Below are 115,343 nucleotides of genomic sequence, written 5' to 3'. Positions count from 1 at the left end.
TCTTCATCAGGATCGCCACCCGGGTCTCGAGTTCCGGCGGCTCGATCGCCACCGTCAACCCCCAGCCGAAGCGCGATTTCAGGCGCTCCTCGACGCCGCTGATCTCCTTGGGATAGCGATCCGAGGTCAGGATCATCTGCTGTCCGCCTTCCAGCAAGGCGTTGAAGGTGTGGAAGAACTCCTCCTGGGAGCGCTCCTTGCCGGCAAAGAACTGGATATCGTCGATCAGCAGCGCATCGACGCTGCGATAGAAACGCTTGAAATCATTGATCGCGTTGAGCTGCAGCGCCTTGACCATGTCGGCGACGAAGCGCTCGGAGTGGAGATAGACCACCTTGGCGTTGTCTCTGAGACCCGCGAGGTGGTTGCCCACCGCATGCATCAGGTGGGTCTTGCCCAGACCCACGCCGCCGTAGAGGAACAGCGGATTGTAGGCCCCGCCGGGGTTCTCGGATACCTGGCGCGAGGCGGCCCGCGCCAGCTGGTTCGACTTGCCCTCGACGAAGGTTTCGAAGGTGAAATTGGGATTGAGTCCGCTGCCGTGCTTGAGGCTACCCTCGACCTGGACCTGGCGTTCGCTGCCCCGGCGTCCACTCTCTTCGCGTTCACGGGTTCGATCGAGCTGCTTCTCCTCGGCCGCCTCGTTGGAGCGCGGGCTCGTCTGAATCCCCGGCGCCGTGGATCGCTGAGGCTGACGACTCGGGGCGGAAACCGGCGCGCCAAGACCCCGCGGCGACACCGCCGCGGCCCGCCGGCTCCCCACCGTCAGGTGGACCTTGGGAGGCTTGCTGCTGGAGGCAACCTCGCGCAACAGTTCGTTGATCCGCTTCAGGTACTTGTCGCTGACCCAATCACGGACGAATCGGTTGGGGGCCAACAGACAGAGTTCGTCCACTTCGCCGTCCTCGGCCTGCAGAGGACGAATCCAGGTATTGAATTGCTGAGAGCTCAACTCATCCTGCAGCGAGTTCAGACATTGTTGCCAGAGAGCGACAGACACACGACCTCACCGAACGTTGAGAGAGAATAGAAAAAACGGCCGCACATTGTAGCGTCGGCCTGCCAGGTTATCCACACGAAGTCGACTTTCCAACAACTGTGGATAACTCGCCCGTCACCGCTGGCAATACTGTGGATGTCCAGGGTAATCCGCGTGGACAAGGCGGTGTGGACGGTCTTGCCACCGGCTGGCGATCCTCACCCTATGCACGGCTCGTTCGCAACTTCCCCACAACCCAGAAAATCCATTAAACCAATGATAAATATTGATTTTATAGGGTTATCCACAAAGGTTATCCCCGTCGTTAACCACATGGTGTGATTGACACCCTCGAGCAACTTCGATCTCGCACCCCGAGCCGGTAACCGGCATCGCCACGACAATCGTCGATGGCCACCCACGCCACCGGTCTCCCGTCCGGGGCGTAACGGCTGGCGATCCACTCACAACGGGGTGTGGATAATTCACGGAAAAATTGCACCCGAACCGCGGATTCACTAGAATTCCCGCTCTTGAGTCGAGTGAGCCCGCTTCCCGCGAATGCGCCGGGCGTCCCGCTTCAACCAGTTTTCTTTAGAAATCAACTAATTGGGAATTAGCAACTATGAAACGCACCTTCCAGCCCAGCGTTCTGAAGCGTAAGCGCGTCCACGGTTTCCGCGCCCGCATGGCCACCAAGAACGGCCGCCAGGTCATTGCTCGTCGCCGTGCCAAAGGCCGTAAACGCCTGAGCGCCTGATCGGACGCCGGGTGTCCGATCAGCGTTTTCCCCGGCAGCTGCGGTTGCTGAATGCCGGGGACTACAAGCACGTCTTCGACCACGCTCCCTACAAGGTCCATGGTAAAGGATTGCTGGCGTTGGCCCGACCCAACGCTCTGGGCCATCCACGGATCGGGTTGATCTTCAGCAAGAAGAACGTGCGCCGTGCCGTCGACCGCAATCGCCTCAAGCGCCTCGTGCGCGAATCCATTCGCCATCAACAGCATCGTTTACCGGCAGTGGATATCGTCATACTCGCGCGACGAGGGGTACATGAGCTGGACAACGCCAGCGTCGCCCGCCAGCTCAATGGCATGTGGCGACGCCTGGAGAAGTCCGCTCGCCAGATGCGTCAAGACGTTTCGTCTTCCTGATCGGACATCCCCGCGCCGAAGGCCGGGGAGCACCGGCGAACCTCGCCGGTCGATCGCCGATGCCCGGCGCCCACCGACCCATTCCCTTACCGGGCAGACCCCTATATGGATTTGAAACGACTCCTTTTCGTGATTCCGTTGGCCGTGCTGGCCTACCTGCTGATCATGCAGTGGAATCAGGACTACGGTCAGCACGTCGTGAACAACCCGGCGCCGGAGATGGCGGCTTCATCGGGTAACGGCAATGACGGCGAGGGCAGCGCCCTGTCCGCGCCGACGGGCAGCAACGGTAAAGCCAAGCCGATTCAGGACGACATGCCCGCCGACGCCGATCCGGCCAAAGGCAGCAACCTGATCCAGGTCCAGAGCGACGTGCTGGACCTGCGTATCAATCCCAACGGCGGCGATATCGTCTACGCCGCGCTGTTCGGTCATGACCAGGCGCTCGACTCCGATACCCCCTTCGTTCTGCTCAGCGACAACAACGTGCGCAGCTACGTGGCCAAGTCGGGGCTGCAGATCGAGGGCCACTCCGGCCGGATCCCGTTCACCGCCGACCAGAACAGCTACAAGCTCAGCCAAGGTGAAGACTCGATCAACGTCGACCTGCATGGCAGCGTCAACGGCGTCGATATCATCAAGCGCTTCGTGATCGACCGCGACAGCTACGCGATCAAGGTCGAATACCTGATCGACAACGAGAGCCAGCAGCCGGTCACCGCCCGCTTCATCGGCCAGCTCGCCCGCGACCAGAGCGCCGACCCGACCAGCGGCCAGGGCGTCGGCATGCACTCGTTCCTGGGCGCCGCGTTCTCCTCGCCGGACGAGAAGTACAGCAAGGTCGACTTCGACGACATCCGCAAGGGCAACTTCCAGAACCGCGACGTGAAAGGTGGCTGGGTCGCGATGATCCAGCACTACTTCACCTCCGCCTGGGTGCCCAACCCGGACCAGCAGAACCTCTATTACGGCAGCGTCGACAATCGCGATCGTACCGTCGCCGCCTTCGCCGGACCCAACCAGACCCTCGAGCCCGGCCAGAAGGCGACGCTCGCTGCCACCCTGTTCGTCGGCCCGAAGGTGCAGGATCGCCTCGAGGCGGTGGCACCGAACCTGGAGCTGACCGTCGATTTCGGCTGGCTCTGGTTCCTGGCCAACCCGCTGTTCTGGCTGCTGGAGAAGATCCATGGCCTGATCGGCAACTGGGGCTGGTCCATCGTCCTGCTGACCGTCTGCGTCAAGATCGTGCTCTTCCCGCTGGCGGCCAAGGCCTACAAGTCGATGGCCCGGATGCGCAAGATGGGCCCGGAGATGAAGCGGCTCAAGGAGCAGTACGGCGACGATCGCCAGAAGATGTCGCAGGAGATGATGAAGTTCTACCAGAAGGAGAAGATCAATCCTCTGGGAGGCTGCCTGCCGATGGTGATCCAGATGCCGGTGTTCATCGCGCTCTACTGGATGCTGATGGAGTCGGTGGAGCTGCGCCACGCGCCCTTCATCCTGTGGATCCATGATCTCTCGGCCAAGGACCCCTACTTCATCCTGCCGATCATCATGGGCGCCACCATGCTGCTGCAGCAGTTCCTGAACCCGACCCCGCCGGACCCGATGCAGGCGAAGATCATGAAGATGCTGCCGGTGGTCTTCACCTTCTTCTTCCTGTGGTTCCCGGCCGGTCTGGTGATCTACTGGATCGTCAACAACTCGATCTCGATCCTGCAGCAGTGGTTCATCACCAACAAGGTGCTCAAGGAGGATGCCGGCAACGGCAAGGCCGTGAAAGCCAAAGGCTGACACGGCTCTCCCCCGCACCACCAGACCCCCGCCCCGGCGGGGGTCTGGCGTTTCAGGCTCTGGCTTTTCCGCACTGGCATTCCACCGAGAGCCCTCGGACAATGCCCGCCAGGCCAGCTACGATATCGATTCTCGGAGAAGCTCATGAACGCGCCGTCCCCCTATGCCCACGCGCCGCTTTACCGCCAGGACACCATCGCGGCCCTGGCTACGCCCCCCGGGCGCGGCGGCGTCGGCATCATCCGTATTTCGGGGCCGTCGGCAGAGGCCCTGGCGGAGCGCATTCTCGGGCATCATCCGACCCCGCGATACGCCCACTACGGGCCGTTCCACGGGGAGGGTAGCGTCATCGACGAAGGCATCGCCCTCTACTTCCCCGGCCCGAACTCGTTCACCGGCGAGGACGTGCTCGAGCTCCAGGGCCATGGCGGTCCGGTACTGATGGACATGCTGCTGGAGCGCTGCGTGGCGCTCGGTGCGCGGCTGGCCCGGCCCGGCGAGTTCTCCGAGCGCGCCTTCCTCAACGACAAGCTCGATCTGGCTCAGGCCGAGGCGATCGCCGACCTGATCGACGCCAGCTCCCGCGCCGCCGCGGAGAACGCCCTGCGCTCGCTGCAGGGCGAATTCTCCAGCCGCGTCTCACAACTGGTCAGCGAGCTGATTCAACTGCGTCTCTACGTCGAGGCCGCCATCGACTTCCCCGAGGAGGAGATCGACTTCCTCGCCGACGGCGTGGTCGCCGCCAGGCTGGCAGCCCTGCGCCAGACGCTGGAAACCGTCCGTGCCGCCGCCAACCAGGGTGCACTGATGCGCGAGGGCATGAGCGTGGTGATCGCCGGGCGACCCAACGCCGGCAAATCGAGCCTGCTCAACCGTCTCACCGAGCGCGACAGCGCCATCGTCACCGAGATCGAGGGCACCACTCGCGACGTGCTGCGCGAGCATATTCATCTCGACGGCATGCCACTGCACGTGATCGACACCGCCGGCCTGCGCGACACCCCGGATGCGGTGGAGCAGATCGGCGTCGCCCGCGCCTGGACCGAGATCGAGAAGGCCGACCGCGTACTGCTGCTGGTCGACGCCCGCACCACGCAAGAGACCGACCCTCAGGCGATCTGGCCCGAGTTCGTCGCCCGCCTGCCCCACCCCGAGCGGCTGACGCTGGTGCGCAACAAGATCGACGAGAGCGGCGAGGGCAGCGATTTCGACCTATCCACAACGCCTCCGGTGATCCGGATATCGGCGGAGACCGGCGCCGGTGTGGATAACCTCAAGACCCACCTCAAGGCGGTGATGGGATTCGATGCCACCACCGAAGGCCGCTTCTCCGCCCGCCGCCGGCATCTCGATGCGCTCGACCGAGCGGCCCAGGCACTGGCCAGCGGCACGGCCCAGCTCGAGGGCGCCGCCGCCGGCGAGCTGCTCGCCGAGGACCTGCGCGACGCCCAGCAGTCGCTCAACGAGATCACCGGCGAGTTCACCGCCGACGATCTGCTCGGCGAGATCTTCGGCAGCTTCTGCATCGGCAAGTGATCGGCCAAAGGTCGGCTTTTCCGATGCCCTCGCCGGCGTTATGCTGGTGAACCCATTCACACTCGAATGCCGATTTCCCATGTCGCCACGCATCCAGCATCCGCACGCTTTCCGCCTTGCCGAATTGTCGGTAGGGCCGCAAGTGCTGGCGGCGACACCTCCCCCCCGCTCATCTGTCGCGCGTGTCGTGGCCGACGTCGTGGCACCGCCCGCGGTCGTCGCTGGCGTGCAAGCGCCGCCACGCCCCGTCGCACTGGGCTGATCACGCCCGGCTATCCCAAGCCAGACAATTCCCGTTCGCTGTTCATGCAGGTCGACGCAGATCGCGTCCAGCAACGGGTCGTCACGTCTTCGACAGATGAGTCTTCACATGATCCGTTCTTCTTCATGGGGCCAGGCCGCCCCGATGGCCCTGTTCGTGCTGCTGTGGGGCAGCGCCCCGATCTTCACCCGCTGGGGGTTGGATCACGGTTCGCCGCTGGCGCTGCTGATCCTGCGCTTTCTGCTCGCCCTCGGCGTGCTGCTGCCGCTCGCTATCCAGCGCGAAGCCTGGCTGCCACCGCGGGGTCAGCGGCTACGCGTCGCCGGCGTCGGCACGCTGCTGATCGGCGGCTACTCGGTGTGCTACTTCGAAACGCTGGACCATGCCATCACTCCCGGGCTGTTGGCGACCCTGCTGGGCATTCAGCCGCTGCTGACGCTGCTGCTGACCGAGCGCCGGATCTCCGGCTGGCGCATCGCCGGGCTGCTGCTGGCGCTGTGCGGACTGGCGCTGGTGGTACTGCAGAGCCTGATGGCCGCGCGCTTTCCCGCGCTCGGGATCCTGCTGGCACTGGCCACCCTGGCCTGCATGACCCTCGGCGCGATCGGACAGAAGTCGATCACCCTGCCGCCGCGCCAGGTGCTTCCGCTGCAGTATCTGGCAAGCCTGGCGCTGTTCCTGCTGCTGACACCGTGGCGTCCGGTGAGCATCAGCTGGCAGCCGGGGCTGATCGTGGCCGTGGTGTGGTTGGGGCTGGTGATCTCGGTCCTGGCACAGCTGCTGCTCTACCGCATGATCCGTCAGGGCAACCTGGTCAACGTCACCAGCCTGTTCTACCTGGTGCCGATCGTCACCGCCGTGCTGGACTATCTGCTGCTGGGCAATGCGCTCTCGCCGCTGGCCATCCTCGGCATGGGTGCGATCCTCGGTGGCGTGGCGCTGGTGTTCCGTACGCGTTAGCCGCCCGCAGGGTACCGTGGTGCGCACACCGCGTTCATACTGAACGCCACCGCATACCGGAGATCCACGATGACCACGCGTACCCTGCTCTGCTACGGCGACTCCAATACCCACGGTACCGAGCCGGTCAGGACGCTGGGGCCGCTTTCACGCTACCCCCTCGAGACGCGCTGGACCGGGGTGGCGGCCGCCACCCTGGGCAGCGAATGGCGGGTGATCGAGGAGGGTCTGCCGGCACGTACCACGCTGCATGACGACCCCATCGAAGGGGTGCATCTCAACGGCCTGCGCTATCTGCGCCCGTGTCTGCTGAGCCAGTTGCCGCTGGACGTGATGACGCTGATGCTGGGCACCAACGATCTCAAGGCGCGCTTCTCCGTCACCCCCGACGATATCGCCCTGAGCATTCAGCGGCTGCTGCGGGAGATCGAGGCCACCAGCGCCCAGTTCGGCGTGGCCGCCCCCAAGGTGCTGCTGATCGCCCCGGCACCGATTCGCGAGATCGGCCCCCTGGCGGGCATCTTCACCGGCGGCGAGCGCAAGTCGCGCCAGTTGGCGAGCCGCTACCGCAAGATGGCGCGGGAGGCGGGGGTCGGTTTCATCGACGCCGGCACCCTGATCCAGGTCAGCGAAGTCGACGGCGTGCACATCGAGCCCGATCAGCAGCGCCTGTTGGGCGAGGCGATCGCCGCCGAAGTGCCCCGCCTGATCGACTGAACGCCCAGATCAGGGGCGGCTGCCGTCCACAGCTCAGGCCGTCTCCGGCTGACTGGCGTCGACCCGCTGCGCCAGCATCTCCGCCACGCAGTGACCCACGCGCGTCACCGCGCGGGCAATCTCGGCATCGAACACGGCGTGGTTGAGACGCAGGCAGTGGCGATACTTGCCGGTGGCGGAGAACACTACCCCGGGGGCGATGCGGATGCCCTCTTCCATCAGGCGCTGATTGAGCGTGACGCTGTCGATGCCGTCAGCGCATTCGAGCCAGAGCATGAATCCCCCCGCCGGATAGCTGACCCGAGTCGAGGCGGGGAAGGCGCTTTCGATCACGTCGAGCATGCGGTCTCGGTTGCCCTGGTACTGGGCCCGCATCCGGCGCAGGTGCGGCTCGTGGTGCCCTTCGCGGATGAACTCGGCCACCGCCATCTGCCCCTGGGTCGCAGTGGAGCCGGTGCCGACGTACTTCATGTGCAGGGCGCGTTCGTGATAGCGCCCCGGAGAGATCCAGCCGATGCGCAGTCCCGGCGCCAGGGTTTTGGAGAACGAGCTGCACAGCAGCACACGGCCATCCTCATCGAACGACTTGATCGTCACCGGCCGCGGAAAGCCGTAACTGAGATCGCCATAGACGTCGTCTTCGATGATCGCCACGTCGAAGCGCCGGGCTAGCGCATAGAGCGCCCGCTTTCGCGCCTCCGACAGGGTGTAGCCGAGCGGATTGTTGCAGGTCGGGGTGAGCTGGATGGCGCGGATCGGCCACTGCTCCAGGGCCAGCTCCAGCGCCTCCAGGCTGATCCCGGTCTCGGGGTCGGTAGGGATCTCCATCGCCTTCATGCCATAGGCGCGGATCGACTGCAGGGCGCCGTAGAAGCTGGGGGAATCAACCGCGATGATGCCACCGGGCTCGCACACCGCGCGCATGGCGATCGAGATCGCCTCGTGGCAGCCGGTGGTGACCACGATGTCGTCGGGATGCAGCCGGCAGCCCTGGCCCACCGCGAGCCGCGCGATCTGCTCGCGCAACTCGGGACGCCCGTGCAGGGTGTCGTAGTTGAGCCCGATCAGATCCTGGCGCCGGCTGACCCGGGCGAGCGCGCGCAGCAGCGGCTTGAGCGTCGGCGCATCGATATCCGGCATGCCGCGGCCCAGGTTGTGCATGCTGGTGTCCGGCAGCACACAGGTGCCCTCGCGCACATGCTCCCACTGTGACACCTCGACCGGGCGCTGGGCAGTGCGTGCGACCGGCGGCGCGGGCAGGCGCTCGCGCCGCGGCGAGACGAAATAGCCCGACTTGGGCCGCGCCTCGATCAGTTGGGCGTCTTCCAACTGATGGTAGGCGTGCTGCACGGTGGAAAGGCTGACCCCGTGCGCCTGCGCCAGCGCGCGCACCGAGGGCAAGCGCTCGTGGACCTGATAGAAGCCGGCCTGGATACGTTCGCGCAGATGATCGGCCAACTGCTCGTAACGGTGCATGTTCCCCTCCCCGCATCGCATGACGTGTCACGCCAACCATTGTGTATGCTTGCGCCCGGCACTTCACGGGACAGATGGCTCGCAAAGTGGGCATACAGAGCGGAAAAACGCCCATCTGTGTGCCCGAGATAGTCATTTTCTGCCTCTGTGTGGCACGTCGGCGCCTGCCTAAGCTGGACGCTCCCCCTCGAGACACGGGAGTCACCGCCATGCGTTTCACACCCTTGCACCTGCTGGTCACCACGCTGGACACCGTGGACGGTATCCTGTGGGGCGGCTTGCACCAACGCCAACGATCGCTGCGACGTGACTCGCCCAACGCCTGGCAGCGTCACCGCACCCGGCGCCAGCTGGCGGAACTCGATGCCCAGCAGTTGCGGGATATCGGCCTGCTACCCAGTCAGGTGTACCGGGAGACGCATCGCCCATTCTGGCGCTGAGTCGACCACGGTGGTAGGCAAACAACCCGGGAAATAACCTGATGAGTAAGCACACACTATCAGCTGGCAGCTCGCCAGAATCCAATCTCACGTTGTCCGCGGCGCAGGTCCAAGGGCGGCGCGGCTATCACTATGTGCTGCTGGACGTCTTCACCGCCACGCCCTTCACGGGCAATCCACTGGCGGTATTTCCTGATGCAGCCGACCTGGATGGCGACACCATGAAGCGCATCGCCAAGGAGCTCAATCTCTCGGAAACCGTATTCATTACCGATCGCCGGCAGATCGATAACGTCAGCATTCGGATATTCACTCCCGGAGGAGAAATTCCTTTTGCAGGGCACCCCACCGTGGGTACCGCTTGCTTGCTGAAAGCGCTGGGGTGGCACGATGGCGAGCGTCCCCTGCTGTTAAAAGAAGGCGTTGGTGATGTACCGATCCGCTTCATGGGCAAACGTGCGCGCCTGACCACGGCGATGCCGCTCGAGATCACCGAGTGTCCTCTCACGATCGAGATGGCAGCAGAATCACTCGGCCTGCCGACGAGCGCCATTGCCTCACGACCCGTGGCGGCGTCCTGCGGGATACGATTCAATTTGATCGAGATAACCGACCTCGACAGTCTTCGACAAGCCCAGGTCAATAGTGCCCGGCTTCAAGCCGTGTTCTCGAATCCCGCTGACCGCGATCTCTATCTCTACGTTCGCCAGTCGGCACGGCAACTGCGCACACGCATGTTCGCACCTTCGATGGGGATTCCCGAAGATCCCGCAACGGGTAGCGCAGCGGCGCCTTTGATCGGTTACCTCTCCCGCCAGGAGTCCTTCGATCGAACGCTGGACTGGCACGTGATACAGGGCGTCGAGATGGAGCGCCCAAGCCATATCTACGGCCAGGTCGAGCATGGCACCCGCGGAGACATCATTCATATCGAAGGCGAATCCGTCATCATCGGCGAGGGAAATCTCTATCTCTGAGCGACATGCTCCTGTGCCAGCGAGCACTATACTGGCGGCAGTGCGAACGTTCAGAACGAGGCGAGACGATGTCGGAAGCGGTCAACGGTGACGCAGGGACTTACCACGGCGAATACAAGGTACCAGGCGGAAAACTGCTGGTGGCGGATGTCACAGTCCACGATGGGCGACTGGCATCGGTGCAGTTATCCGGGGATTTCTTCCTCGAGCCCGACGACGCGCTGGAAGCGATCGACCGCGCCCTCGAGGGCGCATCGGTCGATGCCGCTACCGACACCCTGATCGCAACGATTCAATCCGCACTGCCCCCGCAGACCGAGATGGTCGGACTCTCCGTGCCGGCCATCGCCACCGTGATACGACGCGCGCTCTCCCGGACGTCGGATTGGGGTGATCACCAGTTCGGCCTGATTCACCGCCCGCCAGAGCCACCGCTACTGCACATGGCGCTGGACGAAGTGCTGACCCGCGAGGTGGCCGAAGGTCGCCGCGGCCCGACGCTGCGGGTCTGGGAGTGGGATCGCGCCGCCATCATCATCGGCGTGTTCCAGTCGCTGGCCAACGAGGTCGACAGCGATGCGGCGGCTGCCGAGGGCATCGAGGTGGTCAGGCGCATCAGCGGCGGCGGCGCCATGTTCGTCGAGCCGGGCAACACCATCACCTGGTCGCTGATCGTGCCGGAAACCCTCGTCCAGGGGCTTACCTTCGTCGAAAGCTACGCCTTTCTCGACGACTGGGTGATCCAGGCACTGGGCGACATGGGCATCAAGGCCTGGTACGTGCCGATCAACGACATCACTTCCCCGGGCGGCAAGATAGCCGGCGCCGCGCAGAAGCGCATCAATGGCGCCGTTCTCCATCACGTCACCATGGCCTACGACATCGACGCCGACAAACTGACCCGCGTGCTGCGGATCGGGCGCGAGAAACTCTCCGACAAGGGCACCGCCAGTGCCAGCAAGCGCGTCGATCCCCTCAGGCGCCAGACCGGGCTCGAGCGCGAGACGATCATCCAGCGCATGATCGACTCGTTCGCCGCGCGCTTTACCCTGATGCCGGCGTCTCTCACCGAGGGTGAGCTGGAACGGGCACGTGCCCTGGCCAACGACAAGTTCTCGAGCGAGGCCTGGTTGCGACGCGTCCCCTGACATGACACGGCAGTTTCACTTACGGCTGCTAAGCTGAATCGGGTCAGCCGATATGCACCCTGCGAGTGCACGGCACCGAATAACATCGGTTATGGTTACGACCACGAGTCAATAATATCATCTTATAATAAAGGCGATTTTTGCGATCGCCAGCCCCTTCGGCACGCTTACTGCATGGATTGAATCGAGCGATGGCAAGGAGAAGGCTATGTGGTCGTTACTGCGACCCATTCGGGCGTTGCTGGGGAGCGTGGCGCTACTGCTGCTCGGCAATGGCCTGATCAACACCCTGTTGACACTGCGTGGCGCCGATGAGGGATTCTCGACCAGCCTGATCGGCATCATCATGTCCGGTTACTTCATCGGCTTCATTGGCGGTACCTGGATCAGCGGCCGGCTGATCAAACGCATGGGCCACATCCGTACCTTCGCGTTCTGTGCCGGCCTCTGCGCCTCGTCCGCGCTGCTTCACCTGATCTTCATCAACCCCTGGGTCTGGCTGGGTCTCAGGGTGATCTACGGCCTCTCCTTCATTACCCTGATGACGGTGATCGAGAGCTGGTTGAACAGCCAGGCCTCCAGCCACCAGCGAGGGCGGGTCTTCGCGATCTACATGGTGGTCAACCTGGGGGCGCTGGCCATCGCCCAGCAGATCCTGCGCCTGGATACCCCGGACGGCTTCCTGCTGTTCGCGCTGGCGTCGATCCTGATCAGTTGGGCGCTGTTGCCGATCACGATCACCAAACGCAGCCAGCCGGTCATGAGCGCGCGCCCGAAAAGCAGCCTCAAGGCACTGCTGAAATTCGCACCGCTGGCCGTTGCCGCCTCGATGATGTCCGGGCTGGCGATGGGAGCTTTCTGGACGATGACACCGGTGTATGCGCGCGGCGTCGGCTTCGACGTGGCCGGGGTCGGCGTGGTGATGAGCTGCGCCATTCTCGGCGGCGCGCTGCTGCAGATACCCATCGGTCGATTTTCCGATACTCACGACCGCCCCCGGGTCATGACCTACGTCGTGATTCTGGCCGCCGTCGCAGCGATCGCCATGCCGTTCGCCCCCAACCAGATGACGCTGCTCGGACTATATTTCGTCTGGGGCGGTCTATCGTTTTCGATCTACCCGATTGCCGTGGCCCAGTTGGTCGATCAGTTACATCCCGACGAAATCGTCGCCGGTTCAGCTGATATGCTGGTCGTACAAGGCGCCGGCAGTGCCGTCGCCCCGATTCTGGCCGGAGTGATCATGCATAACGTCGGCAACCAGGGATTACCGCTCTACATCGCCGCCGTCCTGGCGATGCTCGCTGGCTACGCCATCTACCGCCGACGTCGTGTCTCGGTGCTGGTCAGCGGCGATACGGCCCATTTCGAGCCCATGACACCCACCAGCAGCCAAGCCCTGGAGATGATGTACGACGACGTGCAGAGGGATCTGTTCGCCGACCCCAGTTTCTACGAAGAGCACGAACGCCAGCGAATCGTCGAGATGGCCGGCAAGGCCTGATCCCAAATCCAGGGGCTGTCGCCGTTTCATGCACGGCTGCGCCGAAACGGCGACGGTCCCTGCGCCACAGCCACTCGACGAACGCGCGAACCGCTCGCGCAGGGAAAATCGTCCCGGTCCCCTGAGGCCGGACAGGAGGAAAACATGCTACTTGCAACCGATCTCGACGGCACCTTTCTGGGCGGCGACTCCGAAGCCCGCCTGAGCCTTTACCAGACCATTGCCGCGCATCCGGACATCAAGCTCGCCTACATCAGCGGCCGCAGCCTGGAAGCGATCCTGCCGCTGCTGTCCGACCCGACGCTGCCTCAGCCGGACTATATCGTCGCCGATGTCGGGGCCAGCCTATATCTGGGTGACAGCCTGCAGCCGATCCAACCGCTGCAGAACGAGATCGACTCCCGCTGGCCCGGCGAATCCCGGATCGCCAGCGCCATGCAACGCTTTCCCGATGTGGTGCGCCAGGACGAACCGCAACTGCGACGCTGTTCCTACTACTGCCCGCCCGAGCGCGCCACGGACGAGGCCCTGGTTGCCCTCGCCCGGGAACTGGACTGCGAGATGCTCTACTCGTCCGAGCGCTACCTCGATTTCCTGCCAAAAGGAGTCAATAAGGGCAGTAGCCTGCAGAAACTGGTCGAATGGCTCGAGATCGACGAGGAAGAAGTGCTGGTGGCCGGCGATACCATGAACGATCTCGCCATGCTCACCGCCGGTTTCAAATCTGTCTGCGTCGGGGGATCCGAACCCAAGCTGCTCGAGCAGACCCAGAACCAGACGCGGGTGATGCACGCCGAGAACACCGGCTGTGCCGGCATCATCGAAGCGTTTGCCCACTTCGGCTTTCTCGGCGCCCATGGCGTGGCGGCGGAGAACCGTCGCGACGAAACCCAGACCGGCAAGGCCGAGCTGGTGATGGTCTACCACCGTCTGCCTTACGAAGAGTATCGGGTCGACGGCAAGATCCAGCGTCGCCGTCCGACCTCGCCCAACGGCATCATCCCGACGCTACTGAGCTTCTTCGCCGACCAGCGCGGTTCGTGGATCGCGTGGTCGATCTACGAGGAGGAGGACGAAGAGGAATTCGTCACCCACACCAGTGTCGATGCCAAGCAGTATCCGCTGCTGACGGCTGCCCGCGTCCCGCTGACCAAGGTCCAGGTCGACACTTTCTACAAACGCTTCTCCAAGGAGGCGTTCTGGCCGACCTTGCACACCTTCTGGGAGCGCGCGCACTTCCGCGAGGACGACTGGGAAGTCTACTGCGAGGTGAACCGCGCCTTCGCCGAACGCACCGCCGAAGAGGCCGCCGAGGGGGCGCTGATCTGGATTCACGATTACAACCTGTGGATGGTGCCGGCCTACCTTCGCGAGATGCGCCCAGATCTGCGCATCGCCTTCTTCCATCACACCTATTTTCCCTCGGCGGATGTCTTCAATGTGCTGCCATGGCGCCGCGAGATCATCGGCAGCCTGCTGCAGTGCGACTATGTCGCCTTCCACATCCCGCGTCAGGTCGAGAACTTCGTCGATGTCGCCCGCGGCGTCGTCCCGCTGACCACGCTGTCCCGCCAAGGCTGCGCGCCGCGATTCCTGACCTACGGCTGCGCGGTGGGACTCGAGACCATGACCACGGCGGTCGATACCGGCTCCCGGGTGGTGAGGCTCGGCGCGCACCCGGTGGGACTGGATCTCAACCGGATCAGGAACGCGCTCGACCAGGAGGGCGCCAGTTCGCGCATGGCCGAACTACGCCAGGAGTTCGAGGGCGTCAAACTGATCCTGTCGGTCGAACGGCTCGATTACACCAAGGGCATTCTCGAGAAGCTCCGGGCCTATGAACTCCTGCTCGACGAGAACCCCGAACTGCGCGGCAAGGTCACCCTGGTCAGCATCTGCGTGCCCGCCGCCCGCGAGATGACCATCTACAACGAGCTCCAGACTCAGATCGAGCAGACCATCGGTCATATCAACGGCCGTTTTGCCGATGTGGGCTGGACGCCGGTTCAATTCTACTTCCGCGGGTTCCCGTTCGAGGAGGTCGTCGCCTGGTACGCCATGGCCGACGTGATGTGGATAACACCGCTGCGTGACGGCCTCAATCTGGTCGCCAAGGAGTTCGCCGCCACCCAAGGCATGACCCAGGGATGCGGCGTGCTGGTGCTGTCGGAATTCGCCGGCGCGGCAGCGGAGTTGAAGGGCGCGATCCTGACCAACCCCCACGATCTTCACGATCTGGCCCGGACCTGCTACCTGGGGCTCAACCTGCCTCGCGCGGAAGCGGAGGCACGCCTGCGCCAGTTGAACGATATCGTCGAGTACAACGACATCCGACGCTGGGGCGACGAATTCATCGCCGCCATCCAGGGCCAGGAACCCGAGGGCACCGAAAGCCCTTCCAATCCGACCAACGACCTGGTCTGACGGGCTACGAAAGCAGCAGAATGACGGCGCCGGGCGGCGCCGTCAGGCCTCGTCGGTCCACCATTGGCCCTGGTGCCTGGCGTCATCGGCCAATACCGAGGCCAGCGTGGTGAACGCCTGGTCGAGTTCGATGTCGAGCTGCCAGGGCGGATTGAGCATCAGCAGCCCGCTGCCGTACATGCCACGCTCGGCAGCCGGCTCACGGATTTTCAACTCGCTGCGCCACAGCTTGGGAATGCCGGCTTGTCGCAGCGTGTCCAGCAGCAGTCGATGACGCCCGGCCGGCAACAGCGGATACCAGATCAACACCACCGCATGGCGCACCTTTCGCACGACCTGAATCAGCGTCTCGGCGACCTCTTCGTACTCATCTTTTTTCTCGTAGCTGGGATCGATCAGCACGCACAGCCGCGGCGTGGAGACCGGCACCAGCTTCGCCAGCCCCTTGAGACCATCCGCATGTCGGCGCTGCACGCCAGCGTGGGGCGATACCGCCTGATCCGACAGATGCCGGTGCTCGCCGGGATGCAGCTCGAACAGCGTCAGCCGGTCCTGGGGGCGAAGCATCGAGCCCAGCCACCAGGGGGAGCCGGGGTAACGACTCAGTTCGGTCCCGGACTGTAGTGTCGCCAACGAGGTCAGCCACTCCCCGACGGGCGACTCGGCGGCAAAGCTGCGACGCTTCTGCCACAGTCGCTCGACACCGTCACGAAACTCGCCGAGCTTCTGCGTTTCTGCCGCAGCCAACGGGTAGAGACCGCGGCCCGCATGGGTATCGACGAAGCTGATGGCGGAGGATTTTCGCGCCATCGCCGAGATGAGTCGCCTCAGGCCGAGGTGTTTGTGAACATCGGCAAAATTGCCGGCGTGATAGGCGTGCTGGTAGGCAAGCATGTGCGTCTGTCCATCAAAAAGGGCGCGGCACTTGGCCACGCCCGGATTCGAGATCGATACGTCGACCGTCTCGTGACGGCGGGTCGTCTCAGGACTGCCGGGTCGGCGTCAAAGTGATTTCGACGCGACGATTCTGGGCGCGCCCGGCATCGGTCTCGTTGCTGGCGATCGGGTTCTTCTCGCCGTAGCCGACCGCATTGATTCGACCGGCTTCGACACCACCCTGCTCGAGATAGGTCGCCACCGACTGCGCGCGGCGCTCGGAAAGCTTCTGGTTGTAGCTCTCCGAGCCGGTGCTGTCGGTGTAGCCGGCCACGTTGATCCGGGTTTCCGGGTAGGAGCGCAGCACCGCGTTGACGTCGTTGAGGGCCTGTCGTGCCGGCGTCTGAAGGTCGCTCGAATCCACTTCGAACGTCACGCTGCTCGGCATGTTGAGGATCAGATCGTTGCCGTTGCGCTCGACACCGATGCCCGTGCCGTCCAGGCGATTGCGCAGCTCCTTCTCCTGGGAATCCATGTAGGCACCGACGCCACTGCCGATCGCCGCGCCCGCTGCCGCACCGATCAAGGCACGGTCCCGCGTGCTGCTGCCACCATCACCAGTGAGCGCCCCGACGACGGCACCCGCCACCGCACCGATACCGGCACCGCCCCAGGTATTGGAGTTGCCACCACCTTGCTGCTGCTGGGTGTCGGCACCGTTGGAGGCGCAGCCTGCCACCCCGACCGCCACGGCAACCGGAATGGACAACCAGAACGTCTTTTTCATCATCTTCATGCTTGGAGAGCTCCTTGCTTGCCGACCGTCACGTCTCGCCTTGTCATGAGGTGCGTGACGATGAATCCATCACTGCCCGGCCTTCGCCGGCGGGGAGAGCTAAGCCTCCTCGTCGAACAGCGCGAGCAGATCATTCAAGAATAACAGGCCTTGCGGGGTCGCTTGCAGACGTGATGGCGAAGTCGCCAGCAGACCTTTTTGTCGCGCCGCGTCCAGGCGAGGCGTTAGCTCAGACAGCGGTCGCCCGGTATGGTTTTCCCAATCCTCGGCATCGACGCCTTCGGTCAGGCGCAGGGCGTTCATCAGGAACTCCAGCGGCAAGGCCTGATTATCCACGTGCTGACTTCCCGCCACGAATCCTCGCGGGTCGTTCATTCGGCGCAGATAGGCTTCCGGCTGCCGAGTCTTCCAGCGCCGCTCGATACGCCACTGCCCCGCCGGGTCGATAGAGGACAACTTGCCGTGGGCCCCGGCACCGATACCCAGATAGTCGCCGAAGCGCCAGTAGTTGAGATTGTGACGCGCCTGTCGCCCGGGCCGGGCGTAGGCGGAAATCTCGTAGCGCGAGAAGCCGGCCGACTCGAGCAGGTCATGCCCCGCATCCTGGATATCCCAGAGCCTCTCCTCATCGGGCAGCGGCGGCGGATGGGAAAAGAATTCGGTGTTGGGTTCCAGCGTCAGTTGGTACCAGGACAGATGTGTCGGCTCCAGCGCCAACGCCTGCTCGATATCCCCCAGCGCGGTCGCCAGCGTCTGGCCCGGCAGGCCGTGCATCAGATCGAGGTTGACGTTATCGAAGCCCGCCTCCCGGGCGCTGGACATCGCGCGCTTCGCTTCCCCGCCGCTGTGGATGCGTCCCAGTGCTTCGAGTTGATCGGCGGCAAAACTCTGTATGCCAATGGAGAGCCGATTGATCCCCGCGCGCCGATATCCCTCGAAGCGCGCCTGCTCCACCGTCCCCGGGTTGGCCTCCAGCGTGATCTCGATGTCCGGGGCAAAGACGAGACGCTGACGCAGACCGTCGAACAGACGCTGGTAGGCCACGGGGGAGAAAAGGCTCGGCGTCCCGCCGCCGATGAAGATGCTGACGATCTCGCGACCCTGCACCGCCACCAGGTCCTGCTCGAGATCGGCCAGCAAGGCATCGACGTACCGACGTTCCGGCAGCTCGGCGCCTCGACCCACGCCGTGCGAATTGAAGTCGCAATAGGGGCACTTGCGCACGCACCAGGGTACGTGGATGTATAGCGCCAGCGGTGGTAGATCCATCATTCCCGGTGCTTTTCCGATTCCCTGAGCTGCGTCAACAGTGCCTGCAGCGCACGTCCCCGGTGGCTTAGCCGATTCTTCTCCTCGGCGCTCAGCTCGGCAACGCTCATGCCCCGTTCGGGGATCCAGAACAGCGGGTCGTAACCGAACCCCCCCTCGCCACGCGGATAGGCCAGGATATCGCCGGGCCAGTCGCACTGGACGATCAGCGGTACCGGGTCGTCTGCATGGCGCAGGTAGACCAGCACACACCAGTATCGCGCCGTTCGCTCCCCCTCGGGGATCTCCTTGAGCGCCTCCAGCAGCTTGGCGTTGTTGGCGCTGTCCCGGGACTCGCCGCTGCCGGTGTCCCCGGCATAGCGCGCCGAGTAGATGCCTGGCGCGCCGGCGAGGGCATCGACCGCCAAGCCGGAGTCATCGGCCAGCGCCGGCAGGCCACTGGCACGGGCGGCGGCGCGTGCCTTGAGGATGGCATTCTCGACGAACGTCAATCCGGTCTCCTCGACGTCGTTGACGCCGAAGTCCGACTGCGGCTGGACCTGCAGCCCCAAGGGAGCGAGAAGCTGTTGAAATTCAGCCAGCTTTCCGGGGTTGCCACTGGCGACGACCAGATTCTCTACAGACGGGTTCATGGGCGGGATTCCTGACAAAACGTTCATTCTACGGGGTGTGGCATTCGAGGCATAGGAAACCCTGGGCCGGGAAGCCATCAATCACTCATCATATCGGGATGAGAAACCTCAGTAATTCGCCTGCCGAGGCTTCCGGGTCCTCATGAGCGCGAGCGTGTTTTTTCTCGAAAAGGAAACATTGTTTTTTAAAAAGCTAGAGATAATTTTGCAAATAACAAATTGATTTAATTGAATAAATTAGATAAATTAAGCACCGCTTAATTGTCGCCTTCGTGTCAATTTTTGAAAACCTCAATACCCTATATTTACAACGCATGGGTTTTATTAACACTATTGAGCTCCAACAATCACGGAGCCGCAGTAGGTTACTCAGCTAAGGATCACAACGAAAAAACGTAAAACACTAATTAAAATCCTTCAAAGGGATCAGACCATGAACACTGAACACACCGACATCGTTCTCGTTACGGATTGTAACTCACAGTCCGTGCTATTTCTGGATTACATCCACCAGAAAACGGGTTGCCGAGTCTCGGCACTCAGTCCCCAGGATCGTTTCCCGGTACCCGAAGGCAGCAGAGTGCTCGTATTACTGGATGGAGATCACGTCCAGGAGAAGGACCTGCTGGCCTGGAACACCAGAGCCGAAGAGAGCGATGCCATCATCCTGTCGGCTTTCAATGTCCGCGACAACAAGCAGGTCATGGAGCTGTTGATCGGCATCCACCTCCGTGGCGTCTTCTACCGCCAGGACAGCCTCGAGCTCATCTGCAAGGGGATCATCAAGCTTCTCGGCGGAGAGCTCTGGATCTCCCGGCCTCTTTCGGCGATGTTGATCGACTTCTATCGCCGCCAACAGGTCAATACCTACCGGCCCGTGTGCGGTCTGACACGAAGAGAACTGGAGATCGTCACGCTGCTGGTTTCCGGTGCGAGCAATACGGAGATCGCGGAAAAGCTGTTCGTGAGCGAGCATACGGTCAAGTCGCACCTCTACAACCTTTTCCGCAAGATCAACGTCCACAACCGCATTCAGGCGACCAACTGGGCACGGCAGAACCTGGGGACGATTCCGGTCATGGCCTCGCGCTATGCTAACGGGCGTCGCTGAAGCCGCCGCGTAACAGCCTGTCACTCAGCCAGGAAGCCAGTGAAACATGGCTTCCCGGCTCTCTCAGTTTAGCCGCATCCGCTCCTGAATCAGAGAAGCTAGCGTCAGGTTGGCATCCGGCGCGGTGGTATCGAGATGCACCAGGTGGGTCGTCTCGTCACTGGCGAATGGCTCGAAACGCTGAAGTTGACGCTCCAGAATCGAAAGACTCCGCTCGGACGGCTCTCCGCTACGCCTGGCGCGTTTGACGATACGGGCCCGCAAGGTCGCCCGGTCGGCCTCGAAACTGACGATCAGCACTGGCAGACCACGCTTCTCGGCTTCGAAACGTAGCCGCTTGCGCTGTTCCAGCAGCAGGCAGGTGGCATCGATGCATGCCGGCAACCCCGCTTCGAGTACCGTGCCCGTCAGTTCGGCCAGCCGACGATAGGTCTGGTCGGTCGCTGTCTCGCTGTAGACGGCTTTTGCATCGTCGGGTGCCGCGGTAAAATCGAAAAGCCGCTTGCGTTCGACATCGGAGCGTATCCGCACCCCGCCCAGCCGTCGCACGATCTCCTCGGTGAACCGGCTCTTGCCACTGCCGGAGACGCCGACCGCCAGGATCAGGTAGGGAAAGCGGAATTCGCTGTACTCCTGGGCCATCGTCAGATAACGGCGAAAGACCTCTATCGGCTCGCCACCGGGCAGATCGTCCATCACCCCGGCATCGTGGTCTCGCACCAGTTCGATCCGGGCTCTGAGCAGGGCTCGATAACGCTTGTAGAAGTTGAGCAGCCGTACCGCCTGGTAGTCGCCGGACAGCTCGAGGTACCGGTTGAGCGCATAATGGGCGAATTCCCGCTCGCCACGGGCTTCCAGATCCATGATCAGGAAGGCGAGCTCGCAGGCCACGTCGCACCAGCGCAGACGATCGTTGAACTCGATGCCGTTGAACAGGATCGCCTTGCCCTCGAACCGCACCGCATTGCCGAGATGAATGTCACCATGGCTCTCGCGGATGAAACCCTCTCTCCAGCGCGATGCCAGAATGGGTTCCAGACGCGCGAAGCTCTCGAGCGTCAACGTCTTGACGTTGGCCAGCTGCTCGAGATCGCCAGACGATTCCAGCAGCGGCTCGATCACGTCGAACTCGCCGACCAGCATCTCGTGAATGCTCGGCGGCGACCCCAAAGGATTGTCCCCCGAGGCGCTGGGAGCGGATTCGTGAAGCGCCACCAACTGGTCGATGAGATCGTCGATCAACTCCGCCGACAGCTCTCCGCTGGCCTGCAGCGAGCTCAGCAGATGGCGGGTGCTGAACTGACGCATCTTGACCGCGTACTCGATCGGCGCGCTGTCGTCGTTGACCCGGGGCGCCTCCTCGGTGCCCGAGATGGCCACGCAGCCAAGGTAGAGCGCCGGCGCCACGCGACGATTCAGCGCGACCTCCTGCTCGCAGAGGCGCCGGCGCTTCTCCAGCGTCGAGAAATCGAGAAAACTGCCGTAATCCAGCGACTTCTTGATCTTGTAGGCGTAATCGCCGGTCGATACCACCCAGGAGATGGGGGTTTCGAACACTTCGACGGCGCCGATCGGATGATCGAAACAATCACTCTCCTTGAGCGCCTGTATCAGCGTTCGGCTCATGCGTCGTCTCCCTGTCAGTGGCGTTCGTGACTCATTGTTGACGCATGGCGGCGAAGGCACGCTCGCTGGCCATCAAGGTCGTCTGAATATGGTCATGGGTGTGAGCGCTAGACATGAATCCGGCCTCGAATGCCGAGGGTGCCAGGTAGACGCCGGACTCGAGCATGTGCGAGAAGAAATCGCGGAACGCCTGGGCATCGCACGCCATGGTCTGGCCAAAATTGTCGACCCGCTGTTGGGCAGTGAAGAACAGGCCGAACATGCCGCCGGCACGCTGGGTGATCATCTCGATACCGGCATCGCGGGCACGTGTCTCGAGCCCGTCGCAGAGCGTCTCGACCCGGGTGGACAGCGCCTCGTGGAAACCTGGCTGGCGTACCTTCTCGAGCAGCGTGATACCGGCCGCCATCGCCAGCGGATTCCCCGATAGCGTGCCGGCCTGATAGACCGGACCCAGCGGCGATATCTGTTCCATGATGTCGCGCTTGCCACCGAAGGCGCCGACCGGCATGCCACCGCCGACGATCTTGCCGAGGCAGGTCAGATCCGGCGTGATCCCGTAGTGCGCCTGGGCACCGCCCAGCGCCACCCGGAAACCGGTCATCACCTCATCGAAGATCAATACGCTGCCGTGGCTATCGCACACCTCGCGCAAGGCTTCCAGGAAACCGGGCTGCGGCGGTATGCAGTTCATGTTGCCGGCCACCGGCTCGACGATGATGCAGGCGATCTGTTCGCCCATGGCCTCGAAGCACTCGTGCACGGCTTCGATGTCATTGTAAGAGAGTGTCAGGGTGTGCTCGGCCAGTGACGCCGGCACGCCGGGCGAGCTGGGCTCGCCGTGGGTCAAGGCACCGGAACCGGCTTTCACCAGCAGCGAGTCCGAGTGACCATGGTAGTTGCCCTCGAACTTGACGATCTTGTCGCGGCCGGTATATCCCCGCGCCAGCCGGATCGCCGACATGGTCGCCTCGGTGCCGGAGTTGACCATGCGCACCATGTCGATGGAGGGAATGATCTCGCAGATCAGATCGGCCATGGTGGTCTCGATCGCGGTCGGCGTCCCGAACGAGAGCCCGCTGTCGAGCCGTTCGCGGACGGCGTTGAGCACCTCGGGATCGGCATGTCCGGTGATCATCGGCCCCCAGGAGCCCACGTAGTCGATATAACGCTTGCCCTCGACGTCGAACAGATAGGCGCCCTGAGCGCGCTCGATGAAGACCGGCGGCTGGGACATGCCCTTGAAGGCTCTTACCGGAGAGTTTACGCCGCCGGGAATGTGGCGGCAGGCACGCTCGAAGAGCTCGGCGGATGTGGTCATGGTGTTCTCTCTAGCGTTGATCGATTACAGAATGACGGCCGATCCTGGTATTCGGCGAAGCGCCATCGCCAATCTGGAGTTTGAGTTCGCGCACCGCCCGCGCGATATCCGGCCTACCAAAGACGGCATGGACCACAGCCAGGATCTCGGCGCCGGCTTGTCGTGCCTCGGGGGCGGTGCGAGCGTCGATGCCACCGATGGCGACCCGGGGCAACCCCAGATGAGCCACCTCCTCGAGTATCGATAGCGACGCCGGCGCGGCCTCCGGCTTGGTGCGCGAGGCGAAGAAGCGCCCGAACGCCAGATAGCTGGCACCGGACTCGGCCGCCTGGTGCGCCAGGACCGGGGAATCATGGCAGGTGGCACCGACGATGGCTCGGTCGCCCAGCCGTTGCCTGGCGGTTGCCAGCGAGACGTCGTCCTGACCGACGTGCAGTCCGACGATATCCCCCCAGCGCTGCTGCAGTCGCAGCGCCAGTTCAAGATCGTCGTTGACGATCAGCGGCACCGCGTGGCGCTCGCACAGTGCGGCCAAGGCATCGCCCTGCCGCCAACGCCGCGCGGTATCCGCGGACTTGTCACGGTACTGCAGCAACGCGATTCCCTCGCTCAGCGCCGATTCGCAGGCCGTGAGCAGCGTGCGATCGTCCGGCAACAGCTGGCTGTCGGTGATCGCGTAGAGTCCATTCAGGGTCGATGAAGGCGGGCGCGTCGACATCATCACTCCAGCGTGGCATCGAAGTCCGGCGCACGCCAGACCCGGTCCGGTAGATACTGGCCCTGACCCAGCGCCAGACCGTTATCCAGCGTATCCCAGGTGAACCGCTGCGCCTGGGCGCAGGCCGCTGCGAGCCCCTCGCCGGCGGCCAGCCGGGTCGCCAACGCCGACGCCAGCGTGCAGCCGGAACCGTGATAGTCGGCAGGCAGGCGCGGCCACTGCCACTGTCGGTTGAGTTCGGGCGTATGCAAGGTGTGAACCACGTGGGCCTGCGTCGACTCCTGCCCCAGGGGATCGGTACCGGTCACCAGCACCGCGGCGCAGCCCAGGGACATAACCTCGACCACCCGAGCCACTTCATCGGCGTCGTCGATCGTGGAGAGTAGTGCCAGTTCGCGACGGTTGGGTGTCAAGATATCCACAAGGGGTAGCAGGCGATGGCGAATCGGCTCGATCAGAGCGGGTGTGGATAATTCGGAACCGCGGCCGCTGCGCAGGACCGGGTCGACGATCAGCGGCGTGCCGGGGCTCATCCGGGCGACATCGATCACCGCTTCCAGCACCTCGAGATCGGGGATCAACCCCACCTTGATCGCCGCGATACGGAAGTCGTCGAACAGCACCCGGGCCGCACGACGAATGAAATCGCCGCTGCACGATTCGACGCTGACCACGTCGCGGGTCGACTGGACGGTCATGGCGGTGGGCACGGTCACCGGCCAGCCACCGCAGCCGCGCACGGCCTCGGCATCCGCGACCAGTCCCGCGCCGCCGCTGGGATCGTGGCCCGCCAGCACCATGACCACGGGCTTGTCTTCGTAGCGAATCATGACGCCTCCCCCGGGACGCTCGTCACCGCCGGGGAGCGTGTGGCGAGATAGCCGTTCATCTCTCGCATGGGAGCTCTCCTCATCGATCGCTTCGGTGTGTCCTGAGTCTCGACACCAGGCGCGTTCATCCTATCAACGTTTACGTCGATAATAGTTCTCGATCGCCTCGCGAGTGATGATACCGGAAATCTTGCGAATCATCGGCGCCGTGGTGTGCTCGACATAGAGCGCGTCGACACCGGATTCGTTGAGCGTGTCGTAAGCCTCGGAGAGCGTCGCCTCCAGGTGCACCGGCGCCAGATCGAGACGCTGCCCGGGCACCTCCTCGAGATCGATACGCTCGTGCTCCGCGAGCCACTCCTCATCGTGCAGCACCCGCGCCAGGTGGGCAGCCTTCATCGCCAGTGGCGGCTTGTCCTTGTTGTCCTGGACGATCACCAGCCAGGTCGGCTTGGAATCGAGCAGCGCCTTGGCCCTGTCATGATCGATGACTCTCGGCGTACGGACCAGGTTGCGCTCCATCACCGCCGGTACGGCAACCCGCGACAACGCCTGCATCAACGGCTGCTGCAGCGGATGGAGCCCCTGCTGGGTCAGGCTGGAGAGGAAGAATCCCTGACAGCGGCAGAGCTGGCGTGCGGTGAGAACGGCGACCACCACCGCCAGCATGCCCGGCAGCATGATCGACGAGTTGCGGGTCAGCTCCAGCAGCGCCAACAGGGCTGCCAGCGGGGCCTGGAGCGCCGCCGCCATCATCGCCGCCATGCCCAGTACCGCGTAGAGATTGGGCGTAGTGACCACGCTCGGCAGCAGCGCCCCGCCGACCATGCCCATCACCGCGCCGACCGCCGCCCCGGAAACCAGCATCGGCCCGATCACGCCCACCGGCACGCCGCCCGCCATGCAGAGTCCGGTCAGCGCCAGCTTGACCACCGCCAGCACCAGCAGCACGTCCAGCGCCATCGGCCCGTTGAGCATCTGCTCGAGACTGTCGTAGCCGATCCCCTGCACCTGCGGGTACCACCATGCCACGGCTCCGGTGAGCAGGCCGATGGTCGCCAGCCGCAGAGCGAAGGGTATCCGGGCGATCGACGGATGCCCCTGGGCCAGGCGCACGAAGCCACCGGCCAGCACGCCGACGACCAGCGCGGTCAGCACGATCCAGGGGAGATCCAGCAACGAATTGAGCTGCAGCGGCGGCACACTGAACGCCGGCTCCGACCCGTAGACCGCCCACGACACCAGCGCGCCCATGGTGGCGGCGAGTATCACCGGCATGAAGCCGGCGATGGTGTACTCCATCATCACCACTTCCATGGCGAAGATGACGCCGGCGATGGGCGTGTTGAACGACGCGGAAATGCCCGCTGCGGTGCCGCAGGCCACCAGCACGCGCAGGCTGTTGTGCGGCAGCCGCAGCCGCGAGCCGATCCAGCTCGAGGCCGCGGAGCCGAGGTGGATCGCCGGCCCCTCGCGGCCGGCCGATAGCCCGCCGATGACCGAGATCACCCCGACCCACCACTGGTTGATCCAGTTGCGCAGCGGCATCTTGCCCTGGTGGTAGGCGAGGCGCTCGATGACATGGCCGATCCCCATCTTCAGCGCCCGGCTGGGCTGCGGCCACAGCCAGAGTCCGATCAAGGTGACCGCGATCAGCGGCAGCACCGCGCGAAACGTTGGCGGCAGCGTCTCGAAGGCTTCGGGATTGTCACCGGGAATGAACAACAGGGCGCCGAACTCCAGCAACAGTCGGAAAACGACCATCACGGAGCCTGTCAGAATGCCGGCGAAAATCCCCAGCAGGCAGAGTTGGGGCATGGCATCGACGCTCGCCAACTGGCGTCGGAAACGTTCGAGGCTGGGACGTCGTGGGACGAACCGCGGCACGCGTGACAAACTCTCCTCCTTGCCCGATCTCGATCGCTCGTCTTTGGTGCGCGATACCTGCCAGGGTGGCGGTCACATCGTGCGAGCGTTACGTAACTGACATCATACACCGATCCTCGACTGTCGGCGGTGAGTACCCCCGACACTAAAGTTGACCCTTTTACTCGGTATTAACGATAATGGAGGTGTGATGGCGGCCCCGCCGCCCTACGTCATTATCGACAGCCCGGTCACGGCCGGCACCAACGGGAGCGTGACGATGAGTACAGTGGAGTCTTTCGCTCCAACCCCGATGTTCTTCACCGACGCCGCCGCCAGGCGGGTCAGGGCCCTGGTCGCCGAAGAGAACAACCCCGAGCTGAAGCTGCGGGTCTATGTCACGGGCGGTGGCTGTTCGGGGTTCCAGTATGGATTCGACCTCGGCGACAAGACGGCCGAGGACGATACCGTCATCGACAACGGCGACGTCAGCCTGGTGGTGGATCCTCTCTCCTACCAGTATCTGGTGGGCTCGACGGTGGATTTCGAGGAGGGGCTCGCTGGCGCCCGATTCGTCATCAAGAACCCCAACGCCCAGTCCACCTGCGGCTGCGGGGCCTCGTTCTCTATCTGAAGCGGCAGTGACGTACGGTCCACCGTCCCTGGCTGCGGCCTAGGTCGACTTGACCTTCAGTAACAATCTTCCTCAAGGTAGTCATTGATTGTCCCGATCGAACAATGACTTGAGGAGCTTATGAAAAACAACATGACGCCGAGCCACTGGCTCGCCATCCCCGCCGTCGCACTCTCCCTGAGCGTTTCCGGTCTGGCTTCGGCTCAGGACACCACGCTCAAGGCCGTCACCGACCCCAGCTTCGTCCCGTTCGAGATGATGGATCAGGAGAGCGGCGAGATGGTCGGTTTCGATATGGACATCCTTCATGAGATCGCCGATCGCGCCGGCTTCGACGTCGATCTCAACACCATGGATTTCAACGGCATCATCCCCGCCGTGCAAACCGGCAACGTCGATCTGGCCATCGCCGGCATCACCATCACCGACGAGCGCCAGCAGATCGTCGATTTCAGCGACCCCTACTACGACTCCGGCCTGCGCATCCTGGTTGCCGATGGCAGCGACGTCGGCTCGCTGGACGACCTGGAAGGCAAGCGCATCGCCACCAAGATCGGCTCCACCAGCTACGACTACCTGCAGGAAAAACTGGGCGATAGCGCCGAGATCACGCCCTATCCGGGCAGCTCCGACATGTACATGGCCCTGATGGGCGGCAGCGCCGATGCGGTCTTCTACGATGCGCCCAACGTGGGCTATTTCGCCCAGACCAAGGGCGAGGGCATGGTCAAGACGGTCGGTCCCCTCTACGAGGGCCAGCAGTACGGTATCGCCTTCGCCAAGGGGAGCGACTGGGTCGAGCCGGCCAATGAGGCTCTCGAGGCCATGCACGAGGACGGCACCTACGACGAGATCCACAAGAAGTGGTTTGGCGAAGCACCGGAATCCAAGTGACCTCGCCCGCCTGACCAGGGGCCGCGCCACTGGCGTCGGCCCCCGGATGGTTTGTGGAGAATGCCACTCCCAGAGTGGCCGGAGATCTCTCGTCGTGACGCGATGAGAGATCTCATCGTTGCCAACGGAGAACCTCGTGGAATTCAACTTCCAGTTCGACTGGCAGGCGGCAATCGATTCGCTGCCGTTCCTGCTCAAGGGCTTGCCCTACACCCTGCTCATCTCCTTCGCCGGCCTCGCCATCGGCTTCGTCATCGGCATCGTCTTCGGATTGATGCGAATCGGCCCTTCCCGCTGGATACGCTGGCCCGCCGTGGTCTATGTGGAGGTGTTTCGCGGCACCCCGGTGCTGGTCCAGGTCCTGTTCATCTTCTATGGCCTGCCGACGCTACTCGGTGGCCCCATCGACGCGCTGACCGCCGGGATCGCGGCCATCGCCCTCAACGCCGGTGCCTATATCTCCGAGATCGTGCGCGGCGGCGTGCAGTCGATCGAACGGGGCCAGCGCGAGGCCGGGCTGTCGCTGGGACTTTCCCCGCCCCAGACCTTCCGCTACGTGATCTGGCCCCAGGCACTGCGCCGGATGATTCCCGCACTCGGCAACCAGGGCATCGTCAGCATCAAGGACACGTCGCTGTTCTCGGTGATCGGTGTGGGTGAGCTGGTCCGCCAGGGTCAGGTCTATATCGCCAATACCTTCACCGCGCTGGAAGTCTATTTCATGATCGCCCTGCTCTACCTGGCGATTACCCTGAGTCTGTCGTTGGCTCTGAGTCTGCTCGAACGCAAGGGGTTATTGGGATGAACGATAGCGCAAACCGGCAAGAGACCACCCAATCGTCCGGATCGTCGCCGATCGTGCGTCTCGAAGGGGTCAACAAGCACTTCGGCCGTCTGCACGTGATGCAGGACATCGACCTGAGCGTGGCCCAGGGCGAGGTCGTGGTGATCATCGGTGCCAGTGGTTCGGGAAAATCGACGTTGATCCGCTGCGTCAATGGCCTCGAGCCCTTCCAATCCGGTCGTATCGAGGTCGACGGCAAGACGCTGCTGCCCAATGGCGCCAGCGGCAAGTCGCTTCAGGCAGTCCGTACCGAGGTCGGGATGGTGTTCCAGCAGTTCAACCTGTTCCCGCACCTGTCGATCCGCGACAACGTCACCCTGGCGCCCCGCAAGGTCCGCGGCATGACCCGGCGGCAGGCCGATGCTATCGCCGACAAGCTACTGGAGCGGGTCGGCATCTCGGATCAGGCCGACAAGCATCCGACTCAACTCTCCGGAGGGCAGCAACAGCGCGTGGCGCTGGCCCGGGCGTTGGCCATGGAACCTCGCCTGATGCTGTTCGACGAGCCGACCTCGGCGCTGGATCCGGAGATGATCGGTGAAGTGCTGGATGCCATGCGGGAACTGGTCAACGACGGTATGACCATGATGATCGTCACCCATGAGATGGGCTTCGCCCGCGAGGTCGCCGATCGCGTGGTATTCGTCCACGGCGGCCAGATCGTCGAACAGGGCCCGCCCGACCAGTTGTTCGATCAGCCTCGCCATGAGCGTACCCAGGCGTTTCTCTCCCGCGTGCTCAAGCACTAGCGACCGGCTTCTCAACCAGATGGCACGGATGAACCTCCTCCGTGCCTGCCCTCCAAACCCGCTCCACCTCTTCCTCCTTATCGGTTCATCCGGATCGGATTCGGCCATGGACGCCGTACGATCGAGACAGCTTGATCCGGAAAAACGCCGACGTGATGACAGATTTCATCGCCCTTGGGTTATCCCAAGGCATATTTTTTGCCTGTGGACAGTTTTTTCGCCGATTCGCCTCCAGCCCTGACGCCTCAGGCTCTTCGCCACGATCGAGGGTTTGTTGACCGTCGCGGTAACAGCTACCGTATGCAGCGGTGGATAACCCGTGCGCGGTCGCGCCTGTGTACAAGAGGCGAAGCTGTCCACAGGAATCAACGCCCCTGTCAGCAGGCTCGCCAGAGCTTTTCAAACAATCGAATAACAATCCAAGATAATGATTCTATGGGTGAATTTTTACTTATCCACGAAAAGTGTCCACACCAATAGTCACTACCACTACAGAACTTCTTTATATATTTTTCATTTTTTTAATAATGAATCTGATGACTGACGGATCGGCTCGATCCCGATGTGGAAAACCCCTGACGGTTACCCACAGGAGGTTTATACTGGGCGGCTTTCGTGGCCACCGAACCCTCCGGGGCCGTGCCATCGCCGTCGTGAACAGGACGGTAAAATCGGCCTAGCCGATTTCGTGATCCATTCATCGTCGGTGCCCGCTCGAGCCAAAGCGCTGCGGGCACCTCGTGAGGTAAACCGTGGAGTATCCCGACCGTTTTCAGGTCATCGTGATCGGCGGTGGCCATGCCGGAACCGAAGCCGCGCTGGCGTCGGCACGAAGTGGTGCCCGTACGCTGCTGCTGACGCACAACATCGAGACCCTGGGCCAGATGTCCTGCAATCCCGCCATCGGCGGGATCGGCAAAAGCCATCTGGTCAAGGAGATCGATGCCCTGGGTGGGGCCATGGCCCAGGCTACCGACCTGGCCGGCATCCAGTTTCGCGTGCTCAACTCACGCAAGGGCCCGGCGGTTCGGGCTACCCGAGCCCAGGCCGATCGCGTCCGCTACAAGGCCGCCATTCGCGGCATGCTGGAAAATCAGCCCAATCTCACGCTGTTCCAGCAGGGCGTCGACGATCTGGTTGTGGAAAACGAGACCGTCGTCGGCGTCACCACCCAGACCGGCATTCGCTTCATGGCGGACACCGTGGTGCTGTGTACCGGGACCTTCCTGGGCGGTGTGATCCATATCGGTCTGGATCACCATGCCGGTGGTCGCGCCGGCGATCCGCCGGCCAATGCGCTGGCCCAGCGGCTGCGAGCGCTCCCGTTCCGGGTCGATCGGCTGAAGACCGGCACGCCACCGCGGATCGATGCCAAGAGCGTCGATTTCTCCAGGCTCGAGCGCCAGCCCGGCGACACGCCGCTGCCGGTGATGTCCTACCTGGGCACCCGCGAGCAGCACCCGCGTCAGGTCGATTGCCACATCGCCCACACCAACGAGCGTACCCACGAGATCATCTTCGCCAATCTCGATCGTTCGCCGATGTACTCCGGCGTGATCGAAGGCGTGGGCCCGCGTTACTGCCCGTCGATCGAGGACAAGGTCCACCGCTTCGCCGACAAGACCAGCCACCAGGTCTTCGTCGAACCGGAGGGCCTGGATACCCACGAGCTCTATCCCAACGGGATCTCCACGTCACTGCCATTCGATGTCCAGCTGCAGGTCGTGCGCTCGATCGAAGGGCTGGAGAACGCGCACATCACGCGGCCAGGTTATGCGATCGAGTACGATTTCTTCGATCCGCGGGATCTCAAGCACTCGCTGGAAACCAAATTTATCCACAACCTGTTCTTTGCCGGCCAGATCAACGGCACCACGGGTTACGAGGAAGCCGGCGCCCAGGGGCTGCTGGCGGGGCTCAACGCCGCTCGCCGAGCGCTGGGCGAATCGGTCTGGTGGCCGCGTCGCGACGAGGCGTATCTCGGGGTGCTGGTCGACGACCTGATCACCATGGGCACCCAGGAGCCCTACCGCATGTTCACCTCGCGGGCCGAGTATCGTCTGCTGCTGCGTGAGGACAACGCCGACCTGCGCCTCACCGCCATCGGTCGCGACCTGGGGCTGGTCGACGATCACCGCTGGTCCGCCTTCGAGACCAAGCGCGACAAGATCGAGAACGAGAGTGCTCGCCTGCGTGCGACGTGGATCCAGCCGAAGACCGAAGCCGGTCAGCGTGTCGCCGAAAAGCTCGGCCAGCCGCTGGCGCGTGAATACAGCCTGATGGATCTGCTCAAGCGCCCCGAACTCGGTTACGCGGACGTTGCTTCGCTCAAGGGCGAGGCCGTCAGCGACGAGCCGGTCGCCGAGCAGGTGGAGATCGAGGCCAAGTACGAGGGTTACATCGCGCGGCAACAGGATGAGATCGATCGCCTGCGTCGGCACGAAGCGACGCCGCTGCCCGACTCGCTGGACTATGCCAGGGTCGAGGGGCTCTCCAACGAGATTCGCCAGAAGCTCGAACAGGCGCGCCCGCAGACCCTGGGCCAGGCCGGGCGGATCTCCGGCGTCACGCCGGCCGCGGTGTCGATTCTGCTGATCCATCTCAAGAAGCGGCGATTGATCGACGACAGCCGGGCCTTGAGCGCATGACCCCGAGCTGTGAACGGATTCTCGATGAGGGACTGGCGGCGCTGAAGGTCCCTTGCGACGCCGGTCAGCGTCAGCGACTGCTGGCGCTGCTCGCGCTGTTGCACAAGTGGAATCGCGCCTATAACCTCACCGCAGTACGCTCGCCCGAGGCGATGGTCAGCCGTCATCTGCTGGACAGCGCCAGCGTCGCCTTCGCCGTGGGTGGCACCAACTTGCTGGACGTCGGCTCGGGACCGGGTTTTCCGGGACTGGTATTGGCGATTCTGGATCCCGGCCTCCAGGTCACGTTGTTGGACAGTAACGGCAAGAAAGTCCGTTTTCAGCGCCAGGCGGTGATGGAACTGGGGCTCGTGAACGTGCGCTGCGAGCAGGTTCGGGTCGAATCCTTCGACGCCACGTTCGACCAGGTCATCTCGCGCGCCTTCGCCGCACTGGGGGATTTCATCGGGCTTACCGAGCCGTTGCTGGCCCAAGGCGGCGAGTGGCTGGCGATGAAAGGGGGCCTGGAACCCCGGGAACTCGAATCGTTGCCGCCCCATGTCGTGGTGCGCGAGCAGCTTGCCCTGGCGGTGCCCGGCGTGGACGACGTCGAACGCCAGTTGCTCCGCCTCGGGCGGGACGAGCAGGCGGGCCATCGCCAGTAGGCTCGTCATGGGCCAGACGTGAGGAACACCGGCGTCGTCGACGCCGGGCCGGATCAGCGCCAGCGGATCGCTCGCGATCCACAGGATCAGTCTCGACGAAGGGAGTCGCCAGTGACCAGAATCATTGCATTGACCAACCAGAAGGGCGGCGTGGGCAAGACGACGACCGCGGTCAATCTGGCGGCTTGCCTGGCGGCCCTCGATCGACGCGTATTGCTGATCGATCTCGACCCCCAGGGCCATGCCACCATGGGCAGCGGCGTCGACAAGCACGACCTCGACGGCAGCGTCCTCGACGTGCTGCTCGGCGACAAGAGTGCCGCCGAGGTGATCATCGACTGCGCGGTGGCCGGCTACGCACTGCTGCCGGGCAACGGTGACCTGACCGCCGCCGAGGTCGATCTGCTCGATCGCGATGGCCGCGAACGCGTGCTTCAGACCGCGATCCAGACCGTTGCCGCCGACTACGACGTGGTGATGATCGACTGTCCCCCGTCCCTCAACATGCTGACGGTCAATGCGCTCACCGCCGCTCACGGTGTATTGATCCCGGTCCAGTGCGAATTCTATGCGCTGGAGGGACTGTCAGCGCTGCTCGACACCGTCGAGCAGATCCAGGAGAGCGTGAACCCCACCCTCGAGATCTTCGGCATCGTGCGAACCATGTACGACCCGCGCAATAGCCTGACCCGCGACGTCAGCAAGCAGCTCGGCCAGTATTTCGGCGATTCTCTACTCAAGACCACCATCCCGCGCAACGTGCGGGTGGCGGAAGCGCCCAGCCACGGCGTGCCCGTCACCAAGTACGCGCGGCTCTCGCGTGGCAGCCAGGCGCACCGCGTCCTGGCCAAGGAACTGATTCGCCGGCTGGCGCTGTAATGACGATGACTGCTGCGAGGAATACCCCATGACGACGCGCAAACGCCCGCTGGGCCGCGGTCTCGATGCCTTGATCGGTTCCAGTGCCCGTCGCCGCGACAGCCTGTCGCCGGAGTCGGGTTCCGACAAGCCCTCGCCAGCCCAGGCGCCGCCGGAGTTCGATGCGTCCGAGGAGCGGCTCGAGCGCCTGCCGTTGCGACAGCTGACCCGCGGCAAGTACCAGCCGCGGCGCGATATCCAGCCCGAGGCATTGGAAGAGCTGGCCGATTCGATCCGCGCTCAGGGTGTCATGCAGCCGATCGTGGTGCGACAAATTGGCGCAGAGCGTTACGAGATCATCGCCGGCGAGCGCCGCTGGCGAGCGTCGCAGCTGGCCGAGCTCGAGACCATCCCCGCGGTCATTCGCGAGGTCAGCGACGAGGTCGCCCTGGCGCTCGCTCTGATTGAGAACATTCAGCGCGAGAACCTCAATCCGGTCGAGGAGTCGATGGCGCTCAAGCGTCTGCTCGACGAGTTCGAATTGACCCAGCAGCAGGTGGCCGATGCGGTCGGTCGGTCGCGGGCCCAGGTTGCCAATCTCCTTCGCCTGCTGGCGCTGGATCCGCAGGTGCTGACGCTGCTCGAACGTGGCGATCTGGACATGGGCCACGCCCGTGCCCTGCTGAGCCTGCCGGCCGCCAAGCAGCGCCATGCGGCTCATGAAGTCGTGGCTCGCGAGCTCACCGTTCGCCAGACCGAGGCCCTGGTCAAGCAGATTGCCAGTGGCCAGACCAAGGCCGATGCCAAGAAGCCGCCGGCGGACGTCGGCCGGCTCGAGAATCGTCTCGCCGACCTGCTGGGCGCGCCGGTCAAGATTCACCACAACAGTTCCGGCAAGGGACGAGTCACCATCCGTTACACCAGCCTCGATGAGCTGGATGGCATACTCGGGCACATCCGCTGAATCCGCATCGGCCTCCAGCGTCTCGAGCGACCAAAACATTTAGCGCGTTAACGGAATTTACGCACTTTTCGTGATCGTTTGCTCAAGGAGACGCCTCAGATCGGTGCAGGTTCGGTTGAAGCGGCATGACCGCTTCTCTATAATCCGCCGAGATTTGCCAGGCTGACGCCGAACGCAGACAGCGCACGCGGAAATGTCACTTTCATCCCAGGACTCAACGGCGAGACCGACGCCATGCAACCAGCGGCACCGGCCAAGCTTCCCAGACCGCGAATCGCGGGGTTGATCCTGTTACAGTGCGGCGTGGTGATGGGGCTGGTCCTCATCGGTTGGGGGTTCTGGGACCGCGGGACGGCGTTTTCCGCTTTGACCGGTGGTCTCGTCGCCGCCATGCCCAACGCCTTCTTCGCCTGGCGCGCCTTTCGCTATCAGGGGGCGGCGCAGGCGAGATACATCGTCAAGAGTTTCTACCACGCCGAGGCCGGCAAGTTCGGTTTGACGGCGGCACTGTTCACGCTGGTGTTCGTGACCGTGCCCCCCTCAAACCCCGCTTTCTTCTTTGGCGCTTATGTCGTGACGCTGCTGGCGCACTGGTTGGGGCCCTGGCTCCTGCGCCGCCCGTCACACATTCAATCTCGAGGCTGAACCATGGCTGGCAACAACATGACGAGTACGGAGTACATCCAGCACCATTTGCAGAACATGACCTATGGTCTGCATCCGGAAAACGGCTGGTCGATGGCTCATTCCGCTGCCGAGGCCAAGGCCATGGGATTCTGGGCCATCCACGTCGATACCATGCTGTGGTCGATCGGCCTCGGGGTGCTGTTCCTGTACCTGTTCCGCCTGGTCGCCAAGCGCGCTTCCACCGGGGTACCCACCGGACTACAGAACTTCGTCGAGATGATGGTGGAGTTCGTCGACAGCTCCGTGCGCGAGACCTTCCACGGCAAGAGCCGCCTGATCGCGCCGCTGTCGCTGACGATCTTCTGCTGGATCTTCCTGATGAACATCATGGACCTGGTACCGGTGGACTTCCTGCCGATGCTGGCGCAGAAGATCGGCGCCTGGTTCGGTGCCGACCCGGCCCACGTCTATTTCAAGGTCGTGCCCACCACCGACGTCAACGCCACGCTCGGCATGTCGCTCTCCGTCTTCGCGCTGATCATTTTCTACTCCATCCGTACCAAGGGCCTGTCCGGTTTCGTCGCCGAACTGACGTTGCACCCTTTCAGTACGTCCAATATCTTCGCCCAGATCCTGTTGATTCCGGTCAATTTACTGCTTGAACTCGTTACCTTGTTGGCCAAACCGATCTCGCTGGCGTTACGACTGTTCGGCAACCTCTACGCCGGCGAACTGATCTTCATCCTGATAGCCATGGTCGGCTTGTGGCAGCTGCCGCTGCACTTCCCGTGGGCGGTGTTCCACATCCTGATCATCACGCTGCAGGCCTTCATCTTCATGATGCTCACCATCGTCTATCTCAGCATGGCGACGGAAGAGCAGCATTGAGTAGCGTTTCCCGTTAACCCCTGACCCTTAGCAAAACTCGACTGAGCAAGACTCGACTGAAACTGGAGAGAACCATGGAAGCACAAGTTCTGGGCATGACCGCGATTGCCGTTTCCCTGCTGATCGGCCTGGGTGCCCTCGGCACCGCTATCGGCTTCGGCATCCTCGGCGGCAAGTTTCTGGAAGGCGCCGCGCGTCAGCCGGAAATGATCCCGCAGCTGCAGGTCAAGATGTTCATTGTCGCCGGCCTGCTCGACGCCGTGACCATGATCGGTGTCGGTATCGCTCTGTTCTTCACCTTCGCCAATCCGTTTGTCGGTTAACGTCGCCTCAAGGCCCTCGAGGCCCCGGTGACCCTAACCCCAAACCCGTGACGCGAGAGGTGCTGGCGTGAATCTGAACCTTACACTGATTGGTCAGGCCATTGCCTTTGCCGTCTTCGTCTGGTTCTGCATGAAGTATGTATGGCCGCCGGTCATGCAGGCGCTGCAGGAACGACAGAAGAAGATTGCCGATGGTCTGGATGCAGCCAGCCGTGCGACCCGTGATCTCGAACTGGCTCAGGAAAAAGCCGAAGAGACACTGCGGGAGAGCAAGGAGCAGGCGCAGCAGATCCTGGAACAGGCCAACAAGCGGGCCAATCAGATCGTCGAAGAAGCCCGTGACAACGCGCGGGCCGAAGGCGAGCGCATCATCGAGAGCGCTCGCAGCGAAATCGATCAGGAGATCAATCGCGCGAAGGAAGAGCTGCGTGCCCAGGTATCGCTGCTGGCCGTGGCCGGCGCCGAGCGTATCCTGGAGTCCTCCATCGACGAAGCCAAGCATCGTGAGCTCGTCGACAAGCTCGCTGCCGAGCTCTAAGGAGGCGCACCATGGCTGAATCGTCTACCGTCGCTCGACCCTACGCCAAGGCGGCGTTCGAGTTCGCGCGCGATAACAAGGCGCTCCAAGCGTGGTCCCAGAGTCTGTCACTGGTCGCTCAGGCGGCCGGTGACACCGATGTCCGTGAACGCATACTCGGCAACCCGCGGCTGACCTTCGAGGACAAGACCCGGCTGCTGCTGGAAGTCTGCGAAGACCAGCCCTTCGACGAGAGCGTGGGCAACTTCCTGCGCCTCGTCGGCGAAAAGGGGCGTCTGGCTGCGTTGCCCGACATCTTTGACGAGTTCGAGGCGCTGCGCGCCCAGGAAGAGAAGCGGGTCGATGTCACCATCGTCTCCGCCTTCGAACTGGACGATGCGCAGCAGAACGTGCTCGCCGAGGCTCTGAAGAAGCGCCTTAATCGTGAAATCTCCATTACCACTCAGGTGGACCGCGAGCTGCTAGGCGGCGTGATCCTGCGTACCGGCGACACCGTCATCGACGGTTCGGTACGCGGTCGATTGCAACGTCTGCGCGAAGCGCTCACCGCCTGAGTTCGAGGGACATGGCATGCAGCAACTGAATCCTTCCGAGATCAGCGACATCATCAAGCAGCGTATCGAAAAGCTGGATGTCGCCTCCGAGGCCCGTAATCAGGGCACCGTCGTCAGCGTCGCTGACGGCATCGTCCGCATCCACGGCCTGGCCGACGCGATGCTGGGCGAAATGATCGAATTCCCCGGTGGCGTCTTCGGCATGGCGCTCAACCTCGAGCGCGACAGTGTCGGCGCCGTGGTCCTGGGCGACTACCTCGAGCTCGAAGAGGGCATGACCGCGCAGTGTACCGGTCGTATCCTCGAAGTGCCGGTCGGTCGCGAACTGATCGGCCGCGTGGTCGACGCACTGGGCAACCCGATCGATGGCAAGGGCGACATCGACGCCAAGATGACCGACGCGATCGAGAAGGTTGCGCCGGGCGTCATCACGCGCCAGTCGGTCGACCAGCCGGTGCAGACCGGGCTCAAGTCGATCGACGCCATGGTGCCGATCGGTCGTGGCCAGCGCGAGCTGATCATCGGCGATCGCCAGATCGGTAAATCCGCCGTGGCGATCGACGCGATCATCAACCAGAAGGGTACGGGGATCACCTGTATCTACGTGGCCATCGGTCAGAAGCAGTCGACTATCGCCAACGTGGTGCGCAAGCTCGAACAGCACGGCGCCATGGATCACACCATCGTGGTCGCCGCCGGCGCCGCCGATCCGGCCGCCATGCAGTATCTGGCGCCCTACGCCGGCTGCACCATGGGCGAGTACTTCCGCGACCGCGGCGAAGACGCGATGATCGTCTACGACGATCTCTCCAAGCAGGCCGTCGCCTATCGTCAGATCTCGCTGCTGCTGCGTCGTCCGCCGGGCCGTGAAGCCTATCCGGGTGACGTCTTCTACCTCCACTCGCGTCTGCTCGAGCGCGCCGCGCGCGTCAACGCCGAGTACGTCGAGAAGTTCACCAACGGTGAAGTGAAAGGCAAGACCGGTTCGTTGACCGCACTGCCGATCATCGAGACCCAGGGCGGCGACGTTTCCGCGTTCGTTCCCACCAACGTGATCTCGATCACCGACGGCCAGATCTTCCTCGAGACGGGGCTGTTCAACTCCGGTATCCGTCCGGCCATCAACGCGGGTCTGTCGGTATCGCGTGTCGGCGGTTCGGCCCAGACCAAGATCATCAAGAAGCTCGGCGGCGGTGTACGTCTGGCCCTCGCCCAGTATCGCGAGCTGGCCGCGTTCTCGCAGTTCGCGTCCGATCTTGACGAAGCGACCCGCAAGCAGCTCGAGCACGGTCAGCGCGTCACCGAACTGATGAAGCAGAAGCAGTACTCGCCGTTGTCGGTGGCCGAGATGGGCGTCACGCTGTACGCCGCCAACGAAGGCTTCCTGGACGACGTCGCGGTCGACAAGGTGCTGGATTTCGAGCGTGCCCTGCACGACTACATGAAGTCCGAGCACGCCGATCTGCTCGACAAGATCAACCAGAGCGGCGGCTACGACGACGAGATCCAGAAGGGTCTCAAGTCGGGTCTCGAGTCGTTCAAGTCCACTCAGACCTGGTAAGTGGCATGGCCCGCCTTCTTGTCCACGGACGAGAGCGGGCCGGCCCGCCCGACTGAGCGGCATGAATCAGGGTGATCCGAGATGGCAGCTGGAAAAGAGATCAAGTCCCAGATTGGGAGCATCAAGAACACGCAGAAAATCACCAGCGCCATGGAAATGGTCGCTGCGTCGAAAATGCGTCGGGCTCAGGAGCGCATGGCGGCTAGCCAGCCCTATGCCAAACTGATCCGCCGGGTGGTCGGCCACGTCGCCAAGGCCAATCCGGAATACCGTCACGACTACATGATCGAACGCGACGTCAAGCGCGTCGGTTATATCGTCGTTTCCAGTGATCGCGGGCTCGCCGGCGGCTTGAACGTCAACATGTTCAAGGCGGTGGTCAAGCACGCACGGGACTGGGACCAGAAGGGCGTGGGCGCCGATTTCGCGGCGATCGGCAGCAAGGCCGGTGGTTTCTTCCGCAAGCGCGGCGGCAACCTGCTGGCAGCCAAGAAAGGTCTTGGTGATGCGCCGGAAGCCCAGGATCTGGTCGGTAGCGTCAAGGTGATGCTCGATGCCTTCGATGAAGGCAGTCTGGATCGGCTCTACGTGGTGTACAACGAATTCGTCAACACCATGAGCCAGAAACCCGTCGTGCGTCAGTTGCTGCCTCTTGAGGCTGTCGACAACGAAAACGATGGGGAAGAACAACCCGGTTCCGGCGACACGCACAAAAGCTGGGACTACCTGTATGAGCCGGATGCCAAGACCCTGCTCGATCACCTGCTGGTTCGCTACGTCGAATCCCAGGTGTACCAGGCCGTGGTGGAGAACGCGGCTTGTGAGCAGGCCGCGCGCATGATCGCGATGAAGAACGCGACCGACAACGCCGGCGATCTGATTGACGATCTTCAACTGGTGTACAACAAGGCGCGTCAGGCGGCCATTACCCAGGAAATTTCGGAAATCGTCGGTGGTGCCGCGGCGGTATGACGACATCGCCGTCTGCGTGACGGCGATCTCGAGTACGGCTTGGCCCAACAGGTTTCATTTGCAGGTTTACGAGGAACCACTATGAGCGGACGTATCGTACAAATCATAGGCGCGGTGGTTGACGTAGAATTCCCGCGGGACGACGTTCCCAAGGTCTACGACGCGCTGACGGTCTCGGGTAAAGAGGCCGTTCTCGAAGTGCAGCAGCAGCTCGGTGACGGCGTGGTTCGCGCCATCGTCATGGGCTCCAGCGAAGGTCTCCAGCGCGGCATCGAAGTGGTCAACACCGGTGCCCCGATCTCCGTACCGGTGGGTACCGAGACGCTGGGTCGTATCATGAACGTGCTGGGTGAGCCGATCGACGAGGCCGGCGACATCGGTTCGGATGCCAAGCGCATGCCGATCCACCGCCAGGCCCCCGGCTACGCGGATCAGGCCGCCTCCAGCGATCTGCTGGAGACCGGCATCAAGGTCATCGACCTGGTCTGCCCGTTCGCCAAGGGCGGCAAGGTCGGCCTGTTCGGCGGCGCCGGTGTCGGCAAGACCGTCAACATGATGGAGTTGATCCGTAACATCGCCACCGAGCACAGCGGCTACTCCGTGTTCGCCGGTGTCGGTGAGCGTACGCGTGAAGGTAACGACTTCTACCACGAGATGGACGAGTCCAACGTTCTCGACAAGGTCGCGCTGGTCTACGGCCAGATGAACGAGCCCCCGGGCAACCGTCTGCGCGTCGCTCTGACCGGCCTGACCATCGCCGAGAACTTCCGTGACGAAGGTCGCGACGTGCTGCTGTTCGTCGACAACATCTACCGCTACACCCTGGCCGGTACCGAAGTGTCGGCGCTGCTGGGTCGTATGCCGTCGGCGGTGGGCTATCAGCCGACCCTGGCCGAAGAGATGGGCGCCTTGCAGGAGCGTATCACCTCGACCAAGACCGGCTCGATCACCTCCGTCCAGGCCGTTTACGTGCCGGCTGATGACTTGACCGACCCGTCACCGGCCACCACCTTCGCCCACCTGGATTCCACCGTGACGCTGTCGCGCTCCATCGCCGAACTGGGTATCTACCCGGCCGTCGATCCGCTCGACTCCACGTCTCGCCAGCTTGATCCGCTGGTAGTCGGCGAAGAGCACTACAACACCGCTCGCGGTGTCCAGAACGTGCTCCAGCGCTACAAGGAGCTCAAGGACATCATCGCCATCCTCGGGATGGACGAGCTCTCCGACGAAGACAAGCTGGCCGTGGCCCGGGCGCGTAAGATCCAGCGCTTCCTGTCGCAGCCGTTCTTCGTCGCCGAGGTCTTCACCGGTGCACCGGGCAAGTACGTGTCGCTGCAGGAAACCATCCGTGGCTTCCAGGGCATTCTCAACGGCGACTACGACGACATGCCCGAACAGGCGTTCTACATGGTCGGCACCATCGACGAAGCCGTCGAGAAAGCCAAGAGCATGAAGTAAGGGAAATGCTGAATAAATCGACGAACAGGATGAAGCGCAAGGCGCACGGAGCGCAGAAGGCGAGACATAACATGGGGTTAGGCGAGTCTTCGAGCACCGTGCAACGCAGCGATTCGCCTGTGCAGTCATTTATGCAGTGTTTCCTAAGCCTGCAGACTCCCGGGAGATAAATCGCTATGGCCACATTTCAGTGTGACATCGTCAGTGCCGAGAAGGAGATCTTCTCGGGCAACGTCGAGCAGCTCATTGCTGCCGGCGTGGCCGGCGATCTGGGTATCCTGCGCGGTCACGCGCCGCTGCTGACCGAGCTCAAGCCCGGTCCGGTGCGCGTGATCCAGGAGAACGGCGAAGAAGAGCTCTACTACGTCACCGGCGGCTTCCTCGAAGTGCAGCCGGACGTGGTCTCGGTGCTGGCGGATACCGCCACCCGAGCCAGCGATCTCGATGAGGCGGAAGCCGAGCAGGCGCGGCAACATGCGCTGGCCTCGCTCAACGAGAAACAGAGCGAGCTCGACTACGCACGAGCCTCCGCCGAACTGGCCGAAGCCTCCGCTCAGCTGCGCACGCTGCAACAGCTGCGCCGCAAGGGCGGTCGCGGCTGACGCGCCAGGCGCCCAGGCAGCATGTGCTGATGGCAATACCCGAAGGCGACTCCCTGGAGTCGCCTTTTTCATGCCTGGAGGCCAGACGATCGGATTCTGTCAGGCTGCCTCCGACACGCTAGAATGACGCCCGGTTTTCATTGATCAGAAGGAAGAACGCCATGACTCTCGACGTCGTGATACTGGCCGCCGGCCAGGGCTCCCGCATGCGCTCGAAGACGCCGAAGGTGTTGCACAAGCTGGCGGGGCGTTCCCTGGTTCAGCACGTCGTCGACACGGCATCGGGGCTGGAGCAGGCGCGGCTGCACATGGTCATCGGTCATGGCGGCGAGATGGTGCGCCAGGCGTTGTCGACGCCTGCGGACCGTGAGCTCGCCTTCTGCGAGCAGGCCGAGCAGAAGGGCACCGGGCACGCCGTGGCGCAGGCGCTGGATAGCCTCGGCGACGGCAAGGTGCTGGTGCTCTACGGCGACGTGCCGCTGATCCAGGCCAGAACCCTCGAGACTCTGCTCGAGGGCGTCGACGAGCGTCACATGGCGCTGTTGACGGTGACCCTCGAAGACCCGACCGGTTACGGCCGCATCGTGCGTGACGGCAAGGGTTCGGTCGTCGCCATCGTCGAGCACAAGGATGCCGACAACCAGCAGCGCGCCATCCGCGAGTGCAATACCGGGATCATGGCGATGACCGCCACCCAGCTCCGGCGCTGGCTGCCCGAGCTCTCCGCCGAGAACGCCCAGGGCGAGTACTACCTGACCGACGTGATCGCCATGGCCGCCGCCGACGGTGTCGAGGTCACCGCCAGCCAGCCGGGTTCGCCGGTGGAGGTCGAGGGCGTCAACGACCGTCGCCAGCTCGCCTCGCTTGAGCGGGCCTTCCAGCGCCGTCAGGCCGATCGTCTGATGGCGGCGGGCGTGGGGCTGGCCGATCCCGAACGCTTCGATCTACGTGGCGACGTCACCGTCGGGCGCGATATCCAGATCGACGTCAACGTGATCCTCGAAGGCCAGGTGATCCTGGAGGATGACGTCGTCATCGGCCCCAACTGCGTGATCAAGGACAGCGTGCTGCGTCGCGGCGCCGTGGTGAAGGCCAACAGCCATCTGGAAGGCGCCGAGATGGGGGAGGAGAGCGATTGCGGGCCCTTCGCCCGGCTGCGCCCCGGCACCCGGCTCGGCGCGCGTGCCCATGTCGGCAACTTCGTCGAGACCAAGAACGCCAGCCTGGGCGAGGGCGTCAAGGCGGGCCATCTCAGCTACCTGGGGGATGCCGAAATCGGCCGCGACACCAATATCGGCGCCGGCACCATCACCTGCAACTACGACGGCGCCAACAAGCATCTCACCCGGGTCGGCGAAGCCGTGTTCGTCGGCTCCAACAGTTCGTTGGTTGCACCGGTCGCCATCGGCAACGGCGCCACCATCGCCGCGGGTTCCACCATTACCCGCGAAGTGAAAGATGACGAGCTGGCAATTGGGCGCAGCCGTCAGGTGGCCAAGCCCGGCTGGCAGCGCCCGGTGAAGACGCCGAAGTCTTGATAGGTTCGGGCCCTCGCTCGGGGCTTATTCACTTCAGACGAGATTACGACTGACGAGAGCTTTACGGCTGTCGTCGTCGTGACTGCGAGGGGCAGGCCCCTCGCGCTCCCCTTTTTCGCGCCACAGGCTCAAGAAACCCCGAGCGATCTTCGTCAGCGCTTCGGGTCGGCGCGCAAGGACGTCCCTGTCCCGGCGCTCCTCTAGCGACCTGCTTCGCTAAAACATCCTGTCCCGCTTGCAGGCCGGAGCTGGCCATCCATGGCCAGCTCGTTCGGCGAACCAGACATCACTCAGATGTCTAGTTCGCCTTACCCATGTCGATAGACCCGGCTCGCCGAATATCGCTCGGGTTGAGCCTGGAAGGCGCTATCGGATGGTTTCTTTCCGGCGACTGGAGAAACTTGCCGTTCAGATTTCAAATATTGGACATCACCGCCTCATGCACTGCTGCCAGCGGTCATCGACCCGCTTGGCGAACCATGCCGTGGTCAGGTTGCGGGTGATCTTGGGGCTTTCGAGCTTGATTCCCGGCAGGCGTGCGTAGGGGATGGGCTGACCTTCCTGCTGTAGCGCCAGCGAATAGACCTTTTCGTAGAGCGCGGTCCGTTCGAAATCGAGGGAATCCTCTTTCTCCAGCGCATCGCGGATTTCACCGTCGTCCATATCCAACTGACGCTTCAAGGCGCGTACCGCCAACTCGGTCTGCCCGGCCTGACGCGAGCCGGGGATGATCAGGTCGCCGTCGAGGGCGAGTGGAACCCCGGAAAGCTGGGTGACGGCGGCCTGGAAGGCGGCGTTGCGGCTGGCGTACCAGCCGGCATTGAAATCGGCGAAACGGTAGATCGGCTCGTCGTAGTTGGCCGGATAGCCGAGCAGGTGGGCGATGCCGAAGTAGAGTCCGCCGCGCCGGGTGAACACCTCGTGACGGATCGAGCCGTCGATCGGGTAGGGGTAGTCGTCGGCGTGCTCTTCGGCGAAATCGACGCTGACCTGCATCGGGCCGCCGGTGTGCACCGGGTTGAGGCTGCCGAACAGCTCCCGGCCGAGCGGCGCCATGTCGATGAAATCCTCGAAGATCTCGCTCATCTCGCGCTCGGTGGTGATGTGATCGAGGCGCTCGTTGTAGCTCTCTCCGGTGGGTGATTCGAGATTCAACCCGGCAGTCACCAGGAAACCGGGGATATGTAGCGCGCTGGCCCGGCGCTCGATCTCCTGGCGGGCGATGACGGATAGATTGGGCACGCTGGGATCGGCGTCATAGGTCGATTCCTGCTCGATCACCGCCAGCGTGGCGCAGAGGTTGTCCTTCGTCGCGGGCAGGTTCTGGGCCGAGAAGGCGGCGGTGATGTCTGTCGCCCAGCCGTCGCGGTCCTCGGTCGAGGCCGGTATCAGGCCGACCAACTCGGTTTTTACCGCTGCCGGGCGCTGCTCGAAGCCGGGCTGCGGTGGCTGGGTGCTGCAGCCGACCAGCAGTGTCAGGCCAAGGGCGGATGCCCAGCGAAGTCGCCCGGGAATCATGAATCTCCTCGTGCGCCGAGATGCTTCACCAGCCGCTGCAGCATCGCGTCGCAGCGTTCGAGCTGCTCGATGGCGATGAACTCGTCCGGCTTGTGGCCCTGGTCCATGCAACCGGGGCCGCACACCACGGTGGGAATGCCGGCCTCGTGAAACAGTCCGCCCTCGGTGCCGTAGGCGACCGTGCCGAAGTCATCGCGATCCGCCAGGGTGGAGATCAGTCGCGCCACGTCGCTCGAGGCCTCGGTGGTCAGCCCCGGATACGCCTGCAGCGGCTCGAAGCGAATGTCGGTGTCGGGCTCGACGGCGCGCATGCGCGGGAGCAGCTCGGTGTCGGCGTAGTCGCGCATCTCGCGCTCGACCTCACCGGCATCGAAGCCTGGCAGAGAGCGCACTTCCCAGTCGAAACGACACTCCGACGGCACGATGTTGAGCGCCCGGCCGCCCTCGATCACGCCGGTCTGCACGGTCGAGAAGGGTGGATAGAAGCGCTCGTCGTGATGGGCCGGATCGGCCAGTCGTTCACCGATCTCGGTGAGCTTGGTGATCATCTTCGCCGCGGTCTCGATGGCGTTGACCCCTTCCGGTGCATAGGCGGAGTGGCAGGGCGCGCCCTTCACCTGGCAGCGCACGCCGAGTTTGCCCTTGTGGCCCAGCACCGGCTTGAGTTCGGTCGGCTCGCCGATGATGCAGGCGATCGGCCGATGCGGCCTGTCCTCCAGCATCGAGATGATCGAACGCACGCCAAGGCAGCCCACCTCTTCGTCATAGGAGAACGCCAGATGAATCGGCGTCTCGAGTTCGGCCGCCTTGAAGCTCGGCACCGCCGCCAGCACGCAAGCGATATAACCCTTCATGTCGGTCGATCCGCGACCGTAGAGCTTGCCGTCCCGTTCGGTCATCTCGAAGGCTGGTACGGTCCACGGCTGGCCATCCACCGGCACCACGTCGGTGTGTCCGGAAAGCACCACGCCGCCACGGTCGGCGGGGCCGATCGTCGCCCACAGATTCGCCTTGCTGCCGTCCTCGTTGTGGATCAGTTCGCTATCGATGCCCTGCTCGGCGAGGTAATCGCGCACGAACTCGATCAGGGCAAGGTTGGAGTCGCGGCTGACGGTGGCGAAGCCGATCAGCTTCTCGAGGAGCGCTTGGCTGTTCAAAGAGGTCGACATGACGCTTGTCCTTGTGAAGTCGGTGGTCATCGGTAGTCGATGATGCCGCCCGCCGGTTCGTTGTGCCACCTGGCTTGGTATTTTTACGTTTTCTTGACGCCTTGCGCCGACTTTCCTCATCGAATTTTTACGCCCCTCGACTCGACACTGAGCACCTCTCGAACGAGGAGGTAACTCATGTCCTACCTGATGCTGGCGATCGCCCTGGTGACCGCCGTCTATTTGCTGGCGACACTGTGCTGGCCGGAGCGATTCTAGCCATGAACGCGATGATGCTCTGCTATGCCCTGCTGATCGGATTGGCGCTGCCACTCGGGCTCTATATGGGCCGCGCGCTGGATACGGATCGGTCCACCGTGATGGATCGCCTGTTCGGACCGATGGAATCGGTCCTGATGCGCCTGGCCGGGGTCGACGGCCGCGTGTCGATGACCTGGTCGGCCTATCTGCTGGCCGTGTTGAAACTTCACCTGCTGTTGATCGGGCTAGCCTGGCTCGTCTTCATGGGCCAGGGCTTGCTGCCGCTTAACCCCGATGGCATCCCCGGCATGAGCTGGGATACGGCGCTTCACACCGCGGTCTCGTTCGCCACCAACACCAACCAGCAGCACTACTCGGGCCAGGCGCAGCTCTCCTATCTGAGCCAGACGCTCGCCATCGTCACGCTGCAGTTTCTGACCCCGGCGACCGGGCTGGCGGTTCTGCTCGCCATCACGCGTACGCTGCTCCGGCGCCAGACCACCAGCACGACCGTCAGCACCAGTACGCCCGCCGGGCGCGGGATGGGACGCGACTCGGTCGGTAACTACTCGGTCGGTAGCTACTACGTCGACCTCACGCGGATCGTGGTGCGGGTGCTGCTGCCGCTATCGCTGGTGGTGGCGCTGGTCCTGGTGTGGCAGGGCGTGCCGGCCACCTATCAGGGAGCGCAGAGCGTGACGATGCTCGATGGAGGCGCGGCACAGGTCATTCCGCGCGGCCCGGTGGCGCCGATGGTGGCGATCAAGCAATTGGGCACCAACGGTGGCGGCTGGTATGGCCCCAATTCGACCGTGCCGCTGGAGAATCCGACCGGATTGGCGAATCTCGTCGAGACGATCGCGCTGCTGCTGATTCCGGTCGCAACGCTGATCGCCGTCGGCGTCATCAGCGGCCGTCGCCGACTGATGATGGGTATCGGCGCGGTGATGATCGCGTTCTCGTTGATCACCACCACACTGATCGTGGTGTCGGAACGCCAGCCCAACGCCGCGCTGGCCGGACTCGCCGTCGCCGGCAGCCCCAATCTCGAGGGCAAGGAGCTGCGCTTCGGCAGCGACCTCTCCGCGCTCTGGGGCAGCTGGACGACTCAGACCTCCAACGGCTCCGTCAACGCCATGCACGACAGCTTCAACCCGCTGGGTGGCCTGGGGCTGCTGATGGACATGTTCGTCAACGTCACCTTCGGCGGCATCGGCGTGGGCTTGATCGGCTATCTGCTCTACCTGATGCTGGCGGCGTTCATCGGTTCGCTGATGATCGGCCGCGCCCCGGAACTGTTCGGCAAGCCACTGGAGACCCGCGAGATGCGCTGGATCTCGCTGGCGATTCTGGCGCAACCCCTGATCATCCTCGGATTGACCGCCATCACCGTGGCGTTTCCCGCGCTGACCGGCAATTCCAATCCTGGCTTTCATGGGCTCTCGCAGGTGCTCTACGAATACACCTCGGCATTCGCCAACAACGGCTCCGGCTTCGAAGGACTCGGCGACGGTACGCCATGGTGGAACCTGGCCTGCGTGCTGGCGCTGGCGGTTGGCCGTTTCCTGCCGATGCTGGTGCCGCTGGCGGTGGCCGGATGGTTGATGGAAAAACGCACGGCGCCACAAGGGCGCGGCACCCTGTCGCTGGAGGGTGGTGCGTTCGTCGGCCTGACCGCGGGTGTCATCGTCATCGTCAACCTGCTCGGTTTCCTGCCCGCGCTGGTGCTGGGTCCGATCGCCGAGCAGTTGACCCTGCCCTGATGAATCGCGTCGACGGAAACGGAATTGACGGAGCGGGACTGGTGGAAACGGGATCGAGGAAAGAGACATGGCAATGATGCAAACACACGAAGCCTCCCAAGGTCTGCGCGTTCGACCGCTGACCCTGCTGGGAGAATCCCTGCGCCGGTTGAACCCGCGCAGTCTCGCGCGCAATCCGGTGATGGCGGTGGTCGCCATCGGCACCCTGGTTTGCGCGCTCTATACCGGCATGGCGTTTGCCGAGGATGGCGGTCAGGGAACGTTCGCGCTGATCGTGACCCTGGTCCTGCTGGCGACGGTGCTGTTCGCCAACGCGGCCGAAGCGATGGCCGAAGCGCGCGGGAAGGCACACGCCGGTAGCCTGCGCGCCACCCGCGGTGAATTGAAGGCACGGCGTGTGACCAAGAACGGCGAAGAGACGGTCGCCGCCGATCAGCTGCGCCGGGGCGATCGGATCCGGGTGATCGCCGGAGAGCTGATTCCTGCCGACGGTGAAATCATCCAGGGTGCCGGTTCGATCAACGAGTCCGCCGTCACCGGCGAGTCGGCACCGGTACTGCGTGAGGGGGGCACCGATAACAGCGGCGTCAGCGCCGGCACCAAACTGCTCTCCGACGAGCTGATCATCGAGGTCAGCGTCGACCCCGGCGAGTCGCTGCTCGACCGCATGATCGCGCTGGTGGAAGGCGCCAGCCGCCAGAAGACACCCAGCGAACTGGCACTCTCCGTGCTGCTGTCGACGCTGACGCTGATATTCCTGATCGTCGTGGTCACGCTGGTACCGATGGCGCTGTTCGTGGGGATCGAGACTTCGACGGTGATGCTGGTGGCGTTGCTGGTGTGTCTCATCCCCACCACCATTGGCGGGCTGCTGCCGGCCATCGGCATCGCCGGCATGGAGCGTGCCATGCGTGCCAATCTGGTCGCCAAATCGGGCAAGGCGGTGGAGATTGCCGGCAGCATCGACACCCTGCTGCTCGACAAGACCGGCACGATCACGCTCGGCGACCGTCGTGCCACCGAATTCGCGCCGTGTCAGGGGGTCGACCTGACACGACTGCGGGAGATCGCCGGTGTCTGCTCGCTGCAGGATCCGACCCCGGAAGGGCGCTCCATCGTCGTGCTGGCGCGCGATCAGGGCGCGACACTGGATTCGCCGCAGAACGCCGAGGTCGTGCCGTTTTCCGCGATGAGTCGGGTTTCCGGTCTCGACTTCGCCGATGGTCGATGCTGGCGCAAGGGCGCGCCCAACGCCATCGCCCGGCTGGTACAGGAAGCGGGAGGCCGCGTGCCGGGGGATTTCGAGGCGCTGGTCGAACGCATCTCGCGACATGGTGCCACGCCGCTGGCGGTGTTGGAGGGCAACGTGTTGCTGGGCGTGATCGCGCTGTCGGATGTGATCAAGACGGGGATCGCCGAGCGGTTCCAGCAACTGCGCGAGATGGGCGTGAAGACGGTGATGATCACCGGCGACAACCCGATCACCGCCGCCGCGATTGCCGCCGAAGCCGGCGTCGACGACTACATCGCCGAAGCGACGCCGGAGCGCAAGCTCGAACTGATCCGTGAGGAGCAGGCCGCCGGTCGGCTGGTGGCGATGATGGGCGACGGCACCAACGATGCCCCGGCGCTGGCCCAGGCCGATCTGGGGCTGGCGATGAACTCCGGCACCCAGGCAGCGCGGGAAGCGGCCAACATGGTCGATCTCGATTCCGATCCCGGCAAGCTGCTCAGCGCGGTGGAGATCGGCAAGCAGCTGCTGATCACCCGCGGGGCGTTGACCACCTTCTCGCTGGCCAACGACGTCGCCAAGTATTTCGCGATTCTGCCGGCGATCTTCGCCGCCAGCGTGCCGGCGCTGGGCGGTCTCGACGTGCTCCACCTGCACTCGCCGCAGTCCGCGGTGCTGTCGGCGGTCATTTTCAATGCGCTGGTGATACCCGCGCTGATTCCGTTCGCCCTGCGTGGCGTTCGCGTCCACGCGGCATCCGCCAGCGCCATGCTGCGACGCAACCTGCTGATCTACGGTCTCGGTGGCCTGTTGCTGCCATTCCCCGCCATCAAGCTGATCGATCTGCTCATCGGTCCGCTGTTCTGAGATTTCTGGAGACTTGCCATGTCAGTCACTGATTCCCGTCACGACGTTTCCGCTCATGGTGCCCAGGGTGATCCCCATGAGGCCTCTCACGCTGCCCAACGGTCCGCCGGCAACGGCAGCTGGCTGACGGCAGTCCGCTTCAGCCTGCTCATGGCAGTGGTGCTCGGTCTGCTCTATCCGCTGGTGGTGGTCGGATTGGGCCAGTTGGGATTTTCGCATCAGGCCAACGGCAGTCTGCTGGCCGATGCGGAGGGTCGGGTCATCGGCTCGTCGCTGGTGGGTCAGCGATTCACCAGCGAACGCTATTTCCAGGGTCGACCTTCGGCGGTGGATTACGCGGCCGGCGCGGTTGGCGGTTCCAACCTGGCGCCGAGCAACCCGGCACTGCGGGAACGCGCCGAGGCCGACGCCGGGCAGATCACCGCCCGCGACGGCGTCGAGCCGGGCCGGATACCGGTGGACCTGCTGACCGCTTCTGGATCAGGCATCGACCCGGCCATCAGCCCCGAAGCGGCGGCCATCCAGGTCGATCGTGTCGCGCGCGCGCGCGGCCTGCCCCCTTCGGCTGTCACTGCGCTGGTCGAGCGCTATAGTGACAGCGGCGGCTGGCTCGGTCAGCCGACCGTCAACGTGCTGGCACTCAATCTGGCACTGGACGCTATCGAATGAGATCGAGACGCGTCCGCTACCCTGAAGCGGATTGTCGGAGATCGAAACCGTGAATCATTCCCGCGAGGTGCAGCGCCCCGATCCGGACGCCCTGTTGGCAACGACGCGGGCCGGTCATGACGGATCGCTGCGAATCTTTCTCGGCGCTGCCCCCGGCGTGGGCAAGACGAGCGCCATGTTGCGCACCGCGCGGGAACGTTTCGACGCCGGGGGCGACGTGCTGCTGGGCGTCATCGAAGCACACGGCCGCGATGAGACCGAACGCCTTTGCGACGGGCTGCCGAGTCTGGCGCTGACGCCCAGGGAACGTCATGGGCGCACCTTCCATGAATTCGACCTAGACGCTGCGCTGGCGCGTCGACCGCAGATCCTGCTGGTCGACGAACTGGCCCATCGCAATATTCCCGGCGGTCGTCATGCCCGGCGCTGGCAGGATATCGAAGAGCTGCTCGATGCAGGTATCGATGTCTGGACCACGCTCAACGTCCAGCATGTCGACAGTCTCAACGACGACGTGGCGCGGATTACCGGTATTCGGATGCGCGAAACCGTACCCGATCGGCTGATCGCTCGAGCCCGGGACATTTCGTTGATCGATCTCACGCCGCAGGAGCTGATCGAGCGCCTGCAGCAGGGCAAGGTCTACGTGCCGGAACAGGCGCGGACGGCGCTGGAGCACTATTTTTCGCCTGGCAACCTCACTGCGCTGCGTGAACTGGCGCTACGGGTGATGTCGGATCGCCTCGACAGCGACGTGCGCCAGGTCATGGATGCCAGCGGCGTGGCGGGCCCCTGGCCGGTGCGGGCAAAACTGTTGGTGGCGGTGAAAGGCAAGCGTAGCGATCACGGACTGCTGCGGGCTGCCAGCCGCTGGGCCCAGCGTCACCAGGCACCCTGGCAGGCCGTGCAGGTCACGCCGCTTCGCGATGTCGATCCCGCCACGGCCAGCGAGTCGAGCAATCTGCGCCAGCAGACCGAGCAGTTGGGCGGGCGTTGGGAAACTCTCAGCGGTGACGACCCGCTGGCGGAGCTGTTGGACCACGCGGCACGCCACAACATCACCGCCTTGATGATCGGGCGGGCGACTTCACGGCGACAGGCGTGGTGGCAACCCGTTTGGTGGCGATCGGGATGGCGACGACCGCTGGTCGACCGGCTGCTTTCGCGGCGCCCGCCGTTCGATCTGATCGTGCTGGCCGACGAAGAGGCGATGACGCGGCCCTCTCGCCCCCGCTGGCGACCACCATTGGCGCGGGAGTGGCTGTGGCCGCTGGTGGGCACAGCGCTGGCGGCGCTGGCAGCCCAACTGCTCTCGACCCAGGTCGAACTGGCCAATCTGTCGCTGATCTTCCTGGCTGCCGTCCTTGCCAGTGCGCTGCGCGCGGGCACGCGCTCGGCGATGCTGGCGGTGGTTTTCAGCGCTCTGGTCTACAACTTCCTGTTCACCGAGCCGCGGTTCACGCTGGCCATGATCCATCAGGATCAGGTCCTGACGGTGCTGATCTTCTGCCTGGTAGCGGTGGTCGCGGGCCAGCTGGCGGGCAAGGTGCGGCGGCAGTTGAGCGAACTTCGGCAAAGTCGCCATCGGATCCAGGAGATGCTGTCGATCTCACGCTCGTTGGCGAGTGCGGCCGATCACGCCCGCGTTCGCGACATTGCGGTCAAGGCGCTGGCCGACCCGCTCGGGCTGCCCTGCGTGTTCGTCGAGGGCGACGATGCTGCCGGACCGCCCCGGGTCACGGCCTCCCACCCGGGACAGATTGCGCTCGAACCCCCTGCGCTGCAGGCGTCGCGATGGACGCATCAGCATGCGCGGCCGAGCGGTCACGGCACCCAGACCCTGAGCGCGCAGCGCTGGCGGTTCGTCCCCGTCGTCGGAAACGACACGCTACGCGGCGTGCTGGGGCTGGCGCTGGGGGATCGCGAGCGTCCGCTCGATGCCGCCGAAGAGGCGCTGATCGACAATCTGGTCAACCAGCTGGGCAGCGCGCTGGACCGCACCCGGCTGGTCGCCGATCTCGGCACCGCGCGGCTGGCCGAAGAGAACGAACGTCTGCGCTCGGCACTGCTGTCGTCGGTCTCCCACGATCTGCGCACGCCGCTGGCCTCGATCATCGGCTCCGCCAGTTCGTTGCGGGAGCTCTGGTCGCAGCTGGCCGAAACCGACCGCCAGGAACTGCTCGACGGCATTCTCAGTGAAAGCGAACGACTCAATCGCTACATTCAGAACCTGCTAGACATGACCCGGCTGGGTCATGGCGGACTGAAGCTCGAGCGAGACTGGGTCGCGCTATCGGATATCATCGCCTCCGCCCTCAAGCGTCTCAAATCGGTGGTCGAACCGCTGACGGTCGAGCGTCATCTTGGCGCCGACCTGCCACTGCTATACGTCCATCCGGCGCTGATCGAACAGGCATTGATCAACGTGATCGAGAACGCCGCGCGATTCTCACCCCAGGGTGGGCGATTGCGCATCTCCGGTGCCAGGGAGGCCGATCAGGTGGTGATCCATGTCACCGACCAGGGGCCGGGTATCGACGAGGCGCTGCGAGAACGCATCTTCGACATGTTCTTCAGCGGTGGCGAGGGCGACCGCGGCCCACAGGGCAGCGGTCTCGGACTCGCGATCTGTCGGGGCATGGTCGGTGCCCACGGTGGCGAGATCAGTGCTGGCCCGGCGGACTGGGGGCAGGGCACCGATATCCAGATCCGGTTGCCGATCTGGGAACCTCCCGCCAGCGAGGTGCCCGCGGAGGGGCAGCATCAGCCTTCGGGGAATGCAGTGGAGAATGACGTGACGGCGATAGAGAATGGCGGGACGGCCATGGAGAATCGCGGCAACGCGGTCGAGAGGAGCAGGAATGAGTGATTCGGCGATGGGGGAACGCGGGCCGCGCATTCTGCTGATCGAGGATGAGCGTCAGATCCGTCGTTTCATGCGAATCAGCCTGACCTCTCAGGGGTTCGAGGTGATCAAGACGGAAGACGGCAATACAGGCATGGCGGCGTTCAATCATCAGCGCCCCGATCTGGTGCTTCTCGACCTGGGGCTGCCGGACGTGGATGGCATGGAAGTGCTCGATGCGCTGCGTGCCCAGAGCGAGGTGCCGGTGCTGGTGGTATCGGCACGTGCCAGCGAAGCGGAGAAGGTGGCCGCGCTGGATGCCGGCGCCAATGACTACATCACCAAACCTTTCGGCATTCAGGAACTGCTGGCGCGGGTACGGGCCGCGCTACGCACGACCACACCCGGCACCCTCGGCGAGGGACTGAAGCTCGGCGAGCTGACCATCGATCTGGCTCGACACCGGATCGTTCGGGGCGAAGAGGCCGTCCATCTCACGCCACGCGAGTTCAGCGTGCTGGCGATGCTGGCACGCCAACCCGATCGTGTCGTCACTCAGCATCAGCTGCTGGCGGAGATCTGGGGTCCGGTTCACGTCCACGACACCCACTACCTGCGTATCGTCGTCAGCCGTCTGCGCCAGAAGCTGGGCGACGATCCCGACGCGCCACGGCTGATCCAGACCGAAGCCGGCATCGGCTATCGACTCGGTTCGTTCGGTTAGGTCGATTTCACTTCATCTCCTTCACGAGCCCGGACTCGACCAGCGCCGGGCTGCGGCTTTCGATCAGCTTTCCGTTCCGATCCTCTCGAATGAACAACACCGCCAGATGTTGCTGGCGTGCCACCTGCATGCCCGCCTGCTGCCCCAGACACAGCATGGCGGTCGCCCAGGCGTCGCCGACGCGCGGATCGGTTCCGATCACGCTGGCGGAGACCAGATCGTGGCTGACCGGTGATCCGGTACGGGCATCGAGAATGTGCGAATAGCGATGGCCTTGCGCATCGAAAAAATGGTGGTACGTCCCTGAGGTATTGATGGAAACGCCATCCTCGCCGGTTATCTCCAGCACTTTCTGTACCGCGAGGTTGCCCGGCGATGGGCGTTCTATCGCGACCTTCCAGCGGCTGCCATCCGGTTTGTGGCCCCTGATCAGCGTGTCACCGCCGAACTCGATCAGGTAATCGTGAACGCCGGCGTTCTCCAGTACGCGCTGCAGGCGCCAGAGGGTATAACCCTCGCCGATGGATGACATATCGATGGAGAGTGCCGGCAGCGTCTTGCGTATTCGGCTACCGCCTTCATCCAGCGTGACGTGGTCATAGCCAGTCTCGGCAAGCGTCGCATCGATCTGCTGTCGGTCGGGAGGCTGGAATTCGTCCGCCCGGAAACCCCACAGGTCGAACAGCGGCGCGATCGTCGGATCGTAGCATCCCCGGGAATCGCGATGGACGGTCCGGGCGATCGCCAGCAGCTGCGTTACCTCCGGCGGCAAATCCTGCCAGTCGGTGGAGCGACTGCGATTGAAGCGCGCGATCAGCGAGTCATCGCGATAGTTGGAGATCCACAGGTCGATCTGCTCCAGAGCCTGGTCAAAGGCTTGCTTCACCCGATCGCCGTCGACATCACCCTCGGTCCACCAACTGATATGAAAGGAGGTGCCTTCGGCATCACCCTGATACTTCTGGATGTCGGGTGGCCGCGAACATCCTCCGATGACGATCAGCACGAAAGTCAAAACAACGGCGTGGAAACAACGCATCGTGAACATTCCTTGCGGGGCGATCAACTTCAGGGAGGGGCCATTTTCGCAGATCTGCGGTTCAAAGACGCTCTTGCGCTTACCGATTTCCTTGACAAAATCTGCCGGTGGAGTTTCGATGTGATCGAATTATCTTACGAAGTGAAAGAATGCCGAAACGCGATACCGCTCAGCGCCGCCATGCCATTCTCGCCTACGTCAACGAACACGGGGAAACCCCGGTCGAGACGTTGGCGAGCCGCTTCGCGATTTCAGAAGTCACCGTCCGCAAGGATCTCAACACGCTCGAGCGCAGCGGCTTGCTGCTGCGGCGCTACGGCGGCGCGGCGCCACTGCCCCAGGAGATGCTGAGCGAACCGGCGCAGTCGCTGTCGCCGTTCAAGCAGGCGATTGCCCGGGCGGCGCGAGCGCGCATCCGCGAGCACAACCGAATCATCGTCGACAGCGGCACCACCACCGCCGCGCTGATCGGCGAACTGGGCGGGCTTCGCGGTCTGGTGGTGATGACCAACTCGCTCGCCGTGGCCGGTGCGCTGCGCGAGCTGGAGTCCGAACCGGCGCTGCTGATGACCGGCGGCACCTGGGACCCGCATTCGGAATCCTTCCAGGGCCAGATCGCCGAGCAGGTGCTGCGGGCCTACGACTTTGACCAGCTCTTCGTCGGTGCCGACGGCATCGACCTCGAACGCGGCACCACCACCTACAACGAGCTGTTCGGCCTCACCCGGGTGATGGCCGAGGTCGCCCGCGAGGTGGTGGTGATGGTGGAGGCCGACAAGATCGGCCGCCGCATCCCCAATCTGGAACTTCCCTGGGCTCGTATCGACACCCTGGTGACCGACTGGCGTCTCGAGGCGGCGGATGCCGCCGCCATCGAGGCCCAGGGCGTGACGCTGGTGGTCGCCGACGCGCCCCAATAGCTTCGAGGACATCGAACATGTGTGGAATCGTCGCCGCGCTGGCAGCGCGCAACGTGCAGGGCATCCTGCTGGAAGGACTCAAGCGGCTCGAGTACCGCGGCTACGACAGCGCCGGCATGGCCGTGCTGGATAGCGACGGCGCGCTGGCGCGCCTGCGTGCGCTGGGCAAGGTCGCGGCGCTGGAGGAGAAGCTCGCTGATGGTGACCTCAAGGGGCATATCGGTATCGCCCACACTCGCTGGGCGACCCACGGCAAGCCCTCCGAGGCCAACGCTCACCCGCACGTCGCCGGGCGCCGCCTGGCACTGGTGCACAACGGCATCATCGAGAACTACGAACCGCTCAAGCGCGATCTCGAGGCCGAGGGCGTGGTGTTCGACTCCGAGACCGACACCGAAGTGGTGGCGCATCTGCTCGAACGCGCCTTTGACGCCCACGGCGATCTGCTCGCCGCGGTGCAGGCGACCCTGGCCCGGATCGATGGCGCCTACGCGCTGGCCGTGATGCACGTGGAGGCGCCACGCGAGATCGTCGGCGCGCGCAAGGGCAGCCCGCTGGTGGTCGGCGTAGGGATCGACGAGCACTTCCTTGCCTCCGACACCCTGGCGCTGCTGCAGGTCACCGACCGCTTCGTCTATCTGCAGGAGGGCGACGTGGTGCGCCTGTCGGATGCCCACGGTATCGAGATCTTCGCCGACGGCGAACCGGCCGAGCGGGCGGTGCACACCTTCGAGCATGGCGACAGCGCCGCCAGCCGCGGCGAGTATCGCCACTTCATGCTCAAGGAGATCCATGAGCAACCGGCGGTGGTCGCCGCCACCCTGGAAGGGCGTCTCAGCGGTAGTCGGGTGCTGGAGAGCAGCTTCGGGGTCGACGCCAAGGCGCTGTTCGCGCGCGTCAGGCAGATCCATATCGTCGCCTGCGGCACCAGCTATCACGCCGGCCTGGTGGCGCGTTACTGGCTGGAGAAGCTCGCCGGTATCCCGACCACGGTCGAAGTCGCTTCGGAGTATCGCTACCGCGAGGTGGTGGTGCCGGAGAATACCCTCTTCGTCACCCTCTCCCAGTCCGGCGAGACCGCCGACACCCTGGCGGCGCTACGCTATGCCAAGGGGCGTGCGGCCGGCTATCTTGGCGCCTTGGCGATCTGCAACGTGCCGGGCAGCTCGTTGACCCGCGAGTCGGATCTGGCGCTGATGACCCAGGCCGGGCCGGAGATCGGGGTCGCCTCGACCAAGGCGTTCACCACCCAGCTGGTGGCGCTGTTGCTGCTCACCCTGGCGCTGCGCCGCGAGCGCGGCGATGCCCGCGAGACGGCGCTGGTGCAGGCCTTGCGCGGGCTGCCGGCGCTGCTCGAACAGGCGCTGGAGATGGATGGCCCCATCGCCGAGCTGTCGGAGGCGTTCGCCGAGAAGCACCATGCGCTGTTCCTGGGTCGCGGCACCCAGTTTCCGATCGCCCTGGAAGGTGCGCTCAAGTTGAAGGAGATCTCCTATATCCACGCCGAGGCGTACCCGGCCGGCGAGCTCAAGCACGGGCCGCTGGCGCTGGTCGACGCCGACATGCCGGTGGTCGCCGTCGCGCCCAACGACGAACTGCTGGAAAAGCTCAAGTCCAACCTGCAGGAAGTCCGCGCCCGGGGCGGCGAGCTGTTCGTGTTCGCCGACGAAGGCGTGGCGCTGACCGCCGCCGACAACCTGCGCGTGCTCCACGTACCGCCTGTGGATGAATTGCTCGCCCCCATCGTCTACACCATTCCGCTGCAGCTGCTCTCCTACCATGTCGCCGTGCTCAAGGGCACCGACGTGGATCAGCCGCGCAACCTGGCCAAGAGCGTGACGGTGGAATAGAGCGCGCCGACGCGACGGGCCCCAGCGGGGCCCGTCGTGCCAGCCGTTGCCTCGAATCGTCCCTGACGCCAGGCAGCCCAATGTCTCCCCCGCACATACCGACCTCGCAAGCCGCTCAGACGGCGATAGCACATCTCTGAATCGTTATGTTATAACTTCGCGCTTCTCGGCCTTTCCAGCAGGAGCGTGGCGTGGTGCCCGAGCCCAGTGAGCCCGTGTTACGGGTGGACAATCTGTCGGTGCATATCGGCACGCAGCGCGTGGTGGCTGGTCTCGACTTCACCGTCGGCGCCGGTGAGCGCGTCTGTCTGATCGGCCCCTCGGGTTCGGGCAAGTCGCTCACCGCGGCGGCGATCCTCGGTATAACCCCCTCCACGGCAAGCGTCGGCGGCAGCATTCGCTTCGGCGCGCATGAGGTCGCTGGTGTGGCGGCGACGCAGCGCCCGCGAGCGCTGCGCATCGGCATGGTGTTCCAGAACACCCAGGCGGCCCTGAACCCGCTGGTGAGCGTGGGCGCCCAGTTGAGCGAGCCTTTCGTGCGCTTCCACGGGCTGTCGCGGCGGGCGGCGCGGGCCGCTGCCGCCGAGCTGCTGACGCGCATGCGCCTCACGGCGGCCACCGAGCTGTTGACGCGCTCGCCCGCCGAACTCTCCGGTGGCCAGCGCCAGCGGGTCTGCGTGGCGCTGGCGCTGGCCTGCAAGCCTTCACTGATCGTGGCCGATGAGCCGACCACGGCGCTCGATGCGCTGACCCAGGCCGAGGTGCTGACGCTGCTGCACGAGACCACCGGTGGCGCCGGGAAGCCTGCGCTGCTGTTCATCTCCCACGACATGGGGGCGGCCAGCCGACTGTGCCAGCGCGCGGTGATTCTGGAGCAGGGACGGATGATCGAGAGTGGCCCGCTGGCGGATCTGGTCGCGTCACCCCAGCAGCGCTTCACCCGCGAGCTGGTGGCCGCGATGCGCAGCGCCGAGATAACGCCCGAGATGCTGGCGGCAACTGACGCCTACTCCACCTCCGGCGCTGCTGCGGTAGGGGCGCGATGAGATACCAAGACGATTGTCACTCGGAGCGAGGCGCCAATGTCGCCCGGCCGGACGCCGATGGCTTTTCTCCAAACGCTGATGGCTCTTCTCTAAACGCTGATGGCTCCCTTCTGCGCGTCAGCGGGCTGAGCCGCTGGGTGGCCGGGCCGCGGCGTTGGGGGTGGCGGCGCGAGCGGCAGCCGATCCTCAAGGCGGTGGATTTCGCCATCCGCCCGGGGGAGTTGATCGGTCTCGCCGGGGTCTCCGGGGCGGGCAAGTCGACGCTGCTCAATCTGATGCTGGGTCTGTCACGTGCCGACAGCGGCGAGATCTGGTGCCAAGGCCGGCGTATTCGGCCCGGCTCGGTGCGCGCGCTACGCTGGTACCGTCGGGTAGTGCAGTACATCCCGCAGGACCCTGCTGCCTCCCTCGATCCGCGTATGCGGGTCCGCGAACTGGTGCGCGAGCCGCTGGTGCATCTGGACATCGATGGCGATCACCAGCGGCGGGTGAGCGAGGCGCTGGCGCAGGTGGGGCTGGATGGCAGCTTTCTCGAGCGCCGCCCCGAGTCGCTCTCGGGTGGGCAGGCGCAGCGCGTGGCGATCGCCCGGGCGATCGCGGTGCGGCCCCGGCTGCTGCTGGCGGATGAGCCGCTGAGCGGGCTCGACCTGCCGGTGCAGGCCAAGGTTACCCAGGTGCTCAAGTCGCTCAATCATGACGCCGGCATCGCCCTGCTGCTGATCTCCCACGATCTTTCGGTGGTGTGCCGGCTGTGCCAGCGCACGCTGATCCTCGATGCTGGCGAGATCATCGAAGACCGCCCCACGGCGGCACTGTTCCGCCAGCCGGCCCAGGCGCATACCGCAGCGCTGCTGCGCGCCGCCACGACTTTTTCCACCGCCTTGTCCACGCCCGTACCGCCCTCGGAGGCCGCCGGGCGCCGCCCCACGACCCAGGAGATCCCCTCGTGACCTTCCCTGCCACTGCGACTTTCGGCACCGCCGCGACGCCCCGGCGCGCCTCGACCACACGTCACCCGGCTAGCCTGCTGCGTCGCGCCCTGACGCTGCCGCTGATGGTGCTGTCGTTCTCTCTTCTCGCCGGCTGCGGGCAGGATGAGGAGACCTCGGCGGCGCGCGATGATGCTCCCGAGAAGACGCAGGAGCAGGATCGACGCATCCGCGTCGCCATGCTGCAGCCGCCGCGGTCCGGGCTCAATCCGCTCACCGACGACGCCTTCAAGCTGTCGCGCTGGAGCACCGCCGAGACGCTGATTCGGCTCGATGCCGATGGCGATCCGCAGCCGTTTCTGGCCACCGAATGGGAGCAGCTCGACCCCCAGACCTGGCGCTTCGCCATCCGCCCGGACGTGACCTTCCATGACGGCACCGCGCTGACTGCCGAGCGCGTGGTAGCCTCGCTCACCGCCGCGACCAACGCCGTGCCCAAACCGCGCATTCTCGACGGGGTCGAGATGCACATCGAGGCCGACGGCGAGAATGCCGTCATCGTGCGCACCGCGGATACCGATCCGCTGGTGCCCAACCGGCTCTCCAGCCCGCAACTGGCGATCATGGCGGCGAGAGCCTACGCCCAGGCGGGTCACGTCGATCCCATCCGTGCGGGTACCGGGCCCTTCGTGCTCACCGACATCAACGGCACCCAGAGCGCTACCCTTGAGCGTTTCGACGGCTACTGGGGCGAGCGTGCCGAACTCGCCGGCATCGATGCCGACTACGTGCCCGATGGCACCGCCCGTGGCGCGGCGCTGCGTACCGGTACGGCGGACGTGGTCGAAGCGGTGCCGGTGTCGCAGGTGGCGCTGATCGACCCGACGCTGATTCACGAAGTGCCGATGCCGCGCACCAACACCCTCTATCTCAATACCGCCTCCGGGCCGTTCCAGGACCCGACCCTGCGTGCCGCGGCACGCGAGGCACTCGACCGTGGTGCCATCGTGCGCACCGTCTACGAGGGTCGTGCCGACGCCGCCGAGGGGCTGCTGGGCCCGGCGCTGGCCTGGGCGAGCGAGGTACGCCAGCCTGTTCAGCGCACCGCGGCCGCCGAGCCGAAGGGGGCTTCCATCACCCTGGCCACCTTCACCGATCGTGCCGAGTTGCCGGAAGTGGCGGTACTGCTCGAGCAGCAGCTCGAGGCGGCGGGCTTCGACGTCCAGCAGGAGGTACGCCAGTACGCGCATATCGAATCCGACATGCTGGCGGGCAAGTTCGACGCCTTCATTCTGTCGCGGGCGACCCTGCTCGACTCCGGTGATCCGGTCGCCTACATGGTCAGCGACTTCTCCTGCGCGGGCTCGTTCAACATCGCTCAGCTGTGCGACCCGGCGATCGATGCGGCGCTGGCCAAGGCCGGCGATCTGCCGCCGGGGCCCGAGCGTCGCCAGGCGATCATCGCTGCCGAGGCCGCGATCCTGAAAACGGACGCCGCGGTACCCATGCTCCACGAGCGGGTGATCCAGGGCGAGGCCACCGACGTGGTCGACGCCGTGCGCGACCCGCGCGAGCGCGAACTGATCAACGAGCACACCCACTTCCGTCAGGCTGACGATGCCCGCTAGTCAGCCAGCGAGTGTGATCCCGCGGTCTGCCTGGGTGGCTTGGCGATGGGTGGCGTGGCGCTGGGAGGCGTGGCAGCGCCTGCTGCCGACGCTGTCACGACTGGTGACGCTGGCCGGCGTGGTGGTGCTGGTGGGGCTGCTGCCGTGGCTCTCCGGGCGCGATCCGGCGCTCAGCATTCTGCGCGCCCGCGCCGGCGATCAGAACCCGAGCGCGGAGGCGCTGGATGCCATCCGTGCCCAGCTCGGCCTGGCCATGGGGCCGTTCGAGAAGCTGGGGCACTGGCTGAGCGGGCTGTTCCGGGGCGATGCTGGCGTTTCTTGGATTTCCGGCACCCCGGTGCTGCCGGGCATGCTGCAGGCAGCCCAGGTCTCGCTGACGCTGATGGCGGCAGCGCTGGGCGTGGCGCTGGTGGTCACCTTGCTGATCTGTCTGCCGACGCTCAAGCGCGGGCTTGCCGGCGAGGCGACGCCGACCTCCGGTGCGCTGGGGGCGACGCTCACCGCGCTGCCGGAATTTCTGCTCGCGGCACTGCTGCTGGTGGTTTTTGCCGCCTGGCTACGCTGGCTGCCGCCCTATGGCTGGGGTGACTGGCGCCATCTGATCCTGCCGGCGGTGGCCCTCGGTCTGCCTGGCGGTGGGCTGCTCGGGCGTCTGTTCAGCGATGCGCTGACGGCGGCGTTCTCCGAGCGCTGGTTGGTGACCTGGCACGTGGCCGGTTTTGCGCGCCGACGTATCGCCCTGGCGGCGATCCAGCGCACCTTGCCCAGCCTGCTGCCACAGGTGGGGCTGGTCATGGTGGGGCTGACCGGCGGCGCGATCGCGGTGGAGCAAGTGTTCTCCATCCCCGGGCTGGGGCGGGCCACCCTGGGGGCGGCCTCGGCGCAGGATCTGCCGGCGCTGCAGACCGGTATTCTCATACTGATCGTCATCGCCATCGTGCTCGGCGGTAGCGCCAACCTGTGCCGAACGCTGCTGCTGGGGCGCACGCTGCGTGCCGGCGCGGTGCCGGTGGCAGTGACGCCACCCCATCCCGGGCGCTGGCGCTGGCTGGTACCTGCCCTGGCGGCGTTAGCGCTCGCGCTGATCATCGTCGCGGGGCTGGGGCGCGACCCGCTGAGTTCGGCCTACCTGCGGCTGCAGCCGCCGAGCCTGGCGCTGCCGCTGGGGGCCGACGGGATCGGTCGCGACATTCTGGCTAGGGTCAGCCATGGCGCGCTCTCGACCATGGGCATGGCGCTGCTGGCGGTGGGCATCAGCTTTCTGCTCGGAGTGACGATCGGACTGATGCCGCGTCTCGCCGCCGGGCCGATCGAGATCACCAATGCCACCCCGCCGGTGATCGCCGGGCTGATCGTCGCCGGCCTGATGGGGCCGAGCGCCAGCGGCGCGGTGATCGCGGTCACCCTGGTCAGCTGGGCGCCACTGGCGGCCCATACCGCGGCGCTGGTGGCCGAGACGCTGGGCCAGCCGCACGTGCGCATCACCCCGATGCTCGGCGTGGGGCGGCTGCGGCTGCTCACCCGCTATCTGCTGCCGGCGGTGGTCGGCCCGGTGTTTCGCCACGCCATGCTGCGTCTGCCGGGCACCGCACTGGCGCTGGCGGCGCTGGGCTTTCTCGGGCTGGGGCCACGGCCACCGGCGCCGGAGTGGGGGCTGCTGCTGGCCGAGAGCTTGCCCTATCTCGAACGCGCGCCCTGGGCGGTGCTGGTACCCGCGCTGGCACTGGTGCTGATGTCGATCCTGGCGGTCTCGCTCTCCAGCGCCGGGTCGCTGCCGCGGTGGCGCTCGCGGGGAGTAGCGCCGGCCCCGGCCTGAATGCCTCCGGCAACCCCGATCCTCGCCGGACTCGACGCCCCGCGGCACCGATAACATCTCGGTACCGCGGGGTGTTTCTATGTGACTGCCACCAACACGCTCTCCAGCGATTCGCGCGGGATGTCCCGGGTGATGAACACCAGCCGCGAGCGGCGGTCTTCGTCGGGCCAGGCGTCGAGCTCCACCGGCGGGTGGAAGATGTGCTGCACGCCATGGATCACGGTGGGGCGCTCGCGCCCGACGAGGTTGAGGATGCCCTTGATGCGCAGCATGTTCTCGCCCATCAGCGCCGTCATCAGCTCGAGCCAGGCTTCGAAGCGGCCGAGTTCGATCGGTGCGTCCAGGGTGAAGCAGTGGGCGCGAATGCGGTCGTCGTGACGGTTGGGGTCCCGGGCGGGATCGGACGCGCCGCTGCCCACCGGCGTGAGCAGTGACCCGGCAGCCGCGGGGCCGGTGCTGAAGGCCAGCCCGGCCAGACTCGGTGGCTGGGCGTAGGCATCGATCCAGCGGGCGAGATCGGGGCGGGTACCGTCTGCCCCCATCAGGCCCAGCCCGGTCAAGGCGCTGGCTTCGATCTCGCCCTGGACGACATGGCGCTGGCCGGCCCCCGGATTGATCTCGGCCAGCCGCCGGGCGAGTGCCGCCAGCGCCTCTAGAGGCGCCAGATCGGCCTTGGTCAGCAGCAGGCGGTCGGCCACCGCGGCCTGCTTGAGCGCTTCCGCGTGCTGGTCGAGGGTGGCGCCGCCGTGGACGGCATCGACGGTAGTGACGATGCCGTCGAGCCGGTACTGGCCGACCAGCCTGGGCTCGGTCATCAGGGTATGCAGGATCGGCGCCGGATCGGCCAGTCCGGTGGTCTCGATCACCACGCGGTCGAACTGGCGCCGACCCTCCCGGGCGTAGCGCCAGGGCGCATCGCGCAGCGTGCGGGCGAGGTCGCCGCGGATGGTGCAGCACAGGCAGCCGCTCTCCAGCGCCACCACCTCGGTCTCGTCGGTGGCGCTGAACAGGCGATGATCGAGCCCGATCTCGCCGAACTCGTTGATGATCACCAGGGTGCGGTCCATGTCGGGCTGGCGGACCAGACGATTGAGCAGGGTGGTCTTGCCGCTGCCGAGAAAGCCGGTCAGCAGGGTGACGGGGATCGGGGTCGTCGCGGTCTTGGGCATGGCAGTCGGACCAGAGGGCGGATGAGTGTCGTCGGTGGAAAGCTTTCTGTCGGAAACCGATAGCGCGTCAGAATTGTTATGTTATAACGTATCCTACGTTAGCCATGTCGGTATCGTCACGAGTGTAGCGTGTCGACCCGCCGACGTGACGCCCTCAAGGCCACTACGCCACGTCTCGACTCAACGTCGCTATTCACAGTCACGACTCAGGGTCACTGCGACCTTGCCTCACTTTTTCGTTGACGGAGGTCCTCATGAAAACGCGCGCCGCCATTGCCTGGGAGCCGAACCGCCCGCTGGAGATCGAAGAGATCGATCTCGAAGGGCCCAAGGCGGGCGAGGTGTTGGTCCGAATCGTCACCACCAGCCTCTGCCACACCGACATGTTCACGCTCTCGGGGCGCGATCCCGAAGGGCTCTTCCCCTGCGTGCTGGGGCACGAGGGCGTGGGTATCGTCGAGGAGATCGGCAAGGGCGTGACTTCGGTCGCCCCGGGCGATCACATCATCCCGCTCTACACCCCGGAAGACCCCAACTGCTCCTATATCCAGTCCGGCAAGACCAACCTGTGCCAGACGATTCGCAAGACTCAGGGGCAGGGGCTGATGCCGGACGGCACCAGCCGCTTCTCCTACAAGGGCAAGATGCTGCGCCACTACATGGGCACCAGCACCTTTAGCGAGTACACCGTGCTGCCGGAGATCGCGGTGGCCAAGATCAACCCCGAGGCGCCGCTGTCCAAGGCGTGCGTGATGGGCTGTGCGGTGCCCACCGGTATCGGCGCGGTGCGCAACACCGCCAAGGTGCAGCCGGGGGATACCGTCGCGGTCTTCGGCCTCGGCGCGGTGGGCATGGCGGTGATCCAGGGCGCCAAGCTGCAGGGCGCGGGGCGGATCATCGGGATCGACGTCAATCCGGCCAAGTTCGCCCTGGCCGAGTCGCTGGGCGCCACCGAGTGCCTGAATCCGAACGAGCACCCCGAGCCGCTGCACGAAGTGATCATCGATATGACCAACGGCGGCGTCGACTTCTCCTTCGAGTGTGTCGGCAACGTGCGCCTGATGCGCGCGGCGCTGGAGTGCTGCCACAAGGGCTGGGGCGAGAGCATCATCATCGGCGTCGCCGGCGCCGGCGAAGAGATCGCCACGCGGCCGTTCCAGCTGGTCACCGGGCGGGTCTGGCGCGGCAGCGCCTTCGGTGGCGTGCTGGGGCGCTCGGAGCTGCCGGGCATGGTCGACGAGTGGCTGTCTGGGCGCTTCGACGTCGACCCCTACATCACCCACAACATGACCCACGATCGCATCAATACGGCATTCGATCTGCTCCACCGCGGTGAGGCGATCCGCTCGGTGATCCACTACCAGCCGCAGGAGACGATGACCGGCGATCTACCCGGAGTGACCCTCGGCGACAACAAGAAAACCCCCGAGCCTGCCTGATCGCAGTGCCTTAGCTGAGGCCTAGCTCACAGCGACGCCCGACCCACTGGAGTCGGGCGTCGTCGTCTTGGCGGCCCATCTCAGGATGCCGGGCGAGCGCTGCCGACCTCTTGCGAGATCACGTGGCGCCCTCCGCCGGGGCCGCCGAGCTGGGAAAGCGCGCGCGATGGCGGTCGGCGAAGCGTGCCAGGTCCGCTTCGGTGCAGGGCTGACCGGTAAATATGCGAACGTACTCGGCGACCCGGGTGATGCGCGTGTCCTGGCTCTCTTGGGTGTGCATGGAGATGTAGCCGATCTGGAGCAGGTAGACGGTGCGCGCCCGGGTATCGGCTTCCAGCTCGGGATAACCGAAGCGCGCGAACATCGCCTGCAGCGCGGCCAGACGTTCGCCGTCGGCCTGCTGGACGCGCTCGGCCACCGCCGGGTCCTGCAGGCTCCAACTGCGCACGGCGTACTCGAACTCGGAGTCGAAGATCGCCGGGTCGAACCAGCAGTCGAAGACGTTGAGCGTGGCCTCGACGATCGAGGCGGCGTAGCGCTCGCTCTGGTCGATGACGGCCCGGGTGTTCTGCGCTTCCCAGCGCGCCAGCAGCGCCTCCAGGATCTCCTCGCGATCCTTGAACAGCCAGTAGAAGCTGGTCCGCGAGGTCTTCAACTGCTTGGCCAGCGGCACGATCTTGACCGCACCGACCCCGGCGCCGATCAGCAGCGTGTAAGCCGCATCGACCCAGGCCTTGCGGTTGTTGGCGCGTTCGTCTTTCACGATGAGTCCTTGGTGACGAGGGGCAGGAGGCTGAGCGTAGCAGGCCGGAGGCCGGTGTTTTAGACCCTACTTGACCTTTCGTGTACATCAGTGTCATTAAAATTGACAGTGATGTACAGGCGGCGCTAGCGTGGAGTCCACCCCACAACAACAAGGGTGCCTGGCCGTGAAGAACGATCCCCTGCTACAGCCGCTGACGATCAAGAACCTGACGCTCAAGAACCGCGTCATGCTGACCTCCCACGAGCCCGCCTATCCCGAGGACGGCCTGCCCAAGGCGCGCTATCGGGCCTATCACGTCGAGCGCGCCAAGGCCGGTGTGGCGCTGACCATGACCGCCGGCTCGGCGGCGGTATCCCGGGATAGCCCGCCGGTGTTCAACAACATCCTCGCCTATCAGGACGAGGTGGTACCGTGGATGCGCGAGCTGAGCGACGCCTGCCACGAGCACGGCACCGCGGTGATGATCCAGCTCACCCATCTGGGCCGGCGCACGCGCTGGGACAAGGGCGACTGGCTGCCGGTGCTATCGGCGTCCCATCACCGCGAGGTCGCTCACCGGGCCTATCCCAAGAAGGCCGAGCCGTGGGATATCGAGCGTGTGATCCAAGACTATGTCGATGCTGCCGAGCGCATGCATGCCGCGGGGCTCGACGGGCTCGAGATCCAGGCCTATGGCCATCTCATGGATCAGTTCTGGTCGCCCCTGACCAACGAGCTCGACGGCCCCTACGGCGGCAGCCTGGACAATCGCCTGCGCTTCACCTTCGAGGTGCTCTCGGCGATTCGTGCCCGGGTCGGCGACGACTTCCTGCTGGGCGTGCGCTACACCGGCGACGAGTGTCTGCCCGGTGGCCTCGACGCCAATGACGGCATGGAGATCTCGCGCCGGCTCAAGCACAGTGGACTGATCGACTTTCTCAACGTGGTCAAGGGGCACATCGACACCGATGCCGGCCTCACCGACGTCATCCCCATCCAGGGCATGCCCAGCGCCCCGCACCTCGACTTCGCCGGCGACATCAAGCGCGAGGTCGACTTCCCCCTCTTCCACGGCGCCAAGATCCAGGACGTCGCCACCGCGCGTCACGCCATCTCCTCGGGCAAGGTCGACATGATCGGCATGACCCGCGCGCACATGGCCGACCCCCACCTGATGCGCAAGGTGATCGAGGGGCGCGAGGCGGAGATCCGGCCCTGTGTCGGTGCCAACTACTGCCTCGATCGCATCTATCAGGGCGGTGCCGCCTACTGTATCCACAACCCGGCCACCGGGCGCGAGACGAGCATGCCGCACACCATTGCCCCGGCCGTGACGCGGCGCAAGGTGGTGGTGATTGGAACCGGCCCCGGGGGGATGGAAGTGGCCCGGGTCGCTGCCGAGCGTGGCCATGAGGTGGTGGTGTTCGAGGCCGCCGACGCCCCGGGCGGGCAGATTCGCCTCACCGCCCAGAGCGAGCGTCGGCGCGAGATGATGGGCATCATCGACTGGCGCTACGAGCGCTGCCAGGCGCTGGGCGTCACCTTCCACTTCAACGTCTTCGCCGAGCAGGAGGAGGTGGTCGCCGAGTCGCCGGACGTGGTCATCGTCGCCACCGGCGGGCTGCCCAACGAGCAGGCGCTGAGCCAGGGCAACGAACTGGCGGTGACCGGCTGGGACATTCTCTCTGGACATGCCAAGCCGGGGCGCAATGTGCTGGTCTACGACGATGCGGGTGATCACACCGCGCTGCAGGCCGCCGAGATCATCGCCAGGAGCGGGGCCCGGGTCGAGTACATGACCGCCGACCGCGCGCTGGCGCCCGAGGTGATGGCGATGAACCTGGTGCCCTACCTGCGCGCGCTGCAGGTGCTCGATACCACCTTCACGCCGACCTTTCGCCTGGTCGCGCTGCGCCGGGAAGGCGACGAGCTGGTGGCCTCGGTGGAGAGCGACTACACCCGCGTCGGCAAGGAGCGCCGCATCGATCAGGTGGTGGTCAACTTCGGCACCCTGCCCATGGACGATCTCTACGAGTCGCTCAAGCCTCTCTCGAGCAACCAGGGCGCGGTGGACTACGACAAGCTGATCGTGGGTGACCCGCAGCCGATCGTGAAGCCGGCGGACGCGGCCGAGGGATTCCAGCTGTTCCGTATCGGCGATGCGATCTCGCATCGCAACACCCATGCCGCGATCTACGACGCCCTGCGTCTGGTCAAGGATCTGTGAGCGACGTCACGCGAATGGCACGGCTCAACTCTCGCGCAGCATCTGCTCCAGCATCGCGGCGTTGGGGTCGTCGGGCTGGCTGACGATGGCATAGTTGTAGTTGCCCTTCGACCAGTACTGCGCCATGAGCTTGCCGTCGACTCGCTTGCCCGGCGCCAGCATGTGGTGGCCGGCCCCCGGCGGGCGGATATACATCATCATCTGGCGCCCGCTCCGGTCGCGATAGACCACCATCGCTGCGGGCCCTTGGTCGGTGGCAAGCAGGCGCGCATCGGTCATCTCCAGGCCGGCGGCGCTGAGATCCGGGGGCATGATCCCGTCGCTGAAGTGGGCCTGGAATAACCTGGCGATCTGTTCCCGACCGTGGCTGGCCGACGCAGGCGCGGTGGTGTCACTGGCATCGACGATAGGGTCCTCGTCGATGGCGTCATGGCCGTCGAACGAGGCGTCAGCGGTGAACAGGCGGTAGGCCTGGACCGCATCCGCCATCGGCGGTGGCGAGTCCGGAGTCGTCATGTCGCGCATCGTCCAGCCGCCGCTCAGGCCGATACCCAGGGCCATGACCAGCATGGCGGCCGTGGCCAGCCAGCGCCGCTGCCCCGCTCGCTGACGGCGGCGAATCGCGGCCGGATCGAGTGCGGGGTTGGCCGGCCACTGTTCCGGATTGGCGTAGCGCGCGCGCAAGTGTTGGGCGTCCCGACGCCAAGCCTCGAGTTCCGCCGCCCGCTCCGGATTGGCCTGGAGCCAGGCTGCCACCCACTGCCGGCGCTCGGCGTCCAGCTGGTCGTCGAGATAGGCGTGCAGGTCCTGTTCGGTGGGGCGATTCGGGTTCATTTGAGCCTCCTGAGTGACGGTGCCGGACGCTTCTCGCGCGGTTCTCCCTCATCCAGCTCGCGCAGGGATCGACGCGCTCGCGAGAGTCGCGACATGACCGTCCCCATCGGAATATCCAGGGTCTCGCTCACCTCGCGATAGCTCAACCCCTCCACCGAAACGAGCATGAGCAGGGCCCGCTGTTCGGGGGGCAACTGGTCGAAGGCGTCCCAACTGGCGTTGGCCACGACGATATCTTCCGCCGAGGCGCTGGTCTGGGGTTCGCTGGTGAACAGCTGCAGCAGCCGGGCATAGCGCCCGGCGCGACGCCGACCGTCAAGAAACTGCCGGTACAGAATCGAAAACAGCCAGGCGCGAAGGTCGCCGTCGGGGCGGCGGCGCTGCCAGTGGCCGATCGCTTTCTCCATCGTCGCCTGCACCAGATCGTCGGCATCACCGGGATCCTGGGTCAGCGACACGGCGAAGCGCCGCAAACGGGGCAGTATGTCACGCAGTTGATCGTCATCGGGTGGATTCATGGAGGTTCCAGCGTATCGAAGGAAGTCGCTGTAGGACGAACCGGAGGGGATTCTATTCCCTTTCGTCGTCAAGGGAGTCGTCAATCGCTCGACGGCGGGGTTCGGGCAACGGATGAGCGAGCGGGAATAAAGTATCGGCAGCGGCGTCCTACTCGCTCCATGCAGGCCACTCACCCCGGAGCAGACATGACCCCGAAACCCCCACCACCGCTGAACACGCTATTCCGGTTCACGGTCATCGGACTCGTTGTCGCCATCCTGGCGACGGCCTTCGCCTATGTTGGCGGCTGGCTGGACCCCGATCGGCTGACCCCGGATCGGATGATCGATACGCTGGAAGACAATGCCGGCGTTCACGAAGGTTACCGCCGCAATCACGCCAAGGGGTACTGCGTGGTGGGCAGTTTCGAGAGCAGTGGCAATGCAGAGAGCCTGTCGCGTGCCACGGTTTTCGCGACGGGACAGGTCAGCCCGCTCATCGGCCGCCTGGCGATCCCCGGAGGCAACCCCCATGCCGATGATGGCATGCCGCCGATACGCAGTTTCGCCCTGCAATTCGAGTTGCCGAACGGCGAGCAGTGGCGGACCGCGATGAACGCGATGCCGGTGTTCCCGGTATCGACGCCACAGGCGTTCTGGGAACTGTTGCAAGCCTCCCAGCCGGATTCCCGCAGCGGCAAGCCGGACCCCGCGAAGATGGGGGCCTTCTTTGCCGACCATCCGGAAACCAAGCCATTCCTGGCCTGGGTGAAAACCGCCCGGCACTCCTCGAGTTTCGTCAATGTCGAGTACAACAGTCTCGATGCCTTCCGCTTCATCGATGCCGGCGGGACGACCCACTTCGTGCGCTGGGGACTGGTACCGGAAGCGCCGTTCACGCCGATGACCGATGCCCAGAAGCAGGATCCCGATTTCCTCTCCCGAGACCTGCGGGAACGCCTGGATAAAGGGGCCCAGCGCTGGCACCTGATCGTGACCGTCGCCAACCCCGGCGATCCCACCAACGATGCCACCCTGGCCTGGCCCGCGGACCGCCGCCAGATCGATGCCGGCATCGTCACCATCGATCGGGCCCAGGATCAGGCCGACGGCCCCTGTCGCGACATCAACTACGATCCGCTGGTGCTGCCCGACGGTATCGCCGGCTCCGATGACCCGCTGTTGAGCGCCCGCTCCGCCGCCTATTCGGAATCCTACAACCGACGCATTCGCGAGGAGGCCGAATCGGCGACCTCCTCGACCCAGGAGCCACGATCATGAACCCGCGGACTGCCGTTACCTTCTCCCTCCCTGCCCGTCTGCTTCACTGGCTGATGGCGATCATGATCCTGACGATGCTGTTTGTCGGCGTCGGTATGGTGGCCACGGTCTCCGAGCGTCACGTATGGCTCGTGCAACTGCATAAACCGCTGGGAATCGCGATTCTCGCGCTGGTTATCGTGCGGCTTCTGGTGCGCTGGCGATACGGCACCCCGGCGCTGCCCGCGGACCTGCCGCCCTGGCAGCGCCTTTCCGCCCATCTCTCCCACTGGATGCTGTATGCGCTGATGCTGGCGATGCCGCTGATCGGCTGGACCATGCTCTCGGCTGGCGGTTATCCGGTCACCCTCTTTGCCGGCGTCACGCTACCGGACCTGGTCTCGCCATCTCCCACGCTCTACAGCGCGTTGCGTTTCGCCCACACCTGGTTGGCGCTGAGCCTGTTCGCGCTCATCCTCCTTCACCTGGCGGCAGCCTTGTACCACGGCTTGATTCGTCGGGACGGCGTACTGGCCAGCATGACGAAAGGCCGTCGTAAGCCCTGAATCATGGGTCGCCTTTTCAGAGAAAAGACGATTGGATTTTGACTTGAAGAAAGCGATCGGGGGAGGCGTAATTCCACACCCGATCGCTGTCAAAGTTACCTGGCGATACCAGACAACTGCCATGTCGATATTGATAAAAATAAGTGAATAACGGTATGGAGAAGCAAGAAATAACCCCGGGTTATAGAGAAGGGTTATAGAGTGGTAAGACACTAAAAAGCCGAGGTGATCAGTCTCGACTCTGACATCGCGGCCGCTCTCCATCAAGCGTCTTTCAGGCGGGGTCCACGCGGTAGAGACGTTTCACTACATCCATCTGAGCCGCACTCTGCCCTTCCGCTATCAAGCTCTGCTGGGCCCAGCCCAGCGCTTTCATGGTGGTCATTCCGGTGCGGTGCTGTTCGGCACGCAGCGCATTGGCGCTGGCTTCGCTTTGGCCGGCGCCGATATCCAGGCGCCAGGCGCCGAACTGGTTGGCCGTCATCATCGCCGGCTGCAGATTCAGCGGCTGGTGCAGTCGCTGCATGGCTTCCTGCTGGGCGATGCTATCGTCGGCCTGCGCCAGCACGGGCAGAAATCCGGCAAGCGCCACGGCGGCGGCGACTCGGGCCAGGTGGGACACTATCTGGGTTTTCATCATCGACTCCTGTCATCGAAATGCCTGCGACCTCGACATGGGGCCGCGGTCGACAGCGGAAGAATTTCTGTCACTGTCGGCTGCAGGTAAGACGAGTGACACTGCGATCTATTCCTCGCTTCCGATAATGAAATTCGATGGTGACACCAGTCCGCTGAGTGCGTCTTCAACCATCCGATGACCACGCCGCCCCGGTCAATTCACACGACACCGTCCATAGCCGATCTTCCACCGCCTGATCCCTGGCCGAGGTGCTGCGATGGGCGCGCTTGGGTGCGCCGCGGGTCTCGCTGAAGCCGTCGGGGCCGAAGTAGTCGCCGGGGCGCACGTCGTCGGCGAGAGCGGCATGAAGCGTGGGCCTGGCGCCCTGGTCGGCGGATTGGCTGATCAGCGGCATCACCAGCTTGAACGCCTGGCCAATCAGGGCGCGACTCTTCACCCCGGCATCGAACAGCGCCGTGCGGGAGAGCCCGGGATGGGCGGCGACGCTCAACAACCCCCAGCCGTGCCGGTCGCTCTGCCGCTGCAGCGCCTGGGCGAACAGCAGCATGGCGAGCTTCGATTGCCGGTAGGCGCGCCACGGGTCGTAGTCGCGCTCGCCATTCAGGTCATCGAAAGCGATCTTCCCGCCGCGATGCGCCAGGCTCGAGAGCTGGACGACGCGGGCAGGCGCGGAATCCCCCGACGAGGCGGCGACCAGCAGCGGCAGCAGCAGGCTGGTGAGCAGGAAGTGGCCGAGATAGTTGACCCCGAACTGGCGCTCGAAGCCGTCCTCGGTACGCTCGCGCTTGGGCAGCGCCATGATGCCGGCGTTGTTGATCAGCCGGTGCAGCTCGGTTTCGCGCTCGTGCAGGCGCGCGGCAAACTGGCGCACCGACGCGAGACTGTCGAGATCGAGCCACTCGAAGCGAACCTCGGCGCCGGGCTGATGGGCGCGCACCGCGTGGCAGGCGAGCTTGCCCTTGTCGGCATTGCGCCCGGCGACGATGACGCGATACCCGTTCGCTGCCAAGCCCTTGGCAGTCTCCAGTCCGAGTCCGGCGGTGGCGCCGGTGACGATGGCCAGCGGCGCTGCCGCCGGGGCGGATTCGGTCATCGAAGTCACTCCCGTGAAGGTCTATGTTGAAGATCGGTATTGAACGATGGAGTCGGTGCAGCGTTCAGGTTTCCTCGAACAGGGATATCAATGGGAGTCGTCAATGGCAACGAGAAGTCTCATCGGACGTAGCTGGTGGATCCTGATGGCGTTCGGCGTCATCGCCATCGTATTCGGCCTGATCGCGGTGTTTCAGCCGCTGGCCGCCATCGCGGCGTTGACCTGGATCATGGGCATCATGGCACTGGCGGAAGGCGTCTCCACGCTGTTCATGACGGCGACGGCCTATCGAGGCGCGGGCAAGGGATGGCTGATCGGCTACGGCGTGCTGTCGATACTGTTCGGCCTGCTCGCGATCTTCGATCCGCTCTCCATGGCCAGCGCGCTGCTGGTGCTGGTGGGTATCTGGCTGATCATCGCCGGCGTCTATCGCCTGCTGCTGGGGCTGCGCATTCGCCGCCCGGTGGCCGGCCAGGGCTGGGCCGCGCCCGGCGAGGGATGGACCGTTCTCAGTGGGGTGCTGGCGCTGCTGCTGGGCATCCTGCTCGTCGTCAGCCCGCTCAGCGGCCTGGTGGCCACTGCGCTGTGGATCGGGATCGTCGCGCTGGTCTACGGCGTCATCCAGGTGATCGCGGCGTTGCGGGTGCGCAAGATGTTCGCCGGCCCTCGCTAGCGAGGGCCGCAATGTCCAGAGAGCGCCCAGGCGATCGGGCGCGCTCTCATTTGGGCATCAGCACCCACATCTCGCCCCGCTGTTTCATCCGGCTGGCGGCCTCGCCGGCGGCGTCGCCGTGGCCCCAGTAGAAGTCGGCGCGCACCGCGCCCTTGACCGCGCTGCCGGTGTCCTGAGCCACCATCAGGCGCTGCAGCGGCTGGTTGGAAAGCGGCTGGGTAGTGGAGAGGAACACCGGCGCGCCGAGCGGGATCTCGTCGGGGTCGACCGCGATGCTGCGCTCGGAGGTGAGCGGCACCCCCAGCGCGCCCACCGGGCCGCTGGTATCGGCCAGCGCTTCGCTGCCCTTGAGCTCGCGGAAGAACACCATGCGTGGATTGACGTTGAGCATCTCCTCCACCTGGCCCGGGTGGCGGCGGGCCCAGTCGCGCACGCCGGGCAGCGTGGCCTGGGCGGGCGTGATCTCGCCGCGGTCGATCAGGCGCTTGGCGAAGGAGCGGAACGGCTGGTTGTTGGTGCCGGCGTAGGCCACCCGCATGGTGGTGCCGTCGGTCATTTCGACGCGGCCGGAGCCCTGAATCTGCAGGTAGGCGGCCTCCACCGGGTCGTCGACCCACACCAGTTCGGTGCCATCGAGATCGCCGCTGCGCATCAGTTCGGCGCGGGTCGGGCCGACGTGGGTGTGTCGCTTCCAGTATTTCGGGTACTGGTAGAGCGGCGTCTGGTAGGGCCCGCCGCGCACGCGGGAGCCGCGCAGGATCGGTTCGTAGTAGCCGGTGATCAGGCCGGTCGCGCTGCCGTCGCTGTTGGTCACGCGATACGGCACGAAACGGCTCTCGAAGAAGTTCTGGATCGCCAGCGCATTGAGCGGATCGACCGACCGGGCGTCGTGGCAGACGCTCTTCCACGTCGGCTTGCGCTCGAGCCGCTTGCAGCTCTCCCGGAATGCGCTCCATGCCGCCATCGGTTGGTCCCGGTTCCAGCCCGGCAGGTGGTGCCAGGTGGTCTTGCGCGCCGGCTGTTCGACCCGCGCCTCCGGGCTACCGCTTGGTGCCGGGGTCATGACCGGACCGCTGGAGCAGCCCGCCACCAGTAGGGCGAAAAAGAGAGCGGCCAGCAGCCAGGAGAAGCGGAGTGACGATGCGCGCTGGCGCGGGGCGCTTGAAAGCATGCAGATTCGATCCTTGAACACGATGCACAGACGAAGGCGGATGAACGGGACGATGGGTAAAAGCTGGAGCGAGCATATCGCCGCCGCTCGATGGCGTCGAGCGAGGTATCGACCAAAGACAGCCGCTGCAAGTTCCTTCCCCCTCGCATTACACTGTGCGCTTTGCTCTCGCGGCAGGACCGTCTCATGACCCATGTCATCTCCATTCAGAGCCACGTCGCCTATGGCCACGTCGGCAACCGTGCCGCCGTGTTTCCGCTGCAGCGGCTGGGGCTGGAAGTCACCGCCATCAACACCGTCCAGTTCTCCAACCACACGGGCTATGGCGCCTTTACCGGCGATGTCTTCAGCCCGGACCATCTCAGGAACGTGCTGGATGGGGTCGAATCGCTGGTCGGGCTCGACGATGTCGACGCCCTGCTTTCCGGCTACATGGGCGACGAAGGCATCGGCCGCGCCGTGCTGGATAGCGTCGACCGGGTCAAGCAGGCCAATCCGCAGGCGCTCTACTGCTGCGATCCGGTGATGGGCGACGTTGGGCGTGGCTTCTTCGTCCGCGAGGGGATTCCCGAGTGGATGCGCGACCACGCCATCGCCCGCGCCGATATCGTCACCCCCAATCAGTTCGAGCTCGCCTTCCTGGCCGGGCGCGAAGTGAACACCCTGGAAGACGCCCTCGCCGCCGCTGCCGCGCTACGCGCCAAGGGCCCCAGGGTGGTGTTGATCACCTCGCTGGAAGTCGCGGGTGACGACCAGCGACACATCGGCATGCTGGTGGACGCCCCCAGTGGCAGCTGGCGGATCGCCACGCCCAAGGTCGACTTCGCCATCGCGCCCAACGGTGCCGGCGACTTCACTGCCGCGATGTTCCTCGCCCACAGCCTGCGCGCCGGGCTCACCGAAGAAGGCCCCGCCCGCGCCCTGGAGCAGACCGCCGCCGCGGTGCAGATGCTGTTCGAACACACCCGCCGCGCCGGCACCCGCGAGCTGGCTATGATCGCCGCGCAGCAGGATATCGTTTCACCGACCGTCACTCTTCATGCCGAACGTCTCAGATAATCTCGCCACGACCCATGAACCCCCGCTCTACCTGGGCATGGCGATGTGGGCCAACACCGACTGGCAAGGCAGCCTGCTACCCGCCCACGGCGACGTGGAGCTGCGCGACTACGCCAGCGTGTTCAACGCCGTGGAGGGCAATACCACCTTCTACAGCGGCATTCCCAAGGCGGAGACGGTCGCGGCCTGGGCCGAGCAGGCGCCCGAGACCTTTCGTTTCTGCTTCAAGCTGCCCAGCCAGCTGACCCACGGCAAGCGCCTGCGCGACATTGACGATGAGTTCGAACGCTTCATCGAACGCCTCTCACCGTTGAAAGATCGTCTAGGGCCGATCATGGTCCAGCTACCCAGAGATTTCGGCCAGGGCGAGCTGCCGACCCTCGAGCGATTACTCACTCACTGGCCACGGGAGATACCCTGCGCGGTCGAGGTCCGGCACAGTGATTTTTTCCACAAGGGGGCACCAGAACAGGCATTCAACCGCTTGTTGATAAGTCAAGACGCCAATCGGGTCATGCTCGACGTGCGCGCGCTCTTTGCCACACCCCCAGGGCTTGACAACCGGCTCGCCAAGGCGCAGGGCGAAAAGCCGAAAGTCCCATTACACGTGCTCTGCACGGCGGTCAATCCCGTTATTCGATTTATCGGGCACTTCGACGAAGCCATTAACCTGGCCCGTTTCGAACCGTGGATAGAACGCCTCACCCTGTGGATAAAACAGGGGAAAACCCCTTTTCTCTTTGTGCATACACCGGATAACCGCCAGGCGCCGGAACTGGCACGAAAGTTCTACAGTCGTATCGCCGAACGGATCGAATTGCCGCCGTTGGCCGAGTTCCCGGGAGAGCGACAGAATTCGCTGTTTTAGACAAATCTGAAACAGGCTGTTGATAACTCGAGCACGCTTCTTCGACCCCATGTCGCCCATCACGCATGGTCAGTGAACGCCTGTCCGCGGTGCCAATGCGTGGGGGATACTCCGCTTAAAGTTGATCTTCACGTAAAGGTTAAACGGCGCTAGGGTAGGGAAAATCAGAAAAGAGAATAACGTTGTGTCCGGCCAGACCTACGCCATTGGCGAACTCGCGCAACACTTCGATGTGACCACCCGCACCATCCGCTTCTACGAGCAGGAGGGCCTGCTCTCCCCCGAGCGGCGCGGCAAGACCCGCGTCTACCACGAGAAGGACCGCGTTCGCCTCAAGCTCGCCCTGCGCGGCAAGCGTCTCGGTTTCTCGTTGATCGAGATTCGCGAAGTGCTCGACCTCTACGACACCCGCCACGACGGCAGCATCCGCCAACTCGAGCGCCTGCTCGAGATCCTCGCCGACAAACGCGCCAATCTCGAACGCCAGCTCGAAGACATCCGCATCATGCAGCGCGAGCTGGATCAGGTCGAAGAACGGTGCAAAGGTGCATTGGGAGAGTTGAAGGCGGCGGAAAAGGGTCACTGAGCGCTAGTTGGTACACACGGTTCTGCTCTGCGGCTTCTTCGATGGTAGTCAATCTGCACGGAGCAACGGCATGCAACATGACCTGGAAGCCAACAAGCGCAATGCGATCGCCTTCTATCGCACGGCTTATCTCGGCAACCCTACCCTTTCCGTCGAGACGTACGTCGGCGCCGATTACATCCAGCACAACCCGGTAGTGGGTAATGGAAAGCAAGCGTTCATCGACTACTTCACGGCAATGGCTGAGCAGTATCCCGGGAAAGAAATCGAGTTCGTGCGCGCGGTGGCCGAAGCCGATCTGGTATCTCTACACACGCACCAGACCTGGCCCGACGGCGATGAGTACGTCACGATGGATTTTTTCCGTTTCGACGACAACGGCAAGATCGTAGAACACTGGGATTCCATTCAAAGAATTCCAGATGAAACCAAGAATGGAAACCCGACGTACTGAGCTCCGGCGGGCTAGCGCTTCAATCTGGCCATTCACGTGACGGCAAGCGGCCAGTGACCCTCCTACTTCCTGAATGATCTTCGGCTTCTGACGCAACAACGCCGGCCTCTTAAGCCACGGTTGATTAATGCTTTCGTGGCGTTGTTTATAATGTAATGCTTGGTTACTGTGCGTAGAACAGCACGAGAGATGGCTTACAGAGTCACAAGCTTATAAGGGAAAGCCGCGCTGGGATGGGGGGATCATCTTCATCCTCCTTGGCTGGCGGTAGCGTGGCTGCCGTCGCCAATAGCCAACCAGACGATCCAGCGCCACATGCCTGTATCTGTGTACAGCCATATCGGACCGAGCAAAACGCGTAGGCATGCGAATTCTGAAAAGCATGCCTGATTATTCTGAATGTTATTAAAAATCAATGAGTTAGATGCGAAAGTCCAGGCTACATAAGGTTGTTGAACGCGCGAGTTTGTTCAAGTGGCAAAACGAGCGCGCCATCTAATACCTGTTATGTTCTTCAGCTCTGAGAGATCAAATGGCAACGGAAGATATTGATAGGCTAAACGCAGAGTGGATTTCCTTAAATGCTTTCAGAGGATTAACCAAAATCGCCTCTGGAGGCGATATGGTGAAATCAACTTATGACAATGCCTTGCAGCTCGGCGGAGAAGTTTATCCTGAATTGCTTGGAGATGAGGTCAGCTTGCTCAAAAGAGAGCGAGAAAGTGATACGACGAAAGAGTACAGACAGAAAGCTGAGTTATGCTCCATCAGGGATGGAAAGAAAGTCCTAGCTTTTGATTTAGTTTCTTCAGATATAATTGAGTACGAAGGTCTTTTATCGATAGCTGAGGGTCAAAAAAACAATCAAAAAGTTGATCAGTTGAAGAGGAAGCTTGCGCAGTTTTACAAGTCCAAAAAAGAACTTGATCCAGAAGATCATAGCGAGAACCAGCTAATCTTTAGAGATGCCTATAATGTCTCAAGGGTTATACCTAGCATCGCCAGTGGTCATGGACACAGAGATTTTGAGCTGCCAAACGGTAGAGTACTAAGGCTAAGAGTTCTTCACCCTGATAGGGTGGAACATATAATTGGTGCGGATCTAATTTATGAACGACATTACCCTAGAAATGAAACGGTCTCTGTCGTAGCGGTACAGTATAAAATTTGGAAAGATAGGAAACTATATTTGTCTGATGAGCGCATGCTGGGTCAGATTGATAAAATGAGAAATTTCTTGTGCGAGAAAAGCATATGTGAAGCTGCCAAGGAAGATCATGGATACAGATTCCCTTGCTGCTCTGCTTTTATCAGACCGACGGATAAGTTGCAAAAGGCTGACCAAAAATTTCTCTCAACCGGAGAGCATCTTCCAATTTGCAAAATCGACGAGTGCGCAACTCACGGTGATCGCGGCGGAAGGAAGCTTGAATACGACAAAATAAAGGAAATATCGCTTTCTAGTGAGATTTTTGAGTTTTTATTTAACAAGGGAAAGATTGGATCTCGGGAAATGACATATTCTGAGTTAACCGCTCTTTACAGCCATTTCTTGGAAGATGCGTCTAGGGAGCGAGTTATAGTCTATGCTCAGGAAGTCTAAACATAATAATCGCAGGCACAGCGACGGCTTTTTCGTTGCGGCTTCGCCTTCACTACAAAGCCGCGCGTGCTGCGGGCGTTATCGCACACCAAATCCACCAAGTCGCTAAAATTTTATCGAGATAATTAGTCCAGTCATTGCAAAAAGTACCACGCTAATGGCTAATAGCTTCGTCGTATCAACAAGACTAACCGTTTCCAATAGCTTGTGAGCTTGGAAAAATAAATATTTCATGGCTTATTCGCTCTCGGTTAGGAGGTCTGCGGCACCAACTTCTTGCGCTCGGGCGTAAAGAGCATTGAATTTCCCTTCTTGGATATGACCATCTTTGTAGTGCTTCATAATTATCTTGTGTGGGTTGTAAATGAGAATAAAACTAAATTCCCCACTAGCACCGGGTCGGGTTGAGATGAACCCCAACTCTTCGAGTTTTTTCATCCGCTGTTTCCAAGTGGTAGTTGCTCTCTGGCCGCTGAATCCACTTTCGAACGCCATTTGTTCCATGCTCTTGATTTCAAGCATGGACTCGTCAAACACACGGCACCACAAGCCGAGGTACACACTTGACACAGGCTTACCCTTGTCGGCTAAATCATCCATAATTTGCAATTGGTATGGCATGGTTCTGGGCAGAGTCGTAAAACCATCATGCTCTTTACGATTCCATAGGTCCTCAATTTCGAGGTCAGGCCAAAATTGGGTCCGAAGGTCTACCCACTTCTTCTTCATTTTGGTTGCTCTGGTGTTTCGTTGCTTCGCATTCATTGTAATTTCCTCAGGTCGGGCATCAACAATTACCATTATCCGTTAAAATTCTTTCAAAACAACGACTTATATGGTTACGAATAAAGCTGCATTTGTGGAATGGCGCTATAAATATTTTTTAGCGTGAAACATATGATACAACTCAACATGCGAGTTGTAGAATGCAATGCCGAAATCAAGCAAGTTACCTAGATAAATCAACGGGTTAAGTGGCGAGCGTCGTGCTCACTGTGCTCAATGTGCTAATGTGCTCCTTGTGATCCGGTGCTCCTGGGGGTTACAGGGGGGAGGTCGCCAAAATGAGACCAGAAAGCCATAACAAGCGGCTCATGTTCGCAGCCTTCGGCTGCCGGACGCTCGCAAGCTCGCGCCGCATAGCCGGGCGTTACGTGTCCAGTCGGAGGAAAATATGAGCACATATCCTCAACGTGTTGCAGACAACATATTACCTCTATCGTTGGCAGGAACGCTTCCTGAAGCATTTAAAGAATGGTATTTCACGGAGAATATGGAGGATCACGAACTAGCGGAAGAGGACTGCGAGCTATGTGGTCAGGAACAGCTTAGGTACCACTTTGAGATAAAAAATAGAAATACCAACCAACGTTTGTGGGTTGGATCAAGCTGCATTTTGAAGTTCCAGGTTCAGGTCTTTGATAATGGCGCTTTGCTAGATGCAAAAGGTTCAGCTAAAAAGCTTGAAGAGCTTAAAAAGAAGATGAGGCTTGAGTCTTGTATTCAGGCACTCAGAAAGCTTGCCGCATCAGAAGACAACGACATACTCTCCAATGCGCTAGATTTTTACCTAAAAAACAAATACCTGACCCCGAAGTTTGCATTTGTTGTATTTTGGCGTTTGAACAGCAAAAAAATTGATCACAGCCCCTCATTTTTTAAGGTAAGCTTGAAAAAAGATAAATATAAGAGGGATTTGGCACAGATGCCTCTGGATCGGGTTCATATGATCTGGCCTGCCCTATCAAGTAGTCAGCGAAAGCTTGCAGTATCATATGGACATTCGGCACCTAGCAGCACTTAACAAATGTAGGCTGTAGGACAAATTACTCGCTGTGCTCCTAATTTGCCGCAGCTACAGACGTTAGCGTGAAGGAGAGAAACGATATGGATCAATCTGAGAACTTTAGTAAAGAAGGAATCGCTTTACAGAACTCTCGTGCCGATTATGTCGCTTCTGCTGCAAAGTCTGCACTTGGTATTGTTCCTTTTGCTGGGTCATTACTTGCAGAAATTGCCGGAAATGTAATACCAAATCAGCGAATAGATAGAGTCGTAAAATATGCGGAAGCTCTCGAAAGCAGGTTGTCGAAAATAGAGCAGGACGTTGTTAAACAAAATATGTCTGATGAGAATTTTACAGATTTGGTTGAGGAAAGCTTGAGACAAGCTGCGAGATCGCTAACTGATGAAAGACGAGATTACATATCATCGCTTGTTTCGAATAGTATCTCTTTAGATGATATAGAACACTATGAGTCCAAGCATTTACTTCGTATTCTCGGTGAACTTAATGATATTGAAATTATTTGGTTGAGATTCTATTTAAATCCCGTTATGAGCGGTGATGCAGAGTTTCGGGAGAAGCATGATCACATACTCAATCCAGTTGCGGCACACCTTGGATCAGCTCAGCCAGAACTCGATAAGTCTACACTACAGAATAGCTATAAGGAGCATCTTGCATCCCTCGGTTTGCTAGAAAAGGACATTGATATGGATACGTCGAGTCGAGGGGTGAAGCTAAAAACCAAGGGCTACAAAATTACCTCGCTTGGCAGGCTATTACTTCGAGAGGTAGGGTTTAGTAATGAACGACTGCGCTAACAATCGGCTGCATAGCGACCGATTTTCCGCCGCTTCGCGGCTCCAAACCGGCGCGTGAGCCGGGCGTCCGATTACTTAGCCGCCAGCGCCAAGCCCACCTTTGACCGATTCGGCTTGCCAGATGTTCTGGGTTATCCACACCCCTATTTCTGCCGACTTATCCAAGTCCACGTCGCTGTCGATGCCCAAGCCATTTAGCAGGTAGCTCACGTCTTCCGTCGAGACATGGCCAACGATGCCTGAGCCATAGACCCATGCGGCTACCTTTACGCATCGCTGCATGCGCTTTCATCTGTCGGCTTCAACTGATGAGGGCTCGCAATTTTTCGATCCCTGCACCAACCTGAAACTCTGGCTGCCAGCTCGCGCAGTCACGACCATGCACGTGGGATCAACCGAGTACTGACGATGGATTGGCTGACATTCATTTCGAGCCTCGTCCGGTCGCTGGCTTGGCCGGTGTTCGCCCTCATTCTCGCGCTTCTCTTCCGCGACCAGATTCTGCAGTTTGGATCCTTCATCAAGAAGCTGCGGGCCGGGCCTATCGAGGCTGAGTTCGAGCACGACCTTGAGCAGTTGCGCTCGCTATCGCCAGGTAGGGATGACGTCGTCGGTGTGCGTGCTGGTGAAGAGGAGACATTTCTCACCGAGCTGGCCGAGCGCCATCCCCGTACGGCGATACTGGAGGTGTGGACTCGACTGGAGCGCGCGGCCCGCGCATCGCTATCGTCACAGGAAAGCGGTGAGCGGGGCCCGGGCGAGGTATCAGCAACTCGGCTGCCGGAACTGCTCGTAAGGGCAGGGCTAATCGATCAGCCGCAGGTCACGCTGTATCACGAGCTTCGGCGTCTGCGTCGCGAGGTGGCTCGCGATCTGGAACCGACGAAAGAGGCGGCACGCACCTACGTCGAGTTGTCTCTAGCGTTTGAGTCTCAGCTAGATCGTGCAGCCCAGAGCGGTTGATCCACGCATGATTAGCGCGCCGCCAGCGCTACCCCCACCCTCGACCGATTCGGCTTGCCGATCGTCTGTGTTATCCACACCCCTGTCTCTGCCAACTTATCCAGATTCACGCCGCTGTCGATGCCGAGGCCGTTGAGCAGGTAGATCACGTCTTCCGTGGCGACGTTGCCGGTGGCGCCCTTGGCGTAGGGGCAGCCGCCGAGCCCGGCGACGGCGCTGTCGATCACGCTGATGCCCTCTTCGAGCACGGCGTAGAGATTGGCCAGTGCCTGGCCGTAGGTATCGTGGAAGTGGGCGGCGAGCTTGTCCCTGGGGATATCGCGGCCCACGGCATCGAGCAGGCGCTTGGCCTTGAGCGGGGTGCCGACGCCGATGGTGTCGCCCAGCGAGATTTCATAGCAGCCCATCTCATAAAGCGCCCGGGAGACCTCGGCGACCCGCTGGGGGGCGACCTCGCCTTCGTAGGGGCAGCCGAGCACGCAGGAGACATAGCCGCGCACGCGCACGCCGGCTTCCCGGGCGCGTTCGACCACTGGTTCGAAGCGGTCCAGGGATTCGGCAATCGAGCAGTTGATGTTCTTGTGGGAGAACGCTTCGCTCGCCGCCGCGAAGACGGCGACCTCCTCGACTCCGCATTCGAGCGCGGCTTCCAGCCCTTTGAGATTGGGCGTTAGCGCGGAGTAGACCACACCCGGCCGGCGGCGAATGCCGGTCATTACCTCGCGGTGATCCGCCATCTGCGGCACCCATTTGGGCGAGACGAAACTCGCCGCTTCGATCCGCTTGAGCCCCGCCGCGCCGAGCCGCTCGATCAGTTCCAGCTTGGCGGCGGTGGCGATGGGCTCGGCTTCGTTCTGCAGGCCGTCGCGCGGGCCGACTTCGACGATACTGACCTGTTTCGGCATTGCCATGTCAGTTGTCTCCACGCGTATCAGCGCCGGCGTCGGTCATCGCCTCGGCATTGGTGAACGCGAGCAGCTCATCCCCCTGCGCCACGGCGTCGCCCACCGCGACATGGAAGGCTTCCACCGCACCGTCGGCGGGGGCGCTCAGGGTGTGCTCCATCTTCATCGCTTCTACCACCACCAGCGGCGTGCCTTTCTCCACTGTCTGTCCGGGTTCGACCAGCAGCGCCACCACGGTGCCGTGCATCGGCGCGGTCAGCTTGGCTTCGGCCTCTTGCGGCAGATGGTCGGCGCGGTCGGCGCGGCGCCAGATCAGGCGCGACTCTTGACCTGCGGCGGTGAGCACGATGGCGTCGCCTTCGCTGGCCGGGTCGAGCCGGGCGAAGAGGCGCTGGCGATGGCCATCCAGGGTGAGCGCCAGGGTGTCGTTGTCGAGGCGCTGGCACTGCCCGGCGAGCCGGCTGGTCTCCTCGCCGCCGCGCTGCACCTGAAGCTGCCAGGTCGCCTGTGCTGGCTCCTGTGCCAGATCCTGAGTCAGCGCCTGGGTGGCGATCACCTCGTATGCGCCACTGCCGTCGGTCTCCTGGAAGGCGAGACGTAGCCGGCGCGGTGCGTTGAGCCGCCAGCCGTCGCGACGTTGCCAGGGGTCGTGGGTGCGCGGCGCTCCGTCGATGTGGTCCCCGGCGAGCTGATCCCTCGTAAGCTGATTCATGGCGAGCCGATCTATGGCAACCAGGGCCGCGCGGGCGATATCGGCATCGGTGGCGTGGGGCGCGGCGAACAGGTCGTCGTGATGGTGCTCGATGAAGCGGGTATCCAGCCTGGCGGCGATGAAGTCCGGGTGGGTCACCAGCCGCTGCAGGAAGCGGCGATTGGTGGTCACGCCGCTGATATCCAGCGCGGCCAGGGCGCGGGCCATTTCGGCCAGGGCCTGGCCGCGATCCTCGCCGTGGACGATCAGCTTGGCCAGCATCGGGTCGTAGTGCATGGTCACCGTGTCGCCGGCCTCGACGCCGCTATCTAGGCGGATGCGGCCGTCCCGGCCCTCCAGCGGCAGCGCAAAGCGCAGCAGCTCGCCGGTAGCGGGGAGGAAGTCGTTGTCCGGGTCTTCGGCGTAGAGCCGTGCTTCGATGGCGTGGCCGGTGAGCGTCAGTTCGTTCTGCGCCTTGGGCAGCGCCAGGCCGGCGGCGACCCGTAGCTGCCACTCGACCAGATCCTCGCCGCTGATCATCTCGGTGACCGGGTGCTCGACCTGCAGCCGGGTGTTCATCTCCATGAAGAAGAACGGCGAGCCGCTCCCCTGAGCGGTTTCGGCGGCGGCATCCAGCAGGAACTCCACCGTGCCGGCGCCGCCATAGCCGATCTCCTGGGCGGCGCGCACCGCGGCCTCGCCCATCTCGCGACGCAGCGCCTCGGGCAGGTGGGGCGCAGGGGCCTCTTCGAGCACCTTCTGGTGGCGCCGCTGCACGCTGCAGTCGCGCTCGAACAGGTAGACGCCGCCCCCGAGGCTGTCACAGAACACCTGCACTTCGACATGGCGTGGCTGGGTCAGATACTTCTCGATCAGCATGCGCTCATCGCCGAAGGCGGCGCGGGATTCGCGGCGGCAGCCATCGAGCGCCGCCTGGAACTCGCGCTCGGACTCGACCACCCGCATACCCTTGCCGCCGCCACCGGCGCTGGCCTTGAGCAGCACCGGGTAGCCGATCTTGCCGGCCTCTTCCCGCAGCAGGGCATCATCCTGCGCTTCGCCGTGATAGCCGGGCACCAGTGGCACGCCGGCTTGGGCCATGCGCGCCTTGGCCGCGGCCTTGTCGCCCATGGCGGCGATGGCGCTGGCCGGCGGGCCGATGAAGATGATATCGGCGGCGTCGCAGGCGGCGACGAATTCGGCGTTCTCGGAGAGAAAGCCGTAGCCCGGGTGGATGGCGTCGGCACCGCTGCGCTGGGCGGCGGCGATGACCTTGTCGATGGCGAGATAGCTTTCGCCGGCCGCCGCCGGGCCGAGGCGGATCGCTTCGTCGGCCTCGCGCACGTGGCGGGCGCGGGCGTCGGCATCCGAATAGACCGCGATGGTGCGCAGGCCGAGGCGCCGCGCGGTGCGGATCACCCGGCAGGCGATCTCGCCGCGGTTGGCGATCAGCACGGCGCGCAGCGGACGGGGCGCAGTGGCGAGACTCATGAGCGCGGCTCCTTGTCGCCGCCGCTGGCTGCGAGCCAGGCGGGCGGGCGTTTGTCGAAGAAAGCGGCCAGCCCCTCCTGGCCTTCGGCGCTGACCCGCAGCTCGCTGATGGTGCGGCACGCGGCCTCGCGGGTGGCGTCGCTCTCCGGTTCGCGGGCGATCTGCGCGAGCAGCGCCTTGGTGGCGCGCTGGGCCTGTGGGGAGGCAGCGAGCAGGGTGTCGATCTGGCGGTCGATCTCTTCATCCAGCGCGTCGCCAGCCACCACCTGGTGCACCAGCCCCAGTTCGCGGGCGGTGACGGCGTCGATCACCTCGGCGGTCAGCGCGTAGCGGCGCATCTGGCGGGCGCCGATGGCGCGCTGCACGTAAGGCCCGACCACCGCCGGCGAGAGGCCGATCTTGACCTCGGAGAGGCAGAAGCGCGCCGCCATTGATGCGATGACCAGATCGCAGCAGGCGGCCAGCCCCACCGCGCCGCCATAGGCCGCACCCTGCACCCGGCAGAGCGTGGGGCAGGGCAGGGTGTCGAGCCCGTGCATCAGGCGCGAGAGCTGGCGCGAGTCAGCCAGGTTGTCGTCGACGCTGTAGTCGACCATGCGCTTCATCCAGGCGAGATCCGCCCCTGCCGAGAAGTGCTTGCCGTGGGAGCCGAGCACCACCACCCGCACCTCGCCGCTCGCAGCCAGGGCGTGGAGCTGTTCGAGATGGGCGTTGAGTGCGTCGATCAAGGCGTCGTCGAAGGCGTTGTGCACCGCGGGGCGGTCCAGCGTCAGCCGCGCGACGCCGCGAGAGTCGATGTCCAGTTGGCAGTGATGGGTGCTCATTTAGCCGTTTCCCTCTATCCGCTAAAGGTGGCGAGCGATGCTCAGGCGAGGCAAAAATCGGCGAAAAGACGGAGTTTACGAGCGTGTAAATGAGTACTTTGAGCCGATTTTTAACAAAGCATGAGCGAGCGCAGCCCCTTTAGGATTACATCCTGAAGACGCCGAAACGCGTCTCTTCGATCTCTGCGTTCATTGCGGCGGAGAGCGCCAGGCCGATCACATCGCGGGTCTGCAGCGGGTCGATCACGCCGTCGTCCCACAGCCGGGCGCTGGCGTAGTACGGGTGCCCCTGGCGCTCGTACTGTTCGCGGATCGGCGCCTTGAAGGCGGCTTCCTCGTCTTCCGGCCAGTCGCTGCCGTCGCGCTCCATCTGTTCTCGTTTCACCTGCGCCAGCACGTTGGCGGCCTGTTCGCCGCCCATCACCGAGATGCGCGCGTTGGGCCACATGAACAGCAGGTTGGGGTCATAGGCGCGGCCGCACATGCCGTAGTTGCCGGCGCCGAAGCTGCCGCCGATCAGCACGGTGAACTTGGGCACCTTGGCGCAGGCCACGGCGGTGACGAGTTTGGCGCCGTGCTTGGCGATGCCCTCCTGCTCGTACTTGGAGCCGACCATGAAGCCGGTGATGTTCTGCAGAAAGATCAGCGGGATCTGGCGCTGGGCGCAGAGTTCGATGAAGTGCGCGCCCTTCTGCGCGGACTCCGAGAACAGCACCCCGTTGTTGGCGACGATACCCACCGGGTGGCCGCACCAGTGGGCGAAGCCGGTGACCAGGGTATCGCCGTAATAGCGCTTGAACTCGTCGAAGTCGGAGTCGTCCACCAGCCGCCCGATCACCTCGCGCACGTCATACGGCTTGCGCAGGTCGGTGCCGACGATACCGTAGAGCTCCGAAGGGTCGAGCCTCGGCGGGCGGGATTCGCGCAGCGCCAGTTCGCCGCGCTTGTGCCAGTTGAGCCGGGAGACCGCGCGGCGGGCGAGCTGCAGCGCATGGGCGTCGTTCTCGGCGTAGTGGTCGACCACGCCGCTGATCTTTGCGTGCACGTCCGCGCCACCGAGATCCTCGGCGCTGATGGTCTCGCCGGTGGCGGCCTTCACCAGCGGCGGGCCGCCGAGAAAGATGGTGCCCTGATTGCGCACGATGATCGATTCATCGGCCATCGCCGGCACGTAGGCGCCGCCGGCGGTGCACGAGCCCATTACCACCGCGATCTGCGGGATGCCCGCGGCGGAGAGCGTGGCCTGGTTGTAGAAGATGCGGCCGAAGTCGTCGTGGTCGGGGAAGACCTCGTCCTGCTCCGGCAGGTAGGCGCCGCCGGAGTCGACCAGGTAGAGGCAGGGAAGGCGGTGCTTGCGGGCGATCTCCTGGGCGCGCAGGTGCTTCTTCACCGTCAGCGGGAAGTAGGTGCCGCCCTTGACCGTGGCGTCGTTGGCGACGATCACGCACTCCACGCCGCTGACCCGGCCGATGCCGGCGACCACCCCGGCGGCGGGCACCGGAGTGTCGTAGACCTCGTGGGCCGCCAGCGCGCCGATCTCGAGAAAGGCCGCTCCCTCGTCGAGCAGCTGGTCGATACGCTCGCGCACGAACAGCTTGCCGCGGGACTCGTGCCGGGCGCGCGCCTTGTCGCCGCCGCCCCGGGCGATCTCGGCGCTCAGCGCGTGGAGTTTGTCGACCTCCGCCCGCAGCGCCTGGGCATTGGCCTGGAAGGCCTCGGCGCGGGGGTTGATCTGGCTACTTAGTATGGCCATGGAAATCCTCTTACGAGCTACGAGCTACGAGCTACGAGCAGTTCGAGGCTCGAAGCCCGAAGCTCGATGCTGATTTATGCCGATTCCGCGAACAGCTCGCGCCCGATCAACATCCGCCGAATCTCGCTGGTGCCGGCGCCGATCTCGTAGAGCTTGGCGTCGCGCAGCAGCCGCCCGGTGGGGTACTCGTTGATATAGCCGTTGCCGCCGAGCAGCTGGATGGCATCCAACGCCATCTGGGTCGCCTTCTCGGCGCAGTAGAGGATCACCCCGGCAGCGTCCTTGCGGCTGACCCGGCCGCGGTCGCAGGCGCCGGCCACGGCGTAGAGATAGGCGCGGCAGGCATTGAGCGTGGTGTACATGTCGGCAAGTTTGCCCTGGATCAGCTGGAACTCGCCGATCGCCTGCCCGAACTGCTTGCGCTCATGGACGTAGGGCACCACCACGTCCAGACACGCCTGCATGATGCCGATCGGGCCGGCGGCGAGCACCGTGCGCTCGTAGTCGAGCCCGCTCATCAGTACGCGCACGCCGCGGTTCTCCTCGCCCAGCACGTTCTCCGCCGGCACCTGGCAATCCTCGAACACCAGCTCGCAGGTGTTGGAGCCGCGCATGCCCAGCTTGTCGAGCTTCTGCGCGGTGGAGAAACCGGCGAACCCCTTCTCGATCAGAAAGGCGGTAATGCCCTTGGCGCCGGCCTCCGGGTCGGTCTTGGCGTAGACCACCAACACGTCGGCGTCGGGGCCGTTGGTGATCCACATCTTGTTGCCGTTGAGTACGTAGTGATCGCCGTGTCTGTCGGCGCGCAGACTCATCGAGACTACATCCGACCCGGCACCGGGCTCGGACATCGCCAGCGCCCCGACATGCTCGCCGCTGATCAGCTTGGGCAGGTACTTGGCCTTCTGCTCGGCGGTGGCGTTGAGCTTGATCTGGTTGACGCAGAGATTGGCGTGGGCGCCGTAGGAGAGCCCCACCGAGGCGCTGGCTCGGGAGATCTCCTCCATGGCGATGCAGTGGGCCAGGTAGCCCATGCCGCTGCCGCCGTCTTCTTCGCTGACGGTGATGCCGAGCAGGCCCATGTCGCCGAACTTCTGCCACAGGTCCGCGGGGAAGACGTTGTCGTGGTCGATCTGGGCCGCGCGCGGGGCGATCTCGTCGCGGGCGAAGGCGTTGACCTGCTCGCGCAGCATGTTCAGCTCGTCGTCGAGGCCGAAATCGAGTTCGGTGTAGGGGGCGTGCATCGGATGATCCTCCGCTGTCGATGGACGAGAACGCCGGGGCGCGGGCGAATGGCCTCGCAGGTGTTCTCCGCTTTATACGTTGACGTTAACGTCAATAATCAGATGCGGCTAGAGCCCCTCGACCATGGTCTAGGCTCTTCGAGAAAGATCTAGGATCGTCGAGCCTCCTCCGGCACCGCCGCCCGATTCAGCAGCAGGATCTTGCCGTCGGCCTCGGCGACGATCTCGTCGCGCTGGTTGCGGCAGTGCCCCGCCAGCACCGCAATGCCGCCCTGATGGTGAGGTTTGGCGATCAGCTCGGCGATGCGCCACTCGGTGGTCAGGGTGTCACCGGCGAGGACCGGGGCCAGAAACCGGCAGTCGTGCGCCAGGTAGGCCACCGCGGTGGCATAGAAATACATGCCGATGGAAGCGGTCATGTAGGCCGAGGTCATCGGCCCGTGCAGGATGCGCTGGCCGAAGCGTGTCTGCTGGGCGAAGGCGTCGTTGCTGTGCAGCGGGTTGAAGTCGCCGAACAGACCACAGGCCTGGACGATATGCGCCTCGGTGATGGTCAGGGTCTGGCCGAAGGTGTCATCTACGGCGATCTCGTCAAAGGCGTTACCGACAAAGTTCATGCGTCTGCTCCCAGGGGTGAGGCTGGCTCACGGGGTGTCGTCCTGCTCGAGGGTTCTCAGCGCTTTGCGCACGATCTTGCCGGTGGCGGTCATCGGGAACGCTTCGACGAAGTGGATCTCGCGCGGGTATTCGTGGGCCGCCAGGCGCGAGCGCACGTGCTGCTGCAGCGTCTCCACCAGCGCCGGGGAAGCGTCCCAGCCTTCGGCGAGCACCACGTAGGCGGCGACGATCTCGGTGCGCAGCTCATCGGGCTTGCCCACCACGGCGGCCATGCGCACCGCCGGATGGCCCAGCAGGCAGTTCTCGATGGGGGCAGGGCCGATGCGATAGCCGGCGCTGGTGATGACGTCGTCGTCGCGGCTGAGGAAGGTGAAGTAGCCCTCGGCATCGCGCCGGCCCATGTCGCCGGTCAGCAGCCACTCGCCGACGAACTTGGCCGCGGTCGCCTCCGGCTTCTGCCAGTAGTGCAGAAACATCACCGGGTCCGGCGCGCGCACCGCGATATACCCGGTCTCGCCGTCGGCGAGCCGTTCACCCTCGGCGTCGACGATGGCCAGCTCGTGCCCCGGCACCGCCTTGCCGATCGCCCCCGGGCGGTGCACGCCGAGCGCCGCGCAGGCCGAGAGCACCATGTTGCACTCGGTCTGGCCGTAGAACTCGTTGATGGTGAGCCCGAAGGTCTCCTGCCCCCACGCCAGCAGCGCTTCGCCCAGCGACTCGCCACCGCTGGCGACGCTGCGCACGTCGAGCTGCCAGCGGCGTTGCGGCTGCTCGACCCGGCGCATCAGCTTGAGCGCGGTCGGCGGCAGGAACAGGTTGCGCACGCGGTGGCGCTCGATCAGCGCGAACGCTGCCTCCGGCGAGAACTTGAGCATGCGGTGGGCGACGATCGGCACCGCGTGGTAGAGCGCCGGCAGCAGCACGTCGAGCAGGCCGCCGATCCAGGCCCAGTCGGCCGGGGTCCACAGGCGGTCACCGGGCTGCGGCAGCAGGTTATGGGACATCTCCACCCCTGGCAGGTGTCCCAGCAGCACCCGGTGGCCGTGCACCGCGCCCTTGGGGCTGCCGGTGGTGCCGGAGGTGTAGATGATCAGCGCCGGGTCGTCGGGATGAGTGTCGCGGGTGACGAAAACCTCGCTGGCGGCGGCCAGCTCGGCGTGGAAATCGAGCGCGTCAGCGGTGGCGCGCCCCGGTTCGGGCACGGCATCGACGGTGTAGATCGCCTGCAGCGCCGGTAGCTGGTGGCGAATCTCGTCGAGCGTCGCCAGGCCGCGCGCGTCGCTGACGATGGCGCGCATGCCGCAGTCGGCGAGCCGGTGATGCAGCGCCTCGGGGCCGAACAGGCTGAACAGCGGCACCGCGATTGCCCCCAGCTTGAAGCATGCCAGATGCGCCAGCGCGGTCTCGTGACGCTGGGGCAGCAGCACCCCGACCCGGTCGCCGGGCTGAATGCCCTGGGCGACCAGGCTGTTGGCGAGTCGGTTGGCGCCGCGCTGGAGCTCGGCGAAGGTAACCTCGCGGGTGCTGCCGTCGTCGCCGATCTCGATCATCGCCAGGCGCTCCGGGTCCTCCGCCCAGCGGTCGCAGCAGACGCTGGCGATGTTGAACCGTGCCGGCACCTCCCACGCGAAGGTGGCGTGGAGGCGGTCGTAGTCGAGCCCTGCTGTCAGCAGTGCGCTGGGGTGGGCATCGTTCATCGGCTCAGAAACTCCCGAACAGGGTGCCCAGGGTGATCACCGCGACCAGCGTGATCATCGGCACCACGATGGTGACCGCGGCGATGTTGGGGTAGGCCTGGCGATGGGTGAGGCCGCAGATCGCCAGCAGCGTGATCACCGCGCCGGAGTGGGGCAGGGTATCCATGCCGCCGGCGGCGATGGTAGCGACCCGGTGCAGCAGTTCGGGGTTGAGACCGACCGCATTGGCCATGCGCAGATAGTCGTCGCCGAGCACGCTGAGGGCGATGCTCATGCCGCCGGAGGAGGAGCCGGTGACCGCCGCCAGCACGTTCATCGAGACCGCCTCGGAGATCAGCGGATTGCCCGGCGCCAGGCTCAGCACCGCATCGCGGATGATGACGAAGCCGGCGAGGCTGGCGATCACCGCGCCGTAGCCGACCTCGGAGGCGGTATTGAACACCGGCAGCATCGAGCCGAAGCAGCCCTTGTTGATGGTCTCCTTGAGATCCACCCAGTGGCGCCAGCGGCTGACGACCAGCCAGGCGCAGGAGATCAGCAGCGCGATGATGATCGCCCACAGCCCGAGCATCGAATTGGGGTCGAGGGCGCCGAAGCGTTCTTCCGGCAGCTGCGAGAAATCGAGACTCGGCAGAATCCAGTAGGTCAGCAGGCCGTTGAGCAGGATCACCATCACCAGCGGGGTGAAGGCAGCGACGGTGCCGATGACGGGCACTTCGGCGATATCGATCTTTTCGTTGGGGTGATGCCCGTAGCCCTCGCCCTGGCGCATCGCCTTGCTGGCACGGGACTGCAGCCACCAGGTGCCGAGGCCTAGCATCATCGCGCCGGCGATGATGCCTAGCCCTGGTGCTGCGAAGCTGGTGGTCTGGAAGAACGGGATCGGGATCGCGTTCTGGATTGCCGGCGTGCCGGGGAGCGCGGTCATGGTGAAGGTGAACGAGCCCAGGGCGATGGCACCGGGAATCAGTCGCTTGGGCGTGCCGGTCTCGCGGAACAGCGCCGCACCGATGGGGAAGACCGCGAACGCCACCACGAACAGCGACACGCCGCCGTAGGTGAGAATGGCGCAGGCCAGCACCACGGTCAGCACCACGTGGCGGGTGCCGAGGCGCTTGATGATCCAGTTCGCGATGGCATGCGCCGCACCGGAGTCGGCCATCAACTGGCCAAACAGCGCGCCGAGAATGAACAGCGGGAAGAACTTGATCAGATAACCGCCGAGCGCACTCATGAAGGTGCTGGTATAGATCGGCAGCAGCAGCCCGGCTTCCCCGGACAGCAGTACCGCCAGCGACGCCATCAGCGGTGCCAGCAGCAGCACGGTGATGCCGCGATAGGCGAGGACGATCAGCAGGATCAGCGAGACAACGATAGCCAGTGTGCTCATGTGTCGATGGCCTTGGTCGGAGCTCCGGCACCATGGCGGGTAGCGAGAGCATTGTTGTTGTGGATGGAGGTTGTTGTGGATGGACGTTGTTGTGAAAGGGCGTTGTTATGGTTGAGCGTTGCTGACAACGAGGGTTGCTGTGGATAAGTAGTGGGTAAGTCCCGGTAAGGGTGTGAATAAGCACGCCTGCCCGCTTCGGGACCACATGGGACGAGATGACGATAGGTATTGATTAACGTTAACGTCAACGTGTTAATACGAGAACTAGCCTAAAGAGGGAGGCGTCGGCCTCCTTCGCTGTCTTCACCGGAGATCCCTGCCATGTCGATCTGGAAACGTCCCGCTTCCCTGGAAGCCCTCGCCACCCAGTGCCAGCAGACGCTGGTGGCGCATATCGGGATCGAGTTCATCGAGCTGGGTGATGACTGCCTGCGCGGGCGCATGCCGGTGGATGATCGAACACGCCAACCCTACGGGCTGCTCCACGGCGGCGGTTCGGTGGTGCTGGCGGAGACGCTGGGCAGCATTGCCGCCAACCTGTGCCTCGCGGACCCGAACAAGATGGCGGTGGGCCTGGAGATCAACGCCAACCATGTGCGCGCGGTGCGTGAAGGCTGGGTCGAGGGGTGCGCCCGGCCGCTGCACCTGGGCAGCACCACTCAGCTTTGGGAGATCCGCATCGAGGACGAGCGTGGCCGGCTGGTGTGCATGTCGCGGTTGACCATGGCGGTGGTCAATCGGGGGTGACTCACTGACGCCGCCAACGTAGAGCCGAACGAGCGGGTGGCTACGCTTCGCGCTTTTCCAGCATGGTGGCGATCATCTCGGTGTGCCGGTCTCCCCAGCTGCATAGTGGCCTGAGTGCTTCGCACAAGCTGTGGCCAAGCGGCGTCAGTGCGTAATCCACGCGGGGAGGAATCTCCCCGTGATCCGTCCGCGACACGACGCCATCCCGCTCCAGCATCTTGAGCTGCTGAATCAACATCTTGTGACTGATGCCTCGGATGCTGCGCTTTAGCTCGCCATAGCGCAGTGAGCCACCCGCCAGGAAGTGGAGGATAAGCGGCTTCCACTTGCCGCCCATGACATGGAGCGTGGCGTCGAGACCACAGATGAAAGGGGAGGGTGCCAAGGTTTTCTCGTTCATTTTGATACTTACCAAAAGGTGCATACTTGTAGAAAAGAATGCTAATTCTTAACCTGCCTCCATCTCAATACCAGGAGTGCAGACGGATGGGTAAGCTACAGGGAAAGACCGCCGTGATCACAGGCGGCGCATCGGGAATCGGCCTGGCCACGGCGAAGCGTTTCACGGCGGAGGGGGCGTTCGTCTATCTCTTCGGGCGCAGACAGCAAGCTCTCGACGAAGCAGTGGCCGAACTCGGCTCCCATGCGCGTGCCGTCCGGGGCGACGTCACGAAGTCGGCAGATCTCGATCGCCTGTTCTCGGCGGTGAAATCCGAAAGGGGCAGTCTCGATATCCTGTTCGCGAACGCTGGGGTCGGTGAGCTGGTGGCTCTCGGTGCGATCACACCCGAGCATTTCGACCATACGTTCGATATCAACGTCAGGGGCACGCTGTTCACGGTGCAAAAGGCGCTGCCTCTGATGCCAGCCGGCAGTTCGATCATTCTGACGGGGTCGACGGTAGGCGTGACGGGGACGCCGGCAATGAGTGTCTACAGCGCCTCCAAGGCGGCCGTTCGCAACCTCGCCAGGAGCTGGGCCCAGGATCTCCGAGGCAGCGGTATTCGGGTCAACGTGCTGTCACCCGGTCTGACGGAGACGGACACGGTGAAAGGGCTACTGAGTGACGACATCCTCACCGGACAGATGCAGGCAACGCCACTTGAACGGATGGGGGATCCCGCCGAAACGGCTGCGGTAGCTGCGTTTCTCGCTTCAAGTGACAGTAGCTACATGACCGGTGGCGAAGTCTTCGTCGATGGCGGCTACGCACAGGTATAGCGTCATCGAGGGCGATCGTCATGGGATGGCAATCCGAAGGAGCCTGTTGCCTGGGGCGCGGTGCGAGACGACTTTTCGTACGAACCTGGACCGTGTCCAGCGGTTACTCCAGCCCCAGTTCATTGCTGGTGGCCTGGCGCATGCGGAATTTCTGTACCTTGCCGCTGACGGTCATCGGGAATTCGTCGACGAACCGGACATAGCGCGGGATCTTGTGGTGGTCGATACGGTCACGGCAGTAGTCCCGAATCGCCTCCTCGTCGAGGTCGGCGCCCTCCACCAGTCGCACCCACACCGCCACCGCCTCGCCGTAGCGGGCGTCCGGCACGCCGAACACCTGGGCATCGGAGATCGCCGGATGGGTGTAGAGAAACTCCTCGATCTCGCGCGGGTAGAGGTTCTCGCCGCCGCGGATGATCATGTCCTTGATGCGCCCGGTGATCGCCACATAGCCCGCACCGTCCATCATCGCCAGATCGCCGCTGTGCATCCAGCCGTGGGTGTCGATCGCCTGGCGGGTGGCGTCGTCGTTGTCCCAGTAACCCTGCATCACGCTGTAGCCTCGGGTGCAGAGTTCGCCGCTGGTACCGCGCGGGAGCACCTGGCCGCTGGCTGGGTCGATGATCTTCACCTCCAGGTGCGGGTGAATGGTGCCGACGGTGGCGACGCGCTTCTCCAGCGGCGCGTCGGTGCGCGTCTGCAGGCTCACCGGGCTGGTCTCGGTCATGCCGTAGGCGATGGTGACCTCCTCCATGTGCATGCGCTCGATTACCCGCTTCATCACCTCGATCGGGCAGTTGGAGCCGGCCATGATGCCGGTGCGCAGGCTGGAGAGGTCGAATTCGTCGAAGCGTGGATGCTCGAGTTCTGCGATGAACATGGTAGGTACGCCATAGAGCGCCTGGGCGCGTTCCGCCTCCACCGCGCGCAGCGTCGCCTCGGGGTCGAAGCCGTCGTTAGGATAGATCGCCGTGGCCTGGTGAGAGAGGCACGCCAGATTGCCCATCACCATGCCGAAGCAGTGGTAGAGCGGTACCGGGATCACCACCCGCTCGCCGGGCTTCAGGTCCATGCCGTCGCCGACGAAATAGCCGTTGTTGAGGATATTGTGGTGGGTTAGCGTCACGCCCTTGGGTGCGCCGGTGGTGCCTGAGGTGTACTGGATATTGATCGGGTCGTCGAACTGCAGCGAGGCCTGCAGCGCCGCCAGTCGTTCGGTGGAGACACCGTCGGCGAGGGTAGCCAGCTCGTCCCAGCGCCACATGCCCGGGGTGGCGAGCTCGGGATCGAGACACACCACCTGCCTGAGCTGGGGCAGGCTGGCGCAATCGAGCCGGCGCTGCTCGTCGGCAGGGGTGCCGCGCAGTTCCGGCGCGATATCGCAGAGGATATCGACATAGTGTGACTTGATCATGCCGCCGACCCGGTAGGCGCCCTGCAACACCAAGGCGGATAGGCCGGACTGGGTGAGCGCGTGTTCGAGTTCGTGAGCGCGATAGCTGGGATTGATATTGACCAGGATCGCGCCGATCTTGGCCGTCGCCAGCTGGGTGAGCGCCCACTCCGCGCTGTTGAGCGACCAGATACCGACCCGGTCGCCACGCTCCACCCCCATCGCCAGCAGGGCACGGGCGATGCGGTCGGCCTCGTCGCGCAGCTCGGCGTAGGTGTAGCGCAGATTCTGGTGGCAGCTCACCAGCGCCTCGCGCTCCGGGCAGGCCGCGGCGGCGGCATCGAGGCAGTCGCCGATGGTTAGCCCCAGCAGTGGCTGGTCGCTGGTGCCGCTGACGTAGCTGGGTTGGTGACTGGGGGTGGCGCGGGTTGGCCCGGTCATCGTCATACCTCTCCTGGAGTGGATGTCGTGCGGCAGGGATGCCGGCTCTCGCGTCTGCGGCTACGCGAGCCGTTCGATCCCCACCGCCGTGGCCTCGCCGCCGCCGATACAGATCGCCGCGACGCCCCGGGTCATCCCATGATGGGTGAGCGCGTTGAGCAGCGTGACCAGAATGCGCGCGCCGGAGGCGCCGATCGGGTGGCCCAGGGCGCAGGCGCCGCCGTGCACGTTGACCCGCTCGTGGTCGAGGTCGAGCTCGCGCATGGCCGCCATCGCCACCACCGCGAAGGCTTCGTTGATCTCGTAGAGATCGACGCTCTCCCGCGACCAGCCGAGCCGCTCGTACAGCTTGCGCACGGCGTGGATCGGTGCCACCGGGAAGTCGCCCGGGCGCATGGCGTGGCTGGCGTGGCCGTACAGGCGCGCCAGCGGCGTCAGCCCCTGGCGTTCGGCCTCGCGCTGGCGCATCAGTACCAGCGCCGCGGCGCCGTCGGAGATCGAACTCGAGTTGGCCGCGGTGACGCTGCCGCCCTCGCGAAAGGCGGACTTGAGCTGGGGGATGCGCTCGAGATTGGCCTTGTGCGGCTGTTCGTCCCGGTCGACCCGGCGGGTGTCGCGGCCGGCGGGGGCGTCGAGGGCGATGATCTCCCCAGAGAAGACGCCACTTTCGATCGCCTGGCGGGCGCGGGTCAGCGAGGCGATGGCGTAGGCATCCTGGGCGTCGCGGCTGAAGCCGAAGGCCTGGGCGCAATCTTCGGCATAGGTGCCCATCAGCCGCCCCGGCTCGTAGGCGTCCTCGAGCCCGTCGAGGAACATGTGGTCGAGCACCTGGGCATGCCCCATGCGCAGCCCGGCGCGCGCCTTGGGCAGCAGATAGGGGGCGTTGCTCATGCTCTCCATGCCGCCGGCGATGGCGTGGGCGGCGTGACCCAGCGACAGGGTATCGAACGCCTGCATCACCGCCTTCATGCCGGAGCCGCACATCTTGTTGACGGTGGTGCAGGGCGTCGACTCGGCCAGGCCCGCGCCGAGTGCCGCCTGGCGCGCCGGCGCCTGGCCCTGCCCGGCGGGGAGCACGCAGCCCATGATCATCTCGTCGAGGCTGTCTGGTGCCAGCCTGGCCTGTTCGAGGGCGCCGCGAATCGCCGCTGCGCCCAGCTGCGGGCAGGCAAGCCCGCCCAGGGCGCCCTGGAAGGCGCCCATCGGCGTGCGCTTGGCGCCGACGATGACGATCGGGTCCGGGGTGTTCATGTTCGGCTCTCCCATACTGGTGAGGGATCGATCAGTCGTTTTTCACCGCGCACTCATGCGAATGCCGCCATCCAGACGAATCACCTCGCCATTGAGATAGCGGTTCTCGAGGATCTGGCAGGCCAGCGCGGCGTACTCCTCGGCGTGGCCCATGCGCGGCGGGAACGGCACCTTGGCGTTGAGGCTCTCGCGCACCTCCTCGGGCATGCCCTGCATCATGGCGGTGTCGAAGATGCCGGGGGCGATCGCCATCACTCGGATGCCCGAGCTGGCCAGTTCGCGGGCGGCGGGCAGGGTCAGCCCGACCACGCCGGCCTTGGAGGCGGCGTAGGCGGCCTGGCCGACCTGGCCCTCGTAGGCCGCCACCGAGGCGGTGTTGATCACCACCCCGCGCTCGCCGTCGTCCTCCGTCGCCGGATTCTCCTGCATCGCCGCCACCGCCAGACGCAGCATGTTGAAGGTGCCGATCAGGTTGATGTCGACCACCCGGCGAAAGCGTTCGAGGTCGTGTACGCCGCGCTTGCCGTGGATCTTCTCCGCCGGCGCCACCCCGGCGCAGTTGATCAGCCCGTGGAGGGCGCCGAAGCGTTCGAGCGTCTCGGCGATCGCCCGCTCGCCGTCGGCTTCGCGGGTGACGTCGGCCTGCAGCGCCAGCGTGCGGGTGCCAAGCGCTTTCGCAAGGCGGCGGGCCGCTTCGATGTCCTGATCGACCAGCACCACGTTGGCGCCGTTATCGACGAGCATCTTCGCCGTGGCGGCGCCCAGGCCGGAGCCGCCGCCGGTAACGATGAAGGTGCGTTCAGTCAGTTGCATGGGTCGGTTCCTCGTCGGCAGCCCGATCGTCGAGATCGCGCAGGGGATGACCATCGCGATCCCACGGAGAAACGAAGCAGGCTGCGATATCGGCGTCGGGTACCTCGCCGTGCCGGTGCTGCCATCGGGGAGTCTTGTCCTTGTCGATCAGCAGCGCACGCACCCCCTCGGCGATATCGCCGTGGGTAGCGCAGGCCAGCGACAGGTCGAGCTCGCTGCGTAGCGCTTCGGCCAGCGAGACGCGCCGGCAGCGCGCCAGCTGGCGCAGGATCAGCCGCGCCGAGAGCGGTGAGCCGGCGGCCAGGCTGCGCGCGGCGCGGGCGATCCAGGCGTCGTCGCTGTCGCTGGCGGCGATGATCGCGGCGATCAGATCTTCGTCGCTGTCGGCGTCGGTCAGCGCGGCGATCGCCTCCTGCCGCGCGGCGACTTCGGCGGGCGGGGCGAGATATCGACTCGCCTCGGCGTGGCTGCGCAGCACCCGTTCGAGGGCCGGGCGCGGCCGCGACCAGTCGGCATCGAGCAGATCGTCGATCACCGCGTCGCGGCGTTCGGCGGCGATCAGGCGGTCGGCGAGACCGACGAACAGGGCGTCGCTGGCGTTGAGGCGGGCGCCGGTCAGGCCGAGGAAGGTGCCGCTGGCTCCCGGCATGCGGTTCAGGAACCAGCTCGCGCCCACGTCCGGGTAGAGGCCGATGGTGATCTCCGGCATCGCCAGCATCGAGCGCGGTGTCACCACCCGATGCGAGGCGCCGGACAGCAGCCCCATGCCGCCGCCCATGACGATGCCGTCGCCCCAGGCGACGATCGGCTTGGGATAGGTGTGGAGGGCGTGGTCGAGACGATACTCATGGGTGAAGTAGCGCGCCACGGCACCATCCGCGGCCTCGGGGTCACGGCCGGTGTGGCCTTCGGCGATGGCGCGATAGAGGGCGACCACGTCGCCGCCGGCGCAGAACGCCTTGTCGCCGGCACCCTCCAGCCACAGTGCGACCATCTCGGCGTCCTCGGCCCAGGCGTCGATCTGCGCCTGGATGGCATCTATCATCGCGAGCGACAGCGCATTGAGACTCTTGGGGGCATCGAGGGTGATGCGCCCGAGACGGTGGCCGTCGGCGGTGGCCAGGGTGTCGAATTGTACCGGCGCGCTCATGCCTGATCTCCGTCGCGGTTGTCATCGCCGGTGCCCGGGGGCGGGTCCTCGCGCCAGCGCGGCGGGCGCTTGTCTAGGAAGGCGCCGATGCCTTCCCCTGGGGCGGCGGTGTCGAACAGCTCCAGGAACAGTTCACGCTCCATGCGGTAGCCGTGGGGCAGCCCGTGGTCGCGGGCGTTCATGATCAAGCGCTTGCAGCGCGCCAGCGCGTCAGGGCTCTGCCCGCCGCTCTGCTCGGCCAGGGCCAGCGCGGTGGGCAGTGCCTGGCCGGCGTCGACCAGCTCTTCGACCAGGCCGATACCCAGCGCGCGCTCGGCGTCGATACGCTCTCCGCACAGGATGATGCGCTTGGCCCAGCCTTCGCCGACCAGCCACGGCAGGTGCTGGGTGCCGCCGGCGCAGGGCAGCAGCCCCACCTTGGCCTCGGGCAGCGCCAGCTTCGCCTGGTGTTCGGCGATACGGATATCGCAGGCCAGCGCGCACTCCAGCCCGCCGCCCATGGCGTAGCCGTTGATCGCGGCGATGGTGACACCGGGGTAGGCGCTCAGGGTCTCGAAGGCGCGCCCGAAGCGGGTCGCCATCTCCAGCGCGGTGGCCTTGCCCTCGGTGAAACGCTTGAGATCGGCCCCGGCGGAGAAGAACTTGTCGCCGGCGCCGGTGATCACCAGCGCCGGTGGCTGGGGCTCGGCCGCCAGCGCGTCGAGATGGTCGGCGAGTGCTGCCAGCGAGCCTTCGTGCCAGGTGTTGGCGGGCGGGTTGTCGATGGTCAGCACGGCGATGGCGCCGCGGCGCTCCAGGCGCAGGCCGTCGGTCGACGCTGTCTCTTGCGACGTCGCGTCCGGTTGGGGAGCGGCGTTGTGATCGGTCATATCAGGGTCTCCAGGTCGTCCTTGTCGAGCAGGCGGCGGGCGATCACCAGACGCATGATCTCGTTGGTGCCCTCGAGAATCTGGTGTACCCGACAGTCGCGAACATGACGCTCCAGCGGGTAGTCGCGCAGGTAGCCGTAGCCGCCGTGGAGCTGCAGGGCCTCGTTGCAGATGGCGAAGCCCTGGTCGGTGGCGAAGCGCTTGGCCATGGCGCAGTAGAGCGTGGCGTCGGGGTCGCCGCGGTCGAGCTTGCTCGCCGCCAGACGCACCATCTGGCGCGCCGCGACGAGCTGGGTGGCCATGTCGGCGAGCTTGAACTGCAGCGCCTGGAAGCTGGCCAGCGCCCGCCCGAACTGTTCGCGCTCGTTCAGGTAGCGGTGGGCGGTGGTGAGCGCGGCCTGGGCGGTGCCCACCGAGCAGGTGGCGATATTGATGCGCCCGCCATCGAGAGCGCGCATGGCGATACGAAAACCTTCGCCCTCGTCGCCGAGGCGGTGGTCCGCCGGCACGCGCACGCCGTCGAAGCTGATCGCCCGGGTGGACTGGCTGTTCCAGCCCATCTTCGCCTCTTTCTTGCCGTAGCCGATGCCCGGCGTGTCCGCCGGCACGGCGAAGGCGGAGATGCCGCCGGCGCCGCTGTCCGGCGCCCCGGTGCGGGCCATCACCACCAGCAGCTGGGTGTCGCCGGCACCGGAGATGAACATCTTGTTGCCGTCGATCACGTAGGCATCGCCATCGCGACGCGCCCGGGTGCGCAACGAGGCGGCATCGGAGCCGGCGTTGGGCTCGGTGAGGCAGTAGGAGCCGAGCTGCTCACCGCTCAGCATCGACGGCAGCCAGGCCTCGCGCACGGCCTCGGTGGCGTAGCTGGCGAGGATCCAGTTGACCATGTTGTGGATGGTCAGAAAGGCGGTGGTGGAGGTGCAGCCCTGGGCCAGCTCCTCGATGATCAGGGTCGCGTCGAGGCGGCTCAGCCCCAGCCCGCCGGCGGCTTCCGGGGTGTAGAGACCGCAGAAGCCAAGGTCTCCGGCCTGGCGCAAGACATCCACTGGAAAGACGCTGTTGGCGTCCCATTCGGCAGCGTTGGGCGCCAGTTCGCGCTGGGCGAACTGGCGTGCCGCATCCCGGTAGGCCTGCTGGTCGGCGTCGAGTTCGAAGTCCATGAGCGGTCGACACTCCTCGTCTGGGAAAAGCCTCTCGTCTGGAAACCCCTCATCGCGAGAGGGCGCACGCGGCTGACCGGGTAGGTCGGGCGCGGCATGGCTCTCTGTTCTAGCGACGCTCTGTCGAGCAGGACAATAGGACCTAGTGCTGAAAGACCAAGGTCGGATGGCGACAAGTTGACATTGACGTCAAGGTCACATGTTGAGGCGGCTGTCGAAACCGGTCGTTTCCCGACCTGTCGGCTCATGGGAAAGGGCGGCTCACGAGGCGGCTCGACTCCTGGTCATCGATCTCAGGACATGTCAGATGAAAAAGACCCGATCCACGGCGAAACCCGTCCACAAGCCGGTTTTTGCCAACGGCGACGACATCCAGATCCCCGTATTCACCCTGCTCAAGCCCGACGGCACGCTCTATGCCGGGGCCGGGGCGACCTCTCTCGACGAGACCACCGCACGGCGCATCTACCGTGCCATGCTCTACACCCGGGTGCTCGACGAGCGCATGATGGCGGCCCAGCGCCAGGGTCGGCTCAGCTTCTACATGCAGTGCACCGGCGAGGAAGCGGCAGTGATCGGCAGCACGGCGGCGCTGGCCGACGCCGACATGATCATGGCCCAGTACCGCGAGCAGGGGGCGCTGGCCTACCGCGGCTTCACCACCGACGAGTTCATGGATCAACTGTTCGGCAACGAGCGCGACACCGCCCACGGTCGCCAGATGCCGATCCATTACGGCTCGCGAGACCTTCACTACCTGACGATCTCTTCGCCGCTGGCGACCCAGATTCCCCAGGCCACCGGCTACGCCTATGGCCAGAAGCTGGCCGGCCAGGGCCACTGTACGCTGACGATATTCGGCGAGGGCGCCGCCTCCGAGGGGGATTTCCACGCCGCGCTCAACATGGCATCGGTGCACAAGGTGCCGGTGATCTTCCTGTGCCGCAACAACGGCTATGCCATCTCCACCCCGGTCACCGAGCAGTTCGCCGGCGACGGTGTCGCCGCGCGCGCCTTCGGCTATCGCATGCAGTCGATCCGGGTCGACGGCAATGACGTGCTGGCGGTCTACGAGGCGACCTGCGAGGCCCGACGGCTGGCGGTGGAGGAGAACGAACCGGTGCTGATCGAGGCGATGACCTATCGCCTGGCGGCGCACTCCTCCTCCGACGACCCCTCCGGCTATCGCAGCAAGAAGGAAGAGGAGGCGTGGCACAAGAAGGATCCCCTGCGCCGAATGCAGCGCTGGCTGATCGAGCGGGGCTGGTGGAACGAGGACGAGGAGCGCGAACTGACCGAGTCGTTGCGCCGTGAGGTGCTGGAAACCATGAAACAGGCGGAGAAGCGTCGCCCGCCGGCGCTGGAGACGCTGGTCAGCGATGTCTATGCCGAAACACCGGCACTGCTGCGCGAACAGCTCGCGACGTTGAAGGCCCATATCGGACGTCATCCCGAGGCCTATCCCCGAAGCGCGCCCTGGCTGGATGGCGACACCGAAACGGAGGGCCAGGCATGAGCCGGATGAATCTGCTCCAGGCCGTCAACAATGCGCTGGATACCGCCATGGCCGCCGATGAGCGCGTGCTCTGCTTCGGCGAGGATGTCGGTGTTTTCGGCGGCGTGTTCCGTGCCACCAGCCACCTGCAGGAGAAGTACGGCCGCGAGCGCTGCTTCAATACCCCGCTGGTGGAACAGGGCATCGTCGGTTTCGCCAACGGCCTGGCCGCTCAGGGCTCGGTGCCGGTGGCCGAGATCCAGTTCGCCGACTACATCTTCCCCGCTTTCGATCAACTGGTGAACGAAACCGCCAAGTTTCGCTATCGTTCCGGCAATCTGTTCGATGTCGGCGGGCTGACAGTACGCGCGCCCTACGGCGGCGGCATCGCCGGTGGCCACTACCATTCGCAGTCGCCGGAGGCCTACTTCGCCCATACTCCAGGGCTGACCGTGGTCGTGCCGCGCAATCCGCACCAGGCCAAGGGGCTGCTGCTGGCCTCGATCCGCTCGCCCGATCCGGTCATCTTCTTCGAGCCCAAGCGGCTCTATCGCGCGTCGGTGGGCGAGGTGCCCGACGAGGACTACGAGCTGCCGCTACGTCAGGCGGAGGTGGTCAAGGAAGGTAACGACATCACGCTGCTGGCCTGGGGCGCCCAGTTGGAGGTGGTCGAGCAGGCGGCGGAGATGGCGGAGGAAGCGGGTATCTCTTGTGAAATCATCGACCTGCGCACCATCGTACCGTGGGATATCGATACCGTGGTCGAGTCGGTGCTCAAGACCGGGAGGTTGATCGTCAGTCACGAGGCGCCGTTGACTGGGGGCTTCGCCGCCGAGATCGCCGCCACCGTCCAGAGCCGCTGTTTCCTCTATCTGGAGTCGCCGATCGAGCGCGTGGCGGGGCTCGACACGCCGTTCCCGCTGACGCTCGAGAAAGAGTACATGCCGGGGCCGTTGAAGGTGCTCGATGCCATCCACCGCACGATGGACTTCTAGGAGGTGAGATGAGCGATTTCCTGCTGCCCGACATCGGCGAGGGTATCGTCGAGTGCGAAGTGGTGAAATGGCTGGTCAGCGAGGGCGATACCATCGCCGAGGACCAGCCCGTCGCCGAGGTGACCACCGACAAGGCGCTGGTGGAGATTCCCGCCCCCGAGGCCGGCCGCGTCACGCGGCTCTATGTCCGCGAAGGGGAGACGGCACGGGTCCATGCGCCGCTGTTCGCCATCGAAAGCGTTGCCGATAGCACCCGATTCGGTGCCGACACCCGGCCCCATCACGATGCTCGGCCACCCCAGCCGGCTGCCGCCAGCCCCGAGGACGAGAACCCGCAGCCGCCCGGACTGGACGAAGAGGAGTCGAAACCGGCGAGGTCGAAGGATTTCATCCTGCCCGACCTGGGCGAAGGCATCGTCGAGTGCGAGGTGGTGGCCTGGCGCGTCGAGGAGGGCGACGAGATCGCCGAGGACCAGCCGGTCGTCGAAGTCAGCACCGACAAGGCAGTGATGGAGATCACCGCGCCGGAGGCGGGCCGGCTGGTGCGCCGGTACTGCCAGCTCGACGAGGTTGCCAAGGTGCACTCGCCGCTGTTCGCGTACATTCCGCAAGCCGACGATGACGCTGCCCCGTCCGGTGACACCCCGGCGGCCACCGGCGCTGTTCCACGTGAAACGCACGCTGAGGCCGGGACGGCCGCGGCTCATGCCGCCCAGAGCGGAGCCGGGTCGTCGTTAGCCGCTCGCTCGATGCGGGACGACAACGGCCGGCGGCGAATTCCCGCCAGCCCGGCGGTCCGCCGGCGAGTGCGCGAGCTCGGCGTGCGTCTCGAGGAAATTCCCGGTAGCGGCAAGGATGGCCGGGTGCTCAAGGAGGATGTACTGGCGTTCCAGCAGCGACAGGGAGCAGCGCATCATGAACCGCGTCGAGCGGAATCGCAGGATTCACGGGCGACAGCCACGCCCCCGGACCATGGCGCGTCAGCGCCGGACGCCGCCGCCGCAGGGCGGGTTGAGCCACTACGCGGCGTGCGTGCGGTGATGGCGCGGCGGATGAGCGATGCAGCGGCGAGCATTCCTCACTTCGCCTACGGCGACGAGTTCGATGTCACCGAGCTGCTGGCGCTGCGGGAGCGCCTGAAAAGCGATTTCGAGGCGCGCGGCGAGCGATTGACGCTGATGCCGCTACTGATGAAGGCGCTGGCGCTGGCGGTGAGCGAGTTTCCGCTGCTCAACTGCCGCTTCGATGCCGCCGCCGAGGCGATCCACTATCAGGACGGGTGCCATATCGGCATGGCGGTGGATAGCCAGAGCGGCCTGCTGGTGCCCAACGTCAAGCATGTGGAGGGGCTGAGCCTGCGCCAGGTGGCGGCCGAGGTCGAGCGCCTGACCCGGGCAGCGCGGGAGGGCCGGGTCGCGCCGGCGGATCTCAAGGGCGGCACCATCAGCATCTCCAACATCGGCGTGCTCGGCGGCACCTATGCCATGCCGATCATCAACGCGCCGGAGGTGGCGATCGTCGCCCTCGGCCGCGTGCAGCGGCTGCCGCGTTTCGATGCCGAGGGGCGGGTGGTGGCGCGGTCGATCATGACCGTGACCTGGTCCGGCGATCACCGCGTGCTCGACGGCGGCACCATGGCGCGCTTCTGCAACCGCTGGAAGGGCTACCTGGAGGCGCCGGAGAGCATGCTCACCGAGCTGCGCTGAGGCGACCCCATGAGCCTCGAGCCGACGGGAATTCAGCAGTTCTATATCCCCGAGGAGCAGTCGGTCTACCTGCTCAGCCAGAGCCAGGCACGGCAACTGCGCGAGTGGATCGAGCGCTGTCGCCACCAACTCGCCCAGGTCGGCTACCGGGAGGTGGAGCTGGTCGGCAAGGGCGCCTACGGCTTCGTCTTCGCGGGTATCGATGGCGCCGGCGCCAGCCACGTGTTCAAGTTCACGCGCCAGAACCTGCCCCAGGCGTTCCATGAGCGCCTGGAGGAAGAGGCGTTCATGCTCGAACAGGTGGACCATCCCCGCGTTCCCCGCCTGATCGCCTATCGCGCCCTGCGCCATCAAGCGATGCTGGTGATGCAGCGCGCCCCGGGCATCAACCTGGAGGAGTACTCGCTGCGCCACGGCCGCCTGCCGGCGCGGCTGATCATCGCCATCGCGGCGCAGCTCGCCGATATCCTGCGCACGCTGCGGCGCGAATCCGCCGAGGGACGTCTGGTGGTACACGGGGATATTAAACCCTCGAACCTGATGTTCGACGCGCGAACCGAGCAGATCGCGTTGATCGACTGGGGCTCGTCGGTCTTCGCCCAGCTCGATGCCGAGGGCCAGTTCCTGTCGCGCAACGTGATGGCGCTGATGTCCGACGATCTGCAGCACACCAACGCCCGCATGGGTGATGTCTACTATATCGGCGAGGAGCAGCTCGAGGGCGCGCTGTCGTCGCCGCGCTTCGACGAACAGGGCGTCGCCGCGACCCTCTATGCACTTGCCACCGCGCAGTCCAGCCGCTTCGGCCGCGAGACGATCCCGGCCACCTCGCTGGGGTTGCCGATCGAGTTCGCCCGGGTACTGGATGCGATGCTGAGCGAGGACCCCGGACTGCGGCGTCGGGCCGGCGACTATTTTCTCCAGCACATGCCGCGGATCGCCCGGACGATCATCCGTGAGCCACCGGAGTCACCGGAGATCCCGCTGGTCCCGGTGTGGGTACGTTCGCTGGAGCAGGAGATCGAGACGGTGGTCTACAGCTCGCGCAAGGCTTTCCTGCGTGATGACCATCGTCAGGATGATGCGCGCGACGATACCCTGAGCGCGGTCAACGATATCCAGCTCGATCGCTACTACAAGCACTTCATGCAGGGCATGGGCGATCTCGAGAAGGCTTTCCTGGTGGCGGTGGGGCGGCTGGGCAAGTATCCGGTGGTGGGCGGACTGGCGGTGCGCTGGAGCGACGCCGGCGTCGAGTTCGACACGACGCTTAGCCTCAACGAGCCGTCGCTCCGGACCGCCTTCGTCGCGGCGGTGAACAACATGGTCAATCTCGCCCGGGCGATCCGTCGCCGCGACGGGGTGTTCAAGGCTTGCCTGTTCAACGCCCGGCGCACCCTGCACGTCGACCGTGACGATGCCTCCCGGCCGTTCGTGCCCGACGCGGCCTGCGCGATCCCCTACGAGGTCAGCCCCACGCCGGAGCTGGAAGATGCCAGCCGCGAGCACTCCTACTTCGAGGATGGTCCGGATCCCGAGGAGTTCCTGCGCCTGCCGCCGGTGATGATCGAGGCGCTGTCGCGGCTCAATGCCATCCATCACACCGGCATGATCATCTTCGAGGCATTGGCGACCCATCTGAAGATCCACAGCTACTACCGCCTGCTCGATCCGGCCCGCGAGGAGGAGTTCCGCGACTGTCTGGAGACGCTGCTGGCGGCGGTACCGCAGATCGATGGCCTGGGCGTTTCCGGCTACATGAAGATGCCCTATAAGAACACGCGACATTTCACGCATCGAGCGCGGCTTCCCGATAGCCCCGATAGCGCAAGAGGATGAGTCGTCCGCCAGGCGGCTGGCATGGTGCATTCTGCGAAATCGTTGCGGTTTCGGGACGCTTTACACCGATTTTGGACGGTTACAGGGAGGAAAAAGGGAAGAAACGGGTTCGAGCCGTTATAATCCGCGCCGACAAGAGAAGCCTGTCCGCGTGCCTGGCGCCGTCACGGGGCGCTGCGGGTTTCCGACAACAGCATTACTCGATGGTGAATTCATGGCCAAACAATCCCATACCCATGCGCAGTGGTCCTCCCGCACGGCCTTCGTCCTGGCGGCGACCGGTTCGGCCGTGGGGCTCGGCAACATCTGGAAGTTTCCCTACATGGTGGGCGACAGCGGCGGCGCCGTGTTCGTGCTCGTCTATCTGGTCTGCATCGCGCTGATCGGGCTGCCGATCCTGGTCTCCGAGTGGCTGCTGGGCCGGCGCGGACAGTCCAATCCGATCAACACCATGCAGACGGTCAGCCGTGACGCGAAGAAATCGCCGGACTGGGTGCTGGTGGGGATCGCCGGCGTCCTCGGCTCGTTTCTGATCCTCTCGTTCTACAGCGTGGTCGGCGGCTGGTCGCTCAACTACACCTGGAGCACGCTGACCGGCGACCTCGGTCAGTCCAGCGGTGTCAGCGTGGGTGATTACTTCACCACCCTGCTGGGCCAGCCGGGCACGCTGCTGTTCTGGCACACGCTGTTCATGCTGTTGACCTTCGGCATCGTCGCCGGTGGGGTCAAGGGTGGCCTGGAGCGTGCGGCCAAGTGGCTGATGCCGCTGCTGATCGTGGCGCTGGTCGTGCTGATCGGCTTCGGCATGTCCACCTCGGGCTTTGGTCAGGCGGCCGAGTTCATGTTCTCCCCCGACTGGAGCAAGTTGAACGGCGGCGTCATTCTCGCGGCGCTGGGGCACGCCTTCTTCACCCTGTCGCTGGGGATGGGGATCATGATGGCATACGGCTCCTACCTGGGTCAGGAGGTCGATCTGATCAAGACCGCGCGTACCGTGGTGATCCTGGATACTGTGATCGCGCTCGGCGCCGGCATGGCGATCTTCCCGGTGGTGTTCGCCAATGGCCTGGACCCGAGCGCCGGCCCAGGGCTGCTGTTCGTGACCCTGCCGCTGGCATTCATCGACATGCCCTGGGGGCTGGCGTTCGGCACGATCTTCTTCGCCCTGCTCACGGTGGCCGCGATCACCTCGGCGATCTCGCTGCTGGAGCCGGTGACGGAGTTCCTGGAGGAGCGCACGCCGCTGTCCCGCCTGGGTTCGGCGTTCGTCGCCGCCCTGGCAACCTGGACGCTGGGCATCGCCGCGCTGCTGGCGTTCAACCTCTGGTCCGGCTTCCAGCCGTTCGGCTTCAACGTCTTCGACCTGCTCGATGCCCTCACCAGCAAGCTGATGCTGCCGCTGACGGGGCTGGCTGCCATCGTCTTCACCGCCTGGTTCCTGGATAGCGAAGACGTCAAGCGGGAGCTGGGGCTGGGGCCGAAAGGACGGGTCGTATGGCACTACGTATCACGCTATGTCGCACCGATCGGCGTGATCGTGGTGTTCTTCAACAGCCTGTAGTGAACCGCCGTCACGTCTCGGGGCGTGACGGGAATTTCCGCGCCGGAGGGGATCCCGGCGAGGCAGGCAGTGGCCGTTGCCCTCGGGGGACGGCCACTGATCGTTGGGTAGCTGTCTCCGACCGACTGGACGCTACTCGGGCAGCTCGGCGATCTCTTCCGCTAGCTGGCGCTTCTCCAGACGCTGCTCGATGCCGCGCCGGGCCTTGAGGTATCGCACGGCTGCCTTGCGCTTGCGCTGCTCGTGCTCATTGACCTCCAACGTCATGAAAATATCGAAAATTTCGCTCTTCAGGGTGTGAAGATGTTCGATGTCCTTCATTGATCGAATCTCCTGGCATCCTCGGAACCGTCGGTTTTCGCCCGACATGCATACTATACTCAACTTTACAAGATAATGACGGTTCACTTTTTTCATGCTTCCAACGCGCCGTGTCGGCGTATTCCCGCCAGCCCGAGTCGGGCATACTAGGCCGCGAATTCCTGATCGAAATCCAGAGACACGAGACCGCTTGATGTCGCCATCCGAGGGCCAGCCATGAGTCGTTCGCTGTTCGATGAATTGCGCGTTCACATGGATCGTCTGCGCCGTTCCGAGCAGAAGGTGGCGCGCTTCGTGCTGCGCAATCCGGAAGAGGTGATCCTAATGCGGATCACCGACCTGGCCAGCGAGGCGCAGGTCAGCGAGCCCACGGTAGTGCGCTTCTGTCGCGCCATGGGCATGGCCGGATTCCAGGAGTTCAAGCTGAAGCTGGCGCAGATGATGGCCAAGGGAAGCCAGTACGCCCAGTTCACCATGAACGACGGCGATAGCGTGGCCGAGTTCTCCCATGGCATCTTCGACAGCACCATCGAGACCCTCGAACAGGTCCGCGATCGTCTCGACAATGAGGCGCTGGGCAAGGCAATCGCCGCGCTGGCAGTCGCCAACCGGGTCGAGTTCTACGGTTACGGCGCTTCGGGTATCGTCGCCGCCGATGCCCAGCACAAGTTCTTTCGTCTCCAGATCCAGACGTCGGCCTATGCCGATCCCCACATGCAGGCCATGTCCGCCGCCACCATGAAGGCGGGCGACGTGGTGGTGGCGATCTCCCAGACCGGCCGCACCCGGGCGCTGATCGCCAGCGCGAAGACGGCGGTCAAGGCCGGTGCTACCGTGATCGGCCTGTGTCCCAGCGATTCGCCACTGGCGCGCGAGGTGACCCTGACACTGCCGGTCGACGTGCAGGAGGACACCGAGGTCTACATCCCCATGACCTCGCGCATCGCCCACCTGTTGACCATCGACGTGCTCGCCGTGGGCGTGGCCAAGAATCGTGGTCCGCAGATTAGCGATCAGCTCAAGGCGATCAAGCGCAGCCTGGGATCGCTGAGGGTTTCCAACAGCGTCTCCTGAGCCGCTCGCATTTCGCGGAACGTCGCTCGAGGTGGCGTTTTTTTACACCCTTTATACTGTATATATAGACAGCATTCGTGTTCTGAGTGACACTGGTGGCAACGATTCAACTCTCCCGAGCACTGCCATGTCGTCACTCGCTTCCTGCTGTTTTCGATGGCTACCGCTGCCACCCCTCGCCATGGAGGCCGGCCGATGAGCAGCCTGGAGACCCTGCTCGACAGCCGCCAGGTCTGGCGTGCCCAGACCGGTACTGCTGGCGACCGCGGCGAGGCGATTGCGAGCGGGCACGCCGAGCTCGATGCGTTCCTGCCGGGCGGTGGCTGGCCACCGGCCGCGGTCAGCGAGCTGCTGTCGAGCGGCGCCGGCAACGGCGAGCTGGCCTTGCTGTGGCCCGTGCTCTCGCGAATGACACGGCAAGGCAGGCCGATCGTGCTGATTTCGCCACCGGGGGCACCTTACCCGGCAGCGTGGCGGCAGGCGGGTGTGACGCTCGGGCAGTGCCACTGGCTCGAAGTGCAGGGTCGCGAGGCGTTATGGGCGGCGGAGCAGTGTCTGCGCGCCGGCTGCTGCGGGGCCGTCATGGCCTGGCTGCCGCAGGCCGATAGCCGTCTCATGCGCCGGTTGCAGGTGGCGGCGGCCAGCGGGAATACGCTGGCCTTCGTGCATCGTCCTTTGGTGAAGGTGGCCGAGGCATCACCGGCGCCACTGCGGTTGCGGTTGCACCGGCACGCCGAGCTGGAAGTCCTCAAGTGTCGCGGCGGCTTGGTCTCCTCGCGTCGGATCGCCTTCGGCGGCGGGACGTGACCGCATGCGTTGGGTCTGCCTGCTGTTCCCGCGTCTGGCGCTGGAGGGCGCGCTGCGTCGCCGCCCCGATCCCGGCGCTCCGTTCGCACTGATCGACGGGCCGCCACCGCGTCAATGCATCCGTGCTGCCAATCGCGCGGCCCGCGATCGAGGCGTCAGGCCCGGACAGGCGCTGGGCTTCGCCGAAGCGCTCTGTGACAGCCTGGAAACCGCGCCGTTCGATGCCGAATCCGTCGAACGCTGGCGCCGACGTCTGGCCGCCTGGGCCTATGGCTTCAGCGCTCAGGTCAGCCTTCACTATCCCCATGCGCTGGTATTCGAAATCGCCAGCAGTCTCGATCTGCTCGGCCCCTGGCCACGGCTGGAGGCGCGTCTGCGCGCAGAACTCGGCGAGCTCGGCTTTTCGCATCGACTGGTGATCGCCCCCAATCCGGCGGCGGCGCGGGTGCTGGTCAATGTCCACGATGGCCTGGCGGTGGACGAGAGCGGGCTGGAAGCGGCGTTGGCAGGCCTGCGTCTCGATCGGGCCGGGCTGGCGAGCCTCGATGCCGATCGTGACATCGTGCAGACCCTGACCCGCAGTGGCTTCCAGCGTCTGGGCGAGCTGTTCGTCCTGCCGCGCAGCGCCCTGGCCCGACGTTTCGGGGGCCGCCTGATGCGCCACCTGGGCGAACTGCGGGGAGAGTGGCCGCTGGCGCTGGATTACCACCGCCCGACGCCGCGGTTTTCCCGCACCTTCGCGTTCGATCAGCCAGTGCATGCCATTGCCGGCCTGGCCTTTCCGCTCAAGCGTCTGCTGCAGGAACTGAGCCTGTTTCTGATCGGCCAGGACGCCGGGGTCGAGCGATTCCGGGTCACGTTCGAACTGGAGGATGGCCCGCCGCAGACCGTCGAGATCGGTCTGTTGTCGGTACAGCGTGACCCCGACACCCTGCTCGAGCTGACCCGAGCGCATCTGGAGCGTGTGCGCCTCGCCGGCCCGGTGATGGCCTTGACGCTCTTCGCACCTCGGCTCTCCGACTATGCCCCGACAAGACGCGAGTTGCTGGAGGGGCCGGCGCGCCAGGCCCAGGCCTGGGCGGCGCTGCACCAGCGGCTGGTGGCGCGATTGGGGGAGTCGGCACTCCGGCCGCTGGTCGAACATCGCGAGTATCGGCCGGAGAAGGCGGTGCTGAGCGGCATCGGACCTCGGGCGCGTGACGCCAGCGCCGGCCCGCCTCGTCCCGGCTGGCTAGTGCCGGCGCCGCAGCGCTGCGATGGCGACGTGGTGCAACTGCTGGCGGGGCCGGAGCGAATAGAAAGCGGCTGGTGGGACGGTGGCGACATTCGACGCGACTACTATCTGGCCCAGTGGGTGGATGGTCGCCACGCCTGGGTCTGGTGCGAGCCGGGACGGCAGGGCTGGTATCTGCACGGATGGTTCGGATGAACGAGCTCTTTCCACTGCGGCCCGACGCTGC

At 64.4% G+C, this 115,343-nt stretch carries 102 protein-coding genes (1 of these 102 cut by a window edge); 64 read left to right on the top strand and 38 right to left on the bottom strand.

Features of this window, described 5'->3' with window-relative positions; all coding sequences use genetic code 11:
- Positions 1-1,000: the 5' portion of a chromosomal replication initiator protein DnaA gene (dnaA, locus tag DOM56_RS02945; protein WP_110707392.1), read on the bottom strand. 479 nt of this gene lie to the left of the window's left edge; 1,000 of the gene's 1,479 nt are visible here — the first part of the coding sequence; its start codon is at positions 998-1,000; its stop codon lies off the left edge, out of view.
- Positions 1,001-1,604: 604 nt separating this feature from the next.
- Here dnaA and rpmH point away from each other — a divergent pair.
- From rpmH to DOM56_RS02915, 6 genes are all read left to right on the top strand, one after another.
- Positions 1,605-1,739, top strand: coding sequence for a 50S ribosomal protein L34 (gene rpmH, locus DOM56_RS02940; RefSeq protein WP_019019264.1), 135 nt, complete (start codon positions 1,605-1,607; stop codon positions 1,737-1,739).
- A gap of 11 nt (positions 1,740-1,750) precedes the next feature.
- Positions 1,751-2,134, top strand: coding sequence for a ribonuclease P protein component (gene rnpA, locus DOM56_RS02935; RefSeq protein ID WP_110601631.1), 384 nt, complete (start codon positions 1,751-1,753; stop codon positions 2,132-2,134).
- A 105-nt stretch (positions 2,135-2,239) separates the two neighbouring features.
- Entirely contained in the window at positions 2,240-3,928 is a 1,689-nt protein-coding gene (yidC, locus tag DOM56_RS02930; protein ID WP_110601633.1) for a membrane protein insertase YidC, read from the top strand.
- Between the two features lie 144 nt (positions 3,929-4,072).
- A complete protein-coding gene (gene mnmE, locus DOM56_RS02925) occupies positions 4,073-5,464 on the top strand; it encodes a tRNA uridine-5-carboxymethylaminomethyl(34) synthesis GTPase MnmE (RefSeq protein WP_110707391.1) in 1,392 nt (463 codons plus the stop codon).
- A gap of 370 nt (positions 5,465-5,834) precedes the next feature.
- Positions 5,835-6,686 (top strand): DMT family transporter, encoded by an 852-nt coding sequence (locus DOM56_RS02920; RefSeq protein WP_198655643.1) that lies wholly within the window; start codon positions 5,835-5,837, stop codon positions 6,684-6,686.
- Positions 6,687-6,755: 69 nt separating this feature from the next.
- Positions 6,756-7,403, top strand: a complete 648-nt coding sequence (locus DOM56_RS02915) for an SGNH/GDSL hydrolase family protein (protein WP_110707390.1) — start codon at positions 6,756-6,758, stop codon at positions 7,401-7,403.
- A gap of 33 nt (positions 7,404-7,436) precedes the next feature.
- Here the strand turns inward: DOM56_RS02915 and DOM56_RS02910 are convergent, their stop codons facing one another.
- Positions 7,437-8,879 carry a PLP-dependent aminotransferase family protein gene (locus DOM56_RS02910; protein ID WP_110707389.1) on the bottom strand — a complete coding sequence of 481 codons (1,443 nt, stop codon included), beginning with the start codon at positions 8,877-8,879 and terminating at the stop codon, positions 7,437-7,439.
- A gap of 209 nt (positions 8,880-9,088) precedes the next feature.
- Here DOM56_RS02910 and DOM56_RS02905 point away from each other — a divergent pair, with 209 nt between their 5' ends.
- The 5 genes from DOM56_RS02905 to ggpS all read left to right on the top strand — a co-directional run bounded on the left by DOM56_RS02905 (position 9,089) and on the right by ggpS (position 15,372).
- Positions 9,089-9,319 carry a DUF1127 domain-containing protein gene (locus DOM56_RS02905; RefSeq protein WP_110707388.1) on the top strand — a complete coding sequence of 77 codons (231 nt, stop codon included), beginning with the start codon at positions 9,089-9,091 and terminating at the stop codon, positions 9,317-9,319.
- A gap of 134 nt (positions 9,320-9,453) precedes the next feature.
- On the top strand, positions 9,454-10,296 hold the full coding sequence (locus DOM56_RS02900) for a PhzF family phenazine biosynthesis protein (protein ID WP_157958141.1): 843 nt from the start codon (positions 9,454-9,456) through the stop codon (positions 10,294-10,296).
- 68 nt (positions 10,297-10,364) lie between these two features.
- The gene (locus DOM56_RS02895) at positions 10,365-11,444 is read left to right on the top strand and encodes a biotin/lipoate A/B protein ligase family protein (RefSeq protein WP_110707386.1); all 1,080 of its coding nucleotides are present in this window, start codon (positions 10,365-10,367) and stop codon (positions 11,442-11,444) included.
- Positions 11,445-11,652: 208 nt separating this feature from the next.
- A complete protein-coding gene (locus DOM56_RS02890) occupies positions 11,653-12,948 on the top strand; it encodes an MFS transporter (RefSeq protein ID WP_110601640.1) in 1,296 nt (431 codons plus the stop codon).
- A gap of 144 nt (positions 12,949-13,092) precedes the next feature.
- Complete coding sequence (ggpS, locus tag DOM56_RS02885) at positions 13,093-15,372, top strand: glucosylglycerol-phosphate synthase (protein WP_110707385.1); 2,280 nt, start codon at positions 13,093-13,095, stop codon at positions 15,370-15,372.
- A 42-nt stretch (positions 15,373-15,414) separates the two neighbouring features.
- On the opposite strand, the gene rlmJ is transcribed toward ggpS, so the two are convergent.
- From rlmJ to rdgB, 4 genes are all read right to left on the bottom strand, one after another.
- Entirely contained in the window at positions 15,415-16,266 is an 852-nt protein-coding gene (rlmJ, locus tag DOM56_RS02880; protein WP_110707384.1) for a 23S rRNA (adenine(2030)-N(6))-methyltransferase RlmJ, read from the bottom strand.
- Between the two features lie 88 nt (positions 16,267-16,354).
- Positions 16,355-17,035, bottom strand: a complete 681-nt coding sequence (locus DOM56_RS20030) for an OmpA family protein (protein ID WP_110707594.1) — start codon at positions 17,033-17,035, stop codon at positions 16,355-16,357.
- A gap of 108 nt (positions 17,036-17,143) precedes the next feature.
- Positions 17,144-18,316 carry a radical SAM family heme chaperone HemW gene (hemW, locus tag DOM56_RS02870; protein WP_110707383.1) on the bottom strand — a complete coding sequence of 391 codons (1,173 nt, stop codon included), beginning with the start codon at positions 18,314-18,316 and terminating at the stop codon, positions 17,144-17,146.
- Positions 18,313-18,945, bottom strand: a complete 633-nt coding sequence (rdgB, locus tag DOM56_RS02865) for an RdgB/HAM1 family non-canonical purine NTP pyrophosphatase (protein ID WP_110707382.1) — start codon at positions 18,943-18,945, stop codon at positions 18,313-18,315. The genes hemW and rdgB overlap by 4 nt, the downstream gene beginning before the upstream one ends.
- 433 nt (positions 18,946-19,378) lie before the next feature.
- On the opposite strand from rdgB, the gene DOM56_RS02860 reads away from it, so the two are divergent.
- Positions 19,379-20,056: a LuxR C-terminal-related transcriptional regulator gene (locus tag DOM56_RS02860; protein ID WP_110601647.1), complete on the top strand. Its 678-nt coding sequence runs from the start codon at positions 19,379-19,381 to the stop codon at positions 20,054-20,056.
- Positions 20,057-20,119: 63 nt separating this feature from the next.
- Here DOM56_RS02860 and DOM56_RS02855 read toward each other — a convergent pair whose 3' ends face one another.
- The 5 genes from DOM56_RS02855 to DOM56_RS02835 all read right to left on the bottom strand — a co-directional run bounded on the left by DOM56_RS02855 (position 20,120) and on the right by DOM56_RS02835 (position 26,369).
- Positions 20,120-21,682, bottom strand: a complete 1,563-nt coding sequence (locus DOM56_RS02855) for a bifunctional aminoglycoside phosphotransferase/ATP-binding protein (protein WP_110707381.1) — start codon at positions 21,680-21,682, stop codon at positions 20,120-20,122.
- A gap of 31 nt (positions 21,683-21,713) precedes the next feature.
- Positions 21,714-23,003, bottom strand: a complete 1,290-nt coding sequence (gene hemL, locus DOM56_RS02850; RefSeq protein WP_110707380.1) for a glutamate-1-semialdehyde 2,1-aminomutase — start codon at positions 23,001-23,003, stop codon at positions 21,714-21,716.
- Between the two features lie 10 nt (positions 23,004-23,013).
- Entirely contained in the window at positions 23,014-23,721 is a 708-nt protein-coding gene (thiE, locus tag DOM56_RS02845) for a thiamine phosphate synthase (protein ID WP_110707379.1), read from the bottom strand.
- A 2-nt stretch (positions 23,722-23,723) separates the two neighbouring features.
- Positions 23,724-24,551 (bottom strand): hydroxymethylpyrimidine/phosphomethylpyrimidine kinase, encoded by an 828-nt coding sequence (locus DOM56_RS02840; protein WP_110707378.1) that lies wholly within the window; start codon positions 24,549-24,551, stop codon positions 23,724-23,726.
- 132 nt (positions 24,552-24,683) lie between these two features.
- Positions 24,684-26,369, bottom strand: a complete 1,686-nt coding sequence (locus tag DOM56_RS02835; protein WP_110707593.1) for a chloride channel protein — start codon at positions 26,367-26,369, stop codon at positions 24,684-24,686.
- 328 nt (positions 26,370-26,697) lie between these two features.
- Here DOM56_RS02835 and erpA point away from each other — a divergent pair, with 328 nt between their 5' ends.
- From erpA to glmU, 18 genes are all read left to right on the top strand, one after another.
- Positions 26,698-27,051: an iron-sulfur cluster insertion protein ErpA gene (gene erpA, locus DOM56_RS02830; RefSeq protein ID WP_110707592.1), complete on the top strand. Its 354-nt coding sequence runs from the start codon at positions 26,698-26,700 to the stop codon at positions 27,049-27,051.
- Positions 27,052-27,183: 132 nt separating this feature from the next.
- Positions 27,184-27,945: a transporter substrate-binding domain-containing protein gene (locus DOM56_RS02825; protein WP_110707591.1), complete on the top strand. Its 762-nt coding sequence runs from the start codon at positions 27,184-27,186 to the stop codon at positions 27,943-27,945.
- 136 nt (positions 27,946-28,081) lie between these two features.
- Positions 28,082-28,750 carry an amino acid ABC transporter permease gene (locus DOM56_RS02820; protein WP_110707377.1) on the top strand — a complete coding sequence of 223 codons (669 nt, stop codon included), beginning with the start codon at positions 28,082-28,084 and terminating at the stop codon, positions 28,748-28,750.
- Entirely contained in the window at positions 28,747-29,538 is a 792-nt protein-coding gene (locus tag DOM56_RS02815; protein WP_110707376.1) for an amino acid ABC transporter ATP-binding protein, read from the top strand. The genes DOM56_RS02820 and DOM56_RS02815 overlap by 4 nt, the downstream gene beginning before the upstream one ends.
- 752 nt (positions 29,539-30,290) lie before the next feature.
- Positions 30,291-32,186 carry a tRNA uridine-5-carboxymethylaminomethyl(34) synthesis enzyme MnmG gene (gene mnmG / locus DOM56_RS02810; protein ID WP_110707375.1) on the top strand — a complete coding sequence of 632 codons (1,896 nt, stop codon included), beginning with the start codon at positions 30,291-30,293 and terminating at the stop codon, positions 32,184-32,186.
- Complete coding sequence (gene rsmG / locus DOM56_RS02805) at positions 32,183-32,830, top strand: 16S rRNA (guanine(527)-N(7))-methyltransferase RsmG (protein WP_110707374.1); 648 nt, start codon at positions 32,183-32,185, stop codon at positions 32,828-32,830. Before mnmG ends, rsmG begins: the two co-directional genes overlap by 4 nt.
- A 111-nt stretch (positions 32,831-32,941) precedes the next feature.
- A complete protein-coding gene (locus tag DOM56_RS02800) occupies positions 32,942-33,709 on the top strand; it encodes a ParA family protein (RefSeq protein ID WP_110707373.1) in 768 nt (255 codons plus the stop codon).
- A gap of 28 nt (positions 33,710-33,737) precedes the next feature.
- Entirely contained in the window at positions 33,738-34,652 is a 915-nt protein-coding gene (locus DOM56_RS02795; protein ID WP_110601660.1) for a ParB/RepB/Spo0J family partition protein, read from the top strand.
- A gap of 234 nt (positions 34,653-34,886) precedes the next feature.
- Positions 34,887-35,297, top strand: coding sequence for a F0F1 ATP synthase subunit I (locus DOM56_RS02790; protein ID WP_110707372.1), 411 nt, complete (start codon positions 34,887-34,889; stop codon positions 35,295-35,297).
- 3 nt (positions 35,298-35,300) lie between these two features.
- On the top strand, positions 35,301-36,167 hold the full coding sequence (gene atpB / locus DOM56_RS02785; protein WP_110707371.1) for a F0F1 ATP synthase subunit A: 867 nt from the start codon (positions 35,301-35,303) through the stop codon (positions 36,165-36,167).
- A gap of 74 nt (positions 36,168-36,241) precedes the next feature.
- Entirely contained in the window at positions 36,242-36,490 is a 249-nt protein-coding gene (atpE, locus tag DOM56_RS02780; protein ID WP_011508579.1) for a F0F1 ATP synthase subunit C, read from the top strand.
- A 67-nt stretch (positions 36,491-36,557) separates the two neighbouring features.
- Positions 36,558-37,028 (top strand): F0F1 ATP synthase subunit B, encoded by a 471-nt coding sequence (locus DOM56_RS02775; RefSeq protein ID WP_110601664.1) that lies wholly within the window; start codon positions 36,558-36,560, stop codon positions 37,026-37,028.
- Between the two features lie 11 nt (positions 37,029-37,039).
- Positions 37,040-37,582: a F0F1 ATP synthase subunit delta gene (locus DOM56_RS02770; RefSeq protein WP_110601665.1), complete on the top strand. Its 543-nt coding sequence runs from the start codon at positions 37,040-37,042 to the stop codon at positions 37,580-37,582.
- Between the two features lie 16 nt (positions 37,583-37,598).
- Positions 37,599-39,143 carry a F0F1 ATP synthase subunit alpha gene (atpA, locus tag DOM56_RS02765; protein WP_110707370.1) on the top strand — a complete coding sequence of 515 codons (1,545 nt, stop codon included), beginning with the start codon at positions 37,599-37,601 and terminating at the stop codon, positions 39,141-39,143.
- A gap of 81 nt (positions 39,144-39,224) precedes the next feature.
- On the top strand, positions 39,225-40,115 hold the full coding sequence (atpG, locus tag DOM56_RS02760; protein WP_110707369.1) for a F0F1 ATP synthase subunit gamma: 891 nt from the start codon (positions 39,225-39,227) through the stop codon (positions 40,113-40,115).
- An 81-nt stretch (positions 40,116-40,196) separates the two neighbouring features.
- A complete protein-coding gene (atpD, locus tag DOM56_RS02755) occupies positions 40,197-41,576 on the top strand; it encodes a F0F1 ATP synthase subunit beta (RefSeq protein WP_110601669.1) in 1,380 nt (459 codons plus the stop codon).
- Positions 41,577-41,752: 176 nt separating this feature from the next.
- The gene (locus tag DOM56_RS02750) at positions 41,753-42,178 is read left to right on the top strand and encodes a F0F1 ATP synthase subunit epsilon (protein ID WP_110601671.1); all 426 of its coding nucleotides are present in this window, start codon (positions 41,753-41,755) and stop codon (positions 42,176-42,178) included.
- 161 nt (positions 42,179-42,339) lie between these two features.
- Entirely contained in the window at positions 42,340-43,716 is a 1,377-nt protein-coding gene (glmU, locus tag DOM56_RS02745) for a bifunctional UDP-N-acetylglucosamine diphosphorylase/glucosamine-1-phosphate N-acetyltransferase GlmU (protein ID WP_110707368.1), read from the top strand.
- A gap of 429 nt (positions 43,717-44,145) precedes the next feature.
- Here the strand turns inward: glmU and DOM56_RS02740 are convergent, their stop codons facing one another.
- Both DOM56_RS02740 and argE read right to left on the bottom strand, forming a co-directional pair.
- Positions 44,146-45,234, bottom strand: coding sequence for a DUF1615 domain-containing protein (locus tag DOM56_RS02740; RefSeq protein ID WP_110707367.1), 1,089 nt, complete (start codon positions 45,232-45,234; stop codon positions 44,146-44,148).
- On the bottom strand, positions 45,231-46,403 hold the full coding sequence (gene argE, locus DOM56_RS02735) for an acetylornithine deacetylase (RefSeq protein ID WP_110707366.1): 1,173 nt from the start codon (positions 46,401-46,403) through the stop codon (positions 45,231-45,233). Before argE ends, DOM56_RS02740 begins: the two co-directional genes overlap by 4 nt.
- Positions 46,404-46,663: 260 nt before the next feature.
- On the opposite strand from argE, the gene kdpA reads away from it, so the two are divergent.
- From kdpA to DOM56_RS02705, 5 genes are all read left to right on the top strand, one after another.
- On the top strand, positions 46,664-48,406 hold the full coding sequence (gene kdpA, locus DOM56_RS02725; RefSeq protein WP_110707365.1) for a potassium-transporting ATPase subunit KdpA: 1,743 nt from the start codon (positions 46,664-46,666) through the stop codon (positions 48,404-48,406).
- 67 nt (positions 48,407-48,473) lie between these two features.
- On the top strand, positions 48,474-50,504 hold the full coding sequence (kdpB, locus tag DOM56_RS02720; RefSeq protein WP_280951274.1) for a potassium-transporting ATPase subunit KdpB: 2,031 nt from the start codon (positions 48,474-48,476) through the stop codon (positions 50,502-50,504).
- A gap of 18 nt (positions 50,505-50,522) precedes the next feature.
- Positions 50,523-51,173 carry a potassium-transporting ATPase subunit KdpC gene (kdpC, locus tag DOM56_RS02715; RefSeq protein ID WP_110707363.1) on the top strand — a complete coding sequence of 217 codons (651 nt, stop codon included), beginning with the start codon at positions 50,523-50,525 and terminating at the stop codon, positions 51,171-51,173.
- 49 nt (positions 51,174-51,222) lie between these two features.
- Positions 51,223-54,042, top strand: a complete 2,820-nt coding sequence (locus tag DOM56_RS02710) for a sensor histidine kinase KdpD (RefSeq protein WP_110707590.1) — start codon at positions 51,223-51,225, stop codon at positions 54,040-54,042.
- Positions 54,035-54,742 (top strand): response regulator, encoded by a 708-nt coding sequence (locus tag DOM56_RS02705; protein WP_232822146.1) that lies wholly within the window; start codon positions 54,035-54,037, stop codon positions 54,740-54,742. Before DOM56_RS02710 ends, DOM56_RS02705 begins: the two co-directional genes overlap by 8 nt.
- Before the next feature lie 7 nt (positions 54,743-54,749).
- Here DOM56_RS02705 and DOM56_RS02700 read toward each other — a convergent pair whose 3' ends face one another.
- The gene (locus DOM56_RS02700; RefSeq protein ID WP_157958140.1) at positions 54,750-55,781 is read right to left on the bottom strand and encodes an FAD:protein FMN transferase; all 1,032 of its coding nucleotides are present in this window, start codon (positions 55,779-55,781) and stop codon (positions 54,750-54,752) included.
- A 149-nt stretch (positions 55,782-55,930) separates the two neighbouring features.
- Here DOM56_RS02700 and DOM56_RS02695 point away from each other — a divergent pair, with 149 nt between their 5' ends.
- The 6 genes from DOM56_RS02695 to DOM56_RS02670 all read left to right on the top strand — a co-directional run bounded on the left by DOM56_RS02695 (position 55,931) and on the right by DOM56_RS02670 (position 63,970).
- On the top strand, positions 55,931-56,701 hold the full coding sequence (locus DOM56_RS02695) for a DeoR family transcriptional regulator (RefSeq protein WP_110707361.1): 771 nt from the start codon (positions 55,931-55,933) through the stop codon (positions 56,699-56,701).
- A 17-nt stretch (positions 56,702-56,718) separates the two neighbouring features.
- A complete protein-coding gene (gene glmS, locus DOM56_RS02690) occupies positions 56,719-58,551 on the top strand; it encodes a glutamine--fructose-6-phosphate transaminase (isomerizing) (protein WP_110707360.1) in 1,833 nt (610 codons plus the stop codon).
- Between the two features lie 194 nt (positions 58,552-58,745).
- Positions 58,746-59,597, top strand: a complete 852-nt coding sequence (locus DOM56_RS02685) for an ABC transporter ATP-binding protein (RefSeq protein ID WP_232822145.1) — start codon at positions 58,746-58,748, stop codon at positions 59,595-59,597.
- A gap of 137 nt (positions 59,598-59,734) precedes the next feature.
- Positions 59,735-60,547 (top strand): dipeptide/oligopeptide/nickel ABC transporter ATP-binding protein, encoded by an 813-nt coding sequence (locus DOM56_RS02680; protein ID WP_232822144.1) that lies wholly within the window; start codon positions 59,735-59,737, stop codon positions 60,545-60,547.
- Complete coding sequence (locus DOM56_RS02675; protein WP_232822143.1) at positions 60,544-62,154, top strand: ABC transporter substrate-binding protein; 1,611 nt, start codon at positions 60,544-60,546, stop codon at positions 62,152-62,154. Before DOM56_RS02680 ends, DOM56_RS02675 begins: the two co-directional genes overlap by 4 nt.
- 34 nt (positions 62,155-62,188) lie before the next feature.
- Positions 62,189-63,970, top strand: a complete 1,782-nt coding sequence (locus DOM56_RS02670) for an ABC transporter permease subunit (RefSeq protein WP_232822142.1) — start codon at positions 62,189-62,191, stop codon at positions 63,968-63,970.
- A gap of 77 nt (positions 63,971-64,047) precedes the next feature.
- On the opposite strand, the gene DOM56_RS02665 is transcribed toward DOM56_RS02670, so the two are convergent.
- Positions 64,048-65,139 (bottom strand): GTP-binding protein, encoded by a 1,092-nt coding sequence (locus tag DOM56_RS02665; RefSeq protein ID WP_110707357.1) that lies wholly within the window; start codon positions 65,137-65,139, stop codon positions 64,048-64,050.
- 254 nt (positions 65,140-65,393) lie between these two features.
- Here DOM56_RS02665 and DOM56_RS02660 point away from each other — a divergent pair, with 254 nt between their 5' ends.
- Positions 65,394-66,578, top strand: a complete 1,185-nt coding sequence (locus DOM56_RS02660) for an S-(hydroxymethyl)glutathione dehydrogenase/class III alcohol dehydrogenase (protein WP_110707356.1) — start codon at positions 65,394-65,396, stop codon at positions 66,576-66,578.
- A 118-nt stretch (positions 66,579-66,696) separates the two neighbouring features.
- On the opposite strand, the gene DOM56_RS02655 is transcribed toward DOM56_RS02660, so the two are convergent.
- Entirely contained in the window at positions 66,697-67,341 is a 645-nt protein-coding gene (locus tag DOM56_RS02655; protein ID WP_110707355.1) for a TetR/AcrR family transcriptional regulator, read from the bottom strand.
- 166 nt (positions 67,342-67,507) lie between these two features.
- Here DOM56_RS02655 and DOM56_RS02650 point away from each other — a divergent pair, with 166 nt between their 5' ends.
- Entirely contained in the window at positions 67,508-69,550 is a 2,043-nt protein-coding gene (locus tag DOM56_RS02650; RefSeq protein WP_110707354.1) for an NADH:flavin oxidoreductase, read from the top strand.
- Positions 69,551-69,574: 24 nt separating this feature from the next.
- Here DOM56_RS02650 and DOM56_RS02645 read toward each other — a convergent pair whose 3' ends face one another.
- Positions 69,575-70,384: an anti-sigma factor gene (locus tag DOM56_RS02645; protein WP_110707353.1), complete on the bottom strand. Its 810-nt coding sequence runs from the start codon at positions 70,382-70,384 to the stop codon at positions 69,575-69,577.
- Positions 70,381-70,902 carry an RNA polymerase sigma factor gene (locus DOM56_RS02640; protein ID WP_110707352.1) on the bottom strand — a complete coding sequence of 174 codons (522 nt, stop codon included), beginning with the start codon at positions 70,900-70,902 and terminating at the stop codon, positions 70,381-70,383. Before DOM56_RS02640 ends, DOM56_RS02645 begins: the two co-directional genes overlap by 4 nt.
- A 186-nt stretch (positions 70,903-71,088) precedes the next feature.
- Here DOM56_RS02640 and DOM56_RS02635 point away from each other — a divergent pair, with 186 nt between their 5' ends.
- Positions 71,089-72,162, top strand: a complete 1,074-nt coding sequence (locus DOM56_RS02635) for a catalase family peroxidase (RefSeq protein WP_110707351.1) — start codon at positions 71,089-71,091, stop codon at positions 72,160-72,162.
- Complete coding sequence (locus DOM56_RS02630; RefSeq protein ID WP_110707350.1) at positions 72,159-72,707, top strand: cytochrome b; 549 nt, start codon at positions 72,159-72,161, stop codon at positions 72,705-72,707. The genes DOM56_RS02635 and DOM56_RS02630 overlap by 4 nt, the downstream gene beginning before the upstream one ends.
- Before the next feature lie 274 nt (positions 72,708-72,981).
- On the opposite strand, the gene DOM56_RS02625 is transcribed toward DOM56_RS02630, so the two are convergent.
- Both DOM56_RS02625 and DOM56_RS02620 read right to left on the bottom strand, forming a co-directional pair.
- Complete coding sequence (locus tag DOM56_RS02625) at positions 72,982-73,344, bottom strand: hypothetical protein (protein WP_110707349.1); 363 nt, start codon at positions 73,342-73,344, stop codon at positions 72,982-72,984.
- 166 nt (positions 73,345-73,510) lie between these two features.
- Positions 73,511-74,440 (bottom strand): oxidoreductase, encoded by a 930-nt coding sequence (locus DOM56_RS02620; RefSeq protein ID WP_110707348.1) that lies wholly within the window; start codon positions 74,438-74,440, stop codon positions 73,511-73,513.
- Positions 74,441-74,543: 103 nt separating this feature from the next.
- On the opposite strand from DOM56_RS02620, the gene DOM56_RS02615 reads away from it, so the two are divergent.
- Complete coding sequence (locus tag DOM56_RS02615) at positions 74,544-75,113, top strand: DUF308 domain-containing protein (RefSeq protein ID WP_110715281.1); 570 nt, start codon at positions 74,544-74,546, stop codon at positions 75,111-75,113.
- 46 nt (positions 75,114-75,159) lie between these two features.
- Here the strand turns inward: DOM56_RS02615 and DOM56_RS02610 are convergent, their stop codons facing one another.
- Positions 75,160-76,284, bottom strand: coding sequence for an MltA domain-containing protein (locus DOM56_RS02610; RefSeq protein WP_110601708.1), 1,125 nt, complete (start codon positions 76,282-76,284; stop codon positions 75,160-75,162).
- Positions 76,285-76,470: 186 nt separating this feature from the next.
- On the opposite strand from DOM56_RS02610, the gene pdxY reads away from it, so the two are divergent.
- From pdxY to DOM56_RS02585, 5 genes are all read left to right on the top strand, one after another.
- Complete coding sequence (pdxY, locus tag DOM56_RS02605; RefSeq protein ID WP_110707347.1) at positions 76,471-77,343, top strand: pyridoxal kinase PdxY; 873 nt, start codon at positions 76,471-76,473, stop codon at positions 77,341-77,343.
- The gene (locus tag DOM56_RS02600; protein WP_110707346.1) at positions 77,324-78,211 is read left to right on the top strand and encodes a DUF72 domain-containing protein; all 888 of its coding nucleotides are present in this window, start codon (positions 77,324-77,326) and stop codon (positions 78,209-78,211) included. The genes pdxY and DOM56_RS02600 overlap by 20 nt, the downstream gene beginning before the upstream one ends.
- 184 nt (positions 78,212-78,395) lie before the next feature.
- Entirely contained in the window at positions 78,396-78,797 is a 402-nt protein-coding gene (locus DOM56_RS02595; RefSeq protein WP_110707345.1) for a MerR family DNA-binding transcriptional regulator, read from the top strand.
- A gap of 70 nt (positions 78,798-78,867) precedes the next feature.
- Positions 78,868-79,251, top strand: coding sequence for a nuclear transport factor 2 family protein (locus DOM56_RS02590; RefSeq protein WP_110707344.1), 384 nt, complete (start codon positions 78,868-78,870; stop codon positions 79,249-79,251).
- Between the two features lie 532 nt (positions 79,252-79,783).
- Positions 79,784-80,854 carry a hypothetical protein gene (locus DOM56_RS02585; RefSeq protein ID WP_110707343.1) on the top strand — a complete coding sequence of 357 codons (1,071 nt, stop codon included), beginning with the start codon at positions 79,784-79,786 and terminating at the stop codon, positions 80,852-80,854.
- Positions 80,855-81,091: 237 nt separating this feature from the next.
- On the opposite strand, the gene DOM56_RS02580 is transcribed toward DOM56_RS02585, so the two are convergent.
- The gene (locus DOM56_RS02580; RefSeq protein ID WP_110707342.1) at positions 81,092-81,619 is read right to left on the bottom strand and encodes a hypothetical protein; all 528 of its coding nucleotides are present in this window, start codon (positions 81,617-81,619) and stop codon (positions 81,092-81,094) included.
- Positions 81,620-82,028: 409 nt separating this feature from the next.
- Between DOM56_RS02580 and DOM56_RS02575 the strand changes: the two genes are divergently transcribed.
- The 3 genes from DOM56_RS02575 to DOM56_RS02560 all read left to right on the top strand — a co-directional run bounded on the left by DOM56_RS02575 (position 82,029) and on the right by DOM56_RS02560 (position 84,424).
- Entirely contained in the window at positions 82,029-82,658 is a 630-nt protein-coding gene (locus DOM56_RS02575; protein WP_110707341.1) for a hypothetical protein, read from the top strand.
- A gap of 83 nt (positions 82,659-82,741) precedes the next feature.
- Positions 82,742-83,461 carry a hypothetical protein gene (locus DOM56_RS02570; RefSeq protein WP_110707340.1) on the top strand — a complete coding sequence of 240 codons (720 nt, stop codon included), beginning with the start codon at positions 82,742-82,744 and terminating at the stop codon, positions 83,459-83,461.
- Between the two features lie 408 nt (positions 83,462-83,869).
- Entirely contained in the window at positions 83,870-84,424 is a 555-nt protein-coding gene (locus DOM56_RS02560; protein ID WP_110707339.1) for a hypothetical protein, read from the top strand.
- Between the two features lie 11 nt (positions 84,425-84,435).
- Here DOM56_RS02560 and DOM56_RS02555 read toward each other — a convergent pair whose 3' ends face one another.
- The 8 genes from DOM56_RS02555 to DOM56_RS02520 all read right to left on the bottom strand — a co-directional run bounded on the left by DOM56_RS02555 (position 84,436) and on the right by DOM56_RS02520 (position 95,037).
- Positions 84,436-85,335 carry a hydroxymethylglutaryl-CoA lyase gene (locus DOM56_RS02555; RefSeq protein ID WP_110707338.1) on the bottom strand — a complete coding sequence of 300 codons (900 nt, stop codon included), beginning with the start codon at positions 85,333-85,335 and terminating at the stop codon, positions 84,436-84,438.
- 1 nt (position 85,336) lies between these two features.
- On the bottom strand, positions 85,337-87,511 hold the full coding sequence (locus DOM56_RS02550) for a biotin carboxylase N-terminal domain-containing protein (protein WP_110707337.1): 2,175 nt from the start codon (positions 87,509-87,511) through the stop codon (positions 85,337-85,339).
- Complete coding sequence (locus DOM56_RS02545; RefSeq protein WP_110707336.1) at positions 87,508-88,335, bottom strand: enoyl-CoA hydratase-related protein; 828 nt, start codon at positions 88,333-88,335, stop codon at positions 87,508-87,510. Before DOM56_RS02545 ends, DOM56_RS02550 begins: the two co-directional genes overlap by 4 nt.
- Positions 88,336-88,480: 145 nt before the next feature.
- A complete protein-coding gene (locus tag DOM56_RS02540; protein ID WP_110707335.1) occupies positions 88,481-90,088 on the bottom strand; it encodes a carboxyl transferase domain-containing protein in 1,608 nt (535 codons plus the stop codon).
- Positions 90,089-90,162: 74 nt separating this feature from the next.
- Positions 90,163-91,332, bottom strand: coding sequence for an isovaleryl-CoA dehydrogenase (locus tag DOM56_RS02535; RefSeq protein ID WP_110707334.1), 1,170 nt, complete (start codon positions 91,330-91,332; stop codon positions 90,163-90,165).
- A 149-nt stretch (positions 91,333-91,481) separates the two neighbouring features.
- Complete coding sequence (locus tag DOM56_RS02530; protein WP_110707333.1) at positions 91,482-91,949, bottom strand: MaoC/PaaZ C-terminal domain-containing protein; 468 nt, start codon at positions 91,947-91,949, stop codon at positions 91,482-91,484.
- A gap of 27 nt (positions 91,950-91,976) precedes the next feature.
- Entirely contained in the window at positions 91,977-93,647 is a 1,671-nt protein-coding gene (locus DOM56_RS02525; protein WP_110707332.1) for an acyl-CoA synthetase, read from the bottom strand.
- 4 nt (positions 93,648-93,651) lie between these two features.
- The gene (locus tag DOM56_RS02520; protein WP_110707331.1) at positions 93,652-95,037 is read right to left on the bottom strand and encodes a GntP family permease; all 1,386 of its coding nucleotides are present in this window, start codon (positions 95,035-95,037) and stop codon (positions 93,652-93,654) included.
- Positions 95,038-95,358: 321 nt separating this feature from the next.
- Here DOM56_RS02520 and DOM56_RS02515 point away from each other — a divergent pair, with 321 nt between their 5' ends.
- Entirely contained in the window at positions 95,359-95,784 is a 426-nt protein-coding gene (locus DOM56_RS02515) for a hotdog fold thioesterase (RefSeq protein ID WP_110707330.1), read from the top strand.
- A gap of 40 nt (positions 95,785-95,824) precedes the next feature.
- Here DOM56_RS02515 and DOM56_RS02510 read toward each other — a convergent pair whose 3' ends face one another.
- A complete protein-coding gene (locus tag DOM56_RS02510) occupies positions 95,825-96,169 on the bottom strand; it encodes a helix-turn-helix domain-containing protein (RefSeq protein WP_232822141.1) in 345 nt (114 codons plus the stop codon).
- A gap of 101 nt (positions 96,170-96,270) precedes the next feature.
- On the opposite strand from DOM56_RS02510, the gene DOM56_RS02505 reads away from it, so the two are divergent.
- Positions 96,271-97,005, top strand: a complete 735-nt coding sequence (locus DOM56_RS02505) for an SDR family oxidoreductase (RefSeq protein ID WP_110707329.1) — start codon at positions 96,271-96,273, stop codon at positions 97,003-97,005.
- 103 nt (positions 97,006-97,108) lie between these two features.
- Here the strand turns inward: DOM56_RS02505 and DOM56_RS02500 are convergent, their stop codons facing one another.
- From DOM56_RS02500 to DOM56_RS02475, 6 genes are read right to left on the bottom strand one after another with little or no spacing between them, the layout of a single operon-like run.
- The gene (locus DOM56_RS02500; protein WP_110707585.1) at positions 97,109-98,839 is read right to left on the bottom strand and encodes an AMP-binding protein; all 1,731 of its coding nucleotides are present in this window, start codon (positions 98,837-98,839) and stop codon (positions 97,109-97,111) included.
- A 60-nt stretch (positions 98,840-98,899) separates the two neighbouring features.
- Entirely contained in the window at positions 98,900-100,090 is a 1,191-nt protein-coding gene (locus tag DOM56_RS02495) for an acetyl-CoA C-acyltransferase (protein ID WP_110707328.1), read from the bottom strand.
- A gap of 42 nt (positions 100,091-100,132) precedes the next feature.
- Positions 100,133-100,903, bottom strand: coding sequence for an SDR family NAD(P)-dependent oxidoreductase (locus DOM56_RS02490; protein ID WP_110707584.1), 771 nt, complete (start codon positions 100,901-100,903; stop codon positions 100,133-100,135).
- Positions 100,890-102,053 (bottom strand): enoyl-CoA hydratase/isomerase family protein, encoded by a 1,164-nt coding sequence (locus DOM56_RS02485; protein ID WP_110707327.1) that lies wholly within the window; start codon positions 102,051-102,053, stop codon positions 100,890-100,892. The genes DOM56_RS02490 and DOM56_RS02485 overlap by 14 nt, the downstream gene beginning before the upstream one ends.
- The gene (locus tag DOM56_RS02480; protein ID WP_110707326.1) at positions 102,050-102,922 is read right to left on the bottom strand and encodes an enoyl-CoA hydratase; all 873 of its coding nucleotides are present in this window, start codon (positions 102,920-102,922) and stop codon (positions 102,050-102,052) included. Before DOM56_RS02480 ends, DOM56_RS02485 begins: the two co-directional genes overlap by 4 nt.
- Positions 102,919-104,085 carry an acyl-CoA dehydrogenase family protein gene (locus DOM56_RS02475; protein ID WP_110707325.1) on the bottom strand — a complete coding sequence of 389 codons (1,167 nt, stop codon included), beginning with the start codon at positions 104,083-104,085 and terminating at the stop codon, positions 102,919-102,921. The genes DOM56_RS02480 and DOM56_RS02475 overlap by 4 nt, the downstream gene beginning before the upstream one ends.
- Positions 104,086-104,392: 307 nt before the next feature.
- On the opposite strand from DOM56_RS02475, the gene DOM56_RS02470 reads away from it, so the two are divergent.
- From DOM56_RS02470 to DOM56_RS02450, 5 genes are all read left to right on the top strand, one after another.
- Positions 104,393-105,601: a thiamine pyrophosphate-dependent dehydrogenase E1 component subunit alpha gene (locus DOM56_RS02470; RefSeq protein ID WP_110707324.1), complete on the top strand. Its 1,209-nt coding sequence runs from the start codon at positions 104,393-104,395 to the stop codon at positions 105,599-105,601.
- Positions 105,598-106,575 carry a transketolase C-terminal domain-containing protein gene (locus tag DOM56_RS02465; RefSeq protein ID WP_110707323.1) on the top strand — a complete coding sequence of 326 codons (978 nt, stop codon included), beginning with the start codon at positions 105,598-105,600 and terminating at the stop codon, positions 106,573-106,575. The genes DOM56_RS02470 and DOM56_RS02465 overlap by 4 nt, the downstream gene beginning before the upstream one ends.
- 8 nt (positions 106,576-106,583) lie before the next feature.
- Positions 106,584-108,281, top strand: a complete 1,698-nt coding sequence (locus DOM56_RS02460; RefSeq protein ID WP_110707322.1) for a dihydrolipoyllysine-residue acetyltransferase — start codon at positions 106,584-106,586, stop codon at positions 108,279-108,281.
- Between the two features lie 9 nt (positions 108,282-108,290).
- A complete protein-coding gene (locus DOM56_RS02455; protein ID WP_110707321.1) occupies positions 108,291-110,120 on the top strand; it encodes a phosphotransferase in 1,830 nt (609 codons plus the stop codon).
- Between the two features lie 214 nt (positions 110,121-110,334).
- The gene (locus tag DOM56_RS02450) at positions 110,335-111,681 is read left to right on the top strand and encodes a sodium-dependent transporter (protein WP_110601756.1); all 1,347 of its coding nucleotides are present in this window, start codon (positions 110,335-110,337) and stop codon (positions 111,679-111,681) included.
- Positions 111,682-111,813: 132 nt separating this feature from the next.
- On the opposite strand, the gene DOM56_RS02445 is transcribed toward DOM56_RS02450, so the two are convergent.
- On the bottom strand, positions 111,814-112,002 hold the full coding sequence (locus tag DOM56_RS02445; protein ID WP_110601757.1) for a hypothetical protein: 189 nt from the start codon (positions 112,000-112,002) through the stop codon (positions 111,814-111,816).
- A 216-nt stretch (positions 112,003-112,218) separates the two neighbouring features.
- Between DOM56_RS02445 and hexR the strand changes: the two genes are divergently transcribed.
- From hexR to DOM56_RS02430, 3 genes are all read left to right on the top strand, one after another.
- Positions 112,219-113,076 carry a transcriptional regulator HexR gene (hexR, locus tag DOM56_RS02440; RefSeq protein ID WP_110601759.1) on the top strand — a complete coding sequence of 286 codons (858 nt, stop codon included), beginning with the start codon at positions 112,219-112,221 and terminating at the stop codon, positions 113,074-113,076.
- A 195-nt stretch (positions 113,077-113,271) separates the two neighbouring features.
- The gene (gene imuA, locus DOM56_RS02435) at positions 113,272-113,883 is read left to right on the top strand and encodes a translesion DNA synthesis-associated protein ImuA (RefSeq protein ID WP_110707320.1); all 612 of its coding nucleotides are present in this window, start codon (positions 113,272-113,274) and stop codon (positions 113,881-113,883) included.
- Positions 113,884-113,887: 4 nt separating this feature from the next.
- Complete coding sequence (locus DOM56_RS02430) at positions 113,888-115,312, top strand: DNA polymerase Y family protein (protein ID WP_110707319.1); 1,425 nt, start codon at positions 113,888-113,890, stop codon at positions 115,310-115,312.
- The last annotated feature ends 31 nt before the right edge of the window (positions 115,313-115,343 follow it).

Origin of the sequence: Salinicola sp. CR57, assembly GCF_003206585.1 — a bacterium.
GTDB lineage: Bacteria > Pseudomonadota > Gammaproteobacteria > Pseudomonadales > Halomonadaceae > Salinicola > Salinicola lusitanus.
This window is presented reverse-complemented; position numbering and strand designations above follow the sequence as displayed.

Excerpts from the sequence above, each read along its gene's own strand:
- hexR (WP_110601759.1), top strand. The coding sequence starts at position 112,219 with ATGAGTCGTTCGCTGTTCGATGAATTGCGCGTTCACATGGATCGTCTG.
- rsmG (WP_110707374.1), top strand. The coding sequence starts at position 32,183 with ATGACCCCGAGCTGTGAACGGATTCTCGATGAGGGACTGGCGGCGCTG.
- mnmE (WP_110707391.1), top strand. The coding sequence starts at position 4,073 with ATGAACGCGCCGTCCCCCTATGCCCACGCGCCGCTTTACCGCCAGGAC.
- DOM56_RS20030 (WP_110707594.1), bottom strand. The coding sequence starts at position 17,035 with ATGAAAAAGACGTTCTGGTTGTCCATTCCGGTTGCCGTGGCGGTCGGG.
- rlmJ (WP_110707384.1), bottom strand. The coding sequence starts at position 16,266 with ATGCTTGCCTACCAGCACGCCTATCACGCCGGCAATTTTGCCGATGTT.
- rpmH (WP_019019264.1), top strand. The coding sequence starts at position 1,605 with ATGAAACGCACCTTCCAGCCCAGCGTTCTGAAGCGTAAGCGCGTCCAC.
- DOM56_RS02445 (WP_110601757.1), bottom strand. The coding sequence starts at position 112,002 with ATGAAGGACATCGAACATCTTCACACCCTGAAGAGCGAAATTTTCGAT.
- DOM56_RS02910 (WP_110707389.1), bottom strand. The coding sequence starts at position 8,879 with ATGCACCGTTACGAGCAGTTGGCCGATCATCTGCGCGAACGTATCCAG.
- DOM56_RS02625 (WP_110707349.1), bottom strand. The coding sequence starts at position 73,344 with ATGAAAACCCAGATAGTGTCCCACCTGGCCCGAGTCGCCGCCGCCGTG.
- DOM56_RS02915 (WP_110707390.1), top strand. The coding sequence starts at position 6,756 with ATGACCACGCGTACCCTGCTCTGCTACGGCGACTCCAATACCCACGGT.
- pdxY (WP_110707347.1), top strand. The coding sequence starts at position 76,471 with ATGACCCATGTCATCTCCATTCAGAGCCACGTCGCCTATGGCCACGTC.
- DOM56_RS02525 (WP_110707332.1), bottom strand. The coding sequence starts at position 93,647 with ATGAACGATGCCCACCCCAGCGCACTGCTGACAGCAGGGCTCGACTAC.
- DOM56_RS02570 (WP_110707340.1), top strand. The coding sequence starts at position 82,742 with ATGGATCAATCTGAGAACTTTAGTAAAGAAGGAATCGCTTTACAGAAC.
- DOM56_RS02520 (WP_110707331.1), bottom strand. The coding sequence starts at position 95,037 with ATGAGCACACTGGCTATCGTTGTCTCGCTGATCCTGCTGATCGTCCTC.
- DOM56_RS02455 (WP_110707321.1), top strand. The coding sequence starts at position 108,291 with ATGAGCCTCGAGCCGACGGGAATTCAGCAGTTCTATATCCCCGAGGAG.
- ggpS (WP_110707385.1), top strand. The coding sequence starts at position 13,093 with ATGCTACTTGCAACCGATCTCGACGGCACCTTTCTGGGCGGCGACTCC.
- DOM56_RS02540 (WP_110707335.1), bottom strand. The coding sequence starts at position 90,088 with ATGGCCATACTAAGTAGCCAGATCAACCCCCGCGCCGAGGCCTTCCAG.
- DOM56_RS02660 (WP_110707356.1), top strand. The coding sequence starts at position 65,394 with ATGAAAACGCGCGCCGCCATTGCCTGGGAGCCGAACCGCCCGCTGGAG.
- DOM56_RS02795 (WP_110601660.1), top strand. The coding sequence starts at position 33,738 with ATGACGACGCGCAAACGCCCGCTGGGCCGCGGTCTCGATGCCTTGATC.
- DOM56_RS02530 (WP_110707333.1), bottom strand. The coding sequence starts at position 91,949 with ATGAACTTTGTCGGTAACGCCTTTGACGAGATCGCCGTAGATGACACC.
- glmU (WP_110707368.1), top strand. The coding sequence starts at position 42,340 with ATGACTCTCGACGTCGTGATACTGGCCGCCGGCCAGGGCTCCCGCATG.
- DOM56_RS02560 (WP_110707339.1), top strand. The coding sequence starts at position 83,870 with ATGGATTGGCTGACATTCATTTCGAGCCTCGTCCGGTCGCTGGCTTGG.
- DOM56_RS02490 (WP_110707584.1), bottom strand. The coding sequence starts at position 100,903 with ATGCAACTGACTGAACGCACCTTCATCGTTACCGGCGGCGGCTCCGGC.
- DOM56_RS02615 (WP_110715281.1), top strand. The coding sequence starts at position 74,544 with ATGGCAACGAGAAGTCTCATCGGACGTAGCTGGTGGATCCTGATGGCG.
- DOM56_RS02600 (WP_110707346.1), top strand. The coding sequence starts at position 77,324 with ATGCCGAACGTCTCAGATAATCTCGCCACGACCCATGAACCCCCGCTC.
- imuA (WP_110707320.1), top strand. The coding sequence starts at position 113,272 with ATGAGCAGCCTGGAGACCCTGCTCGACAGCCGCCAGGTCTGGCGTGCC.
- thiE (WP_110707379.1), bottom strand. The coding sequence starts at position 23,721 with ATGTCGACGCGCCCGCCTTCATCGACCCTGAATGGACTCTACGCGATC.
- DOM56_RS02620 (WP_110707348.1), bottom strand. The coding sequence starts at position 74,440 with ATGACCGAATCCGCCCCGGCGGCAGCGCCGCTGGCCATCGTCACCGGC.
- DOM56_RS02580 (WP_110707342.1), bottom strand. The coding sequence starts at position 81,619 with ATGAATGCGAAGCAACGAAACACCAGAGCAACCAAAATGAAGAAGAAG.
- DOM56_RS02700 (WP_157958140.1), bottom strand. The coding sequence starts at position 55,781 with ATGCGTTGTTTCCACGCCGTTGTTTTGACTTTCGTGCTGATCGTCATC.
- DOM56_RS02550 (WP_110707337.1), bottom strand. The coding sequence starts at position 87,511 with ATGAGTCTCGCCACTGCGCCCCGTCCGCTGCGCGCCGTGCTGATCGCC.
- DOM56_RS02770 (WP_110601665.1), top strand. The coding sequence starts at position 37,040 with ATGGCTGAATCGTCTACCGTCGCTCGACCCTACGCCAAGGCGGCGTTC.
- DOM56_RS02905 (WP_110707388.1), top strand. The coding sequence starts at position 9,089 with ATGCGTTTCACACCCTTGCACCTGCTGGTCACCACGCTGGACACCGTG.
- kdpC (WP_110707363.1), top strand. The coding sequence starts at position 50,523 with ATGTCAGTCACTGATTCCCGTCACGACGTTTCCGCTCATGGTGCCCAG.
- DOM56_RS02590 (WP_110707344.1), top strand. The coding sequence starts at position 78,868 with ATGCAACATGACCTGGAAGCCAACAAGCGCAATGCGATCGCCTTCTAT.
- DOM56_RS02635 (WP_110707351.1), top strand. The coding sequence starts at position 71,089 with ATGACCCCGAAACCCCCACCACCGCTGAACACGCTATTCCGGTTCACG.
- DOM56_RS02545 (WP_110707336.1), bottom strand. The coding sequence starts at position 88,335 with ATGAGCACCCATCACTGCCAACTGGACATCGACTCTCGCGGCGTCGCG.
- DOM56_RS02740 (WP_110707367.1), bottom strand. The coding sequence starts at position 45,234 with ATGATTCCCGGGCGACTTCGCTGGGCATCCGCCCTTGGCCTGACACTG.
- DOM56_RS02485 (WP_110707327.1), bottom strand. The coding sequence starts at position 102,053 with ATGAGCGCGCCGGTACAATTCGACACCCTGGCCACCGCCGACGGCCAC.
- DOM56_RS02495 (WP_110707328.1), bottom strand. The coding sequence starts at position 100,090 with ATGAACACCCCGGACCCGATCGTCATCGTCGGCGCCAAGCGCACGCCG.
- glmS (WP_110707360.1), top strand. The coding sequence starts at position 56,719 with ATGTGTGGAATCGTCGCCGCGCTGGCAGCGCGCAACGTGCAGGGCATC.
- DOM56_RS02920 (WP_198655643.1), top strand. The coding sequence starts at position 5,835 with ATGATCCGTTCTTCTTCATGGGGCCAGGCCGCCCCGATGGCCCTGTTC.
- DOM56_RS02895 (WP_110707386.1), top strand. The coding sequence starts at position 10,365 with ATGTCGGAAGCGGTCAACGGTGACGCAGGGACTTACCACGGCGAATAC.
- DOM56_RS02465 (WP_110707323.1), top strand. The coding sequence starts at position 105,598 with ATGAGCCGGATGAATCTGCTCCAGGCCGTCAACAATGCGCTGGATACC.
- DOM56_RS02640 (WP_110707352.1), bottom strand. The coding sequence starts at position 70,902 with ATGAATCCACCCGATGACGATCAACTGCGTGACATACTGCCCCGTTTG.
- DOM56_RS02470 (WP_110707324.1), top strand. The coding sequence starts at position 104,393 with ATGAAAAAGACCCGATCCACGGCGAAACCCGTCCACAAGCCGGTTTTT.
- DOM56_RS02515 (WP_110707330.1), top strand. The coding sequence starts at position 95,359 with ATGTCGATCTGGAAACGTCCCGCTTCCCTGGAAGCCCTCGCCACCCAG.
- kdpB (WP_280951274.1), top strand. The coding sequence starts at position 48,474 with ATGGCAATGATGCAAACACACGAAGCCTCCCAAGGTCTGCGCGTTCGA.
- DOM56_RS02695 (WP_110707361.1), top strand. The coding sequence starts at position 55,931 with ATGCCGAAACGCGATACCGCTCAGCGCCGCCATGCCATTCTCGCCTAC.
- yidC (WP_110601633.1), top strand. The coding sequence starts at position 2,240 with ATGGATTTGAAACGACTCCTTTTCGTGATTCCGTTGGCCGTGCTGGCC.
- erpA (WP_110707592.1), top strand. The coding sequence starts at position 26,698 with ATGAGTACAGTGGAGTCTTTCGCTCCAACCCCGATGTTCTTCACCGAC.
- atpB (WP_110707371.1), top strand. The coding sequence starts at position 35,301 with ATGGCTGGCAACAACATGACGAGTACGGAGTACATCCAGCACCATTTG.
- DOM56_RS02890 (WP_110601640.1), top strand. The coding sequence starts at position 11,653 with ATGTGGTCGTTACTGCGACCCATTCGGGCGTTGCTGGGGAGCGTGGCG.
- atpG (WP_110707369.1), top strand. The coding sequence starts at position 39,225 with ATGGCAGCTGGAAAAGAGATCAAGTCCCAGATTGGGAGCATCAAGAAC.
- atpA (WP_110707370.1), top strand. The coding sequence starts at position 37,599 with ATGCAGCAACTGAATCCTTCCGAGATCAGCGACATCATCAAGCAGCGT.
- DOM56_RS02585 (WP_110707343.1), top strand. The coding sequence starts at position 79,784 with ATGGCAACGGAAGATATTGATAGGCTAAACGCAGAGTGGATTTCCTTA.
- DOM56_RS02790 (WP_110707372.1), top strand. The coding sequence starts at position 34,887 with ATGCAACCAGCGGCACCGGCCAAGCTTCCCAGACCGCGAATCGCGGGG.
- DOM56_RS02450 (WP_110601756.1), top strand. The coding sequence starts at position 110,335 with ATGGCCAAACAATCCCATACCCATGCGCAGTGGTCCTCCCGCACGGCC.
- DOM56_RS02705 (WP_232822146.1), top strand. The coding sequence starts at position 54,035 with ATGAGTGATTCGGCGATGGGGGAACGCGGGCCGCGCATTCTGCTGATC.
- DOM56_RS02855 (WP_110707381.1), bottom strand. The coding sequence starts at position 21,682 with ATGAGCCGAACGCTGATACAGGCGCTCAAGGAGAGTGATTGTTTCGAT.
- DOM56_RS02825 (WP_110707591.1), top strand. The coding sequence starts at position 27,184 with ATGACGCCGAGCCACTGGCTCGCCATCCCCGCCGTCGCACTCTCCCTG.
- kdpA (WP_110707365.1), top strand. The coding sequence starts at position 46,664 with ATGAACGCGATGATGCTCTGCTATGCCCTGCTGATCGGATTGGCGCTG.
- DOM56_RS02460 (WP_110707322.1), top strand. The coding sequence starts at position 106,584 with ATGAGCGATTTCCTGCTGCCCGACATCGGCGAGGGTATCGTCGAGTGC.
- DOM56_RS02500 (WP_110707585.1), bottom strand. The coding sequence starts at position 98,839 with ATGACCGGGCCAACCCGCGCCACCCCCAGTCACCAACCCAGCTACGTC.
- DOM56_RS02630 (WP_110707350.1), top strand. The coding sequence starts at position 72,159 with ATGAACCCGCGGACTGCCGTTACCTTCTCCCTCCCTGCCCGTCTGCTT.
- DOM56_RS02835 (WP_110707593.1), bottom strand. The coding sequence starts at position 26,369 with ATGCCCCAACTCTGCCTGCTGGGGATTTTCGCCGGCATTCTGACAGGC.
- atpE (WP_011508579.1), top strand. The coding sequence starts at position 36,242 with ATGGAAGCACAAGTTCTGGGCATGACCGCGATTGCCGTTTCCCTGCTG.
- DOM56_RS02535 (WP_110707334.1), bottom strand. The coding sequence starts at position 91,332 with ATGCACGCCCCCTACACCGAACTCGATTTCGGCCTCGACGACGAGCTG.
- hemL (WP_110707380.1), bottom strand. The coding sequence starts at position 23,003 with ATGACCACATCCGCCGAGCTCTTCGAGCGTGCCTGCCGCCACATTCCC.
- DOM56_RS02430 (WP_110707319.1), top strand. The coding sequence starts at position 113,888 with ATGCGTTGGGTCTGCCTGCTGTTCCCGCGTCTGGCGCTGGAGGGCGCG.
- DOM56_RS02750 (WP_110601671.1), top strand. The coding sequence starts at position 41,753 with ATGGCCACATTTCAGTGTGACATCGTCAGTGCCGAGAAGGAGATCTTC.
- rdgB (WP_110707382.1), bottom strand. The coding sequence starts at position 18,945 with ATGAACCCGTCTGTAGAGAATCTGGTCGTCGCCAGTGGCAACCCCGGA.
- DOM56_RS02665 (WP_110707357.1), bottom strand. The coding sequence starts at position 65,139 with ATGCCCAAGACCGCGACGACCCCGATCCCCGTCACCCTGCTGACCGGC.
- DOM56_RS02555 (WP_110707338.1), bottom strand. The coding sequence starts at position 85,335 with ATGGCAATGCCGAAACAGGTCAGTATCGTCGAAGTCGGCCCGCGCGAC.
- hemW (WP_110707383.1), bottom strand. The coding sequence starts at position 18,316 with ATGATGGATCTACCACCGCTGGCGCTATACATCCACGTACCCTGGTGC.
- DOM56_RS02505 (WP_110707329.1), top strand. The coding sequence starts at position 96,271 with ATGGGTAAGCTACAGGGAAAGACCGCCGTGATCACAGGCGGCGCATCG.
- DOM56_RS02860 (WP_110601647.1), top strand. The coding sequence starts at position 19,379 with ATGAACACTGAACACACCGACATCGTTCTCGTTACGGATTGTAACTCA.
- DOM56_RS02475 (WP_110707325.1), bottom strand. The coding sequence starts at position 104,085 with ATGGACTTCGAACTCGACGCCGACCAGCAGGCCTACCGGGATGCGGCA.
- DOM56_RS02610 (WP_110601708.1), bottom strand. The coding sequence starts at position 76,284 with ATGCTTTCAAGCGCCCCGCGCCAGCGCGCATCGTCACTCCGCTTCTCC.
- DOM56_RS02815 (WP_110707376.1), top strand. The coding sequence starts at position 28,747 with ATGAACGATAGCGCAAACCGGCAAGAGACCACCCAATCGTCCGGATCG.
- argE (WP_110707366.1), bottom strand. The coding sequence starts at position 46,403 with ATGTCGACCTCTTTGAACAGCCAAGCGCTCCTCGAGAAGCTGATCGGC.
- DOM56_RS02840 (WP_110707378.1), bottom strand. The coding sequence starts at position 24,551 with ATGATTCGCTACGAAGACAAGCCCGTGGTCATGGTGCTGGCGGGCCAC.
- DOM56_RS02645 (WP_110707353.1), bottom strand. The coding sequence starts at position 70,384 with ATGAACCCGAATCGCCCCACCGAACAGGACCTGCACGCCTATCTCGAC.
- DOM56_RS02575 (WP_110707341.1), top strand. The coding sequence starts at position 82,029 with ATGAGCACATATCCTCAACGTGTTGCAGACAACATATTACCTCTATCG.
- DOM56_RS02480 (WP_110707326.1), bottom strand. The coding sequence starts at position 102,922 with ATGACCGATCACAACGCCGCTCCCCAACCGGACGCGACGTCGCAAGAG.
- atpD (WP_110601669.1), top strand. The coding sequence starts at position 40,197 with ATGAGCGGACGTATCGTACAAATCATAGGCGCGGTGGTTGACGTAGAA.